The organism is Streptomyces sp. NPDC056161, from assembly GCF_042268025.1.
Classification (GTDB): Bacteria; Actinomycetota; Actinomycetes; order Streptomycetales; family Streptomycetaceae; genus Streptomyces.
The window spans coordinates 1-106386 of record NZ_JBHJUV010000036.1; the positions used below are offsets into that span (position 1 = coordinate 1).

99 protein-coding genes and 3 pseudogenes are annotated in these 106386 nt (G+C 69.7%); 66 read left to right on the forward strand and 36 right to left on the reverse strand.

Annotated elements, in window-relative coordinates; translation table 11 throughout:
- The first annotated feature begins 989 nt into the window (after positions 1–989).
- Positions 990–2168 (forward strand): annotated as a pseudogene (locus ACFC09_RS29075) (IS701 family transposase).
- A gap of 56 nt (positions 2169–2224) precedes the next feature.
- Here the strand turns inward: ACFC09_RS29075 and ACFC09_RS29080 are convergent.
- Positions 2225–2740 (reverse strand): hypothetical protein, encoded by a 516-nt coding sequence (locus tag ACFC09_RS29080; RefSeq protein ID WP_376533294.1) that lies wholly within the window; start codon positions 2738–2740, stop codon positions 2225–2227.
- Positions 2741–3109: 369 nt separating this feature from the next.
- On the opposite strand from ACFC09_RS29080, the gene ACFC09_RS29085 reads away from it, so the two are divergent.
- Positions 3110–3433, forward strand: coding sequence for a transposase (locus tag ACFC09_RS29085; RefSeq protein WP_376533295.1), 324 nt, complete (start codon positions 3110–3112; stop codon positions 3431–3433).
- Between the two features lie 242 nt (positions 3434–3675).
- Here the strand turns inward: ACFC09_RS29085 and ACFC09_RS29090 are convergent, their stop codons facing one another.
- On the reverse strand, positions 3676–4260 hold the full coding sequence (locus ACFC09_RS29090; protein WP_376533296.1) for a TetR/AcrR family transcriptional regulator: 585 nt from the start codon (positions 4258–4260) through the stop codon (positions 3676–3678).
- A gap of 124 nt (positions 4261–4384) precedes the next feature.
- Here ACFC09_RS29090 and ACFC09_RS29095 point away from each other — a divergent pair, with 124 nt between their 5' ends.
- From ACFC09_RS29095 to ACFC09_RS29120, 6 genes and pseudogenes are all read left to right on the forward strand, one after another.
- A complete protein-coding gene (locus tag ACFC09_RS29095) occupies positions 4385–5203 on the forward strand; it encodes an SDR family NAD(P)-dependent oxidoreductase (RefSeq protein ID WP_376533297.1) in 819 nt (272 codons plus the stop codon).
- A gap of 98 nt (positions 5204–5301) precedes the next feature.
- The gene (locus ACFC09_RS29100) at positions 5302–6258 is read left to right on the forward strand and encodes an SDR family NAD(P)-dependent oxidoreductase (RefSeq protein ID WP_376533298.1); all 957 of its coding nucleotides are present in this window, start codon (positions 5302–5304) and stop codon (positions 6256–6258) included.
- A gap of 54 nt (positions 6259–6312) precedes the next feature.
- Complete coding sequence (locus ACFC09_RS29105) at positions 6313–6870, forward strand: helix-turn-helix domain-containing protein (protein ID WP_376533299.1); 558 nt, start codon at positions 6313–6315, stop codon at positions 6868–6870.
- A 312-nt stretch (positions 6871–7182) separates the two neighbouring features.
- Positions 7183–7320, forward strand: a complete 138-nt coding sequence (locus ACFC09_RS29110; RefSeq protein WP_376533392.1) for a hypothetical protein — start codon at positions 7183–7185, stop codon at positions 7318–7320.
- Positions 7321–7343: 23 nt separating this feature from the next.
- A pseudogene (locus ACFC09_RS29115) lies at positions 7344–7406 on the forward strand (hypothetical protein); the annotation flags it as partial.
- Between the two features lie 502 nt (positions 7407–7908).
- Positions 7909–8676: a transposase gene (locus tag ACFC09_RS29120; RefSeq protein ID WP_376533300.1), complete on the forward strand. Its 768-nt coding sequence runs from the start codon at positions 7909–7911 to the stop codon at positions 8674–8676.
- Between the two features lie 6 nt (positions 8677–8682).
- On the opposite strand, the gene ACFC09_RS29125 is transcribed toward ACFC09_RS29120, so the two are convergent.
- A complete protein-coding gene (locus ACFC09_RS29125) occupies positions 8683–9570 on the reverse strand; it encodes a helix-turn-helix transcriptional regulator (protein ID WP_376533301.1) in 888 nt (295 codons plus the stop codon).
- 266 nt (positions 9571–9836) lie between these two features.
- Between ACFC09_RS29125 and ACFC09_RS29130 the strand changes: the two genes are divergently transcribed.
- The 6 genes from ACFC09_RS29130 to ACFC09_RS29155 all read left to right on the forward strand — a co-directional run bounded on the left by ACFC09_RS29130 (position 9837) and on the right by ACFC09_RS29155 (position 14281).
- Positions 9837–10208, forward strand: coding sequence for a DUF2255 family protein (locus tag ACFC09_RS29130; protein ID WP_376533302.1), 372 nt, complete (start codon positions 9837–9839; stop codon positions 10206–10208).
- A gap of 67 nt (positions 10209–10275) precedes the next feature.
- Positions 10276–11310 (forward strand): zinc-binding dehydrogenase, encoded by a 1035-nt coding sequence (locus ACFC09_RS29135; protein WP_376533303.1) that lies wholly within the window; start codon positions 10276–10278, stop codon positions 11308–11310.
- 61 nt (positions 11311–11371) lie between these two features.
- Complete coding sequence (locus ACFC09_RS29140; protein WP_376533304.1) at positions 11372–12409, forward strand: alcohol dehydrogenase catalytic domain-containing protein; 1038 nt, start codon at positions 11372–11374, stop codon at positions 12407–12409.
- Between the two features lie 168 nt (positions 12410–12577).
- Positions 12578–12745: a hypothetical protein gene (locus tag ACFC09_RS29145; RefSeq protein WP_376533305.1), complete on the forward strand. Its 168-nt coding sequence runs from the start codon at positions 12578–12580 to the stop codon at positions 12743–12745.
- A 93-nt stretch (positions 12746–12838) separates the two neighbouring features.
- Positions 12839–13816 (forward strand): aldo/keto reductase, encoded by a 978-nt coding sequence (locus ACFC09_RS29150; protein ID WP_376533306.1) that lies wholly within the window; start codon positions 12839–12841, stop codon positions 13814–13816.
- Positions 13817–13861: 45 nt separating this feature from the next.
- Entirely contained in the window at positions 13862–14281 is a 420-nt protein-coding gene (locus ACFC09_RS29155) for a cupin domain-containing protein (RefSeq protein ID WP_376533307.1), read from the forward strand.
- 474 nt (positions 14282–14755) lie between these two features.
- Here the strand turns inward: ACFC09_RS29155 and ACFC09_RS29160 are convergent, their stop codons facing one another.
- Positions 14756–15424 carry an NAD-dependent epimerase/dehydratase family protein gene (locus ACFC09_RS29160; protein ID WP_376533308.1) on the reverse strand — a complete coding sequence of 223 codons (669 nt, stop codon included), beginning with the start codon at positions 15422–15424 and terminating at the stop codon, positions 14756–14758.
- A 70-nt stretch (positions 15425–15494) separates the two neighbouring features.
- Positions 15495–16169: a TetR family transcriptional regulator gene (locus ACFC09_RS29165; protein WP_376533309.1), complete on the reverse strand. Its 675-nt coding sequence runs from the start codon at positions 16167–16169 to the stop codon at positions 15495–15497.
- A gap of 165 nt (positions 16170–16334) precedes the next feature.
- On the opposite strand from ACFC09_RS29165, the gene ACFC09_RS29170 reads away from it, so the two are divergent.
- From ACFC09_RS29170 to ACFC09_RS29185, 4 genes are all read left to right on the forward strand, one after another.
- Positions 16335–17171, forward strand: a complete 837-nt coding sequence (locus tag ACFC09_RS29170; protein WP_376533310.1) for an SDR family NAD(P)-dependent oxidoreductase — start codon at positions 16335–16337, stop codon at positions 17169–17171.
- A gap of 510 nt (positions 17172–17681) precedes the next feature.
- Positions 17682–17969, forward strand: a complete 288-nt coding sequence (locus tag ACFC09_RS29175) for a hypothetical protein (protein ID WP_376533311.1) — start codon at positions 17682–17684, stop codon at positions 17967–17969.
- 557 nt (positions 17970–18526) lie between these two features.
- Positions 18527–18997 carry a nuclear transport factor 2 family protein gene (locus ACFC09_RS29180; protein ID WP_376533312.1) on the forward strand — a complete coding sequence of 157 codons (471 nt, stop codon included), beginning with the start codon at positions 18527–18529 and terminating at the stop codon, positions 18995–18997.
- Positions 18998–19022: 25 nt separating this feature from the next.
- Entirely contained in the window at positions 19023–19571 is a 549-nt protein-coding gene (locus ACFC09_RS29185; protein WP_376533313.1) for a TetR/AcrR family transcriptional regulator, read from the forward strand.
- 137 nt (positions 19572–19708) lie between these two features.
- On the opposite strand, the gene ACFC09_RS29190 is transcribed toward ACFC09_RS29185, so the two are convergent.
- Positions 19709–20182 (reverse strand): MarR family winged helix-turn-helix transcriptional regulator, encoded by a 474-nt coding sequence (locus tag ACFC09_RS29190; protein ID WP_376533314.1) that lies wholly within the window; start codon positions 20180–20182, stop codon positions 19709–19711.
- 71 nt (positions 20183–20253) lie between these two features.
- Here ACFC09_RS29190 and ACFC09_RS29195 point away from each other — a divergent pair, with 71 nt between their 5' ends.
- The 3 genes from ACFC09_RS29195 to ACFC09_RS29205 are packed head-to-tail and all read left to right on the forward strand — an operon-like array spanning position 20254 to position 22190.
- On the forward strand, positions 20254–20415 hold the full coding sequence (locus ACFC09_RS29195; protein WP_376533315.1) for a hypothetical protein: 162 nt from the start codon (positions 20254–20256) through the stop codon (positions 20413–20415).
- Entirely contained in the window at positions 20408–21439 is a 1032-nt protein-coding gene (locus ACFC09_RS29200; RefSeq protein WP_376533316.1) for an LLM class flavin-dependent oxidoreductase, read from the forward strand. Before ACFC09_RS29195 ends, ACFC09_RS29200 begins: the two co-directional genes overlap by 8 nt.
- A 4-nt stretch (positions 21440–21443) precedes the next feature.
- Entirely contained in the window at positions 21444–22190 is a 747-nt protein-coding gene (locus ACFC09_RS29205) for an NADPH-dependent F420 reductase (protein WP_376533317.1), read from the forward strand.
- 70 nt (positions 22191–22260) lie between these two features.
- On the opposite strand, the gene ACFC09_RS29210 is transcribed toward ACFC09_RS29205, so the two are convergent.
- Both ACFC09_RS29210 and ACFC09_RS29215 read right to left on the reverse strand, forming a co-directional pair.
- Positions 22261–23079: a hypothetical protein gene (locus ACFC09_RS29210; RefSeq protein ID WP_376533318.1), complete on the reverse strand. Its 819-nt coding sequence runs from the start codon at positions 23077–23079 to the stop codon at positions 22261–22263.
- A 182-nt stretch (positions 23080–23261) separates the two neighbouring features.
- Positions 23262–24581 (reverse strand): hypothetical protein, encoded by a 1320-nt coding sequence (locus tag ACFC09_RS29215; protein ID WP_376533319.1) that lies wholly within the window; start codon positions 24579–24581, stop codon positions 23262–23264.
- A gap of 452 nt (positions 24582–25033) precedes the next feature.
- Here ACFC09_RS29215 and ACFC09_RS29220 point away from each other — a divergent pair, with 452 nt between their 5' ends.
- Positions 25034–25948 (forward strand): hypothetical protein, encoded by a 915-nt coding sequence (locus ACFC09_RS29220; protein ID WP_376533320.1) that lies wholly within the window; start codon positions 25034–25036, stop codon positions 25946–25948.
- On the forward strand, positions 25870–27453 hold the full coding sequence (locus tag ACFC09_RS29225; RefSeq protein WP_376533321.1) for a pentapeptide repeat-containing protein: 1584 nt from the start codon (positions 25870–25872) through the stop codon (positions 27451–27453). The genes ACFC09_RS29220 and ACFC09_RS29225 overlap by 79 nt, the downstream gene beginning before the upstream one ends.
- A 1099-nt stretch (positions 27454–28552) precedes the next feature.
- Here the strand turns inward: ACFC09_RS29225 and map are convergent.
- Positions 28553–29335 carry a type I methionyl aminopeptidase gene (gene map, locus ACFC09_RS29230; RefSeq protein ID WP_376533322.1) on the reverse strand — a complete coding sequence of 261 codons (783 nt, stop codon included), beginning with the start codon at positions 29333–29335 and terminating at the stop codon, positions 28553–28555.
- A 412-nt stretch (positions 29336–29747) separates the two neighbouring features.
- On the opposite strand from map, the gene ACFC09_RS29235 reads away from it, so the two are divergent.
- From ACFC09_RS29235 to ACFC09_RS29270, 8 genes are all read left to right on the forward strand, one after another.
- Positions 29748–30797 carry a GNAT family N-acetyltransferase gene (locus ACFC09_RS29235; protein ID WP_376533323.1) on the forward strand — a complete coding sequence of 350 codons (1050 nt, stop codon included), beginning with the start codon at positions 29748–29750 and terminating at the stop codon, positions 30795–30797.
- 613 nt (positions 30798–31410) lie between these two features.
- Positions 31411–31737 (forward strand): pyridoxamine 5'-phosphate oxidase family protein, encoded by a 327-nt coding sequence (locus ACFC09_RS29240; protein ID WP_376533389.1) that lies wholly within the window; start codon positions 31411–31413, stop codon positions 31735–31737.
- Between the two features lie 610 nt (positions 31738–32347).
- On the forward strand, positions 32348–32770 hold the full coding sequence (locus ACFC09_RS29245) for a hypothetical protein (protein WP_376533324.1): 423 nt from the start codon (positions 32348–32350) through the stop codon (positions 32768–32770).
- A 364-nt stretch (positions 32771–33134) separates the two neighbouring features.
- Entirely contained in the window at positions 33135–34082 is a 948-nt protein-coding gene (locus tag ACFC09_RS29250) for a hypothetical protein (RefSeq protein ID WP_376533325.1), read from the forward strand.
- Between the two features lie 640 nt (positions 34083–34722).
- Positions 34723–37686 carry an alpha/beta fold hydrolase gene (locus ACFC09_RS29255; RefSeq protein WP_376533326.1) on the forward strand — a complete coding sequence of 988 codons (2964 nt, stop codon included), beginning with the start codon at positions 34723–34725 and terminating at the stop codon, positions 37684–37686.
- Positions 37687–37806: 120 nt separating this feature from the next.
- Positions 37807–37998 (forward strand): hypothetical protein, encoded by a 192-nt coding sequence (locus ACFC09_RS29260; RefSeq protein WP_376533327.1) that lies wholly within the window; start codon positions 37807–37809, stop codon positions 37996–37998.
- A 48-nt stretch (positions 37999–38046) separates the two neighbouring features.
- A complete protein-coding gene (locus ACFC09_RS29265; RefSeq protein ID WP_376533328.1) occupies positions 38047–38877 on the forward strand; it encodes a proline hydroxylase in 831 nt (276 codons plus the stop codon).
- An 89-nt stretch (positions 38878–38966) separates the two neighbouring features.
- On the forward strand, positions 38967–39806 hold the full coding sequence (locus ACFC09_RS29270; protein ID WP_376533329.1) for a PhzF family phenazine biosynthesis protein: 840 nt from the start codon (positions 38967–38969) through the stop codon (positions 39804–39806).
- Positions 39807–39820: 14 nt separating this feature from the next.
- Here ACFC09_RS29270 and ACFC09_RS29275 read toward each other — a convergent pair whose 3' ends face one another.
- Complete coding sequence (locus ACFC09_RS29275; protein WP_376533330.1) at positions 39821–40297, reverse strand: RidA family protein; 477 nt, start codon at positions 40295–40297, stop codon at positions 39821–39823.
- 361 nt (positions 40298–40658) lie between these two features.
- Positions 40659–41843, reverse strand: coding sequence for an acyl-CoA dehydrogenase family protein (locus ACFC09_RS29280; RefSeq protein WP_376533331.1), 1185 nt, complete (start codon positions 41841–41843; stop codon positions 40659–40661).
- Between the two features lie 593 nt (positions 41844–42436).
- On the opposite strand from ACFC09_RS29280, the gene ACFC09_RS29285 reads away from it, so the two are divergent.
- On the forward strand, positions 42437–43573 hold the full coding sequence (locus ACFC09_RS29285; RefSeq protein WP_376533332.1) for a PQQ-dependent sugar dehydrogenase: 1137 nt from the start codon (positions 42437–42439) through the stop codon (positions 43571–43573).
- A gap of 200 nt (positions 43574–43773) precedes the next feature.
- Here the strand turns inward: ACFC09_RS29285 and ACFC09_RS29290 are convergent, their stop codons facing one another.
- Positions 43774–45534, reverse strand: a complete 1761-nt coding sequence (locus ACFC09_RS29290; RefSeq protein ID WP_376533333.1) for an MOSC domain-containing protein — start codon at positions 45532–45534, stop codon at positions 43774–43776.
- Between the two features lie 583 nt (positions 45535–46117).
- Between ACFC09_RS29290 and ACFC09_RS29295 the strand changes: the two genes are divergently transcribed.
- Positions 46118–46309: a hypothetical protein gene (locus ACFC09_RS29295; protein WP_376533334.1), complete on the forward strand. Its 192-nt coding sequence runs from the start codon at positions 46118–46120 to the stop codon at positions 46307–46309.
- A gap of 286 nt (positions 46310–46595) precedes the next feature.
- On the opposite strand, the gene ACFC09_RS29300 is transcribed toward ACFC09_RS29295, so the two are convergent.
- From ACFC09_RS29300 to ACFC09_RS29315, 4 genes are all read right to left on the reverse strand, one after another.
- Entirely contained in the window at positions 46596–49526 is a 2931-nt protein-coding gene (locus ACFC09_RS29300) for a hypothetical protein (RefSeq protein ID WP_376533335.1), read from the reverse strand.
- 2 nt (positions 49527–49528) lie between these two features.
- Positions 49529–51376, reverse strand: a complete 1848-nt coding sequence (locus ACFC09_RS29305) for an HSP90 family protein (RefSeq protein ID WP_376533336.1) — start codon at positions 51374–51376, stop codon at positions 49529–49531.
- A 62-nt stretch (positions 51377–51438) separates the two neighbouring features.
- A complete protein-coding gene (locus tag ACFC09_RS29310) occupies positions 51439–52425 on the reverse strand; it encodes a hypothetical protein (RefSeq protein WP_376533337.1) in 987 nt (328 codons plus the stop codon).
- A 569-nt stretch (positions 52426–52994) separates the two neighbouring features.
- Positions 52995–53588, reverse strand: coding sequence for a TetR/AcrR family transcriptional regulator (locus ACFC09_RS29315; RefSeq protein WP_376533338.1), 594 nt, complete (start codon positions 53586–53588; stop codon positions 52995–52997).
- Between the two features lie 100 nt (positions 53589–53688).
- On the opposite strand from ACFC09_RS29315, the gene ACFC09_RS29320 reads away from it, so the two are divergent.
- Positions 53689–54378: a nitroreductase family protein gene (locus tag ACFC09_RS29320; RefSeq protein WP_376533339.1), complete on the forward strand. Its 690-nt coding sequence runs from the start codon at positions 53689–53691 to the stop codon at positions 54376–54378.
- A gap of 202 nt (positions 54379–54580) precedes the next feature.
- Positions 54581–55249 (forward strand): response regulator, encoded by a 669-nt coding sequence (locus ACFC09_RS29325; protein WP_376533340.1) that lies wholly within the window; start codon positions 54581–54583, stop codon positions 55247–55249.
- 126 nt (positions 55250–55375) lie between these two features.
- Here ACFC09_RS29325 and ACFC09_RS29330 read toward each other — a convergent pair whose 3' ends face one another.
- Positions 55376–56611, reverse strand: a complete 1236-nt coding sequence (locus ACFC09_RS29330) for a DUF418 domain-containing protein (protein ID WP_376533341.1) — start codon at positions 56609–56611, stop codon at positions 55376–55378.
- Positions 56612–56889: 278 nt separating this feature from the next.
- On the opposite strand from ACFC09_RS29330, the gene ACFC09_RS29335 reads away from it, so the two are divergent.
- A complete protein-coding gene (locus ACFC09_RS29335) occupies positions 56890–57990 on the forward strand; it encodes a sensor histidine kinase (RefSeq protein ID WP_376533390.1) in 1101 nt (366 codons plus the stop codon).
- 508 nt (positions 57991–58498) lie between these two features.
- Here the strand turns inward: ACFC09_RS29335 and ACFC09_RS29340 are convergent.
- On the reverse strand, positions 58499–62002 hold the full coding sequence (locus ACFC09_RS29340; protein WP_376533342.1) for a phosphodiester glycosidase family protein: 3504 nt from the start codon (positions 62000–62002) through the stop codon (positions 58499–58501).
- Positions 62003–62855: 853 nt separating this feature from the next.
- Between ACFC09_RS29340 and ACFC09_RS29345 the strand changes: the two genes are divergently transcribed.
- The 4 genes from ACFC09_RS29345 to ACFC09_RS29360 all read left to right on the forward strand — a co-directional run bounded on the left by ACFC09_RS29345 (position 62856) and on the right by ACFC09_RS29360 (position 66437).
- The gene (locus tag ACFC09_RS29345) at positions 62856–63644 is read left to right on the forward strand and encodes a ribonuclease BN (RefSeq protein ID WP_376533343.1); all 789 of its coding nucleotides are present in this window, start codon (positions 62856–62858) and stop codon (positions 63642–63644) included.
- Between the two features lie 146 nt (positions 63645–63790).
- The gene (locus tag ACFC09_RS29350; RefSeq protein WP_376533344.1) at positions 63791–64195 is read left to right on the forward strand and encodes a nuclear transport factor 2 family protein; all 405 of its coding nucleotides are present in this window, start codon (positions 63791–63793) and stop codon (positions 64193–64195) included.
- A gap of 218 nt (positions 64196–64413) precedes the next feature.
- Entirely contained in the window at positions 64414–65301 is an 888-nt protein-coding gene (locus ACFC09_RS29355) for an NAD-dependent protein deacetylase (RefSeq protein WP_376533345.1), read from the forward strand.
- A gap of 317 nt (positions 65302–65618) precedes the next feature.
- Positions 65619–66437: an SDR family oxidoreductase gene (locus tag ACFC09_RS29360; RefSeq protein WP_376533346.1), complete on the forward strand. Its 819-nt coding sequence runs from the start codon at positions 65619–65621 to the stop codon at positions 66435–66437.
- 396 nt (positions 66438–66833) lie between these two features.
- Here ACFC09_RS29360 and ACFC09_RS29365 read toward each other — a convergent pair whose 3' ends face one another.
- A complete protein-coding gene (locus ACFC09_RS29365; protein WP_376533347.1) occupies positions 66834–67745 on the reverse strand; it encodes an SDR family oxidoreductase in 912 nt (303 codons plus the stop codon).
- Positions 67746–67854: 109 nt separating this feature from the next.
- Between ACFC09_RS29365 and ACFC09_RS29370 the strand changes: the two genes are divergently transcribed.
- The 4 genes from ACFC09_RS29370 to ACFC09_RS29385 are packed head-to-tail and all read left to right on the forward strand — an operon-like array spanning position 67855 to position 71316.
- Positions 67855–68610 carry an enoyl-CoA hydratase family protein gene (locus ACFC09_RS29370; protein ID WP_376533348.1) on the forward strand — a complete coding sequence of 252 codons (756 nt, stop codon included), beginning with the start codon at positions 67855–67857 and terminating at the stop codon, positions 68608–68610.
- Positions 68607–69479 carry a CoA transferase subunit A gene (locus tag ACFC09_RS29375; protein ID WP_376533349.1) on the forward strand — a complete coding sequence of 291 codons (873 nt, stop codon included), beginning with the start codon at positions 68607–68609 and terminating at the stop codon, positions 69477–69479. The genes ACFC09_RS29370 and ACFC09_RS29375 overlap by 4 nt, the downstream gene beginning before the upstream one ends.
- On the forward strand, positions 69476–70246 hold the full coding sequence (locus ACFC09_RS29380; RefSeq protein WP_376533350.1) for a CoA-transferase subunit beta: 771 nt from the start codon (positions 69476–69478) through the stop codon (positions 70244–70246). Before ACFC09_RS29375 ends, ACFC09_RS29380 begins: the two co-directional genes overlap by 4 nt.
- Positions 70243–71316, forward strand: coding sequence for an NAD(P)H-dependent flavin oxidoreductase (locus tag ACFC09_RS29385; RefSeq protein WP_376533351.1), 1074 nt, complete (start codon positions 70243–70245; stop codon positions 71314–71316). The genes ACFC09_RS29380 and ACFC09_RS29385 overlap by 4 nt, the downstream gene beginning before the upstream one ends.
- Positions 71317–71373: 57 nt before the next feature.
- On the opposite strand, the gene ACFC09_RS29390 is transcribed toward ACFC09_RS29385, so the two are convergent.
- From ACFC09_RS29390 to ACFC09_RS29405, 4 genes are read right to left on the reverse strand one after another with little or no spacing between them, the layout of a single operon-like run.
- A complete protein-coding gene (locus tag ACFC09_RS29390; protein ID WP_376533352.1) occupies positions 71374–72531 on the reverse strand; it encodes an acetyl-CoA C-acetyltransferase in 1158 nt (385 codons plus the stop codon).
- A gap of 31 nt (positions 72532–72562) precedes the next feature.
- On the reverse strand, positions 72563–73183 hold the full coding sequence (locus ACFC09_RS29395; RefSeq protein WP_376533353.1) for a TetR/AcrR family transcriptional regulator: 621 nt from the start codon (positions 73181–73183) through the stop codon (positions 72563–72565).
- Between the two features lie 14 nt (positions 73184–73197).
- A complete protein-coding gene (locus tag ACFC09_RS29400) occupies positions 73198–73983 on the reverse strand; it encodes an SDR family oxidoreductase (protein ID WP_376533354.1) in 786 nt (261 codons plus the stop codon).
- A complete protein-coding gene (locus ACFC09_RS29405; RefSeq protein WP_376533355.1) occupies positions 73980–74330 on the reverse strand; it encodes a hypothetical protein in 351 nt (116 codons plus the stop codon). Before ACFC09_RS29405 ends, ACFC09_RS29400 begins: the two co-directional genes overlap by 4 nt.
- Before the next feature lie 46 nt (positions 74331–74376).
- Between ACFC09_RS29405 and ACFC09_RS29410 the strand changes: the two genes are divergently transcribed.
- The 3 genes from ACFC09_RS29410 to ACFC09_RS29420 are packed head-to-tail and all read left to right on the forward strand — an operon-like array spanning position 74377 to position 76780.
- On the forward strand, positions 74377–74499 hold the full coding sequence (locus ACFC09_RS29410) for a hypothetical protein (protein ID WP_376533356.1): 123 nt from the start codon (positions 74377–74379) through the stop codon (positions 74497–74499).
- Positions 74499–75668 carry an acyl-CoA dehydrogenase family protein gene (locus ACFC09_RS29415; RefSeq protein ID WP_376533357.1) on the forward strand — a complete coding sequence of 390 codons (1170 nt, stop codon included), beginning with the start codon at positions 74499–74501 and terminating at the stop codon, positions 75666–75668. Before ACFC09_RS29410 ends, ACFC09_RS29415 begins: the two co-directional genes overlap by 1 nt.
- Complete coding sequence (locus tag ACFC09_RS29420; protein WP_376533358.1) at positions 75668–76780, forward strand: acyl-CoA dehydrogenase family protein; 1113 nt, start codon at positions 75668–75670, stop codon at positions 76778–76780. Before ACFC09_RS29415 ends, ACFC09_RS29420 begins: the two co-directional genes overlap by 1 nt.
- A 35-nt stretch (positions 76781–76815) precedes the next feature.
- On the opposite strand, the gene ACFC09_RS29425 is transcribed toward ACFC09_RS29420, so the two are convergent.
- Positions 76816–77757 (reverse strand): helix-turn-helix domain-containing protein, encoded by a 942-nt coding sequence (locus tag ACFC09_RS29425; protein ID WP_376533359.1) that lies wholly within the window; start codon positions 77755–77757, stop codon positions 76816–76818.
- A gap of 128 nt (positions 77758–77885) precedes the next feature.
- Here ACFC09_RS29425 and ACFC09_RS29430 point away from each other — a divergent pair, with 128 nt between their 5' ends.
- Positions 77886–78422 (forward strand): peptidoglycan-binding protein, encoded by a 537-nt coding sequence (locus ACFC09_RS29430; protein WP_376533360.1) that lies wholly within the window; start codon positions 77886–77888, stop codon positions 78420–78422.
- On the opposite strand, the gene ACFC09_RS29435 is transcribed toward ACFC09_RS29430, so the two are convergent.
- A complete protein-coding gene (locus tag ACFC09_RS29435) occupies positions 78347–79261 on the reverse strand; it encodes a helix-turn-helix domain-containing protein (protein WP_376533361.1) in 915 nt (304 codons plus the stop codon). The genes ACFC09_RS29430 and ACFC09_RS29435 overlap by 76 nt on opposite strands.
- A 290-nt stretch (positions 79262–79551) precedes the next feature.
- Here ACFC09_RS29435 and ACFC09_RS29440 point away from each other — a divergent pair, with 290 nt between their 5' ends.
- Positions 79552–80139, forward strand: a complete 588-nt coding sequence (locus ACFC09_RS29440; RefSeq protein ID WP_376533362.1) for a hypothetical protein — start codon at positions 79552–79554, stop codon at positions 80137–80139.
- A gap of 240 nt (positions 80140–80379) precedes the next feature.
- On the opposite strand, the gene ACFC09_RS29445 is transcribed toward ACFC09_RS29440, so the two are convergent.
- Both ACFC09_RS29445 and ACFC09_RS29450 read right to left on the reverse strand, forming a co-directional pair.
- Positions 80380–80505 (reverse strand): hypothetical protein, encoded by a 126-nt coding sequence (locus ACFC09_RS29445; protein WP_376533363.1) that lies wholly within the window; start codon positions 80503–80505, stop codon positions 80380–80382.
- Between the two features lie 263 nt (positions 80506–80768).
- The gene (locus ACFC09_RS29450; RefSeq protein ID WP_376533364.1) at positions 80769–81677 is read right to left on the reverse strand and encodes an alpha/beta fold hydrolase; all 909 of its coding nucleotides are present in this window, start codon (positions 81675–81677) and stop codon (positions 80769–80771) included.
- Positions 81678–81841: 164 nt separating this feature from the next.
- On the opposite strand from ACFC09_RS29450, the gene ACFC09_RS29455 reads away from it, so the two are divergent.
- Together ACFC09_RS29455 and ACFC09_RS29460 are read left to right on the forward strand one after the other, a co-directional pair.
- Entirely contained in the window at positions 81842–82354 is a 513-nt protein-coding gene (locus ACFC09_RS29455; protein WP_376533365.1) for a CGNR zinc finger domain-containing protein, read from the forward strand.
- A 445-nt stretch (positions 82355–82799) separates the two neighbouring features.
- Positions 82800–82925, forward strand: a complete 126-nt coding sequence (locus ACFC09_RS29460; protein WP_376533366.1) for a hypothetical protein — start codon at positions 82800–82802, stop codon at positions 82923–82925.
- 230 nt (positions 82926–83155) lie between these two features.
- Here ACFC09_RS29460 and ACFC09_RS29465 read toward each other — a convergent pair whose 3' ends face one another.
- Positions 83156–83764, reverse strand: coding sequence for a hypothetical protein (locus ACFC09_RS29465; RefSeq protein WP_376533367.1), 609 nt, complete (start codon positions 83762–83764; stop codon positions 83156–83158).
- Positions 83765–84200: 436 nt separating this feature from the next.
- Positions 84201–84422 (reverse strand): hypothetical protein, encoded by a 222-nt coding sequence (locus ACFC09_RS29470; protein WP_376533368.1) that lies wholly within the window; start codon positions 84420–84422, stop codon positions 84201–84203.
- Between the two features lie 225 nt (positions 84423–84647).
- Between ACFC09_RS29470 and ACFC09_RS29475 the strand changes: the two are divergent.
- A pseudogene (locus ACFC09_RS29475) lies at positions 84648–84800 on the forward strand (arsenical-resistance protein); the annotation flags it as partial.
- Between the two features lie 119 nt (positions 84801–84919).
- Here the strand turns inward: ACFC09_RS29475 and ACFC09_RS29480 are convergent.
- Complete coding sequence (locus tag ACFC09_RS29480) at positions 84920–86611, reverse strand: FAD-binding oxidoreductase (RefSeq protein ID WP_376533369.1); 1692 nt, start codon at positions 86609–86611, stop codon at positions 84920–84922.
- A 264-nt stretch (positions 86612–86875) separates the two neighbouring features.
- Here ACFC09_RS29480 and ACFC09_RS29485 point away from each other — a divergent pair, with 264 nt between their 5' ends.
- The 11 genes from ACFC09_RS29485 (at position 86876) to ACFC09_RS29535 (ending at position 97229) form a co-directional block, all read left to right on the forward strand.
- Positions 86876–87322 carry a flavin reductase family protein gene (locus ACFC09_RS29485; protein ID WP_376533370.1) on the forward strand — a complete coding sequence of 149 codons (447 nt, stop codon included), beginning with the start codon at positions 86876–86878 and terminating at the stop codon, positions 87320–87322.
- Positions 87319–87675 (forward strand): chorismate mutase, encoded by a 357-nt coding sequence (gene aroH / locus ACFC09_RS29490; RefSeq protein WP_376533371.1) that lies wholly within the window; start codon positions 87319–87321, stop codon positions 87673–87675. Before ACFC09_RS29485 ends, aroH begins: the two co-directional genes overlap by 4 nt.
- Positions 87676–87725: 50 nt before the next feature.
- Positions 87726–89177, forward strand: coding sequence for an FAD-binding oxidoreductase (locus ACFC09_RS29495; RefSeq protein ID WP_376533372.1), 1452 nt, complete (start codon positions 87726–87728; stop codon positions 89175–89177).
- Positions 89178–89189: 12 nt separating this feature from the next.
- Complete coding sequence (locus ACFC09_RS29500; RefSeq protein WP_376533373.1) at positions 89190–90362, forward strand: acyl-CoA dehydrogenase family protein; 1173 nt, start codon at positions 89190–89192, stop codon at positions 90360–90362.
- A gap of 50 nt (positions 90363–90412) precedes the next feature.
- Positions 90413–91384, forward strand: coding sequence for a methionyl-tRNA formyltransferase (locus tag ACFC09_RS29505; RefSeq protein ID WP_376533374.1), 972 nt, complete (start codon positions 90413–90415; stop codon positions 91382–91384).
- A gap of 96 nt (positions 91385–91480) precedes the next feature.
- Positions 91481–91984 (forward strand): cupin domain-containing protein, encoded by a 504-nt coding sequence (locus ACFC09_RS29510; protein WP_376533375.1) that lies wholly within the window; start codon positions 91481–91483, stop codon positions 91982–91984.
- A 36-nt stretch (positions 91985–92020) separates the two neighbouring features.
- Complete coding sequence (locus ACFC09_RS29515; RefSeq protein ID WP_376533376.1) at positions 92021–92773, forward strand: SDR family NAD(P)-dependent oxidoreductase; 753 nt, start codon at positions 92021–92023, stop codon at positions 92771–92773.
- A gap of 408 nt (positions 92774–93181) precedes the next feature.
- Positions 93182–94288, forward strand: a complete 1107-nt coding sequence (locus ACFC09_RS29520; protein WP_376533377.1) for a prephenate dehydrogenase — start codon at positions 93182–93184, stop codon at positions 94286–94288.
- Between the two features lie 151 nt (positions 94289–94439).
- On the forward strand, positions 94440–95000 hold the full coding sequence (locus ACFC09_RS29525) for a TetR/AcrR family transcriptional regulator (protein ID WP_376533378.1): 561 nt from the start codon (positions 94440–94442) through the stop codon (positions 94998–95000).
- Between the two features lie 81 nt (positions 95001–95081).
- Positions 95082–96278: an MFS transporter gene (locus ACFC09_RS29530; protein ID WP_376533379.1), complete on the forward strand. Its 1197-nt coding sequence runs from the start codon at positions 95082–95084 to the stop codon at positions 96276–96278.
- A gap of 45 nt (positions 96279–96323) precedes the next feature.
- A complete protein-coding gene (locus ACFC09_RS29535; protein WP_376533380.1) occupies positions 96324–97229 on the forward strand; it encodes a zinc-binding dehydrogenase in 906 nt (301 codons plus the stop codon).
- A gap of 146 nt (positions 97230–97375) precedes the next feature.
- Here the strand turns inward: ACFC09_RS29535 and ACFC09_RS29540 are convergent, their stop codons facing one another.
- The 5 genes from ACFC09_RS29540 to ACFC09_RS29560 form a co-directional block, all read right to left on the reverse strand.
- A complete protein-coding gene (locus tag ACFC09_RS29540) occupies positions 97376–98143 on the reverse strand; it encodes an SDR family NAD(P)-dependent oxidoreductase (protein ID WP_376533381.1) in 768 nt (255 codons plus the stop codon).
- 284 nt (positions 98144–98427) lie between these two features.
- A complete protein-coding gene (locus ACFC09_RS29545; RefSeq protein WP_376533391.1) occupies positions 98428–99837 on the reverse strand; it encodes an oxygenase MpaB family protein in 1410 nt (469 codons plus the stop codon).
- Between the two features lie 98 nt (positions 99838–99935).
- Positions 99936–100649 carry a polyprenyl diphosphate synthase gene (gene uppS, locus ACFC09_RS29550; RefSeq protein WP_376533382.1) on the reverse strand — a complete coding sequence of 238 codons (714 nt, stop codon included), beginning with the start codon at positions 100647–100649 and terminating at the stop codon, positions 99936–99938.
- A 329-nt stretch (positions 100650–100978) separates the two neighbouring features.
- Entirely contained in the window at positions 100979–101287 is a 309-nt protein-coding gene (locus ACFC09_RS29555) for an SDR family oxidoreductase (RefSeq protein WP_376533383.1), read from the reverse strand.
- A 231-nt stretch (positions 101288–101518) separates the two neighbouring features.
- Positions 101519–102229 carry a FadR/GntR family transcriptional regulator gene (locus ACFC09_RS29560; protein ID WP_376533384.1) on the reverse strand — a complete coding sequence of 237 codons (711 nt, stop codon included), beginning with the start codon at positions 102227–102229 and terminating at the stop codon, positions 101519–101521.
- A 217-nt stretch (positions 102230–102446) separates the two neighbouring features.
- Between ACFC09_RS29560 and ACFC09_RS29565 the strand changes: the two genes are divergently transcribed.
- A complete protein-coding gene (locus ACFC09_RS29565) occupies positions 102447–103019 on the forward strand; it encodes a TetR/AcrR family transcriptional regulator (RefSeq protein WP_376533385.1) in 573 nt (190 codons plus the stop codon).
- Positions 103020–103028: 9 nt separating this feature from the next.
- Here ACFC09_RS29565 and ACFC09_RS29570 read toward each other — a convergent pair whose 3' ends face one another.
- Positions 103029–104153 (reverse strand): CaiB/BaiF CoA transferase family protein, encoded by a 1125-nt coding sequence (locus tag ACFC09_RS29570; protein WP_376533386.1) that lies wholly within the window; start codon positions 104151–104153, stop codon positions 103029–103031.
- Between the two features lie 79 nt (positions 104154–104232).
- On the opposite strand from ACFC09_RS29570, the gene ACFC09_RS29575 reads away from it, so the two are divergent.
- Entirely contained in the window at positions 104233–105414 is a 1182-nt protein-coding gene (locus tag ACFC09_RS29575; protein ID WP_376533387.1) for an acyl-CoA dehydrogenase family protein, read from the forward strand.
- Positions 105414–106172: an SDR family NAD(P)-dependent oxidoreductase gene (locus ACFC09_RS29580; protein WP_376533388.1), complete on the forward strand. Its 759-nt coding sequence runs from the start codon at positions 105414–105416 to the stop codon at positions 106170–106172. The genes ACFC09_RS29575 and ACFC09_RS29580 overlap by 1 nt, the downstream gene beginning before the upstream one ends.
- Positions 106173–106386 lie beyond the last annotated feature (214 nt).

Consider the following 106386-nt stretch of genomic DNA (forward strand, 5'->3'; position numbering starts at 1 on the left):
CCGACAAACCCAGACACCCGGCGGCCCTCCGCGACCACCGGGCACCCAGCCCTGCCCACACCCACCCTGACCAGGCCATATTTACGCGTCAGACAATGGCCCACGGTTCAAGTCACGTGCCCATGCCTGCCGCACTTCACTTCCCCCTCTCGCAGAATTGGCGATCGGCTTATTCTCACCGGTTTGAATGAGGGCTAAGCTTCTCTGGCGAAATGCCGCTACTAGCAACGCAGATATTCCTTTCAGTAGTGATGTACCTGCTGTGCACCGATAAAGGATCCTCCCCCGCCGCGTGTCGCATAATTCCCTCACAAAGGAACCGCTGGCCTAGGTCTCGTTACCCGAACACGCGCGCATCGCAATACGTTGGTATCGATCCCGTTCACCGGCTACGTATTTCATGATAGGGGGCAGTGCGATGGATCTCGCTAGCGCTGAGTGCACACCTACTTGGCGATGCGTCTACTCTGTGAAGCGCTGGCTTGGCCTCGATTCTTCCGAGGGCTGACGGCCAGGGAGCTGTCGAAAAATAACTCCTCGGTTTGTCAGTGGGAGACTCTGTCGGGGATCTTGATTTTCGAAGGTCACTGTCCTTGGCGCCACCAGCGGGGTCGGGGTAGTCCGCCGGCATCGAGATACTGCTGGAAGGCGGTCGGCGGGCGGGGCTGGTAGGTGGTTTCCTGGGTGCTGAGGCGTTCGATGTTGACGGCGATGGCTGTCAGGACGTGCTGGACGTGGGCTTTGGCCCAGTGCCGGGAACTTTGGGTCCTCCATCTCCGTGCCCGGTCGGTGGCTGTGGTGGTGATGGCGATCTCCGCGTTCGTGATCGGGATGTTCTTTCTGGTCATGTTGCAGGCGAAGGTAGAGATCAGGCGTTTGCCGCGGCGGGGCAGGATCCTGGTCGGGCGGTGCTGCGGCGCTAATACTGCAACCGCATCTGGGGTGACGATCAACGTCGACTGTCGTTGATGTGACTGTGTGCTGATGCGCTGACGGTCGAGCAGATTGAGTCGTGGTCCGAGGGGATAGCCGGGCTGCATGCCCGGTTCGCCCACCGTTTTGACAGGTCCGAGCCGCGGGAGCGTGCACTGGACTACCTGGAGGGGCTGGTCGCGCCTCTGGAGAAGAAGAACGGCTGGACGCTGGCCGAGCAGGTCGGCCAGCTCCGCCCGGACGGTGTCCAGCGCCTGCTCAACCTCTCCGACTGGGACGAGAACGCGGTCCGCGACGACGTCCGTGACTTCGTCGTGGAGACCATCGGAAGCCCGGAAGCCGTCCTGATCTGCGACGACACCGGCTTTTTGAAGAAAGGCACCAAATCCGCCCGGTGTCCAGCGCCAATACTCGGGTACTGCGGGCCGCACGGAAAACTGCCAGACCGGCACCTTCCTCGCCTACGCCTCGGCCCGGGGACGTGCCCTGATCGACCGCGAGCTCTACCTCCCGGCCTCCTGAACGGATGACCGGGACCGCTGCCGGGGCGCCGGCATCGACGACGAGATCTGTTTCGCAACCAAGAACGAGCACTTCAGGCAGATGCTGCAACGCGCCGTCGACGCCGGTGTGCCGTTCGCATGGGTGACCGCTGACGAGGCATACGGACAGGTCAAACACACACGTTTCTGGCTGGAGCAGCGCAAGGTCGCCCACGTGATGGCCACGAAGGTCAACGACACGGTGGTCACGACCGGCTGGAGGGAGGCCCGGGTCGACGAGCTGATCGCCGCGCTGCCCCGACAACGCTGGAAGCGGCTGTCGGGCGGGCCGGGTGCGCACGGCGAACGCGTCTACGACTGGGCGCGCGTCGCGATCCGCCCTTGCTGGGAAGACGGCTCGGGCACTGGGTGCTGGCCCGCCGCAGCGTCAGCGACCCCACCGAGATCGCCTACTACGTCTGCTACGGACCGGCCTCCTCGCGGCTGAAAGACCTGGTCAAAGTTGCCGCAGCGAGGTGGGCGGCGGAGGAGTGCTTCCAGACCGCCAAGGGAGAGTGCGGCCTGGACCACTACCAGGTCCGGGTCTACCGGGCCTGGTACCGGCACATCACCCTGTCGATGGCCGCGCTCGCCTACCTGACCGCAGTCCGCGCCCAACAAGCCGCAAAAGGGGCGGCGCAGAGGACGAACAAGACCTCATACCCCTCAGCGTCCCGGAGATCCGCCGGTTGATCGGGCACATCGTCATCACGCCCCGCCACCACACCAACGAACACCATCTGCACTGGTCACACTTCCGCAGACGCAGCCAGGCCCGAGCCCGCCACTCCCACTACAAACGCCGAGGCCACAACCCCCAGATACGGTTGCAGTACTAACTCGCGCGGGTGCAGGATGGCGCCGTGGATGGCAGGGGTGGGCTGGCATCCGTGACGTGTTGAGATCCCGGTCGCGGTGATCACGGCGTGGCGGGCGATCCGGATGGTGACGGCGAGTGAGATCCGGGACGGATCGATCCCTGTGTGGGTTGCGGCGTCGACGGCGATCTGCCGTGCGACCTGGTAGATGACGAGCAGGCCGAGCAGTTCCTGGCGGGCGTCGTCGGTGTGGTGCGAGCGCAGTACGCGGTCCGGCCCGCGCAGCGTAACCTTCAGCCCGGAGTACGCGGTCTCGGCCTGCCACCTTCGGTGGTAGAGCTCGGCGAGTTCTGCAGTCGGGTAGCGACGGTGGTCCAGCAACAGACGCAGGGCCGTGGTTGTCGTCGTGCCGTCGGCGGCACGGACCACCACGTCAGCCTTGATCACGCGGATACTGGCTGCGGCTCGTCAGGGTGAACTCGCTCGAAGTCCCTGATGGGCCGGCAGTGCTGGTTGTATCTGGTGGTGTGTGAGGTATGGGGATGGGGGCGGGCGGCCTGCGACGGCTTCATCTGCTTCGAGGACGGAGCCGGGTTCACCCGCAGGCCGCCGAAGGGCTGCACCTGGGGCAGGCGGGGAATCACCCCGGTCGTGAGAGTGTCCGGCCGCCGTTCCGGGAGGGTCTCCGTCGCCGGGCTGATCGCGACGCGTCCGGGCTAGAGGACCCGGCTGTGCCACCGGCTGCGGCTGCACACCGGACGCAAGGGCGAGCGCCGCAGCCTGTCCGACGACGACTGCATCCGCCTGATCGACGAGATGCACCAGCTGGTCAAGGCACCGATCGTGCTCGTACGGGACCGGCTGAACACCCACGCCTCCCACACCATGCGCGAGCTGATCGAGGCACGGAAGTGGCTGACGGCGTTCATCCTGCCCTCCCATGCACCCGAACTGAACGCGGTCGAGTACCCATGGGCCCACGTCAAACGCAGTCTCGCCAACCTCGGGAGCGTGGCTATCGACCGGCTCGAATCCCTCATCCGCAACCGGCTCAAACGCCTCCAGGACCGCCCGGATCTCCTCGACGGCTTCGTTGCCGGGACCGGACTCGCCCTCAACCTCCCACCACCATCACCCTGAAGCACCGAAATCAGTACCCGCCCTACGACCCGCGGCTGATGGTGCGGCTGCTGAGCTCCACGCGAGACGGGTCACAGCCCCCACCCCGAAATGATCGCTGGAGAGCGGCATGGCGGGAAACTGGCCCGTCCCGTTCGGGAAGCGGCCGTCGGGAAAGGACCCGGACCACGGGCACCTCGTCGGCCGACTGACAGCATGATCGGTCGGCCGTCGGCCGGGCAGCGGCAGCACAGTGGATGCAGTCAGCCGGGGGGACAGGCGGGTCCCGCCTCGCGGAGGCAGCGTTCGAGGCGCCGCTGGAAGTCGTCGAAGGACTCGTCCGCGGGCCAGGTCTGATAGGCGGTGAAGGTGGCGGCCACCGCGAGGTTCAGCCGCAAGGTCACGGTCAGCTCGTCAAACTCGCTGTTGCGGCCTGCCACCCAGTCGCGCAGATCAGTGAAGAACTGCTCGCCGAAGCTCTGGCCCGACTGGGCGAGGGTCGGCGACTGCGCCTTGAGTGCACGCTGGAGCGGCATACGCTCGCGCAGGCTCTCGCAGAACCCCGTCAGGATCGCGGTGAGCGAGTCCCAGAGCGGCTCGTCGGCGGGTCGCCCCTTCATCAGTGCCTGCCAACCGCTTCGCTCCTCGGGGTCCTGATCGAAGACGACGGCCTCCTTGCTGGCGAAGTAGTTGAAGAAGGTGGCGCGCGAGATGTTCGCCGCTGCTGCTATCTGCTCGACGGTCGTGGCCTCGTAGCCCTCCTCGTCGAAGAGCCGCAGGGCGGCCGACCGGATGGCGCGCCAGGTCGCCAGCTTCTTGCGCTCCCGCAGATTCATGGTTCCTGCCATGCGCGTCATTATACGTTTCCAATTATGGACGAGTTCATATTTGGACGCATCTAAAGTTTTGTTACGGTGGAACCAGCCCCCGGAGGTCAGTTCCGGAAGGCCGACCCCAAAGGAGTCTTGAGTCATGAGCAAGGTCTGGTTCATCACCGGTACGTCTCGCGGCCTCGGTCGCGCGTTCGCCAAGTCGGCGCTGGAGCGTGGCGACAAGGTCGCCGCAACCGCCAGGGACGTGGCCGCACCGGGTGATCTGGTCACCAAGTACGGCACCGACGCGGTCCTGCCGCTGGCGCTGGACGTCACCGACAAGTCGGCCGTCGCCGCCGCAGTATCCGCCGCGCACGAGAAGTTCGGCCGCCTCGACGTCGTCGTCAACAACGCCGGCTTCGGACTGTTCGGCATGGTCGAGGAGATCACTGAGCAGCAGCTGCGCGGCCAGATGGAGACGAACCTCTTTGGCGCGTTCTGGGTCAGTCAGGCGGTGCTGCCGATCCTGCGCAGGCAGGGCAGCGGCCACATCGTGCAGATATCGTCCGTCGGCGGCGTCGCCGCGTTCCCGTCACTGGGCGCCTACCACGCCTCCAAGTGGGCGCTCGAGGGTTTCAGCGAGTCTCTCGCCCAGGAAGTCGTCGGAGCCGGGATCAAGGTCACCATCGTCGAGCCGGGCGGCTTCAGCACCGACTGGGGCGGCTCCTCCGCCGCTCAGGCCGACCCGAACCCAGCCTACGACCAGGTCCGCAAGGCCCTCGCGGCCCGTTTCGGCGATGCCCGCTACGCCGCCCCCGCCGACGCCGGCGCCGCTCTGCTGCACATCGTCGATGCCGAGAACCCGCCGCTGCGGGTGCTGTTCGGTACGGAACCCATCGAGGTCATCGAACCCCTCTACGACCAGCGCCTTCAGACCTGGGCCGACTGGCAGCACGTCTCCCGGATCGCGCAGGGCTGACCGGCCCCGCCGTGCAGCGCCTGCCCCGCGCCCGGCCACGTAGAACGAGTGGCCGACCCTGGGTTTTCTCAAATCACTCAAGTCAGGAGCCTCACCTCATGTCCGTACCTCAGACGCCCCACATGTTCGGGGCAAGCGCAACCGCCGCCGAGGTTATCGACGGCGTCGACCTGCACGGCCGCCGGGCCGTGGTGACCGGAGCCAGTTCCGGAATCGGGGTGGAGACGGCCCGGGCGCTCGCCGCGGCGGGCGCCGATGTCACCCTGGCCGTGCGGGACACCGAGGCGGGTGCCCGCACGGTGGCGCGCCTGGAGGCGGAACTTCCGCCCGAATCGGGACAGTTGGCCGTGGGGCGGCTCGACCTGGCCGACCGGTCGACAGTCGCGGCGTTCGTGGCCGCCTGGCACGGCCCGTTGCACATCCTGGTCAACAATGCCGGAGTGATGGCCCCGCCGGAACTCATCCGCACGCCTGACGGCCGGGAAACGCAGTTCGGCGTCAACCACCTGGGCCACTTCGCCCTCACCGTCGGCCTCCACCCGGCACTCGCAGCGGCGGACGGGGCACGAACCGTCTCGGTGAGTTCGATCGGTCACCTCTTCTCACCGGTCGTCTTCGACGACCTGGACTACCGCTTCCGCCCCTACGACCCCTGGACCTCCTACGGGCAGTCGAAGACCGCCAACGTCCTGTTCGCCGTCGGTGCCGCCGAGCGATGGGCCGACGACGGCATCACCGCCAACGCGCTGATGCCGGGCAACATCGCTGACACGTCCCTGACCCGGCACATGGACATGCAGCAGGTGGCCGACTTCATCGCCGCGGGCGAGCTCACACTGCCACCGCAGAAGACCGTAGAGCAGGGCGCCGCGACCTCGGTGCTATTGGCCGCCTCACCGACGGTGGAGGGCATCACCGGCCGTTATTTTGAGGACTGTGCGCAGTCCGATCCGGTCGCCGAGCGAGCCGGTGCCGTCACAGGCGTCGCGCCGTACGCCCTCGACCAGGACAACGCGGCACGCCTGTGGACCGTATCCGAGGCATTCATCCGCTAATGTCCTGCGCCAGTAGTTGATCGTTAGTAGTTTTGCGTGACTTCTGCTGCTGGTGTGTCAGTTCCTCGTCGGGGCCCGAAGCTGGAACCGTTGCTGCTGCCTGATGACGAGCGGGCGGTACTGGAGCGATGGACGCGTCGGGCGACATCGGCCCAGGCACTGGCTCTGCGGGCGCGGATTGTACTGGCGTGTGCGGGGCCGGAGGTGCCGCCGATTATCGCGGTCGCCCGGGATCTGCGGGTGAGCACGGACACCGTCCGCAAGTGGCGTCGGCACTTCCTCGCCGGGCGGCTGGACCAGCTGGCCGACGAGCCCCGGCCGGGCCGGCCGCCCACCATCAGCGTCGATCAGGTGGAAGCGGTAGTGGCCGCCACGCTGGAGCAGCTGCCGAAGAACGCCACCCACTGGTCGCGGACGTCTATGGCCAAGCACAGTGGTCTGTCGAAGTCGACCGTGGGCCGGATCTGGCGGCGCTTCCAGCTCAAGCCGCACCTGGCAGACACCTTCAAGCTGTCGACCAACCCGCTGTTCGTGGAGAAGGTCTACGACGTCGTGTGGAGTTGCCCCGGTCTGACGGACATAGACGGGCTTGTGAGCTATGCAGTGGCGTAGAGGACCTCATCTGATGCTTGTGCGACGTGTCGGCGCTCGAAGTCGGCCGGGCTGAGCTGGCCGTTCGCCGAGTGTCGGCGTCTTGGGTTGTAGAAGCCTTCGATGACCCTGTTGCCCAATTGGGTGAATGCCTCTGATCTCAGCCTTGGTGGGTGGCTGAGGGGTGGAACTGAGGTCGGGGGCTTGGGCCGCGAGCCCGCCTTGATCTCGGGACGGAGGGGTTGGGTGTCGATGCGGGCGGACTCGGGTAGGGAGGTGCCTGAGGGAACGCGGGTAGTGGCCTGGGCAGCGTCTCCCAAGGGGTGTCTGGCGATGCGCGTGCGGGACGCGCTCGGCCCGCTGTTCGACGACGAGGTCTTCAGGGCCGCGTTCGGCGTGCGTGGCCGCCCCGGTGTCGCTCCGGGCCGACTGGCGTTGGTCAGCGTGCTGCACAGTTCGCGGAGAACCTGACCGACCGCCACGCAGCCCACGCGGTGCCCGCGAGAATCGACTGGAAGTACCTGCTTGGCCTCGATCTGGCAGACCCAGGCTTCGATTTCACCGTGCTGACGGGGTTCCGCGACCGTCCCCTGACTCACGGTCTGGAGGAGCTGATCCTGGATCTGCTGCTGGAACGGCTCACGGAGCTGGGGCCGGTGGCAGGCCGGGGCCGGCTGCGCACCGACTCCACGCACGTGCTTGCCGCGGTGAGGGACCTCAATCGTCTGGAATTCACCGGCGAGACGCTGCGGGCCGCGCTGGAGGCGGTCGCCGTCGCCGCACCCCAATGGCTCGCGTCCTGGATGCCCCCGACCTGGCAGATACAGTACGGGGCCCGAATGGACTCCTATCGGCTGCCAAGTGATGAGAACGAGCGGACCCAGCTCACTTGGCGCATTGCAGCCGACGGCTACCTGTTCCTTGAGGCGGCCCTCGCGTCAGCCGCTCCCGACCGGCTGCGGGAGATGCCCGCGGTCGGCATCCTGCGGACAGTGTGGATGCAGCAGTTTCAGCGAACGGTTATGGGCGGGGTGCAGGAGGTGGCCTGGCGGGGGAAGAATGATCTCCCTGCCCAGCAGAGCGAGGATCACCTCGCCTTACGACCCCGACTCCCGCAACGCCCTCAAGCGCGGCTCAGCCCGGGACGGCTACAAGGTCCACTTCACCGAGACCTGCGACGCTCAGGAGAGCGGCCGACCCCACCTGATCACCCACGTGGCCACCACGGACGCCACGGTCGGCGACCCCATGGCCGCCGACGAGATCCACGGCCGGCTCCACACCAAGCACCTGCTGCCCGACGAACACCTGATGGACGCCGGATACATCTCCGCAGAGCCCCTGCTCACCGCGCCCAGCCAGCGCGGTGTCCGCGTCATCGGCCCGGTCAGGCCACACACCCGCCACACCGTCCAGACCGCCGACTACGGCAAGACATCCTTCACCATCGACTGGGACGCCCGACAGGCGACCTGTCCCAGCGGCGCTCACAGCCGTTACTGGACCGAAGAACTCGACAAAAACCAGCGGCCCGCGATCCGCATCCGCTTCGCCACCGAGACCTGTGCGCCCTGCCCGGCCCGCCCGCAGTGCACCAGCTCCACCCGCTACGGCCGACAGCTCACCGTGCGCCCGCAAGATCAAGACGCCGCCTCTACGCCACTGCATAGCTCACAAGCCCGTCCATGTCCGTCAGACCGGGGCAACTCCAGATGCGCCTGTTCGGCATCACCGAGCGGACCGCCCTGCGATACGTCACCGCGGCCCGCCCCGAACGCACCGCCAAGCTCCCCGGTGAACGCCCCTGTCCGGGGACGGAACTTCTGAAGGCGCTCACCGCTTCTGCCGGGACGGCGCCGGCTCGGTGTGGGTTGCGGTCATGTCCAGCAGGAGCATCGCGTCGTGGTCGGGGGTGCCCGGCTGGGCGATGTAGACGCCCATGCGCTGGCCGGGGGTGCCTTCGAGGGCCATGCCCTGGAAGTTCAGGGTGATCGTGCCGACCCGGGGATGCTGGAAGGTCTTGGTGAGGTTCTTGCGGCCGGTGACCTCGTAGCGCTCCCACAGTCCGGCGAACGCCGGGCTCTTCAGGAGCAGCTCACCGACGAGCTGGGTGAGGTCGGGAGCATCGGGGTCGGTGCCCGCCAGGGCCCGCAGGCGGGCGACGCAACCGCGGATCTGGTTGTCCCAGTCGGGGAAGACCTCACGGGCCGCGGGGTGGAGGAAAAGGTAGCGGGCAAGGTTGCGTTGGGTGCCGGGCCAGTCGTCGATGCCGGCGTACAGGGCCAGGCCACCAGGGTTGGTGGCCAGCACGTCCAGACTGCGGCTGACGATGTAGGCCGGGTTCGGCCGCACGGTCTCCAGCAGCAGCTTCAGGTGGGGGCGCACCGTGCGGCTGGGGGCCGGGGCAGCCTGGGGTGCGTAGCGGGCGGCGCGGACGGCCAGGTCGCACAGATGCTGGTGTTCGGCGTCGTCGAGCCGGAGAGCACGGGCCAGGGCGTCGACGACGGCCGGGCTGGGGCGGGTTTCCTTGCCGCGCTCCAACCGGGTGTAGTAGTCGATGCTGACCCCAGCGAGCGTGGCCAGCTCCTCGCGGCGCAGGCCGGGGGTGCGGCGCACGCCCGGCCCGGGGGTCAGGCCGGCGCTCTCGGGGCTGGTCTGGGTGCGACGGGCACGCAGGAATCGCCCCAGCTCGTCTCCGCTGCGGTGCTGCTCGGCTGCCATGAGCCCAGTCTCGCGCCACCGGACCCGCGACACGCCCTCAGTGGGGGGCCCTGTCACACCCCCGCTGGCTGTTCCCTGGCAGATCTCGGCCTGCCTGACCCACGCGCGGCGCGGCAGCCTGAATGGTGTCGCCCGCTGTCCTCGGCGGGCAAGGGCCTCCCCCGGCGGGATCCCGTGGCGAGCACGGGATGGCCGGCCGGCGGTGATCTTGACACGGGCAGTCGATGCTTCGGGCCCGCGACCCCCGCATTCGAAAGGAGCCGTCGATGACGCAGTGGGACAGCGCTGAGCTGGACAAGCTCGGCACCGCGGTGGAGCTGGATCTTGAGTCCAGGCGCAGTGACGGCACACTGCGCAATCCGGTGACCGTGTGGGTCGTGCGTGCCGGTGACCGCCTGTACGTCCGGTCGGTCAAGGGCAGGGAAGGTCCGTGGTACCGGGGAACGCAGTCCCGCCGGGAGGGCCGCATCGCCGCCGACGGTGTACGCCAGGAGGTCACCTTCCATGAGGCCGATCCGGGCGAGTACGCGGACGTGGATGCCGCCTACCGCACCAAGTACGGCCGCTACACCAGCATCGTCCAACACGTCCTGAGCGATCAGGCCCGCGCCTCCACCCTGCGCCTCGAACCACACTGACCGGCCCGCGCCCACCGGCCTCCCCGAACGGCCGGCAAGCCAATCCCACCCCCAAGGAGCTGCGCTGATGCGCGCCACCCTGCTGTACGGAGCTGACGACGTCCGAGTCGAGAACGTCGCCGACCCGAAGATCGAAAACCCCACCGACGCGGTCGTCCGGATCGTTCTGTCGTGCATCTGCGGCAGCGACCTGTGGCCCTACAAGTCCGCACCTCCCACCGACAACCCCCGCCATATGGGCCACGAGTTCCTCGGCGTCGTCGAGGAGACCGGCTCCGCCGTCACCACCGTGCGGCAAGGCGACGTGGTCGTGGCCCCGTTCGTCTACAGCGACAACACCTGCGTCTACTGCCGTGAAGGTCTGCAGACGTCCTGTGTGCACGGCGGGCAGTGGGGCGTGAACGGCGTCGACGGCGGCCAGGGCCAGATTGCGCGCGTCCCGTACGCGGACGGCACACTGGTGACGCTGCCCGTCGGGGAGGACTCCGAGCTGCTGCCGGACCTGCTCACCTTGTCGGACATCCTGTGCACCGGTTACCACGCGGCCCGCACCGCGGGCGTCACCCGCGGCGACACGGTCACCGTCGTCGGCGACGGCGCCGTGGGCCTGGCCGCGGTCATCTGCGCGAAGCTGCTGGGCGCCGAGCAGATCATCCTCATGGGCCGCCACGAGGCGCGCACCGATCTGGGCCGCGATTTCGGTGCCACCGGTGTGGTCGCCGAGCGCGGTGAGCAGGGCATCGCGGCCGTGAAGGAACTGACCGGTGGCAGCGGCACCGGCAAGGTCCTGGAATGCGTCGGGCTGAAGGACGCGATCGTGCAGAGCTTCGGCGTGGTCCGTGACGGCGGCACGATCAGCCGCGTCGGCGCCCCGCAGTTCACCGACGTACCGTTCGGCTTCGGCGATTTCATGCGCAACATCACCCTCACCGGCGGCGTCGCCCCGGCCCGCGCCTACATCGAAGAACTCATGCCGCACATCCTCGACGGCTCGATCCGTCCCGGCCGGGTCTTCGACCGCGCCGTCGGCCTCGAAGAGATCGGCGAGGGGTACCGGGCCATGAACGACCGCGAAGCGCTCAAGGTCCTCGTCCGCCCCTGACCCCACCCTGGCGGCCCGGACCACAGCCGGCGACCCGCCTCGCTCGAAAGGCACCGCTGTCATGCGCGCCACCTTCATGTACGGCCCCGGCAACGTCCGGGTCGAAAACGTGCCCGACCCCGAGATCATTGAGGCCACGGACGCGATCGTCCGGATCACGCTGGCCTGCGTCTGCGGTTCCGACCTGCACCCCTACCGTTCCATGGACAAGACCCACGAGGGCGTGCCCATGGGGCACGAGTTCCTCGGCGTCGTGGAGGAGACCGGCTCGCAGGTCAACGGCTTCCAGCGCGGTGACTTCGTGGTCTCTCCGTTCGCCTACGCGGACAACAGCTGTCCGATCTGCCGGGACGGCTTCCAGACGGCCTGTCCGCACGGCGGCTGGTACGGCGCCGGCGGCGTCGGGGGCGCGCAGGCCGAGGCCGTCCGCGTTCCGCAGGCCGCCGGCACCCTGGTAAAGGTCCCCGCGGACGTGGACGAGGCTCTGCTGCCTTCGCTGCTGGCGCTGAGCGACGTCTACCTCACCGGCCACCACGCCGCCCGCATGGGCCGGGTCGAACCCGGCAAGACCGTCACGGTGATCGGCGACGGCGCGGTGGGCCTGTCCGCGGTGCTGTCCTCCCGCCGCATGGGTGCCGAGAGGATCATTCTCATGGGCCGGCACACCTCCCGCACCGACCTGGGCCGCGAGTGGGGCGCCACCGATGTCGTCGCCGAACGAGGCGAGGAGGGCATCGCCGAGGTGATGGACCTGACCGGCGGTGAGGGCTCCCACGTCGTGCTGGAGGCCGTCGGCCTGATGCCCGCCTACGAACAGGCATACGGCATCGTGCGGCCCGGCGGGATCATCTCCCGCGTCGGCGTCCCGCAGTACGAGGACGCCCCTGTCGGCTTCGGATCACTGTTCGGGAAGAACGCCCAATTGGCCGGCGGGCCCGCCCCGGTGCGCGCCTACCTCGAACCCGCCATCACCGATGTGCTGGAAGGCCGCATCGACCCGGGCAGGGTGTTCGACGCCGAGGTCGGCCTGGACCAGGTCGCCGACGCCTACAAGGCCATGGACGACCGCAGCCGCCTGAAAGTCGTGGTGCGCCCGTGACCGTCCGTCGGCCCAGCCCTGCCGCCGCTGCCGCGCACGAGCGGCTCTCTCCCGGCCACGAGTCCACACTCCCGGTCACCGATCCGGAGCTGATCGAGGTCTTCGGACGGCTTCGCGCTCGACGAGGTCCTGCGCCGCACCGGCGACATCGACGAGCGCACCCGGCTGATGACGCAGCTCGCGGCGATGATCGCCGTCGGCGCGGTCGCCGAGTGCCGGGTGGTGCTCGGCTCCCCAGCGCTCGGCTCCACCCTCGGCGTGCTGCGCCAGTGGATCGACGACTTCGAGGCCCAGCGCGACCTGGCGGCCTCCACGGACTTCCCCGCCGGGGAATAGCCGCCCCGCCCCTGTCAAGCACTCGCCCGTGCCCACGTCAAGCGCTCGACCGAGCCGATCGCCCGAACTCAACCCGTCAGGAGAAGCACGACCATGAAGCACATCAAGCTGGGTGACCTGGAAGTCTCCCGGATCGGTCTCGGGGCGATGGGCATGTCCCACGGCCTGACCGGCGCCGGAAACGACGACGCGGAGTCGATCCGCACCGTGCACCGGGCGATCGACCTCGGCGTCACTCTCATCGACACCGCCGAGATCTACGGCCCTTACACCAACGAGAACCTCCTCGGACAGGCCCTCAAGGGCCGCAGGGACCAGGTCGTCCTCGCGACGAAGTTCGGCCTGATCGACCACGCCGGGGCCGGTGCGTGGAACTTGAACTCCGCCCCCGCCAACATCCGTACCTCGGTGGAAGGATCGTTGAAGCGGCTGGGCACCGACCACATCGATCTGTACTACCAGCACCGCGTCGACCCGGACACCCCGATCGAGGAGACCGCCGGCGCCGTCGCCGAGCTGGTCCAGGAGGGCAAGGTCCGTCACTTCGGGCTGTCCGAGGCCGGCCCGGCCACCATCCGCCGGGCCCACGCCGTTCACCCCGTCACCGCCGTGCAGTCCGAGTACTCGCTGTGGACCCGCGGCATCGAGGACCGCGTCCTGCCCGTCCTGCGGGAACTGGGCATCGGCCTGGTTCCGTTCTCCCCGCTCGGGCACGGCTTCCTCACCGGCACCGTCCGCAACGAGAAGGATTTCGAAGAGGGCGACTTCCGGCGCGGCAACCCGCGGTTCACCGGCGAGAACTTCCAGCGCAACCTGGCGCTCGCCGACGAGGTCCAGGCCATCGCCGCCCAGGTCGGTGCCACACCGGCGCAGGTCGCCATCGCCTGGCTCCTCGCCCAGGGCGACGACCTCGCCCCTATCCCCGGCACCAAGCGCGTGGCCCGAGTCGAGGAGAACACCACTGCCGACGGCCTCCAGCTCACCCCCGAGGTCCTGACCAAGCTCTCCAGCCTCCCGCCGGCCGCCGGCGACACTCACACCGAAGCCGGCCTGGCCATGCTGGAACGCTGACTCTCTTTCCGCCACCTCCGCCTGCACGAGAGCAAGGAGCATCCCGTGGAGTTCGTCAAGCCTCAGCCCACCGGCAAAGGCCCCGAGAACTGGTTCGACGGAGACGTCTGGTTCGACGTCATCCACGCAGGCCAGGAGCCCTCCCGCCTGCGCGCCAACATGGTCCGCTTCGCCCCCGGCGCCCGAACCGCCTGGCACCACCACGCCGTCGGCCAGACCCTCCACGTCGTGGCCGGCATCGCACTGATCGGCACCCGCGACGGCACCGTGTACGAGGCCCGCCCCGGCGAGACAGTGACCTGCCGGCCCGGCGAGGAACACTGGCACGGCGCCACGCAGGACCGCTTCATGCAGCACCTCGCTCTGTGGGACGGCACCGCCCCCGACGACGACCGGCCCGAGACCACCTGGCTGGAACACATCACCGACGAGCAGTACAACGCTCCACGCACCCGCGCCGACTGACGCCGACGCACGAAGGGAGACGTCTCGCTCACGCCCGAGACGATGACTGCCCTGTGCGGCTGCACCGGCCCGGACTGGGCCGCCGACCAGACTCCCCTGGCCCAGCCGGGCCCGGCGGTGCCCGGCGCGGCCTGGGCCGGGCACCGCCGGGCACCGCCGGCGAGATCGCGGCGCGCGCCCATGCGGTCGCCCTGGCCAACGCCGACACCGCCATGCTCGTCGCCGCCGACCCCACCTCTTGCGGCACCGGCAGGGAGTAACAGGGCCGGCTACGAGTTCGCCGGCTATGTCACTGCCGTCGGCGAAGGCATGGATACACCCGCTGTCGGGGAGCAGGCGATGGGCATGCCCCGGGCAGCTTCACCCAGTACGTCCTGGCCGACCACCGTCACATCCGACCCGTCCGGACAAGCTCGGCTACGACGTGACGTGGCGTGTGCGCCTCCCACCGGACTCCTCACCGCGCACGGCCTCTCAGCACGCCGCCAGACGATTGATGTCCGAGTTGCGCAGAACGACGGGACGTTCCTCCTCGCCCCGCCCGATGGCGATCATGGCACGCCCGACTGCTTCCGTCGTGGTGACGTGGCCAGGGACGATCCGTCGCAGCAGCGGGTAGAGGACGGAGCCGAAACGGTACAGGACGCGGTACGCCCGGGTGCGGGAGACGGCACCGTCCAGGGGCTGCACGTAGCCGGGGCGGAACATGTACGCCTTCATCGGCATGGCCAGCAGATCATTCTCGGTACGGCCCTTGACCCGGGCCCACATCTGACGGCTCTTCCCCGTGCTGTCGGTGCCCTCGCCGGAGACGTACACGAAGGTGAGGGAAGGACTGGCGGCGGACAGGGCGCGCGCGGCGGCGAGCGCGTACTCATGGGTGACCCGCGTGTACTCCTCCTCCTTGCGGCCGAACGACGAGACGCCCAGGCAGTAGAAGCAGGCGTCCAGCCCCTGCAGCTGGTCCTGGACGGCCGTGTAGTCGGTGAAGTCGGTGTGCACGATCTGCCGCAGCTTGGGGTGGGCGTCGGGCAGCGGCCTGCGGACGACAGCGAGAACCTCGGTGACCGCGTCGTCGAGGAGACAGGCACGCAGGACGCCCTGTCCGATCATGCCGGACGCTCCGAAGACGATGACACGCACGATTGCTCCTAGAAAGGTCGCGTGAGGTGAGAGGGACTGAAAGAGGCGCGGGGCCGGATACGGGCGGGACTCACAGGGAGGTCCGGGCGAGGACGCCGGCTGCGAGGGTGGCCACCACCTCCTGGAGCGTGGGGCCGAAGTGCAGGCTCAGGGCGGCGAGTGAGGGGTCTGCCTCGTAGGCGGTGAGCATCGCCTGCGACGGACGGGAATGGGTCCACACCGCACCGATGACCATGACCGTGGCCGCGGCCAACTGAGCTGCCCGGTCGCCCAGTTCAGGGAGGTGGACCAGTGCCAGGGCCGCGAGTGACTCGACGTTGGTGACGGCTGCCTTCTTGTAACGGGCGGCGACCTCAGGGGACACATTGTGCTCCAGCACGCCGGCCTGCGCACTGAGCAGATCGCACAGCGTCCGGCGCTCGGCAAGGGAGGCCGTGACCGCGACGGCGAACTGCTCGCGACGCTCGTCCAGCGGTGCGTCCGGTGCTATCCCGTCAGTCAGCAGCGCCGGCAACTCGGCCGTCCACTCCTTCCAGGCACGGTCCAGCAGCTCCAGCAGGATCGCCTCTCGGGACTCGAAGTAGCGCAGCACGTTCGACTTCGCGAGTCCCACGCGACGGCTCAGCTCGTTCAGGCTGACCGCGCTCACCGGCATCTCGTCGAGCATCGCGGCGGTGACATCGAGGATGACCTGCCGACGGACCGCCCGCTGCTCCTCACTGCGCGCACGCTGGAATGAGTTCATGCCGGCCATATTACAGACCTTCGGTCTTTTGACATCAGACCGGCGGTGTCTTACGTTGAAGCCGCCCCAACGGACCGGCGGTCTGAAATAGCCGGGCCGTCTCGACGCAGCCTCCGCACGGCCACCGCGGCGGTACCCCCATCACTTCAGGAATCGAGCATCTCCATGTCCAAGGTCTGGTTCGTCACCGGAAGCTCCCGCGGCCTCGGCCGCGCCATCGTCACCGCCGCGCTGGAAGCCGGCGACCGAGTGGTCGCCACCGCCCGCAGGCCGGCCCAGCTCGACGACCTCGTCGACCGCTACGGCGACCGCGTCCACCCCGTCGCTCTCGACGTCACCGACCACGACGCCGTACAGCGCGCCGTGCAGGAGGGCCTGAACACGTACGGCCGCTACGACGTGGTCGTCAACAACGCCGGCTACGGCGACGTGGCCTCCGTCGAGGACGTCACGGTCGACGACTTCCGCGCTCAGATCAACACCAATTTCTACGGTGTCTTCCACGTCAGCAAGGCCATGGTGCCGATCCTGCGCCAGCAGGGCTCCGGACACATCTTCCAGGTCTCCTCCCTCGGCGGCCGGATCGGCTCGGTGGGCCTCGCCGCCTACCAGAGCGCCAAGTGGGCCGTCGGCGGGTTCTCCACCGTCCTCGCCCAGGAAGTCGCCCCCTTCAACGTCAAGGTCACCGTGCTGGAGCCGGGCGGCATGCGCACCGACTGGGCCGGCTCCTCCATGACCGTCCCGCCGATCAGCGACCCCTACCAGCAGACGGTCGGCGCCTTCGCCGACATGATCAGGAACCCCGACCCCGAGACCGCGGTGGCCCACTCCGCCCACCCCGACCAGGTCGCGGAGGCCGTCGTGAACCTGGCTGGACGGGCCGACGCCCCGGTCCGCCTCCTGCTCGGCCGCGATGCCGTCCAGTACGCCGGCGCCGCAGCCCAGGCCCTCGCCGAGTCCGACGAGAAGTGGCGCCCGGTGTCCGAGTCCGTCTGGGACTGACCGCCTCGGGACCGAACGGGTCACCACCCACCCAACCGGGCCGCAACAGCAAGCAGCCCGATCCTCTGTGCCACCAGCGACGGATCGATTCCACCCCGAACGCCGCGGTGTCGGCCTGGCTTCCAACAAGGTGAGGTGAAACCAGGCCGCCGTAGGACTGAGCCAGCGGCCGGGCCTGCCGGCCTCACGGCACGGCTGCTCCTCGCCCTCGGGAGCTGGATGGAGCTGCCTGTCCAGCGTGAACTCACCGTATTCGAGGACCTCTTCAAGCGGGTCCACCGCGGCGGGAGCCATGCTGCGGCGGGCGTGCGCCCAGGTACCCATGGCCCCATCCCAATGCCCAACCGTGCCAGGATGGCACCATGTTGATCCGAAAGGGCGATGCCGCGTAGGCGCCCCAAGGCCGTCCATGCAGGGCGGTGGCGGCCACGATGGCAGTGTCCGGTACTGAGGGTCCGCGGTGTCTCAGCGCGGACTCGTGCAGCGATCCGCCGGGTCGAAGACCGGGAGATGTGGCCCAACGCGGTCGCCGATGCGCTCTCTCGTTTCGAGTGGGCTTTTGAGCAGCCTGGACGCTACCTGAATGCCTCCGAAGCCTATTCGCCCGGGATAGAGGTAGAAGATGCCCGCGACGATCTGGAGCAGGCGATGCGGCTCCTTCCTGCCGGAGCCAAACGGGACTTGGGCCGACTGGTCACACGTATCGATGAGGAATTCGAGCGCCGTACCTTGCCTGAACCCAACAACGCCGAGTGGGCGATGACGGGCTGGTGGTGGACCAGAATGCGTGAACGCTGACGGGCTGTGATCGATCCGGCGCTGCCGACGAATCCGCGCCGGCCGTCGAGTACCGGCATCCGAGGGTGCGGTGTGAGCCGGCAGCGGAGTGTCGGTGGACGGTGTTCGCCCGGCCTCAGGGCTTGCTTGCCGGGGTCCGGTCGGTCTGAGATCCGATCGCCGTGCTGCTCGTGCTCCTCCGTCCGCTCTGGCAGCGGGAGTTGGCCGTGGTTCTGGCGGGCGAGCGGTTGTCGGCGGCGACGGTAGTGCATCCGGCACTCGTCGCGGGAGAGAGGTGGAAAGTGGTGCCGGCGCGTCCGCGGCTTCTGTCGCTGGGTGACCGGGTCCGCTAGGAGGGGCGCGGGCTCAGATCGAGTTCGAGCAAGCCTTCCGCGCGGACCACCACGCCCACGGACACCAATAGCACTGGGGCACCGCCCGCCGCCGAAGAGCCCCTTCCCGGGCGCCGTCCTCCACGTGAACCGGACCGGGATCCCCTGGCGCCACCTCCTGCTCGGCTGCCCGCAACGACTGCCGACGTGGTAGGTTATTGGTCGATCACTAACGTAGGAGTGAATATGACAGCCGAAGACGACGCCGCCCGCCGCGCCGCTGCCCAGCACACCCTGACCGAGCACCTGCGCCTCACCGCCGCGGGACACGTCGACGAATGGGTGAAGCTGTTCGCCCCGGACGCGGTGCTTGAGTTCCCGTACGCGCCGGCGGGCGTGCCCCAGCGGGTAACGGGGCGAGACGCACTGGTCGCGCACATGAGCAACTTTCCCGAGACCTTTGACGTGGAGTTCGTCGACCTGGTGTTCCACGAGACGGTCGATCCGAGTCTGGTGATCGCCGAATTCCGCTCGACGGGCACGGCGCTGCCGACCGGCAAACCGTACGAGCAGACGTGCATCTCCGTCGTCCGGACCGATGACGACGCGCTCATCACCCACTACCTGGACTACTGGAACCCGCTGGTGGCGATCGAGGCGCTCACGCCCAACGATGTGCCGTCCGACCCTGGCCTCAGCGTGACTTTTGGAGGCTGAGCGGAGCCGTGTTTAACTGACGCCCATGCCCGCCGCCGGTACCAGCACGAAGAGCGACGAACGCCGTCGGGCCATCATGGCCGCCGCGGTAGGTTGCTTTGCGCAAAAAGGTTTCTACGGTACGACGACACACGAGATCGCAGAGTGGGTCGGCATCTCTCAGCCGTATCTCTACCGCCTGTACCCGAACAAGGAAGCGCTGTTCGCGGCGGCGGTCGACCACGTGTCCGTCGTAATGACCGAAACGCTGGTCGCGCACTCACCGGCCCCGGGTGGGGCCGGGTCGGCGCCTGAGGCGGCGCTGGATGCGGCACGCGGCGCCTACGCCGCACTCGTCGCGGACCGGAACATCCTGCGTTTCCTCATGCACGCGAACTGTGCCGTCGGCGAGCCGCTGGTGGCGGAGGCCGTGCGCCGGTGCTACGCCAAACAGGTTGACACCGTCCGGCAGCTGCTGGGCGACGACGCCGCCGTGCGGCGCTGGTTCGGCGCCGGCATGCTCGACAACGTGGTCGCCGTGCTCGGTCTGGCCGACATCGACGAGCCGTGGGCGCACGTCCTCACCGCTCGATGACCCGACGCCGGCAGTTCGACGACGACAGCCCCGAGCCTTCTTCGTAGGCCGGCTCGGCCAGGTGGGACTCTGGGCCCCCTCACCCAGTCGCGGGCAGGCTCCGTCGGCAACGCGGTCCACCCGCGGTGGTGTGTGCCTCAAGTGTCGCGTGGCACCTTCACGCGGGTGCGAAGCGCTGCCGTGATCTCCCCGACCGCTGCAACCTGGTCCGGCGTGAGGACATCCACGAACAGTTCCCATACGGCACGCAGATGCGGCAGGGACGCGTTCCGGAACGCTTCCGCGCCCTCGGCGGTGAGCACCACCTGGGCACCACGGTTGTCGACGACGCACTCCTCGCGCCGGATGAGCCCTCGCCGCTCCATGCGTCCGATCTGATGCGAGAGACGACTGCGCTGCCAGCCGATGCGGGCCGCCAGTTCGGAGGAGCGCAGTTGCCGGCCTTCCGCCTCGCGCAGTGCGAGCAGCACGGCATAGTCGCCGGGCGACAGGGAGGAGTCCCTCTGCAAGCGTGACGAGAGCTCCGAGCGGAGCGCTTCCGTTGTCTCGATGAAGTCCCGCCAGATGCGCAGCTCCTCACTGGTGGGAAGTGTCTTGCGCCGCTCTGCCATGGTGCCGTCACCCCTCTGATTGACACGTCAATCATATCGAGATAATCATTGACGCGTCAATCAACGCGGTCGTGCCACACGCGGCCCGCGACCTGCACCTGAGCCGTTTCGACCTCACGTACGACGTCATGAATCTGCCCCGCTGCGCCCGAGCCCGCACCCTCCAGTTGCTGGGCGGCGGAGTCGCCCCGCCGGTGAAACACCTGCTAACGAAGGAGCCCAGCCATGTCTGACCTCGTCTTCGGTCTGGACACGTTCGGCGATGTGCCGGTGGACGACCTCGGCAACCCCGTGTCCTATGCGCGAGCGATCCGACAGGTCGTCGACGAGGCCGTTCTCGCCGAGGAGACCGGCGTCGACGCCCTCGCCCTCGGTGAACATCATCGCCCGGAGTACGCGATCTCGACTCCGGAGACCGTCCTCGCCGGCATCGCCACACGGACCAGCCGCATCCGTCTGGGCTCCGGCGTGACCGTGCTGAGCTCCGACGACCCGGTCCGCGTCTTCCAGCGCTTCTCCACCCTGGACGCACTCTCGAACGGCCGGGCCGAGGTCATCCTCGGGCGCGGTTCCTTCACTGAGTCGTTCCCTCTCTTCGGGTACGACCTCAGCGATTACGACGTGCTGTTCGAAGAGAAGATCGAGTTGTTCGCCAAGCTGCTGGAGGAGAGGCCCGTCACCTGGACCGGCACCAAGCGGGCGCCGCTCAAGAACGCCGACATCTTCCCCAAGACCGAGTCCGGGCACCTGACCACCTGGGTTGGAGTCGGCGGTTCGCCCCAGTCCGTCATCCGCACCGCGCGCTACGGGTTCCCACTCATGCTCGCCATCATCGGCGGCTCCCCGGAACGCTTCGCGCCGTACATCGACCTCTACCAGCGCGCCGCCGAGCAGTTCGGCGCGGTCGCTCATCCGGTCGGGATGCACTCGCCGGGCTTCATCGCCGACACGGACGAGGAGGCCCGGGAACTGCACTGGCCGCACTACAAGGTCATCCGTGACCGCATCGGCGCGCTGCGGGGCTGGCCGCCGATCCGCAAGGAGGAGTACGAGGCGGAGATCGAGCACGGCTCCAGCTACATCGGCTCGCCCGAGACGGTCGCCCGCAAGATGGCCCGCGCCATCAAGGCACTCGGCGTCGGCCGGTTCGACCTCATCTACACCTCGGGGGCACAGCCCCTCAGCGCCCGCCTGCGTGCCGTCGAGTTGTACGGCACCAAGGTGATCCCGATGGTGCGCGACATCCTCGCAGGCTGACGCCGTGAACGGAGCAGACATGGACACCACCGCCGTACGCACCGTCGGCATCCTGGGTGCTGGGAAGGTCGGTACCGTATTGGCACGATTGTCCCTGGCAGCCGGCTATCGCGTGCTCATCGCCGGTTCCGGCGATCCCGCGAAGATCACACTCACCGTCGAAATCCTCACCCCGGGTGCCGTCCCGGCCGCCGCTGCCGAGGCTGCCGCCGCGGCGGACGTCGTCGTCCTGGCGCTCCCGCTCGGCAAGTACCGCAGCATTCCCGCCGAAGCGCTGCGGGGCAAGCTCGTCATCGACGCGATGAACTACTGGTGGGAGGTCGACGGCATCCGCGAGGACCTCACCGACCCGCTCGCCTCCTCCAGCGAGATCGTGCAGGCGCACCTGCCGGGTGCGCGCGTGGTCAAGGCGTTCAACCACATGGGATACCACGATCTTGAGGACGGGGCCCGGCCTGCGGGGACGCCGGGACGCAAGGCGATCGCGATCGCTGGTGACGATCCGGGCGGCCTCGCCGCCGTCGCCTACTTCATCGACGCTCTCGGTTTTGACTCCGTCACGGCTGGCCCCCTCGCCGAAGGGATACGGCTGGAACCGGGCGCCGAACCGTTCGGCGCCGATGTCGGCGCCGGGGAACTGCGCGCGATGCTCGACCGCTTCCCGGAATCGGACCGTGGGCGGGCCGTGCTCAGCGCCCGGACCGCCGCCGCTGCGTCGTCTGACAGGCAGCGGGGCGGTGACACCTCATGAGACGGCCAGAAGAGGCCCGCGGCAGCCTGTGGTCAAGAGATGGGCGTCGCAGTGGAATGCGCGCCGGGCATCAGGAGGCGGACGGTGGAGGATAACTCGGGGCAAGTGAGGATGACAGCGGAGCCAGCGACACGCACAGCGAGGTCGGGAAGGCGGGTTCCTTGCGCTGCACGTCCCGGCAGCCTCCGGCCGAGGTCCGGGCGATCGGTTCCCAGCCCGATTTCTTCGCCCGGAAGAACCAGCGGTCGCCCAACCGGGACGAGCAGGCAGGGTCCGTCGAGCCGCCGCAGGCCGGGCCCGTGCGCCAGGAGAAGTCCAGCACCAGCCACTTCCCGTCGCACCGCTCCGAGTCCCGGTAGGTGTGCGCGGGCGCGTCGACCGCCTTCAACGCCTGTTCATAGGAAGCGGCGGTGCAGCCGGTGGTCGGAGGTGTACAGCCCAGTTCCCCGCACAACCGCAGCGCAGGTGGTTTGGCACCCTCGGCGGTGAAGCGCGTGTAGTTGTCGACGATCACATCCCGGTCGCCCAGCGGTTCGGGCAGCCTGACCCGTACCGTGGCCGTGCTTTCCTTGGTGCACCCGGAAGCCCTGTCCCCGGACGGCGAGGTGAAGGTGACCTGCACTCGCACGAGGTCCGTCATCGGGTCGGTGAGCACCGCCTTGAGCTCGCGCACACACGCGTGTGCGCCACTGGGCACCTGCGTGTCGAGGAGCAGCGTACGGCGGTCGCCGCTGAGGCGGACTCCGGTGACCGCGGAGGGCTGCGCCGTCGTCCACGGGATCGGCTCGGTGGCGGCTGGCGAGGGTGACCTGCCCTCCCCCTGACCGGCCACCTGTGTCCCGCACGCGCCGAGGAACAGCACAGCAACTGCGCAGACCACGGCGGCCACGGCCGCTCGACGCGTTCTACTTGATCGCAAGAATGCTCAATCTCCCCGGCACACACCGACGTTCCCCCAGTATCGGGCAAGAACACGGGCAACGGGGCCGCGTTGGTCAGGTAGCCCGCCAGGACTTCCGGCTGGCGAGGAGCCCCGTTGCCCACACTTCATCGTGCCCTTTCCCGGGCTGGTCAGTTGACGGCCAGGACCGCCGTGTTGTTCGTGAGGTCCGGGTCGAAGTCGAAAGGATACTGGCCGAACTCGCCGAACGAGGGGTGGATGCTCACGGCACCGGTCGCGCCGGGCACCACGGTGTCTATGCGAACGGAGAACGCGAACGTGCGCTGGGTGTCCTCCAACACCCAGTACCGCAGGTCGCAGTCGTAGCGCGGGGCGCCCGTCTGCTTCGGGTAGTAGCCGCCGTCGAGGGTGCGCGGGTAACAGCCGGACGGCACGCCGGTGACCTTGGTGCCCTCGGGCACGACCAGCCGGACCTCGGCGACCGGGTCACCGGAGCCGAGATTGCCGAACCAGGCCGGGCCGTTGTTCTTGAACGTGAGCTCGGCCGTGGCCGTCTCGCCCGCCGCGCCGGAGATGGTGTCACCGGTCACGGAGAAGTCAGCGGTGTTTTCCGCGCCGATCTGGAGGACCGCGTAGTCGTTCTGGGAGTCGATGTCCTGGGCACCGTCGCCCGGCTCGACGTCGATGTCGAGCCGCTCGTTCAGCGCGTGCGGGGCGAGTCGCACCGTCAGCGGCTCGGGCAGCACGAAGGAGTCGCCCGGCGCCAGCACTTGGTCGAACGTGCAGATTGCCGTGTTCGACGGTGCGTAGTCGTTGCCGTCCGTCGTGGTGTAGGTGCAGGCGTCGTACCGGGTCAGATCCGTCAGGCCGTACGAGGCGTACAGCTTGACGGCGATCCCGTTCGCGCTCTCATTGCCATTGTTGGTGATCTTGAGCGGGATCGTCCGCTCGTCGCCGGGCTGACCGTCCTCGATGTCGGCGATGGGGTCGATGGCGAGGTCGGGCCCGACGCCGATGGTGAGCGTGGTGTCGGAGCTCTCGTGCGGCGCGGTGAGCGTGCCGTCGGGACCGCCGGTGGCCGTCGCCTCGTAGGTGATCCTGCCCTGTGCGCCGACTTCGGCGCCGTCGGCCGCGCGTACCGTCAGGAACACCTGGTCCTCGTAGTCGCCCCCGATCGCGGGCACCACGGGAACGTCGCACACGGCACTCGTGCCGCTCGGCGTGCAGTTGTCGGGCCAGGTCACCTCGGCGACCCCGGTGAGGTCCGAGACGTTAATGGTGAGCCTGCCGTCGGTCACCGTGAAGTTCTCGTTGTCGTGGTAGATGCCGACGCCGAGTGTGCGGGACTGTGGCGCACCGCCGTCGGTGCCGAGCGGAAGCGTCTGCTCGTACGGCTCGTTGATCCACAACTGGTCGGTCTGCGGCGGGTCTTCGTCAGCGAACGCAGGCGCAGCGAGGCCGACAGTCAGCAGGCCGGCCACCGCCGCCACGGCGGCAACGGGTCTGAGGCGTACGGGACGTCCAGCAGAAAACAATCTCATTGCTACCCCCAAGGGTGTGGTAACGCGACTGACGCGCCGGCGGCACCGGCGCACCGGCAGGATCATCACATGGCAGGGCAGCCCGCCGCGTCCCTGTTTTCCGGCCCTGTTGGAGCCCACCCGGCTGCCGGCCAACCCGCTCGCTGCTCCCGAGGCCATCAAGGACCCGAACTGCTTGACCTTCCACCCGGCTGAGGCACTCCGCACTCGCACACGGCGCCGAGGGCACCACCTCCGTCCCCATGCTCCTGGCCTGCTCCCGCCCGGCCCATGGCTCCTGTCGTTTGCGGCTGGTGACGATCCTGCTGGCTTATTCCGTGCCCGGCGGGTGTGGTGGCTCGTTGGTCGGGGCAGCAGCGGCCGTCTTGGCGTTCCGGTCGCGAGTGGGGTGTGGAATGTCGATGCGGCCGAGGCCGTGGCCGAAGGTGCCCGAGCTGACCGCGCAGGATGATCCCGGGTTCGACGCCTCGGTGTTGTCCGAGTTCCGCACGCGACTGGTCGAGCACGGGATGGAGGAGAAGGTGCTCGACCTGCTGCTGACCGCCCTCAAGGACCGGGGTCTGGTGAAGGCGGGAGGCAAGCAGCGCACCGACTCCACCCGCGTGCTGGCGGCGGTACGTGATCTGAACAGGCTGGAGCCGGCGGGGGAAACACTGCGGGCCGCGCTGGAGGCGCTGGCCTGCGCGGCCCCGAACTGGCTGCCCCAGGCGGTGCCCGTTCGGGAATGGGCCGAACGCTACGGCCCGCGGACTCACTCCTGGCATCCGCCGGCTTCCACGAGCAAGCGCGAGGAGATGGCCCTGGTCTACGGCCGGGACGGGTTCATGCTGCTGGAGGCGGTGCACGCCCCTGATGCTCCGGCCTGGCTGCGCGAACTCCCAGCGGTGCAGGTCCTGCGCACGATGTGGGTGCAGAACTACCACCGCACCGTGTCCGAGGCCGGGGCGGAGGTGAAGCGGCGGGAGAGTAAAGACCTCCCGCCCGGCAGACTGCGGCTGGCCTCTCCGTACGACACCGACGCCCGCTACGGCCTCAAACAGGGTTCCTGGTGGACCGGCTACAAGATCCACATCAGCAAGTCCTGCGACGATGCCGATGACCAGGACCCGGCTGCCGACGGTCGTACTGCGCACTCAGCGCGGACCCCACCGCCGATCCCGTCGGCTGCTACGGCATTCGCCTACCCGGCCATACCGCGTGTCTTGCTCATCTGCCCGACGCAGACTGTGACGCCTACTTGGCTGAACTGGCACCTGGCGCCGACATCGACCACCGCGGCACCCCTTTCGACGAAGACCTGCTGGCCCGGCTCCTGACCGCGCGCCACGACCCCACCACCGGAAAACCCCGGCTGGGTACTGCCAAGTTCGGTGGGGCACAGTTCTCCGGCAGAGCCAACTTCGACGGGGCGCAATTCTCCACCTTCGCCGAGTTCAACGGGGCGCAATTCTCCACCTTCGCCTGGTTCCCCGGGGCGCAGTTTTCCGGCCCCGCCCAGTTCGAGAGAGCCCAGTTCTCTGACCGCGCCGAGTTTGCCGGAGCGCAGTTCTCCGGCGCCGCCAGTTTCGGCTGTGCACGGTTCTTCGGCAGCGCCGGATTCCTTCAAGCGCAGTTTTCCCGCGATGCTGAGTTCGACGGTGTACAGTTCGCCGACGACGCCACGTTCAGGCGGGCGCGGTTCGCGGCTGCTCCCCTATTAGGACCACTCGTGTGCGCTGGAGTGGTGGATATGTCCGGTGCTGTGTTCGAGGCGCCAGTGACGCTGGAGATCGCGGCACGTGGGGTGCGCTGCGAGCGGACTCGGTGGGAATCGACGGCGACGGTGCGGCTGCGCCACGCGACGGCAGATCTCGGGCATGCGGTGCTGTCGGCGCCCGTAGCGGTCATCGCCCACCCAGCCCCCTTTACCAGTCACGAGGGCACCTTGGAGGAGACCTTGCTGTCGAGCGAGCACGGCCGAGTTCGGGTGGCCTCGGTGCAGGGCGTGGACGCCGCCCATCTGGTCCTAAGCGATACCGACCTCACCGACTGCCTCTTCTCCGGGGCCTTTCACCTCGACCAACTCCGTCTGGAAGGCCGCATCACCTTCGCGTCCACGCCCACCGGCTGGCACCGCCGCGGGATGCGCCTGACACGGTGGACCCGCCGACGCACCCTGGCCGAGGAACACCACTGGCGCGCACAGAGGGCCGATCAGCCCGAACCACCCTCAGGCCAGCCCCTCTCGCTCCGCCAGTGGCGTCCCGGCTCCCACCACCCCGGCCCCCTCACCCCAGCCCCCGAGAACATTGCCGTCCTCTATCGGCAGCTCCGCAAAGCCTTCGAGGACGGCAAGAACGAACCCGGCGCCGCCGACTTCTACTACGGAGAATGCGAGATGCGCCGCCACGATCACACCGGCACCCCGAAGAATGAAGGCCGCCTGCTGTGGGCCTACTGGCTACTGTCCGGCTACGGACTGCGTGCCTCCCGCGCCTTCACCTGGCTGCTTGCCACGATGTCGCTGACCGTGCTGCTCCTCATAGGCTTCGGCCTGCCCATCCATGACCCTGACCCCGCCACAACTGGAACACTCAACGGCAGCAAGATCAGCCTCAACACCAGCACCCCCGACCCCGCCCTGGACGGCGGATGGTCAAAGCGCATGACATGGGCCCGCGCAGAGAACGCGGTCCGCGTTGCTGTGAACTCGGTGGTCTTCCGTTCTTCCGGCCAAAACCTCACCACCCCCGGCGCCTACATCGAGATGACCTCTCGCCTCCTCGAACCCACCCTCCTCGCCCTCGCTGCCCTCGCCATCCGCGGACGCATCAAACGCTGACCCATCTGACAGTTCGCGATCGACCAGCCGAACTTCGACAAGATCAATCTCAGCGGCACTTTCTGCACCTCAACTGCTCACACAGACCGAATAAGCCAGCAGGATCGGTGACAGCATCTCTGCCGGACCGTGGGCTGTGGGTTCAGCGTGACTGAGGGATTTTCACCGGAAAACCACGGCGTGTTCTGCAGGTGTGCTCGCAAGTGCGGTGGGTCCGTCGTCGCTGATTTTGGTCTGCTCGTTCACGAAGGTGACCTTGCCCAGGCCACCCAAATCCCCGCCCTGCTACTCGCAGACCTTGCCGAGTGGGACCTGAGGCTCACTCAGATCCCACTCTCCACTCGGTCCCGAACCGGACGATTCGCCGATCCGCGACCCGTCGAGGAGGCCGCTCCAGCCGTTGATCGCCTTGCCGCGCTTCTCGGCCGGTCGGTCCCACCGCAGCTGTGAGACCAATCGAGTGCAACTGACCGCCCCAAGGCACGGCCCGGACGGAAAAGGCCCTGGATCTGGTCCGTCCGAACGAAGCAGACCGCTCGTCGAAGACCGAATGCCGCGACTTCGCCGAGCTGCTCGCCAAGGCAGGGTACGCCGACGAAGCCGTCGACCTGCTCGTCCCGCACATCGAGGATCGCGGATCCTGTCGGTGCTGGTGGAGATCACCGACGGCCAGGACCGTGACGAGCGGGTGCTGGAGCTGATCGCCCCGCACGCCGACAGCGCGCGGCGAGCCCGGAGCGAGGGCCGGCCCGGCGGCCACAGCCGCGCGCCGGACGGTGCAGGGAGACGGAGAGCGTTCAAGGCCGCAATAGCGGTGTGGCCGGTCAGTGCCATGGCGCCGTCGGCTGTGACAGATCCCTGCAGAGTTCCGCCGGAGAGGTCGACGGGGTAGTCGGCGACCTCGGTCCGGCCGGTATAACGCCGGTGAGCGGCGACGACGGAGCAAGCAGTGGTGCCACAAACGTGGGTCTCGCCCACGCCCCATAGGTTTCCGCCAGTTTTATGGAAGGCCCTGCACAACATCGGAGCGCAAGTGATACAGGCCGCTTCGATGCTGTAGATGGTCACCGCAACTGGATGAGGACCAGGGGGCTCGATCTTATGGCTGCGATGGCTTCGACAACGTGAGGATTTCGGCCCCGTCTTCGGTGATGGCGATCGTGTGTTCACTGTGTGCCGTCCGGCAGCCTGTCGCGCTTCGGAGCGTCCACCCGTCGGCGTCAGTGACCAATTTGGCAGTGTCCGCCATGACCCATGGCTCCAGTGCCAGCAGCAGCCCGGGGCGCAGTTTGTATCCACGGCCGGGCCGTCCGGTGTTCGCAATGTGCGGGTCCTGATGCATCGTTGATCCGATGCCATGCCCTCCGAATTCGGTGTTGATCGCGTATCCAGCCTGGCTGAGGACGGTACCGATGGCATGGGAGATGTCACCGATGCGCGCTCCGGGGCCGGCGGCGGCGATCCCTGCGGCCAGTGCGCGTTCGGTCGCACTGATCATCGCGACGCTCTCCGGGGGCTGCGCGTCGCCCACGATGAAGCTGATGGCGGCGTCTGCAGCGACACCGCGTCGGGAGACCGCAAGGTCGAGTGTGAGCAGATCGCCGTCGGCGAGCGTGTAGTCGTACGGCCGTCCGTGGAGCACGGCGTCGTTGACGGCCGTGCAGATGTAGTGGCCGAACGGGCCGCGTCCGAAGGATGGCGCATAGTCGACGTAGCAGGACGACGCTCCCGCCTCGGCGATCATTGTCTTGGTCCACCGGTCGATGTCCAGGAGGTTCGTGCCGACCGTGCTACGGCCCTTCATCGTCTGCAGGATGTCTGCAACCAGGGCGCCGGTGTCTTTTGCTCGGGTCAGCCGGGTGGGGTTCAGGATCTCGATCATGCAGCGCCCTTCTCACGCAACCAATAACTATACCGGCAATACTATACCGGTATTTGAATCGGGGTCGTTGTAGAGTCCGGACCAGGGCCAGCGGGCGTTGTCCACCATGGCCAGACTTCAGCACCAACCTGCCGGCTCGCAGGCACGGCCACCGCAGTCACGATGGGCCGCTTGCCACGCGCCGCCAGCCGTGCCCAGTGCTGGTGCAGTCCGCGGTTGCCGCGCTCGGCTCGGTCCCGCACGGCCGGCGGCTGCCTGTCTCGGCGGCGAATCTGCTCACGGCCGGGCCGATACGGCCTGCGGAGGTCCACCGGGGGCCAGATCGCTCCAAAGGAGTTGCAGAAGCTGCACGTATGCTTCCCTCCCGTTGGTTGAGGGGAGTGGCAGAGTGGCTCAGTTACATGGACCTGTTTTGCGTACTCAGCGGCTGGTGATGGAGCCGATCCGCCGCGAGGACAGCAACGATCTGTTCAAGGCCGTGGTCAGTCAGGACAGTGTGATGCGGTGGCTGGCGACCGGCCGGGCGGACAGCCGGTCCGCGGCCGAGGCCATGTGTGACGATCACGTCGCGCATTGGGCCAGGAACGGCTACGGCGACTTCGCGGTCAGGGACGCGACCAGCCATGCCTTCCTCGGACGCGTGGGACTGCGCAATCGGGCCAGATACGGGGTCGACCTCGGCTTCGCCATCCATCCTCGGGCGCAGGGCCGCGGCATCGCGGCAGAGGCAGGCCGTGCCTGTCTGGACCTGGCGTTTCGCCGGCTCAGGCTCCCGGCCGTCTTCGCGTTCGTTCTGCCTGGCAACATGGCCTCGATCGCGGTGCTGCGCCGTCTGGGTGCCCAGGAGGCCGGGACCGTGCAGTCCAGCGGCCTGCACTGTGTGCGGTATCGGTTCGACCCCGCTGCGTACACGACCGCGGAAGCGCCCGCGATGCAGGGTGGTGATTCAGAACTCCGACTGCACTACGCGCCTGGCCCCGGCGACCGAAAGGACACCGCCGCACTCTGCGATGGCCGACCCGACGACCCCTTCGGGATCAACGGGCTCGGTCTGGTCTGGTCGGACAAGGAACACACGCTCACGGCTTTCCGTGGCAGCCGACTGGTGGCTTCCACGGGGTTGCTGCTACGGGAGATGGCATTCGACGGGGCACCGCGTCGTGTCGCCGGGCTGGGCGACGTGCTGGTGCACCCAGCCCATCGGAGCCAGGGCATCGCCAGAACCATGATCAGCGTCGCGATCGAACACGCACGGGAAACCGGGGCCGAAACAGTGATCTTGCTCTGCCGCCCGGAACTGGTCCCGCTCCACACACAGCTCGGATGGCGCCACATGCTTGTGCCGGTCACCTTCCGACAGCCCGCCGGCCCCCGACTCTGCCCGCTGAGCACCATGACGTACGACCTGGCCGACCTGCCCCAGCCCACCGTCAGCGTGGACCTCCGGGGCCTGCCCTTCTGACACGCCGGGCAGCGGCTCACCAGCGACTACAACCCGCCCCGGCAACAGGGCGTCCGCCCCAGTGGATGCCCTTCTCTCTGCGGATGCGCGCGCGTTCCTCACGTTCCCGCGGCGTACAGGCGTGGGTGATGCGCGTTGGCGTTGCGCCGGCGAAGGTAGGCATGCATGGCGTGTGAGGTCTCGGGACTCAGTTGACATTCTGACTCATCAGATCCTTGACAGGCTCAACACTTACTGGACATGACCGGTCAGCCGAGTCCCGAAGCCGGTCGGCCGGGCTGGTGGCAGTCTGGGCTGTGGTGGACGAGATCAAGGCCCGTCTGGGTCTTCCGCGGCGGCAGCCAACTATGAGACAACCCCGGGCAGTAGCCGGTCGACTGGGTACCGACCTCGTTCACCGTCCATCGTGCGGCCTCGGTGTAGAAGCTGAATTCGCCGGCGCCCATACCCCCTTTGTTTCGAAAAGCGAGACCTAGGCCGATGGTCCGACGCGCTGACCGATGCGATCCAATGCGCCTGCTGGTTCGATGGTGAAGTGAGTGATCTCGTGAACGAGCCAGGACCAGCCGTCAGTCAACGCTTGGCCGAGGAAAGGAACGTCTGGCTGTGCACTGTGCGTCCGGATGGCTCTGCTCACGTCACTCCCGTCTGGTTCGTCTACCGGAACTCCCGGTGGTGGATCGGTTCGGATCACAACTCCGTCAAGGTCAGAAACATCGGCAAGAATTCCCGCGTGTCCCTGGCCTTGGAGGATGGCCGGTTCCCGGTCGTCGCCGAAGGACGCGTAGCGCTGATTCATGAGGGGTTCCCTCACGAGGTTGTGACCGCTTTCGAGCAGAAATACGGGTGGGATGTATCCGCTCCCACACGCCCCGGAAGCAGGCGAGTGCTGCTGGAAGTACACGTGCGTCGATGGCTGTTGGCCGGTACGGCCCAGTGACGGCGGCTGGCTCGATCGCAGACCCACCGGCCAGCCGGCCCAGCTTCAAGAACGCCGTCGTCGCGACGATGCCTTTGCCCCGGCCCGTGTTCCGCCGAGCCGGCCGCTGCAACACCCGCAGACGGCACTCAGGGCCTCGGGCAGCGGGCGCCGATCATCTACGAGCAGCAGCCAGCTACCATCACACCTTTCGTACAACGACACGAACAGGTGCCCACTCTTCGGGGACAAGGCCCGAACGCCCGGATCACCGACTTCCGCCATCACTCGCGCAGTTCGGACGGCGACCGCACCACCTTGCCCTTCGGCGGACCAGTCCGGCTGGTGGCCTGCCAGTCCAACAGCGCGTATGCAGCTCGCTCCCCGACCGGTGTCCGTACCCCTCTTCGGACCGCGCAGGCCAGCACGTGCCGCTCCCGAGAAGCGATTTGGTGACCGTTGAGGGAAATCAGGCATGACGCACGGGTTTTGTCGTGGATCCGTAACAACGCCGAGCGAAGCGCAACGGGCGCAAAAACCAGCCCATCTAGAAGATCAGCAAGGCGCACCGGGCGCCTTCACCAAAGGGGACGGGTCTCACCAGGCGGAGAGGCCCACGAGAGGGAAGTCCATGACCAGGACGAAGAAGGCCGGGCTGAAGGCACGGGGCAGCCGTGTGGCGGTGATCGGCGCGCTGGGTCTGGCCGCAGTGACTCTGGCCGCCGTGCCGGCGTTCGCCAAGGGCTCTGTCGACATCACGGCTCCGCGCACGGCACATGCCGGCCAGACCATCACGATCAAGGCGCAGGGCGACGACGACAGCGCCGGCTACCTGCATCAGCTGTGCCTGGAGGAGAACGGCTACGGCGAGGGGTGGCACCAGGAAAACTGCAGCACCCCGGCCCAGGGCGACGCGCGGGTCACCGCACGGGGCACCGCCGCGCGCCGCGGCAACCTGGAATTCCGGGCGGTGCTGTACGGACTGACCAGCAAGCACGACAACCACCCCGTACGCCTGCACACCTCTGAGGTGGCAACGGTCCACATCCGCTGAACCAGCAACCCCTCCGCAAACAACAGGCCAGACACCTTCTGAGCTGGCTGGAAACACCCAGGTGCCGGTCTCCCAATCTTGAGAGACCGGCCCCACGAGCTTCTCAGCTCGCACTCGGCCTCGGCCTCGGCCTCGGCAGGATGGATCTCGCTGGGGATTCGGCTTTGACCGCAGTCTCATTGGCCGAGGCCGCGATCCACCGGCTGTGGTCGGCCGACGGAGCCCAAGGCTTGTGGCAATCGGCCCTCAGCATCCAACACGTCCTCCCCCGCCGGCGGCCCGCCCGCCGCCCCGGTGACCGTCCGCCCGGTCGCCGCGGCGTACCATGCGGCCCGCCGTGGGGTCCGGCCGGGAGGGGTGCGCCATGAGTACGTGGGCGGGGAGACGGCCGTTGTCAGGGGTGCGCGACCGGTTCGGCGCGGTGTTGCTCGCCTCCACGTCGATGCTGGGCGTCGAGGCCGTGATCGGCATGATCGTCCGTTTCTTTCTGGGGCTGGCTCAGGAGAACCCGGGCGGCCACTCCTCGATGGCGGTGCTGTTTCTGCCGTTCGTCGCGGTGGCCGGAGCGATGGTCAGCCTCGTGGTGTCGATGGGTCTCGTGATGCCGGTCCTCGCGCTGGCCGGGTGGCTGGGACGCAGGTTCTCGGAACGCGAGGTCTGGTGGTGGGTTCCGTCGGTGGCGGCCGTTGCCGTGACCGCGCCGCTCGCCGCGTGGTACGTAGCCTCGGGAGGGAGACCAGATCTGCTGCCGGGCGTGTGGGGGTGGCTGATGGGTACGGCGGCACTGAGCGCACCAGCGCTGGTGGCCCGCAGGCTCCTCCTGCCGGACCGGCGGACTGTCACGGGTGGTGCGATGTTCGGCCGGATCGCGCTGTACGGGACGCTCGCCGTCGTCACGACCGTGCTCCTTGGCGGCATTGCCGTGTACAGCGGCCTGGTCGAGGAGTACCGGCCACCGCGGCTGAGTGGGGAACGGATCGTCGGCACATGGACCGACGGGCAGGGCGGCACGCTCGTCTTCGCCCCGGACGGCACGGTCACCGCGACAGGTCTCAACACCTATTCCCTTGATGACGACTTCAATGACGTGGTGCGCGACTGCACCGCTGCGGGCAGTTGGAAGTACGACGCCGGCGACAGCCCGTGGGCCCAGGCGATCACGCTGTCGTTCGACGGATGCAGCATGGCGGACTGGAACGTGGGGGGAACGCCGGACCGCCCGACGATGTACGTGTACATCGGCGACCCGGACTCCTCGAACCTGTACACGCTGACTCGGACCGCGGTCACAGCACGTACCCGCACAGCATGACCGCCGACTTCCGCGCCACGGCCGGCCGGCAGTGGCCCAGGTCCACGAACGCGGCAGTGCGTAGTACGCGACATGCCGCGGACCGACGCCGGCTGCGACCCGAGGAACAACGGAGGAACCGCTGACCCACGCGGGCCGTGCGCGTACCTGTTGACCGGCAGGTCGGCTCGATCGCGAGCACCCACGGACGAGACGGGCCCCAGCCGCCGACCCGGAACAGCGGCATCGGCGAGGTGGACCGTCCGCGATCAGAGCCTCGATGACTGGCCAGGCGTCAGGTGCGGGCTCGCGGTGGGCCGGCACAGGTCGTCGACGATGCCGGCCACCTCGATCGAGCGGGCGCAGGAACTCCGCAGCAACAAGCACAGCATCCGGGCACTGCTCCGCCACGGACGTCACCACGCTTCAGGAGTTGCCCCTCGGACCGTGGCCGCGGGGACCCGGAAGCCATCGACGCACCCGGCCAACGCCGCCCCCGGCCCCGTCGTCCCCGGTCAGGTCTCTCCATACGGATCACCGGCCCGCGAAGTACGGGTCTAGGGACCTCACGGGCGCCTCGTGCATCATTGAACAGGCTGCTCCTTCGCCTCCGATCGAATTCCTTCTGCCGCAACACTCCTTCCGACCGCGGAGGTTCGTGATGGCATCGATGCGCGTCCACCTCGTGCTCGTGCACGGTCTGTTCTCCTCCGCGAAGGTGTGGGACACGTTCGCCGCGCTCATCCGTACCGATCCCGAACTGGCCGACCGGGTCGACGTCCACCCCTTCGAGTACGACTCCCCGCTCGTCCGGCTCCGTCCGGACCGCCGGGTCGCCGAGACCGACGACATCGCCGACCAGCTCGGGACCTTCCTGGAGACCCGGCTCCCGGACGCCGAGCGGATCGTGCTCGTCACCCACAGCCAGGGCGGCCTGGTCGTCCAGCGCTTCCTGGCTCGCAAGCTGTGGCACGGCGAGGGCGCCGACCTGGCCCGTGTCAAGAACTTCACCATGTTCGCCTGCCCCAATACCGGTTCGGGCTTCTTCCTCACCGTCCGCAAGTGGCTCAAGATCTGGCGCAACCCGCAGGAGCAGCAGCTCAGGCCGTTCGACCGGGCAGTGACGGAGGCTCAGCGAACCGTCCTCAGCGCGGTCGTGCACGCCAGAGGCCACAGCGACCAGGAGTGCCCCATACCCGTGCGGGCCTACGGCGGGACCTCCGACGAGATCGTGCCGCCCGTCGTAGCCCGCGGTGTCTTCCCCAAGGGCGGGGTGATCACCGCGGACCACTTCTCCATCGTCCAGCCCGCCGACCGTACCTCCGCCTCCTACCTCGCCGTCCGCGCGGCCGTACTGGAGGCCGGACGGGACGTCCCCGAGCCGGAGGACGCGCTCCCCGCGCCGGCGGACGCCCGTCCCCTCGCCGTCCCCCGGCCCGGCATCCCCGCCGACGGCGCGCCGGGCGGAACCGACACCACGGCGGTCGAGGACCCGGATCTCGCCCCTTTCCCGCTGCCGCCGTACGCGCAACTGGAGGACGGCCAGTTGAAGGGTGAGGACCGGCGCAGGCTGGTGGCTCACCTCCTGTCCGGACAGGCCCGCAGGAACGTCCACGTCGTGGCGGGCCTGGGCGGGTCGGGCAAGAGCCGCATCGCCCTGGAGGCGGCCGACCGTGCGCGGCGCGCCGGGCACCGCGTCTGGTGGGTGTCCGCGCCCGAACTCAACCTCCGGATGCGCATGATCGCCCGCGATCTCGGCGCCCCGTCGATCACCGTGGAACGGGCCTGGCTCGTGGGCACGGCCATGGACCTGGTCTGGACCCTCCTGGACGCCTGCCCCGATCCCTGGCTGCTGGTCTTCGACAACGCCGACGACCCCGAGCGGCTGGGCCCCCGTGACGGTCCCGTCGTCGGCGGGACCAGTTGGCTGCGCATCCCGCGCAACGCGCAGGGCACCGTGATCGTCACCAGCCGGGTGCGCAGCAGGTCCGCCTGGGGCGACGCCGCGTACATCCACCAGGTGCTGCCGCTCGACGAGGACGACGGCGCCTCCATGCTGCTGGAGCGCACGGGCGGCCTCGGTGGCACCAACGAGGAGGCACGAAAGCTGTCGCGGCAGCTCGGCGGGTTGCCGCTCGCCCTTCGCCAGGCCGCTGACGTGATCAAGACCGTCCATCAGAGCAAGGTCTCCCTGGACAGTGACATCAGGGACTTCGAGGCGTTCCGCCGTACCGTCGCCCCGCGCGATGACGCCGTCGCCGACCAGGACGGACCGCACCTGAGCGAACTCCTCGGCAAGGAGATCGTGGAGAAGGTCTGCGGGATCGGCCTGGACCTGCTCACCCAGCACGAGCTTCCGCAGGCCCCCGCCCTGCTGAAGGTCCTCGCCTGCCTCAGCATCGCCCCCGTCCCCTACCGCTGCCTGCTCACCGACACCGTGCTCGCCCAGTCCCCGCTCTTCCCCGGTGCCACCCCCGCGAGCATCAGCGCGGCCCTGGCCGGCCTGGAGGAACTGGGCCTGGTCGACGCCTACGAACGCGACGGTGTCACCGACCGCAGACTGGCCGGCCTGCTGACACTGCACCCCGTCGTGCACGGCGTCCTGCGCGAGGACGAGGAGGTGCAGCGGCGCCCGGCCGACCACTACGGCCTGGCCGTACGCATGCTCCGGTCCGTCACCCTGCACTGCAACCCCGACCACCCCGCCAACTGGCCCCTGTGGGAGGCGCTCAGCCCGCACGCCCTTGAGGTGTCCCGGGCATGCCTGCTCGGCGACCTCAAGCTATCCGACCGCACCGTGCGCACCGAGGCCCTGGAACTGGCCCGGCTGACCGCGCGCTACCTCATCGCCACCGGACTGCTCGGCCCCGCCTACGACCTCGTCGTCCCGCTCGTCGAACGCTGCACCTGCTACGGCTTCGACAGCGACGACCGCGAGATCCTCGGCCTGCGCCACGAGCAGGGGCGCATCCATCTCGACCGGGAGCAGTTGCCCCAGGCCGAGGAAGTGCTGGCCCTGGTGGTGCGGGCGCGGACCCGGATCCTCGGCGAGGACCACGCCGACACCCTGGCCAGTCGGCACAAGCTCGCCCGCACCATCAACGAGCAGTCAGGCCGGGAGCGCGAGGCCGAGGTCATGCTGCGCTCCATCGTCGAGGCGGAGAACGAGGTGCGCGGCCCCGAGCACTACGACACCCTCGTGGTGCGCCACACCCTGGCCCGCACGATGGTGGCTCTCGGATCCCACCAGGAGGCCGAGACGGAGGCGCGGAAGATCCTCAGCATCAGCCGTCGCAACCACTGGCCGCCCGCCACCCCCGAGACCCTCCGCGTGCAGGAGACCCTGACCCACGCGCTGCTGGGCCAGGACCGCGCGGACGAGGCGGAGCAGGTCATCCGCGAGGCCCTGCGGGACGCCTCCCAGCCGGTGGACTCCAACCTCGTGATGCGACTGCGCTTCACCTTCGTCCTCGTACTCCTGGGAATACGCGGTCGTACCCCCGAAGCGGTGAACGAACTGCGCACCCTGGTGCACGATCTGGACCGGGTGGTGAACACCGAACACCCTCTGTCAGTGCAGGCCCGGGGGCTGCTGGAGACGGCTGTGCGGGAGATGCCGACCTGAAACCCGTTTCTCGCAAGGGAGTTGGGTCGATTTTCCTTCGGGGTGGCGGGCTTGCGCGTAGCCTGACAGTGCCTCACCCTGTGTGACGCGTCCCCTACCGAAGCGCGCGGAGGTCCGTCGATGACTTCTCTTCCCCCTGACACCGACGACGAGCAGGCCCTGACATGGGGCCCGCCGGGCAGCGAGCTGGAGGAGATGCAGGCGGAGTTCGGACGGCGCATCGCGATGGAGGCGCTGGAGACCGGGCGCCAGGCACTCGAATTCGACGCGAAGACCGCGTTCCGTTCCACCAGCGGAGCGCATCCGGGATAGGCGTCGCGGTCTCGCCACCGTCGTCCACACGTGCCAGGGGGCTCACGAATGGCATCAGGGAACTCCGTCCAGGGCTTGGCGGCGACACCGTCGCACGACCCCTTTTTCCGTGTCGCCACCGCGTCCGCCTTCACCCACGATCTGCTCGCCGGCCTCGCCGCAGGACGGCACGCGGCGATCCGGGTGCCTGGCTTCCTCCCGCGCGAGCGGTGCGAAGAAGTGCTCAGCGCCCTGGAGGAGCGGGCCTTCGACTCCTACGGCAGCACCCGTGTGCAGCCGCAGGTCATGCGGTTCGGCGTGGGCGTCAGCGACCACATGGCGGACGGCGGGGTCGCCGACGCCTACTGGAAGGCCCTGGAGGGGCATCGTGCGGCCTGGAAGGGGCTCGGCCTGTCCTTCGACCCGTTCCTGGTCTGCCGGGAGGGGCTCGGTGCCGACTGGCCCGGTGGCGTGGAGGTCGGCCGCAGGGGCGGACGCGAACTGGGCGACGGCGTCGCCCGGGAACCCAACCAGGGCTTCCTGGTCCACTTCGACGACGCGCTGCGCGAGTACGCCGGCGAGCTGCTGGACACGCCCCTGATCGGCCAGTTCGCTTTCAATCTCTACCTGGCCGTGCCGCCGTCGGGTGGCGAGACGGTCCTGTGGCGGCACCGATGGCGTCCCGAGGACGAGGCCCACAGGCGGCCCGCCTCCTACGGGTACGACGAGACGGTCGTCCGTGGTACCGAGTCCCTGGAGATCTCCCCGCGGGTCGGCGAGGCCCTGCTGATCGACCCGCGCTGGTTCCACGCGGTGCGGCCCAGCCGGGGCGGCCGCAGGATCGCCCTGGGTTTCGCGGTGGGACTCACTTCCTCGGGCCGCCTGCTGACCTGGGCGTGAGCACCGCGCCTTCGAACGAGTGGACTTGACGTGTCGTCAACTGCCCACGGTTTTTGACGTCTCAGTGACCGAGTCGATACGTTGTGTCAATGGACATCTTGCGGTATGTGGCCTTCAGTCTCGATCCGGCCGGCGGCAACCCGGCGGGCGTGGTACTGGACGCCTCGGGCATGGACGAGGCGACGATGGGCGCCGTCGCTGCGGAGGTCGGGTACTCGGAGACGGCCTTCGCCACCCCCCGCCCGGACGGCACGCTCGACGTCCGCTACTTCAGCCCGAAGGCCGAAGTGTCCTTCTGCGGCCATGCCACCATCGCCACCGCCGTCGCCCACGCTGACCGGCACGGCGTCGGCGACCTGCTGCTGCACACCATGGCCGGACCGGTCCCGGTGACCACCTCGGCCCGCCCCGACGGCTCCCTGGTGGCCACCCTGGTGAGCGTCGAACCACGAACCGCGGAGATCACCGACTCCGATCTTGCCGAACTGCTGGACGCGCTGCGCTGGTCCGCGACCGACCTCGCCCCGGCCCTGCCGCCGCGCGCCGCCTACGCGGGCGCCTGGCACCCGGTCATCGCGGCGGCCGACCGCGCGCGCCTCGCCGACCTCGACTACGACATGTCCGCGCTCGGCGCCCTCATGGCCCGCCGGGACTGGGCCACCGTCGCCCTGGTGCACCGCGAGACGGACACCGTGTTCCACGCCCGCAACCCCTTCCCGCCCGGTGGCGTCGTCGAGGACCCGGCCACCGGCGCCGCGGCGGCGGCCCTCGGCGGATACCTCCGCGGCCTGGGTCTCGTCGACCCGCCCGCCGTACTGACCATCCACCAGGGCGTCGACATGGGCCGGCCGAGTCTGCTCACGGTGGGCATCCCGGCGGACCCGACCGGCGGCATCGAAGTGACCGGCACGGCCGTCCCCATCGCCTGACCGGAGACGGACCGCTACCGTCCACTCCCCTCATCGACCTCCAGCACGACCTCGATCTCCACCGGCGCATCCAGCGGCAGGACGTCCATACCGACCGCACTGCCCACCGGGCGGCCCGCCGCCCCGAACACCTGGGCGAGCAGTTCACCGGCCCCGTCCACCACCGTGGCCTGCCCGAGGAAACCGCGCGCCGAGGCCACGTACCCGACCACCTTCACCGCCCGGACCACCGCCTCCAGCGGGGCGACCGAGCCCGCGGCGGCCAGCGCCGCCAGCGCGCACTGCCTGCTCAGCTCTCGTGCCCGTTCCGGCGACACCTCCGCACCGACCCGCCCGGTCGCCGTCAGCTTTCCACCGGTGAGCGGAATCTGGCCGGCGACGAAGATGTGTCTGCCGCTGCGCACGGCAGGCACGTAGGCGCCTTTGGGGGCACTCACCTCGGGCAGTGCCAGCCCCAACTCGGCGAGCCGCGCACGGACGTCAGTCGGCATGTCCCCTCCTGGCAAACTGGACGAAGGAGGCCATCGTCCCACCACCGACGCCCCACCGGGACGGACTCGCCGCTTGCGCCGACGGCGACGGCGCCGCTCTGCTACGCGGCGCCGCCGTCGTCGGGAGAAAAGCGACCCCGTTCAGCCGTTGAGTCCGGCAGGTTCGGAACCCGGTCGAGGTCGTGCGCCGGGACCGCGCACCGTTCTGCGCCGAGGACGTCGGCAACCAGCGTCTACGGGAAGTCCCGGCGAACCTCTCAAGGAGGTGTCTTCCGGGGCGGCAGCCGCCGCACCGCGACCAATGTACTCAGGCCGGATCCCGTTCCAGGTCCTGGCCGTATCCCGTCCCCCTGAAGCACAACTAGAGGAACGGTGTCCTGGCGTCCAGCCCCGACAGCACCCTGCCGTACAGCTCCAGGTTGGCGGTGGGGTTGACGAAGGAGTGCAGGCTCAGGGCGTTGAGGTCCCGCACGATCCGCTGGATCGGCACCTCCCGGTGCAGGGACGAGGCACCCGAAGCTGACCCGATCAGGTCGGCGGCCTCCTTGCACAACCGCGTCAGATACCCGCACTGGGCCCTGATCCGGGCTCGTTCCTGCGTCGTGTACGGCTCCGCGTCGGCCACCCTGGCTTCCATCAGTCCCACGAAGTCGGCGGCGAGCAGTTCTGCGGAGGAGACCTTCAGCTCGGCCTCGGCGAACTGGAGATGTGTCACGGGGGCCTCGTGCTGGCTCTCGTAGAAGGTGTACGTGATGCCCCGCTGGTGGATGCGCTCCCTGAACTCCGTCAGCGCCGCCCGTGCCAGACCCAGGGCGTTCGCGGCCGTCCAGGCGCTGAACAGCAGCAGCACCGGCATCTGGTAGAAGGGGTCGGCGCTGTTACGCAGCGACGGAAACGCGCCCGCCAGCAACGGGCCCACCGGCAGGACGCGACGGGCGGGCACGTGCACGTCCCGGGCGACGACGGTGTTGCTGCCGCTGCCGGCCAGACCGGAGACGTTCCAGTCGTCCAGCACCGTGAGATCGGTCATGGGTATCGCCAGCCACAGCATCTCCGGCGGGCCTTCCCCGGTGTCGGCCTGTGCGGTCAGCAGATGCCAGTCGGCGTCCTGACAGCCGGTCGCGAAGGGTGACTTTCCGCTCACCGTATAACCGCCGTCCACCGGAACGGCTTTCGAGCTCGGGATGAGCGTGCCACCGATCCGTACATCGGGACCGGTGAACATCTCGTCCTGGGCCTCGTCGGGGAACAGGGCCGCGATGAACGCACACCCGGCCTGGATCAACGCCATGAACCCGGCCGACCCACACGCGGCGGAGACCTCGCTCAGCGCGTCGACCTGAGTCCGCAACGAGGTCTGGTAACCCCCGTAGTGGCGCGGAACGTTCATCCGGTGGATCCCGGCGCCTGTGAGAGCCTCGACGACCTCGCCCGCAACCCGCCGTCGCTGCTCCGTGCGCAGGGCGTGCGAGCGGATGAGCGGCTGGAGCTCGCGTACGCGCTCGACGAGGTCGGTGTCCGAACGAGGTGCTGGCGAACCGGCCAAGGAGCGACCTCCGGTCTCGGGTCACAGGAGAGCCTTCACCGTCGCGCCGATCCTGATGACTGTCAATCCCCCGATCCGGGCCCTGAAGTAGGTCCGCCCTCCGTCGGAAGCACCTCGACCACCGGCACGAGCGCATCGGGCCGAATGGGCGGGAGCCTCAACGTGAGGGTGTGGCAGGCCGAGGGCCCGCCTCCGGATCCGGTGGAGGCGGGACGCGCGGGACGTGGTGGTGTGGGGGTGTGACCGGAGGGGGCGCGCGACGGCCAGGGCGCTGTCGGGGGATCCGGTGATGACCGGGAGCAAACGAGGTATCCGGCCGAACCGACCTCACTGTATCCGGACCGGCTTTCGCCGCGGTGGCCCAGCGGTGCAAAGCGCCGGGGATCGAGGGCGACGGGCGCGGCCGAAAGCAGAACGGAGGGAGATGGCTGGAGTCATGGTCTATACCAAGCACCGTTGTCCCAGTATTCTCATCCGTGGCCAGTAGCACACCATCCCCCACCCAGGTTGCGTGCTGGCGCGGGCGAACACCCCCTGAACCTGCCCAAGCAGCCGGGTGACCTTCCCCGTTCACCGCATCCAGGAGGATCACGGTGAAAGTTCGCACCAGAAGCTCAGCGATCGTCGGCACCGTCTGCCTCGTCGCTTCCCTCGCCTTCACCACGGCGTCCGCCGACGAGTCCGCCGCCCCGCGTCAGGCAGCGAAGGTCGCGCTCACGGAAGTGGCCACGGCCCAGAATCCGTCCGCCGGCACCGCCGGTCCCGGTGGCACGGTCTGGTTGGCCGAACGCGCGGGCACCGTAAGGGTTTTGGGCGCCCACGGTCTCGGCAAGCCGGTCCTCGACATATCCGCCGAGACCACCACGGACGGCGAACGTGGCCTGCTGGGCATCGCGTTCGACAAGGGGTTCGCGCACTTCTACATCTCGTTCACGAATCTCGAAGGCACCAGTACCGTGGACGAGTTCGCCGTGCGGCAGGGCAAGATCCAGCCGAGCACGCGGCGCACCGTGCTCACCCAGACGCAGCCCTACTCGAACCACAACGGCGGCGACATCAAGTTCGGCCCCGACGGCTACCTGTACATCGCGCTCGGCGACGGAGGTTCGGGAGGCGACCCGCACGGCAACGGGCAGAACCTCGGCACGCTGCTCGGCAAGCTCCTGCGGATCGACCCGCGGGGCGGGAAGCCGTACGCGATCCCGTCGGACAACCCGTTCGTGGGCGACCCGAACGCGAAGGGCGAGATCTGGGCGTACGGGCTGCGCAACCCGTGGCGGTTCTCCTTCGACGCGGGCACCGGCGACCTGCTCATCGGTGATGTCGGGCAGAGCGACTGGGAGGAGATCGACTGGGCCCCGGCAGACAGCAAGGGCGGCGAGAACTACGGCTGGTCCCAGATGGAGGGCAACCATCCCTTCCGGGGCGGCACGGAGCCCGCGAACCACGTGCCGCCGATCCACGAGTACGACCGCAGCGGCCTGGGCTGCTCGGTGACCGGCGGATACGTCTACCGAGGCAGGGCGATCCCGGACCTCAAGGGCCAGTACGTGTTCAGCGACTACTGCGACGGCACCCTCCGTTCCCTGGAGATCGAGAACGGCAAGGTGACCGGAGTGAACGACCTCGGAGTCAACGGCGGCGAGGTCATCTCGTTCGTGCAGGGCGGCAACGGCGAGCTGTACATGCTCGACCTGGGTGGCACCGTCTCCCGTATCGACCCGGCGTAACGACTGGAACCCGGCGGGCCCCGACCCGAGCATGGCCCCGAGCACGCGGAACTGACTCGGCGTCGTCCGGCAAGGCGGCCGGACGACAGGTCTTGCACTCCGAAGGGCGCTCAGGTTCTCGGGCCGGGGCAGCCGGGCTTCCGCACGCCGTCAGCAACCCTCGGCTACCCGAGTTTCGCCACTCGTTCGACAGACACAGGCTAGAGGTCGAGGACGACTTCGGTGGTCGGTGTGCTGCAGCAGACGAGGACGGTGTGCGGCCCGGGTAGTTCGAGGGGCGGGGTGGTGTAGGTGACGTCGCCGGTGACGAGGGGGGTGGTGCAGGTGTGGCAGACGCCGGTGCGGCAGGACCAGCGGGTGGGGATGTCGCAGGCTTCAGCGAGGTCGAGGAGCGAGGAGTGGTCGGGGGACCACGGGGTGGCGATGCCGCTGCGGGCGAAGGTGACGAGAGGGCCGGTGCCGGTGGGGCCGGGTGGCTGGTGCGGCCGGACCGAGGCGGTGGGTGTGACGCCGGGGTTGATGGGTGACAGAGCGCTGAACTGCTCGGTGTGGATCCGCTCGGGGCGCAGACCGCGCTCGCGCAGGAGACGGCCGAGGTCGTCCATGAAGGTGGTCGGTCCGCACAGGTAGGCGTCGGCGTCGGCGGGGATGCCCAGGGCGGCGAGCGATCGGGCGGTCGGGCGGCCCCGGCTGATGTGGTCCTCCTCGGGACGGGGTGATTCGGAGGTGTAGTAGATGTGCTCGTGGCCGTCGGGGAGGTGCGCGAGGAGGTCGTGGGCCTCGTCCGCGAAGACGTGGCCGGCGCGGTCGTGGGCCGTGTGTACCCACCAGACGGGGCGTGGGTCCCGCACCGCGGCCAGCTGGTGGAGCATGCCGAGCACCGGGGTGGCACCGATCCCCGCGGAGACGAGGACGACAGGGCGGGTGCCTTCTTGGAGTACGAACGTTCCGCGGGGACTGGCGATGTCCACGAGGTCCCCGGGGTGAAGCCGGTCGTGGATGTAACCGCTGGCTTTCCCGTGCGGCTCGTGCCTCACGCTGATCCGGTAGGTGCCGGCCGTCGGCGCGGAGGACAGGGAGTAGGTGCGCACCGTGGGGGCGGCGTCGTCCACGGGGAGGCGGATGGAAAGGTACTGGCCCGCGCGGGCCTCGGGGAGCGGCGTACCGTCGGTGGTGTCGAGGTAGACCGACACGATGCTGGGTGTCTCGGGGACGATGCGGGCGACGCGCATGGCCCTGAAGCCCGGCCATCCCGGCGCCTCCCCGGGCTGCCGGCAGCCGGCCCGCTCGCCCGGCCATCCCGGTTCCTGACCGGGGTTCTGGGAGGCCACGAGTTCGCGGAAGGACTGCTGCCATCCGGGGCTGAGGGCGGGTATGTTCAGTGCTTTGCGCAGCTTCGCGGGATCGCGGTCGGGAAGGTAGAGCAGTGCGTCGATGTCGGCGACGCTGAGCTCCTCCGGGCCCCTGGCGGTGAGGGTGATCTCGTTGCCGGCCTGGACACGGCCCTCGGTGATCACCCGCAGGTAGAAACCCGGGCGGTGGTGGGCGACGAGGAGGGAGGCCATGGTGGGTTCGCCCAGGCGCATGCCGACGCGGTAGCAGGTGACGCGCGGCTGGGTGACCTCGAACTCGGCTCCGCCGATGCGGTACCGGTCGCCGATGCACACCTGGTCGTCGGGCAGGCCGTCGACGGTGAAGTTCTCCCCGAAGCTCCCGAAGGTCAGGTCGTCGCGACCGAGGTGCTCTTTCCAGTACTGGTAGGACTCCACCTGGTAGACGAGGACGGCGCGTATTTCGCCACCGTGCCCGGCCAGGTCGCCCTGGCCGTCTCCGTCGACGTTCAGCCGCCGCACCATTCGAGGGCCGTGGACAGGGGATTTCCACACCCCGGTGTGGACCGTCTTTCCCTGCCAGGGGACGTCCTTGGGCATTCCCACGTTGAGGGACAGCAATGTCGCCATAGTGGATCTCCCTGTGGGTGGTCGGCCGAACACGGCCCCTCAGAGCGCCGTGACGCGTACGCGTGGGCGCGACCCTGCTGCGATTTCCGGTGCTGGTGATTCCGTCACCATCAACGGTGGTGCATGTGCGGAGATTCTTCGAACGGAGGACCGGCGCGTCGGACCCCCCGCCCCGTTTCCGGACGCACCCGCGTCCGCTGCGCCCCTCGCCGGGCGGCTGGAGACAGGGCAGCGCCGCTCTACCGTGCGCGGGACTACCGAGCATGACTACTGAGGGTAGCGGACCAGACATTCATCGACTGTGACCGGTCTTGGCGACGGGGTGGGCCGTCGGCTGAGTACGGCCCGCGGCGAGCCTGCCGGTTTGGCGCAAGCGTGCGGCCTGCCTCATGGCTGTCCCTCTCCGCCGGAATCGGGCGCAGGCGACTTTTGTGTTGGCCGGCTCGGTGCGCCTCCTGACGGAACTCGGCGATCCCGTCGGCGACGGCACCGTCCACCGGGTCCACGTCGCGCGTCGCGCATGCCTCCTTGCACAGGATTCGGTCGCTGGCACTTTGCCTGTAAGGTTTCGTAGGAGGTAATTGTGATCGATAAAGAATGGGTCGATGATCACGAAGAAGGTGACAATATTGATGCGCAGAAAGTGGCGCGATTCGGCTGGGCAGCCATCGCCGGCGCCGTAAGCCTGCTTGGTTGCCTTTTCATTTCTGTGATTGCTGTGGGTATGGCAGTAGCCGTTTCAGGTATATATATCGTGGTGAGGGGGAACCGCTAGTGTCTTGGTCGAGTCGGAAGTACGCGGACGGTTGTAGGGCGGGGTAATGCCGGGTGCGAAACCGATGTCGCTGGAGCTGTCCGATCACGACGGGCCGACCCACCGGACGGTGGGTGTCGACACGCGAACCCAGGGTTGATCACACCGCCCACGGCGGACACCCTAGGAAACCGGCGCAGCCGAACTTCACCGGCCGGCTCGATGGGTTCGAAAATTCGAGAACCCGCAAGTGCGTTCACCCGGTTCCGGGGCGGGCTGTCTGCCGTCCCGGCGCCGGGCCGACGTGTCAGTCCTCGTCGTGCAACCGGGCTGCCAAGGAGACGAGCGGTTCGGTCTCCTCGGTGTGCCCCAAGGCGGTCAAACGGGAGACCGCCGCGTCCAGGCGGGTGCGGGCGGGGGCCGGGCGTTCCAGGTAGATGCCCTCCACGACACCCGCGAGGCGGACGCACTCGGCCCACTCGCCGACGCGGTCGTCCTCCGGTTGCGGCTCGCCGAGCAGAGCCAGGGCCTGCTCCAGAGGGGCCAGTGCGTCCTCGTACTCGCCGGCGTAGGCGTTGACCCGCCCGTGTTCGTAGGCCAGGGCCGTCTCCAGGGAACGGCCGTGGGGCTCGTACTCGGCGGCGTGGGCGTCCTCGGCGATCCGGCCGGCGTCGGCGAGGAAGCCGCGGGCGCCGGCCAGGCCGTCGCGGCCCTGCTGCTGGGCCTGGAGGCGCGCGAGTTCGCGCAGGCAGTTGCTGAGCTGCTCGTAGCGCGGGGCGCGGGCGTAGACGGCGAGGGCCTGGTCCGCGACCGCGCGGGCCCGGCCGAACTCGCCGGACTCGCCGAGGAGTACGGCCGTCTCCGCAGCGATCATGCCGTGGCCGGCCGGGTCGTCGTCCCAGCCGGCCGACTCGGCCGCGAGCGCGACGAACTCCGCCGTGGCTGCCTTGAGGTCCTCCCCCGCGTGCAGCGCCCGGGCGCGGGTCAGGCGCAGCTGGGCGACGAGCCGGTCGTCCAGCTCTCCGGCCGCAACGTCCGGCTCGGCCAGCAGCGAGTCCAGCAGAGCGATGCAATCCTCGACCCGGCCGAGGTCGAGGCTGAGCCGGGCCGCGTTGCTGTACGTGCAGAACGCGTCCGTCCGGCTGCCGTGGCGCAGGTCCAGCTCCGCCGAGCGGGTCAGGTGCCGCACTGCCTCGTCGGGTCGCCCAAGGTGCATGCATGCCTCGGCCAGGTCACCGTGGAGGCGCGCGGTGCCGGCCGTGCCGGCCGGCCACTCGGCGGCCAGCCGCAGGCCCTCCGCCAGGTCCGCGTACGCGGTCTGCGCGTCACGGCCGAGCTGGACCCGGCCACGCAGGCCGAGCGTGCGGGGCAGATGCCAGGCGGGGCCGTGCGCCTTCAGCCGGTCCAGGAGGGCGTCGAGCTCGGTGACCGCGGCAGGCAGGTCGCCGGAGATGGCGTACGTGCTGGCCCGCAGCAGCAGGGCGCCCGAAATCTGCCCGACGACCTCGTGCCGGGTGGCGAACGCGTACAGCAGGTCCACCTCGGCGAGGACCGGCGCGATGTGCTCCTGGTTCCTTGAGGTCTGCAGGCGCAGGCCGAGCGCGCTCGCCCGCAACCGCAGCAGGCGGGCCTCCTGGTACGGCGCGAGGCCGGGCGCCTCCTCGTACAGGCGGACCAGGGACGCGTGCACGGCAGTCAGGGCGGTGGCCTTCGCTTCGGCCGCGTCCGGGCCTTCCGCGGGGATCTCGGCGGCGGCGAGCAGGGCGCAGGCACGGGCGATCGCCGCGTCACCCGGCATCCCGGCATCGTCGTAGAGGGCCGCGGCCTCGTCGTGGAGGGCGGCGGATTCCGCCAGCTCGTCCTTCTCGCCGGCCCGGCTCGCCTCTTCGGCCAGCAGGTCCGCGCGCAACCGCACGAGCGGGCCCACGGCCGGGTCGTCGGGATGGGTGTATCCGCGGGCGGCGACGAGTGTACGCAGCCGCGCCCAGCAGGCCAGCGCGTCCGGGTGTCCCTGCTCGTCCAACGACCTTGCCCGGTTGATGAGTTCGGGCAGCGCGTCGGGGACGGCGGCGGCCGGACGGGCGGCGGGTGCGGCGACCGGGGCTGCCTGAGCCGCGTCATCGAGGGTGCGGGTGCGCAGGGTCAGTTCCAGCGCGTCCAGGAGCGGGGCGCGGTCCAGTCGGGCTCTGCGGCGTTCGGTGTGGGCCGTGGTTCCGTTGCGTGCGTCGAAGCGGGCGGCGAGGTCGTGGGCGCGGCGCCCCACTTCGGCGCGCAGGCCGGCCACCGTCCAGGTGCGCCCCGCGTAACCGGCGGCGGGCAGTTCGCCATGGCCGAGGAACTCGACGCGCTGGAGGAGAACCTCCACTCCGGTGAGGAAGTCGCACAGGTCGAGGGGTGAGTCCACCTCGTCGAACAGGCTCCGGTTCTCGGCGAGCAGTTCCAGGCCGCGTGCTTCGTTGCCGGTCAGCGCGCAGAACTCCAGGTGCCGGCCGACCTCCCGGGACATCGAGGGGTTGCGGCGGCAGCCGCGGTAGCCCGCCAGGTGCAGTTCGCGGGCCCGGTCGGTGCGGCCGGTACGCAGCAGGGGCAACAGCGCGTACGAGAGTGAGCGGGCCGGTTCTTCCTGGCAGGACTCCTTGCCGCCCAGGACCGGCTCCCAGGCGCGCAGCGCTCGCTCGTCGTCGCCCGAGGCGAGGTGGTACTGGGCACGCTCGCAGGTCTCGCATGCCTCGCAGTCGCTGAGCCGGGTGCGGGCGCGGCTCGCCCACAGCTCGTAGGCGAGGGTGGTGTCCTCTCCTGAGTGGGCGGCGAGCTGATACGCCTGTCCGTAGTAGGGCTGGAGGCCGAGACCTTCCTTCTCGTACCGGTCGCGCATCTCCGTCAGCCACTGGCGCAGGGCGGTCAGCGGCATCTCGGGCACCGCGCGCAGGGCGTTGGCCACCCACTTGAACCGCCAGAACAGCGTGTGCCGCAGGCGCTCGTCGAACACGTCGGGTTGCTCGTCGAAAAGGGTGAGCAGCCGGGCGAAGACGACGGGCGACTTGCGGGGCTCGGAGCCGTAGGTGTACGCCTCCTGGAGTTCCAGGAGAGCGTGGACGAGCGGGACGGGCTGCGTGAACTGCTCGGCGGCGTCGACGAGTTCCTCGGCGGTGACGGTACGGGTGCGCCCGTAGGGTCGCCGGTCGTTCTCCTTGAGAGCCTGGTACAGCTCGTCGGTGGTCTGGGGTGCGGTCGGCATCGTCAGCTGTCCTTGCGGAGGGCGTGGGCGAGGAGGTCGAGGAAGGAGCGGTTGATGAGGCTCGACTCGGCGGGCCTGAGCGGGCGCCGGGACAGCAGCGCGGCCTGCCCGTAGAGGGCTTCGGCGCTGGTGCGGGCCAGCTCGGGTTCGTCGATGGCGACGGCCGTGCGTACCAGCGGGTTGAGCTGGTTGAGGATCAGCTGGGCCCGCGGGGCTTCTTGGCGCAGGGCGCCGAGGATGTCGCCCCACAGTCCGCCCTCCTGCTCGCGGGCGAGCTGGGAGCGGGTGCGCTCGTGCCGGGCCTCCCGGCTGTCGACGAGGAGAGCGGGGGCGGAGGCGGGCTGGAAGGTGCGCAGCGCGACGTCGCAGTCGAAGACGGCGAGGGCGTCGCGGGCCAGGGCGAGGTAGGGCGCGGCGGCCAGTTCCGTCTCCCGGTCGACGGGGTCGAGGTGGGCGGTGAGGGTCGCCGGGTCGAGGTCGGCGACGCCGGCCTCGGGCCTGATCTCGGGCAGCCGGTGGACCAGTTCACGGTCGTAGGTGTAGCCGCCGTTGACGACACCGAGCCCGGCGGCCGAGGCGATGGCCGCGATCTGCCGGAACTCCTCCACGCTCGACGTCACGAGCACGGTGCGGTGCCGCCGCGCGAACTCGTCCAGAGTGGTGTGCCCGTCGGTGGTCTCGAACGGCAGCCAGGCGAGCAGCATCCGCAGGATCTCGTCGTCGTGCACCGCGAGCGACTTCACGGCCAGGTGATGGACCTGGAGAAAGCGCGCGAGCAGGTCGGGGTCGCTGGCCGCGGCCCGGGCGATCCACGCGCGCAGCCGCTCGGCGAGGGCGTCGCGGACGGCGGCGAGCGTGTCGTCCTCGTACAGGGATTCGCGGGACGCGGTCGGACGCAGACTCTCGGCGTCGACGACGCAGCGGACGAAGAACGCCCACTCGGGCAGGATCTCCTCGGCCTGCTCGGACAGCAGCATGCCCTTGACGTGTACGCGGTGGCCGCGGCGGCGTCCGGCCGGCACCGCCTCGGGCAGCACGCACGCGATGCCCTTCAAGCCAACGGCCGGCAGGTCCAGCTCGACGGTGTCCAGCGGTGTGAACCCGAAGACCTCCTCGCCGTACGCGGCCAGCGCGCGGGAGCGGGCTCCCGGAGTGGCATACGTGTGCGCCCAGGGGGCGGGCTCGGCGTTGACGGGCACGCCCGGTCCGCCCGTACCGTCGTCGAAGGTCACCGGGTGGCGCAGCAGGGAACCGAAGTGGCGGGCCAGGGCATGCACCTGCGCCGGCCTGGTCCACTCGCCCGCGTCGGCGCGCGGCGTCAGCGTGACGGTGGTGCCGGGCCGGGGGCGGCCGGAGACCGGCAGCGTACGGACGGTGTAGCTGCCGTCACCGCGTGCCCGCCACTCCACGGCGGGCGCGTCGGGGGTGCGGGCGGAGCGGCTCAGGACGTGGATCTCGTCCGCGACCAGGAAGCAGGAGAGCAGGCCGATGCCGAACTGGCCGATGTAGTCGGCGCGTTGCTCGGCGATCCGCTCCGCGCGCTTGCTGCTGCGGCCGATCGTGGCGAGGAAGGTGTGCACATCGGCCAGGGTGAGGCCGATGCCGTCGTCCTCGACGCGCACCACCGCGCCGTCGGCGTACAGCCGGACACCGGACGTGTCGGCAAAGGCGGCCGGTTCCAGACGGTGCCGGGCGGTCAGCGCGTCCACCGCGTTCTGCATCAGCTCACGCAGATAGACACGGGGACTGGAGTAGAGGTGGTGGGAGAGGAGATCGACGAGGCCGCGCAGATCCACCTGGAAGGTACGGTCGGCATCGGACTGGTTCACAGCGGTGTCGGGCGAAGTCATGGGGCAATCCGGAGTAGGAGGGGCGACGGGTCACGGACGGTCGGCATCGGGGGCACTCGTTCTCAAACGCCGCGGTACCGGTGCGCGAACTGCTCCTCGGGCTGGGCGAAGTAGGTCCACGGCCACTCGGTGTAGGCGCCGTCCAGCGTCTCGAAGACGCGGCGCACCGCGTGACGCTCGTCGGCCAGCGACAGGGCCATGGCGAACATGTTGAAATCCCACTGCCAGCCCGGATGCCGCGGGTAGTCGGGGTGGAGGATGCTGTGCTCGGCCACGTTCCGCAATTCGGCCTGGATCTCGGGAGTTTCGAGGCACTCGGCACGGTCCGACTCGACCCAGTCCTCGATGTGTGCCATGGCGAGGACACAGCCGAGGCGGTGCCCTCGCGGGGTGCGGGCGAGCGTGTCACGGGCGAACGCCAGTGCCTGCCCCGGCTCACCGCCCCAACGGGGCTGCAACTGCGACACCCACGCGAGATGGGGCTCCAGGTCCAGTGGGTCGCGGCGCAGGGCGGCGTCGAGCCGGGTCTCGTTGACGGTGAGACCAAGCGACATGCCGCGGCCGGAGGTGAGGAGTCGGCTCCACGGAGTGATCCATTCCGGCCGTAGCTCGGCAGCCTCCAACAACTGTTCCTCGGCGATGTGGAGCCGCTCGTGGAAGACCCGCCACTGCTCCTGCGTGACGTGCGTGGCCCGCGCACTGGTGCGCGCCTCCCAGCCCCATCGGATGTGCCGCGCGCCGGATATCAGCAGGGCCGTCGCCCGATGCTGCTCGTCCTCCTCGACGGCCCGGCCGATCCAGTCCTCCACGCCGTCCAGGCCGGCGATCTCCCCCAGAACCTGGTGGTCCTGACCGAGATCGAAGGGGGCCAGTGCCGCCTTGACCTCCTCCCAGTCACCCCCGTCGGCCGCCTCCACCAGTGCGAGCACCCGCACGTCCCCGAGCGCGCGCAGCCTGTACATCCCGTTCTTCTGCCTGCGCGGCACGGGAAGGGCGTGCGGATCCGCCACCGGTCTTGCCGCACCCCTGCCGAACAGCTTGCCGAACATGCCGCGTCCTCCCCTGATCCCGCGTGATCGTCCGTGCAGCATAAGGGGCCCCACCGACACTATTCGCACAGGGTTTTCACCGACACTTCACTGACCTGCGCCCAATTCGGTCTCCAGCCCCTGCCGGCGCCCGCCGCGCCTCGCTGAGCCCGCCTCCCGATCGCGCACTTGCGGGCTCTGACGGCCGAGCACCCGGGCGGACGGAACGGCACGGCATCGCGCAGAGTACGGCTGTGCTCGAAACCGGAGTCGGCACCGCGGCCCGGGTGTTCGGGAAGCCGCGCCTTGGCGGTGGGCCGTGCACTCGAAGCCGCCCACGGACGGAACTCGTCGGCCCGGTCGGCGAATCGACCGGACCAGGAGAACCGCCCCGTCCCTGCGGCGAAGACCTGATCCCAGTACCCGGCACCGATGAGAGCCACGGACGGTTCCCTTGAAAGACGATCGCGTGAAAAGACGATCGCGTCGGACCCGGCCACGTCCAGGCCGGTGACTCATCACGGGATGACGGGCACTCCGCGGGCTGTGCGTCGGTGGCGGACGCCGTTCACCGCCCGACGCCCTGCGCGTCAGCTCGTGGCTTGCAGAGCGTGGTCCAGAAGGAGCTCTGCCGCCGCCCGCGCGTGCCGTCCGTAGTCCGGGTCGCCCAGCACCATGGCGCGGCTGGCGGCCCCGTCCGCGAGGGTGACCAGTTGCTCGGCGAGTACGGCGGGCTCGCGGCACGCCAGCTCCGTCACCAGGGCGGTGACCAGCCGCACCATCAGCAGTTTCTGTTCGCGGGCGTAGGAGTGGACCGCGCTCTGCGGGTCGGGGAACTCGGCGGCGGCGTCGATGAACGGACACCCCCGCACCGGCGCCGCATCCGGCGCGGGCTGGACGAACAGCCCGAGGATCCGCTCCCGTGCGGGGATGTCCTCGCGGGTGAGCACGCTCTCCAGGGTGTGACCCGCCGAGGCGAGGTCCTGCAGATGCGCGATGACCAGGTCGCTCTTGGTCCGGAAGTGCGCGTAGAGGGTGCGCTTGGACACCGGTGCCTGCTCCGCCACCTGCTCCATGCCTGTCGCGTTGATGCCTTGGGTCGCGAACAGCCGGGCGGCGGCGGCCAGGATGCGTTCGCGCCCTCCTCGTCCGGGCCGTCGAGATGCTGTAGTCGCCGTACTCACGCGGCAAGTATACGCATGCGTTTACTTCTGAGGGGATGACTTGCTACGGTCGGCCTTCATAAGTAAACGCATCCGTTTACATGATCTTGAGGAGCGCCATATGAGCAGGCTGCTGTCCACCGATCTGACCGACTATGCGGAGAAGCTGATCCGCAGCCGCCACGCGATACGCGCGTTCCGTCCGGAGTCCGTGCCCGAGGACACCATGCGCGCGATCTTCTCTCTGGCCGGCGCCGCGCCATCCAGCTCCAACGCCCAGCCGTGGCGGGTCGAGGTGGCCAGCGGCGCCAGGCGCGAGCGCCTGGCGGACGCCTTGCAGGCGGCCCATGCGGAACAGCGCACCTCGGTCGACGTCCCGTACTCCGAGGGCATGTACGCACCCGTCCACAGAGAGCGGCGGGCGGCGTTCGGAGCCGACCTGTACGGAGCGCTGCGTATCGCTCCCGACGATCACCTGGCCCGCGCGGCCTACGACGCCGAGAGCCTGCGCTTCTACGGCGCACCCCATGCCGCGTTCCTGTTCGTCACCGGCGACGGCGGTGCGCGACTGGCCGCCGACGTCGGCGCCTACATGCAGACGCTGCTCCTCGCCATGGCCGCATACGGAGTGGCCAGTTGCCCGCAGGGCCTGCTCAGCTTCTACGCCGACACCGTCCGCACCGAACTCGGCGTGACCGAAGGAAAGCTGCTTGTGGGCATCTCTTTCGGCTACGCCGACGAGAGCGCGCCGGTGAACCGCGTCACGACCGAGCGGGCCGCTCTCGAAACGACCACCGCCTTCCACGGTTGAGGACCCTGGTCCGGTTCAGCGAACGAGTCACGCCTCGGCCCGGTGCGGCCCCGGCGGCCCGTCGGCGGCCTTCCCTATGGGTCCCCCCGCTGGCTGGAGGGGCCCCGCCCACTGGCTGCCGTGCGCCGTACCGTCGCTGTCTCGCGTCCTGGGGGCCATAGCCTTGCGGGGACATCTCTCTGCGAGGTACGGAGGAGCACCTGTGATCCGCGTAGTGGTCGTGGACGACGAGGCGCTTGTGCGGTCCGGGTTCGAGCTGATCCTCAACGCCGCTGACGACGTCGAGGTCGTCGCGACGGCGGTCGGCGCCGACGCGGTCGACACGGTGCGCAAGGCATGCCCGGACGTCGTGCTGCTCGACATCCGCATGCCCGACGTCGACGGGCTCACCGTGCTGCGTGCCGTGCAGGCCCTGCCCGCCCCGCCGGTGGTCGCCATGCTGACCACGTTCGACACCGACGAATACGTACTGACGGCGCTGCGGTCCGGCGCGGCCGGGTTCTTGCTCAAGGACACCGATCCCGCGCAGCTGGCACAGCTCGTGCGCACCCTCGCGGCGGGCGGTGTGGTCATGTCACCCAGGGCGTCCCACGCGGTGCTGCGCGGTCACCCGGCGTTGGACACCGCCGCCGCCGAGGACGTGGCCCGGATCGGCCGTCTCACGGGACGTGAGCGCGACGTACTGGTGTTGATCGCGGAGGGCCTGTCCAACGGGGAGATCGGCACCCGTATCCATCTGAGTGTGGGCACCGTCAAGGACCACGTCAGCGCGATCCTGAGCAAATTGCGGGTCGGCAGCCGCGTTCAGGCCGCGCTCCTGGCTCAACGCGCCGGGCTGCTGGGACCGGGCGGTCGCCGAGGCGGGCAGTGACCCGCTGGAAGACGCCCCCTCGACGCCATCGGCACGGTGCCGGTGGCGTCGACGGTTTTCGACGTCCGGTGGAACCGGGACACGCGGGACGAGGTCAGCGTGGTTCCGCCCCGCACCGGGCGGAGGTCACCGGATGAGTTCGGCCGGCTTGGTGGCCAGGCCCAGCAGCCACTCGAACGGGCCGCGTCGGAGCAAGCGTGACCAGAGCATGGCGAAGGCGGCGATCGCCACGACAAAGGCGAGGAGTACGTACAGCGGGGAGCCCGGCAGCTCCTCGATGCCCAGCATGCCGATGGCGATCACGTGCAGGATGTACGCGGTCAGTGACATCGAGCCGACCGCGATCACCGGGCGGGCAAGGCGGTGGAAGCGGGGGAAGGCGTCGACGGCGGCGAGGCAGCCGGCGAGGACGACGATCGCCACACCGGTGTTGGCCAGGATCGACAGGGTCGTCTCGCTGTGCGGAGAGGCCACCAGCAGGGTCTGCGGGGTGCCGACGGCCGGATAGCCCCACGTGTCCGACCACCAGGCCGAGCTGACCGGGCCGCCCTCGGCGCCGTCCGACCAGGCGATCGCCGACATCGCGCCGGGGACCATGTGCAGCGCGAGCCAGGAGCCCCCGTGGCCGAGCACGGCGAGGCCGAGGCCGGTGATCGCCAGGCGGATACGGACCGCGGTGGCAGCCAGGTCGAGGCGGGCCACGGCCATGCCGGCGATGACGAAGGGAAGCCAGGCCAGGGCCGGGTAGCCGCCGGTGAAGAGGAGCGAGAGGATGCCGTCGGCATCGGCGGGCCAGGTCCAGATGCCGCCGGGCTCACGCGTGGCCAGGACGTGCTGGACGGCGTAGAGGAGCTGTGGCAGGACAAGCGCGCCCACACTCGCGATGACCATGAGCGGGCCTGCGCTCAACCGGTGCAACGGCAGGACGAGCAGGAAGAACAAGCCGTAGAACGCGAGGATCACGTCTACCGGGGTGCCGTAGAGCGTGAGCGCGGTGCCCACGGCCAGCAGGATCAGGGCCCGGATGACGATCTTGGCGACCGCCTGTCGGCCCGCGCGGCCCGATTTCGGCGTCCGGCGGCCCGTGACCAGCATGATCGAGAAGCCGGCCAGGAAGGCGAACAGGGCGGAGGCGCGGCCGTGGCCGAGTTCCATGAGGAAGCCGGTCGTGCCGCCCTGGGCGGGGTCCGGTCCGACGTGTGCCGCGTACATGCCGAAGACGGCGAGGCCGCGGGCCAGGTCCACGCCGATCAGGCGTCCCGTGGAGGGCCGCTCGGTGTGCCGGTTCTCCGTTGCTCCAACGGGTTCCGGGCGGGCGCACGCCGCGATGGCGGACGTTTTCTCGTAAGCGTTCTGGCTCATGTCTCCACGCTGGGCAGGAGCCGGGACCGTGTATATCCGCCAGTCGTCCGGATCTTCCCGCCACTTGGTTCGGGATCGCCCCCCGGCCGACGGCATGCCGCGCCGCTCGGCCTGCTCGACAGGCTACAACATACGGTGAGAGCAAGCGTGCGGCCACAGACGCACTGCCATGAGAGCGAGGCGGAACAGACGTGATCCGTGCCCTGGGCAGCATGCGCCTGTCAACGCCCCGCGCGGAGCCGGGGCGATGGACCGCCCGCCGGCCGGGGCGGGTGCGGATTCCGGCCCCGGTCGTCGACGGCCTGGTCGTCGTGGTCGCCGCCGCGGATGCCGCGGTGAACCTGTGGGACGCGCACTCACCCGTGACCACTGAGCTGGTGGCCGCGTTCGCCTGTGCCGTGCTCGTGGTCCGCCGACGTCTCCCGCTCGCGGTGTTCCTGCTGACCCTGCCCGCGAGCCTGATGCTGGACATCGTGTTCGCACCGTTCGCGGCCCTGTTCACGCTGGCCGAAAGATCGCGCAACCGGTATCTGCTCGCCGTGTGCGCCCTGCTGTTCGCCGCCGCGTCCGCCGCGCCCTGGCCGTTGGACGGCAGCGAGTCGGACGGCCGTGCCTGGACGACGGTCTACTTCGGCTACACGCTCGCCACCGCGGCCGCCCCGATCCTGTTGGGCCAGCTCGTCCAGGCCCGCCGCGACCTGAGCCGTCGTCTGGCCGAGATCGAGGAGGCCCGCGAACACGAGCGCCTGCTCCACGCCCAGGCCGTCCTGGCCGGCGAACGCGCCCAGCTCGCCCGGGAGATGCACGACGTCGTCTCCCACCAGGTCAGTCTGATCGCCGTGCAGGCGGGCGCCCTGCAAGTCGCGGCGAAGGAGCCGGCCGCCCAGGACGGTGCCCGCACCATCCGCTCCCTGAGCGTGGACACCCTCGACGAGCTGCGCCACATGGTCACGCTGCTGCGCGCCTCCGGGGGCCACGCCACCGAACTCACCCCGCAGCCGACCCTGGCGGACCTGCACCGGCTCGTCGCGAGCAGCGGCATCGAGACCGAGCTGACCGGGGAACTTCCCGCGGACGTCAGCACGCCCGCGCAGCGTGCCGTCTACCGTACCGTGCAGGAAGCCCTCACCAACGTCCGCAAACACGCCCCCGGCGCCACGGCCACCGTCTGCCTGTGGCACGCGCCGGACGCGTACGGCGTGACCGTCACCAACACGCCCTCGACCCGTCCCTCGCTCTCCTTGCCCGGCTCGTGTCATGGCCTGGTCGGCCTGAGGGAACGCGCCGAACTCCTGGACGGCACCCTCGAATCCGGCCCTACTCCCCAAGGCGGCTACGAGGTATGCCTGCGCATTCACAACGGCGCCGTCGCACCTTGACGAGCGGCGCGTCCAGCCGGCCGGCGGGGGTCCGGCCGCCGGCCGGGAGCCGGCGCACCCGGCCTGGTGACTGTCACGCCGGACGATGTCCATGGCGCGCCGGGTCAGTGAGTTCACCGGTCTCGGGCGGCCGTGCAAGGCGTGGCCGGATGCGAGGTGTCGGGCGGGCCAGGGAAAAATACTTCTGCCCGTCGGCGCGGCTGAGGAGCGCGTTCAGACGGTCCTGACGGCCCCCGCATCGACGAGCCCGTTCGCCCCGATCGCGCTGGGCATGGTCGGGGAGGCCAGCAGCAGCGCCGTCCGGGCGATCTCGGAGGGCTGACCGGCTGGCTGGCTGGCTGCGTCTTGTTGGGCCCACGGGGGTGCGCCGATCCGTGTTTCACCGCCGGCTGTCCGCCGCCTCTCCGGAGCGCCGATGACGAGCACACACGTGTGCTCGCCATCGGAGAGGCAGCCAGGCGCCTCAGACCTCAGGAGCCGGCCTGAGCGGGTTTGAGGCCCATGCCGGTCATGGTCCCTGTTCGCCGTGCGCGGGCGGCTTCGGGCCGTGTGCGGACGGTACGACTGTGATGGTTTTCGAGGTCGTGACCGGCGCGAGCGAGCTGTCGTCGGTGTAGGCGCGCATCGAGTCGTTCGTCACGGATACGGTCACCGAGCCGGGGCGCAGCGCGGTGAGCGTGCGGGTCCGCGGGTCGAGGACGGCGACCTTGCCGTTGTGGCGGGCCTTGTCGACGGCTGCCTTGCCGCTGCCGACGGCCAGGTTGGACGAGCCGCCCCAGTCGACCGACATGGGGTGCCGCAGCGGCACCGCACGCGTGCCGGTCGATACGCCCTCCGGCTGCACGATGCTGCCCGAGAGCTGCGCGGTCCTGTCGACCTCCAGCGAGTCCGGGGTGTCGAGCGTGATGGACTGCGCGAAGGCGCGCACGTCCGCCTCAAGCCACTGCTGGTCGGCGCTACGGCGCGAGTCGACCGACCAGTCGACCCACCCGGTGAAGCCGCCGCGGTCCGGTGTGCCGTACGGGTCCTTGCCCGACGAAGGCAGCACCGTGTACGGGACGCCCTCGATCCGGTGGACGTCGGCGATCTGGGCGTGGGATCCGACCATCGCCGCGCCCTTGCCCGTGGCGGCGCGGAAGTCCGTGAGCATCCTCTCGATGAGCGCGGCCTCGTCGCGGTCGCCGAGCTGACTGGCCTTCCCCTCGCCGGGGTCGTCCACCGGATGGTGGGCGAACACCATGACGTTGTGCACCGACCGGTCCTTCTCGGCGTCGGCCAGCGCCTTCTGCATCATCGGCAGTTGGTCCCACGCCGTCCCGCGCAGCGACCCGAGGGAGCTGGCGAGCAGGATGAACCGGGTGCCCTTGTGGTCGAACGTACGGTACGGCCGACCGAACTCCGCGGTGAAGTTCGTCAAGTCGCTCTGGACGTTGTTGAGGCCGTAGGACTCGTGGTTGCCCGGCACGTAGTAGCACGGCACCGAGCCGGCCTTCGGGTCCGGCGTGCTGTTCTCCGGCGGCTCCTGGCCCACCGGGACGAGGTCGCACCCGGCGTCGGTGAGCACCTTGCGGGCGAGGGCGAGGTCCTGGGGCAGGCCGCGGTCGGTGACGTCACCGTTGAGGACGATGAGGTCCGGACGGGTCTTGCGGATCCGCTGGAGGGCGGCCGTCGCGACCTGGGTCAGCGCCGGGTTGTCGGCGGTGAACTGCACGTCCGAGAGCGTGGCGAACTGCCAGGTGTCACGCCCCTTGAGCAGTGAGCCGTCGTCGGAGACGAGCGGGTCGGGTTGCAGTCCGGGCTGGGCGGGCAGGTCGACCGACGTCGGAATGTCGGCCTCGACACGGTCGAGCACGAACCGACCCGCCTTCTGATCGGCGACGTTGGTATTGATGCCCTGGAAGCTCGTGAGCGAGATCGGGAACGCCGTGTTCGCCGGCAAGGTGAAGGTCGCGTACTGCCAGTCGTCGCTCGCGGTCAGGCCGGTGCCGTAGATGCCGCCGCTCTTGCCGGCCGCGTCGACGTAGCCGAGGTAGGTCAGGCCGCCCGGCACGCTGATGCTGGACTTGATCCGCACGCGCACCCGCAGCGGCTGGCCGGGCACCTGGATGCGCTGGGCCGACGAGGCCGCCGCGATTCCCACGTTGCGCATCGCGTTGAAGTCGATCCGCAGGCCGTCGGGGTCCGCCGAGAACGACGTGGCCGCGGTGCTGTTGTTGCGCCAGCGGGCCAGCACGTCGTCGTCGAAGTCGTAGACCGTCTTGGTCTGCACGCCGACGGTGATCGGGAGCTGGATCGACTTGCCCCCGACCGACACCGTGAGGACCGTGCTTGAGCTGCGCAGCGGGGTGATCTTCAGTTTGCCGTCCGCGGACCGGATGTCGACGACGCTGTGGTCGTAGTCCAAGGACAGGTCCCGCGGGTCGATCGGGGCCGTGAAGCCCTGCCCGTCGCGGCCGGTCACGGACACCGTGACCGCGGCGTCGGGTGTCGCGTCAGGGATCGACAGGAGCCTGGAGGACAGTTCCACGCTGTTGAGCGGGCCGAGGACGGTGACCGTCTTCCGGGCCTTCTCGCGCCCTGTGTGCGCGTCGACGGTGATCGTGCCGTGCGCCTTGGCCGACGTCCTGAGCGTGCCGTCCTTGACCGGCCCTCCCGGTGCGGACCAGCGTACGGACTTCGGGTCGACCGTCACCGGCGCCTCGTGGTCGTCGACGCCCTCCGCGACGAGCGTACGGCTCAGTCCCGGGAAGACCTTCACCCCGCCGTCGGCCGCCGCCGCGCCCGGCGCGGGCTTGACGAGGAGTTGGTGCAGCTTGCCGTCGCCCTTCGCGACGAACACGCCCACGCCGTTCGGGTCGTTGCGCTCGTGACCGTCGGAGGGGACGTTGCGGAGGGTCGCGTCGTCCTCGCCGAGCGCGCGGGCGACCATCGTGGTCGAGCCGCCTCCGTCGAGGTTGACGGCCGTCTCCACGCCCATCGCCGCGAGGTCGCGCGCCTCCTTGTCGATCCCGACGCCGCCCTTTCCGGTGCCGCCCGGTCCGTCCCAGGTGGCCAGCACCAGCGTCTTGCCGCCGTCCTTGAAGCCGAGAGCGGTACGCGGGGCGATCGAGGTGTCGAGGCCCTTGACGACCTGGCCGCCGGAGACGACGGTGCCGCCGTGGCCGAGCGCGAACTTCATCTTCTTGGCCGCCTGGTCGGCGAGCGCGTAGCTGAGCGCCGCCGGGTCGCCGGGCTGTAGCGCGCGCAGCGCGGTCGCCGCGGCGCCGCGCCCGACGAGCACGAAGCCGTCGTCCGGTACGGTTCCCGAACCGGCAGGACCGTTCGCCTTCACGGACACGACCTTGCCGTCCTCGACGAGCACCTCGGCGATCTGGTCGTTGGCCACGCCCGTCAGCCCGCGGTTGCGGCTGTAGTCGCCCCAGGCGGACGTGAACGCGGCCATGCCGTCCGCCGGGATCCCGCCGCCGTTCGCGGCATTGATGGACAGCACCTTGTGGTCCGTGCCCGCGAACTTCGCGGTGGCGTCCACCGTGAGGTCCACGAGTTGGGCGATGCCGTCATCGCTGACGCCGACGTGCTGGCGGCCGCTGATGTCGGCGGTCTTGAGGAGCTTCCCGTCCTGGACCTCGCCGCCGAGCGCCGCGTTGGAGTTGCCGATGTCGAAGAACTCGCCGTTGACGCCCGCGACGGCGCCGGCCTTCTCGGCGGCCGCGCTGAGCGGACCGCCGGACGCGACCGGTCCGGAGGTCAGCAGGTCCGTGCTGACCGCCCTGTTGGAAAGGTCGACGGTCAGGAACCGCCCGTCGCTCCAGCCTTTCTGGTCGAGTGCCTTCACGTGCTGGAGGTTGATCCCGGGGCCGATCTTCTCAGTCGTGTCGATCAACGGGATTCCGCCGGTGACCGGCGCGGGTCGGCTGTCGTCCGCGTAGGCGACGGCGGGAGAGGCCGCCAGCGCGGCCGCGGTCGCCAGCACCAACAGCAATGGTGTTCTGCACAGATGGTTCGAAACCATCAATCTCATCGGAACCTCGGGTTGAGAGTGGATGTGAGGCGACGCCTCCCACCGCGCCCGTTTCGGTCACAGGACGCGCACCCGATTGGAAAGATCAACAAATAAGGGTGGATGACTCCGTAACGAGCGTGTGGTAAATCTTCGCCGTCGTTTGCCTCTTGTTGTCCGGACCAGTGCGACAGTTGACCGTGTGCGCTGTGCCGGTGACGACATGTCAGCTCTGGCCGGCGGTCTGTGCGGCGCCGTCGTGATGCGGTTTCCGGGCAAGGTGACGTCGCTGAGGTTCCCGTCGGCCGGCACACCTTTGCGCAAGCCGCTCCGCGGGCCCTGCCCTCCTCCGCGCGGATACGCCCGTCGTCACGCCCCGGCGGCGGCGCGCGGCCGGTCTGCCGGGGCGGCTCATCCAGGCCCCCGAGCCGCGCGATCGGCGCGGCCGGCCCCGTGGTGCGCCGGTGATCGTGCGCGCGCCGACCGCTCACCCGATGCCACCGCGCCGGGGCCGACAAGCCCCATCGCTGCCCGCCGCCCGCCGCTCACCTCCGGAAGAGACGACCTCCGTCTCGTCGTGTCGCGGTGTGGCGCGAGCCGTGGGCCGTCGGTCGCTGATCAAATACAGGGGAAAAGTCACACCGCCGACACATCGATCTCCCGGAGTCTCCCGGCGCAAGTCCCTCACAGCCACCTGTCAGCCCAGGCCGAACGGAGTAGCAGCGGGAACCCCCGGGCGTCATCGCCCTGTCCCCTCACCGACCACAGGTGCACCGCCGATGCTGCACAACGCCAGCCGACCCCTGAGCCCCACCTTCGACGGCGCTGTTCACACGCACGTGCTCCGCCGCACGCGGAGCCGGCCATGAGGCGCGTCCTGCTCGCTGCGTACCGCGGATGGGACCGGTTGAAAGCGTACGAGCTGATCCGGCGCGGCCGTGACATCGAACTGATGCACCGAGCGCTCGGATTCGCCACCTTGTCCCTGGTGACCCTGGCCCCCCTGCTCATCGTGGTGGCCGCCGCGGACCCCCTCGGTGGCGGCGGCTTCGCGTCCTGGCTGGCCGACGGCATGGGACTGTCCGGACGGTCCGCCCACGCGGTCACCGACATCACCACCCCACCGCCCCGCGTCCTCAGCACCACCAGCGTGTGGGGCGGGGTCCTGCTCGCCGTGTTCGGGGTGGCCTTCGGCGGGAGCGTGCAGAACGGCTACGAACGGATCTGGAACCTTCCTCCCGGCCCGTGGCACCGAGTCTGGCGCCAGGCCACCTGGCTGCTCGTGCTCACCGCTTACCTGTACCAGGAGGCGCAGAACCACACAGCGCTGCACGGATGGCCGCGCGTCACCGTGTCGCTGGCCACCGGAGCGCTGTTCTTCTGGTGGGGGCAGCATTTTCTCCTCGGTGGTCACATCCGCTGGCGTGATCTGCTGCCCGGCGCCATCGCCACCATGGCGGGGCTGGTCGGCCTGCGGGTCTTCTCCTCCCTGGTCTTCATGCCGCTCATCGTCACCAACGCGGTCAGTTACGGAGCGGTCGGCGTCGTGCTCATCATCGAATCGTGGCTGACCGGGGTCGGGTTCGTGGTCTACGGCGGTGCGCTGTTCGGCCGCTGGATCTGTGCGCACCATGTGCATCGGAAACCGGTGTAATGATGTCGAAGGCCGAGCCCCTGCATTGGGCGATCTACGCTGCGGCCGTATCCCATTACGTTCGACGGGCCCGCTTACCGGAGAAAACCTCGTAGCGCTCCCGCCGTTCTCGATTCGCTCCTGCCGTCCGCCGAAGGGACAATACGATGGATTCTGATATGCGGATCAGGGCCGCACTGGAGGAACACTGGCAGGCATCGGAAAGCGGCGACATCGAAGCCGAGCACGCCATCTACGCGGCGGACGCGATCCTCGATTACCCCCAGTCAGGTGAACGATTCCGGGGCCGCGCAAAGATTTCGGCGCAACGTGGCGGGCACCCTGCCAACCGGCACTTCACCGTCCACCGGATTGTCGGCAGCGGGGACCTATGGGTGAACGAGTGTGTCATCACGTACGACGGGGTGCCCGCCTACTCGGTAAGCATCATGGAATTCGCCCACGGGCGTGTAGTGCACGAGACGCAGTACTTCGCGGACGCCTTCGCTGCGCCTGAATGGCGGACAGCACTCGCGGAACCGATGCCGGGCAGGAATATCACCAGGGCCTGACCCGGGCCGGCTTCGGTCGTTCCTGGACCATCGGCGACGGCCCCCACCACGCTGATCACCGGCGAACGTTCGGGCAGCACTCGGTGAGACCGGTACCGGTCGCGGCTCCGCGCCGGTCACGGCTCGGTCAGTACCGGTAATGGCTCGACACCGGTCGCGGCTCCGTGCCGGTCGAGGGTGTCGGGCGGTGTCTCACCCGTACGCCGTAACCTGGCGGCATGCGGATGCGCCCCACGCTGAGCTGGACCCCCACCGACGACCTGCCGCCGGGCGGCACGGACCCGGGGCCGGTGGCCGACGCGCTGGATGCCGGCGGTGTGCTGGTGCTCAGCGGGGCGGGAATCTCCACGGAATCGGGCATCCCCGACTACCGGGGCGAAGGCGGGAGCCTGAGCCGTCACTCCCCGATGACCTACCAGGACTTCACCGCCGACGCCCAGGCCCGGCGTCGGTACTGGGCGCGCAGCCACCTCGGCTGGCGCACCTTCGGCCGTGCCCGCCCCAACGCCGGGCACCGGTCCGTGGCCGCTTTCGGAAGGCACGGCCTGCTCTCGGGTGTGATCACCCAGAACGTCGACGGCCTGCACCAGGCCGCCGGCAGCGAGGACGTCGTGGAACTCCACGGCAGTCTGGACCGGGTCGTCTGCCTTTCCTGCGGCGCCTTCAGCCCGCGCCGGGAACTCGCCCGGCGGCTGGAGGAGGCCAATGCGGGCTTCGCTCCGGTGGCCGCCGGACTCAATCCGGACGGCGACGCGGACCTCACCGACGAACAGGTCGGAGACTTCCGTGTGATGCCCTGCGCGGACTGCGGCGGCATCCTCAAACCGGACGTCGTGTTCTTCGGAGAGGCCGTACCGCCGGGGCGCGTCGAGCACTGCCGTCGCCTGGTCCGTGAGGCGGCCTCGCTCCTGGTTCTCGGCTCCTCCCTGACAGTGATGTCCGGCCTCCGGTTCGTCCGGCAGGCGGACCAGGCCGGAAAGCCGGTACTGATCGTCAATCAGGGCCCGACCCGGGGTGACCGCCACGCCGCCACCCGGATCGCGCTCCCGCTGGGAGCAGCACTCACCACCGTGGCCGACCAGTTGGGCGTCCCCGTCGACAACTAGGGTCCTACGTTCGGACGGTCGGCCGTAGCAGTCGGGGAACGCGTGGAACCTGAACGCGATCACCGGGGTACCGCTCCCCCAGCCGCTCGACCGGGGCGAACGCCTCCGTGAGAGTGGCCCCCGCGCGGAGCGTCCCTCCGGAGGCCGGGGGCCCACGCCCTTGCGGCCGACGAGTCCACGCCCCTCGCCGGGCGCGTCCTTCCCTTCCAGTTCCCCTCCCCGTCTTCGGGATCGTCCGCGCCCGCCCGTCGCCCGGCTGCTTCAATCGGTGCGGACGACGACGGGCGCCGGGCCCCTCCCGGCGGGGAGGGCGGATCATGAACATCGGCAATCCACTGGACTTCGCGGGCCGGGTCGTGGTGGTGACCGGCGGGACGAAGGGCATCGGCTTCACGATCGCCGAGACGTTTCTCGCCGCCGGAGCGCACGTCGTGGTCTGCGGGCGGGGTGAGCCTCGCTCGTTGCCGTCCGCGGACTCAAGGCAGGCGGTGTTCCTCGCCGCCGACGTGCGTGACCCCGAAGCCGCGGGCAGGCTGGTCGACGCGGCGGTCACCCGGTTCGGGCGCTTGGACGTGCTGGTCAACAACGCGGGCGGCTCCCCCGACGCCGACGCGGCGACCGTCTCGCCGCGCTTCGTCGAGAAGATCGTCGCGTTGAACCTGCTCGCGCCCTTCTACGCCGCCCAGGCCGCGAACCGTGTGATGCGGGACCAGGACGAAGGCGGCTCGGTCATCAACATCGGCAGTGTCGCCGCGCACGACCCGCAGCCGGGCACCGCCGCGTACTCGGCCGCCAAGGCGGGGCTGCTCGGCCTCACCCGGGCCCTGGCCCTGGAGTGGGCGCCCAAGGTGCGCGTCAACCACGTCACCACCGGTCTGATCCGCACCGAGAGCGCCGCCTCCGTGTACGGCGAGGACGGCGGGGCCGCCGTCGCGGGCGTGATCCCGATGGGGCGGATGGCGCTTCCCGAGGATGTCGCCCGGACCTGTCTGTACCTGGCCGGGGACCTGGCCCGCTACGTCAACGGCGCCGACGTGGCGGTGCACGGCGGCGGTGAGCTGCCCGCCCGTTACCTCGCGGCGAAGCCCTCCGCGGCGGTTCGGGATGCGGCGCGGGTCCGCCCGGCAGAGAAGTGAGCAGGGCGATCCGCAACCGTCCGGGATCGCGCCGCGCGCAGGCGGCGGCCGACCGCCCGCTCGAACCGCCGCGCGCGTCCTCCGGGTTCCAGGGGTTGCGGGTCGAACCGTACGGCGTCGGTGGCCGGTGCCGGCGTCGAGACCGAATCGGGGGTGTCGGTGGTCCCGAGGACGACCATTCCGGCGCGTCGGCAGCGCTTGACGAGTCCGCTGCCGCGCGTGGACTCACCGGGCGCACGGACGGCCGACACCGGGACCGGGACCGGGAATCCGCCCCGGCGTCGGTGGCCGGGCCGCGGGCCCAGAGATCCGAACCCTGAGACACCGGAGCACAGGAGGCCGGGGCACCCGTGACCCCTGCGGGGGCCGGAGCCCGGGGCGGGCTCGGGCCGTCGGTCATCGGGCGCCGTACACCGGCTGCGGGGGCACGGCGTCCGCCAGGAGCTTCCGCGCGGCCTCGCCCGCCTCGGCCGGGGACCAGCGGGCTCCCCTGTCGGCGGTCGGTCCGGGGCGCCAGCCCTCCATGACGGTGATCCGGCCGCCCTCGGTCTCGAACACCCGGCCCGTCACCCCGGCCGAGGCGGCGGAGCCCAGCCAGACGACGAGCGGCGAGACGTTCTCCGGGGCCATGGCGTCGAATCCACCGGGTCCGGGCGCGGCCATGGTGTCGGCGAAGGTCTGCTCGGTCATGCGGGTGCGGGCGGCCGGGGCGATGGCGTTGACCTGGACGCCGTAGCCGCCCAGTTCGGCCGCGGCGACGAGGGTCAGGCCGACGATCCCGGCCTTGGCCGCGGAGTAGTTGCCCTGGCCGACGCTGCCCAGCAGCCCGGCCCCGGAGCTGGTGCTGATCACGCGGGCCTCGGGCGCGCGGCCGGCCTTCGCCTCGGCGCGCCAGTGCGCGGCAGCGTACTTGAGCGGGAGGAAGTGGCCCTTGAGATGGACGCGCACGACGGCGTCCCAGTCGTCCTCGTCGAGGTTGACGAGCATCCGGTCGCGCAGGAACCCGGCGTTGTTGACGAGGGTGTCGAGGCGGCCGAACGCGCCGACGGCGGTGGCGACGAGGGAGGCCGCGCCGTCGGCGGTGGCGATGTCACCGCCGTGGGCGACGGCCTCTCCGCCGCGCGCCCGGATCTCCTCGACGACCTCATGGGCGGGCCCGGCGGCGCCGCCGGTGCCGTCCACTCCGACGCCGAGGTCGTTGACGACGACCTTGGCGCCCTCGGCCGCGAACGCGAGCGCATGTGCGCGCCCGAGTCCCCGGCCCGCTCCGGTCACGACGGTGACGCGTCCGCTGCACAGTCCGGTCATGTGGGGTGGAGTCCCTTCTCGTCGAGGCATCGGGATGCCTTCCCGCGGTGTGTGCGCCGCTGCTACATTCACCTAACAAACGTTTGGTGGAAAGGTAGCTGATCTGCTCATGGGTGTCTCCACCTCCGCCCCGGACAAGGGCGTCGCCGTCATCACCGTGGACTTTCCCCCGGTCAACGCCCTCCCCGTACAAGGCTGGTACGACCTGGCCGACGCGGTCCGTGCCGCCGGAAGCGACCAGGACGTGCGCTGCGTGGTGCTCACCGCCGCCGGCCGGGGGTTCAACGCGGGCGTCGACATCAAGGAGATGCAGCGCACGGCCGGACACGAGGCACTCATCGGCGCCAACCGCGGCTGCGCCGAGGCGTTCGCCGCGGTCTACGACTGCCAGGTCCCCGTGGTCGCCGCGGTGCACGGTTTCTGCCTGGGCGGGGGCATCGGCCTGGTCGGCAACGCGGACGCGATCGTCGCCGCCGACGACGCGACCTTCGGCCTGCCGGAGCTGGACCGGGGCGCGCTCGGCGCCGCCACCCATCTGGCCCGGCTGGTCCCGCAGCACCTGATGCGGACGCTGTACTACACCTCGCGCACCGTGACCGCGCGGGAACTGCACCGGCACGGCTCGGTCTGGCAGGTGGTGCCGCGCGAGCAACTCCTCGACACCGCGGTGGGGCTGGCGCGCGAGATCGCCGCCAAGGACGGCTGTCTGATCCGCCTGGCCAAGGCCGCCATCAACGGCATCGACCCGGTGGACGTCCACCGCAGCTACCGCTTCGAACAGGGTTTCACCTTCGAGGCCAACCTCAGCGGTGTCGCCGACCGGGTGCGCGACACCTTCGGCACGGACCGGGAGAAGCAGTCATGAGCAGGGACAAGACCATGACCGCCGATGAGGTCGTCGGCCGGCTGCGCAGCGGCATGACGATCGGCGTGGGCGGCTGGGGTTCGCGGCGCAAGCCGATGGCCCTGGTACGGGCGCTGCTGCGCTCCGACGTCACCGACCTGACGGTGGTGTCGTACGGCGGTCCCGACGTGGGCCTGCTGGCGGCGGCCGGCCGGATCCGCAAGCTGGTGGCGGCGTTCGTCACGCTCGACTCGATCCCCCTGGAGCCGCACTTCCGCGCGGCCCGGCAGCGCGGCGAACTGGAGCTGGTGGAGCTGGACGAGGCGATGTTCATGTGGGGGCTGACCGCCGCCGCGCACCGGCTGCCGTTCATGCCGATCCGCGCGGGACTCGGCTCGGACGTCATGCGGGTCAATCCCCGCCTGCGGACGGTCACCTCGCCGTACGAGGACGGCGAGGAGCTCGTCGCCGTGCCCGCGCTGCGCCTGGACGCCGCCCTCGTCCACCTGAACCGCGCGGACGTGCACGGCAACGCCCAGTACCTCGGCCCCGATCCCTATTTCGACGACCTGTTCTGCGGGGCCGCCGACACCGCTTACGTCTCCTGCGAACGGATCGTGGACAGCGCCGAACTCCTCAAGGCGGCCGGCCCGCAGACCTTGCTGGTCAAGCGCGCGTTCGTCAACGGCGTGGTGGAGACCCCGAACGGAGCGCACTTCACCTCCTGCTCCCCCGCCCACGAGCGCGACGAGGCGTTCCAGCGCGCCTACGTCCGCGCCGCCGGCGATCCGGAGTCCTGGGCGGCTTTCACCGAGCGGTTCCTCTCGGGCGACGAACAGGCGTACCAGGACGCGGTGACGGCGTTCCACGAGAAGGAGACGGCGGCATGAGGGACACCGGCACGACGACGGTGACGCGGGCCGAGTACTGCGTGGTGGCCTGTGCCGAGGCATGGCGCGGCGCGGGTGAGGTGCTGGCCAGTCCGATGGGCGCGGTCCCGACGGTCGGGGCCCGGCTGGCGCGGCTGACCTTCTCCCCCGACCTGCTGCTCACCGACGGAGAGGCGCTGCTCATGGCCGATGTGCCGGCGGTCGGCGCCCGCGCGGAGGTCGTGGAGGGCTGGCTCCCCTACCGGCAGCACCTGGCCCTGGTGGCGAGCGGGCGGCGGCACGTGATGATGGGCGCTTCCCAGATCGACCGCTGGGGCAACCAGAACATCTCCTGCATCGGCGACTGGGCCCGGCCCGAGCGGCAGTTGCTCGGGGTACGCGGCGCGCCCGTCAACACCCTCAACAATCCGACGAGTTACTGGGTCCCCCGGCACTCGCCGCGGGTGTTCGTGGAGAAGGCCGACATGGTCTGCGGAGTGGGCTACGACCGCGCGGCCGCCGCCGGGCCCTCCGCCACCCGCTATCACCGTGTTCCCGAGGTCATCAGCGACCTCGGCGTCTTCGACTTCGAGACCCCCGACCACTCGATGCGGCTGCGCTCGGTGCATCCCGGCGTCACGGTGGAGCAGGTGGTGGAGGCCACCGGGTTCCCGCTCGTCGTCCCGGACGAGGTGCCCCTCACCCGCGACCCCACCGCCGAGGAACTGCGGTTGATCCGCGAGGTCGTCGACCCGGCGGGGGCCAGGGACCGCGAGGTCCGCCCATGAGCGGCGTCGACGGTGTCGCGTTCACCACGCCGCTGACCGAACTGGTCGGTGTGCGGTACCCGATCGTGCAGACCGGCATGGGCTGGGTGGCCGGTCCCCGCCTGGTCTCGGCCGCGGCCGAGGCCGGCGCGCTCGGGATCCTGGCCTCGGCCACGATGCCGGTGGACCGGCTCCGCTCCGCCGTGCGCGAGGTCGGGTCCCGAACCGACGCGCCGTTCGGTGTCAATCTGCGGGCCGACGCCGCCGACGCCGCCGAACGGGTCCGGGTCATCATCGAGGAAGGCGTGAAGGTCGCCTCGTTCGCCCTCGCGCCGTCCCGGGAGCTGATCGCCCGGCTCAAGGACGCGGGTGTCGTGGTCATCCCCTCGATCGGCGCCCGCCGGCACGCCGAGAAGGTCGCCGCGTGGGGTGTGGACGCCGTGATCGTCCAGGGCGGCGAGGGCGGCGGCCACACCGGCGACGTGGCGACGTCCGTCCTGCTTCCCCAGGTCGTCGACGCCGTCGACATCCCGGTCGTCGCCGCCGGTGGTTTCCACGACGGCCGCGGCCTGGTCGCGGCGCTCGCCTACGGTGCCGCGGGCATCGCCATGGGCACTCGCTTCCTGCTCACCTCCGACAGCACCGTCCCCGGCGCGGTCAAGGCGAAGTACCTGGCCGCGACCGTCAAGGACGTCACGCTCACCACCAAGGTGGACGGGCTGCCCCACCGGATGCTGCGCACCGAACTGGTCGACGGCCTGGAGCGCTCGGGCCGGGCGACCGCCCTGCTGCGGGCGGTGCGGCACGCCGCGGCCTTCCGACGGGAGTCCGGCATGAGCTGGGCGGGGATGATCCGTGACGGTCTCGCCATGAAGCACGGAAAGGACCTGACCTGGGGCCAGGTCCTGCTCGCCGCCAACACCCCCATGCTGCTGCGGGCGTCCATGGTGGAGGGCCGCACCGACCTCGGGGTGATGGCCGCCGGGCAGGTCGCGGGAGTCATCGACGACCTGCCCTCCTGCGCCGAACTGGTCGACCGCGTCATGGCCGAGGCGCGCGCCGCCCTGCGCACACTGCCGGCCGTGCACTGAGCGCGCCGCGCGCCCCAGGGACCGGATCCCTGCAGAAGAAGCAGGTGTGACGGAGTGTCAGAGGCGTTCGATGACGGTGACGTTGGCCTGGCCGCCGCCCTCGCACATCGTCTGCAGCCCGTACCGCCCGCCCGTGCGTTCCAGTTCGTGCAGCAGCGTGGTCATCAGCTTGGTCCCGGTGGCGCCCAGCGGATGCCCCAGTGCGATGGCGCCGCCGTTGACGTTGACCGTCGCGGGGTCGGCACCGGTCTCCTTCAGCCAGGCCAGGACGACCGAGGCGAACGCCTCGTTGATCTCGACCAGGTCGATGTCGTCGAGGGACATGCCGGCCTTCTTCAACGCGTACGCCGTGGCCGGGATCGGCGCCGACAGCATCCGGATGGGGTCCTCGCCGCGCGCCGAGAGGTGGTGGACGCGGGCCCGGGGGGTGAGCCCGTGCTCGCGCACGGCCCGCTCCGAGGCGAGCAGGACCGCCGACGCTCCGTCGGACACCTGCGAGGAGACCGCGGCGGTCAGCCGACCGCCTTCGACGACGGGTTTGAGGGATGCCATCTTCTCCAGCGTGGTGTCGCGGCGCGGGCCCTCGTCGGCGGTCACGTCGCCGTAGGCGACCAGTTCGCGGTCGAAGCGGCCCTCGTCGACGGCCCGCACGGCCCGCTGGTGGGAGCGCAGCGCGAACTCCTCCATGTCCTCGCGGGTGATCCTCCACTTCTCGGCGATCATCTCGGCGCCGGCGAACTGGTTGACCGGCTGGTCCCCGTAGCGAGCGCGCCAGCCCTCGGACCCGGCGAAGGGCCCCTGGGTGAGTCCCAGGGGCTCGGCGGCCTGCCGGGAGGCGAAGGCGATGGGAATCATCGACATGTTCTGCACACCCCCGGCGACCACCAGGTCCTGGGTGCCCGAGAGGACTCCCTGGGCGGCGAAGTGCAGGGCCTGCTGGGAGGAGCCGCACTGCCGGTCCACGGTCACCCCGGGCACCTCCTCCGGCAGACCCGCGGCCAGCCAGCAGGTGCGGGCGATGTCGCCGGCCTGCGGTCCCACGTTGTCCAGGCAGCCGAGGACGACGTCCTCGACCGCCGCCGGGTCGATGCCCGAGCGTGCCACGAGTTCCTTGAGCACATGGGCGCCCAGGTCGGCCGGGTGGACGGCGGACAGTCCGCCGTTCCGGCGGGCGATCGGGGTGCGGACCGCTTCGACGATGTATGCCTCGGCCATGCCTGCTGCTCCTCCTGTGACGTCTACCGTGTCAGGTCCGCACGGCGATGCCCTCCAGCACCATCGACAGGTACTGGCGGGCGATCTCCTCCGGACTGTGCTGTCCGCCCGGCCGGTACCACGACGCGGCGACCCACACGGTGTCGCGCACGAAGCGGTAGGTGAGCCGTACGTCCAGGTCGGCGCGGAAAGTGTGGGTGGCCACGCCGCGTTCCAGCGTCCCGAGCCAGGCGTTCTCGAACTTCTGCTGGGAGTCGGCGAGATACGCGAACCGCGGCAGGCTCTGCAGGTGCTTGGACTCCTTCTGGTAGATGGCGACGGCGGCGCGGTGCCGGTCGATCTCCCGGAAGGACTCGGTGACCAGGGCTTCGATGGTCTCCCGCGGCCCCGTCCCGGCGGCCAGGACGGCGTCGTAGCGTTCCCGGAGTTCGTCCAGGAAGGTGGAGAGGATCTCGTCGACCATCGACTCCTTGGAGTCGAAGTGGTAGTACAGGCTGCCCGCGAGCATCCCCGCCGCGTCCGCGATCTTGCGTACGGTGGTGGCGTTGTAGCCCTGGGCGGCGAACACCTCGGCGGCGGTGGCGAGGATCTCCTGGCGCCGCTCGGGCGGCGGTGGTGTCGCCTTCTTCTTGCTGCTGTTGACTTTCGGCACCCGCTCATCCTCGCTCAGGCGTGCTGGCTGCTGACGGACAGGACCTCGCCCGTCAGGTACGAGGAGTAGCCGCTGGCGAGGAAGACGATCGTGTTCGCGACCTCCCAGGGCTCGGCGTGGCGGCCGTACGCCTCCCGGGAGGTCAGCTCGGCCAGCAGTTCGGGGGTGGTGACCTTCACCAGGTGGGGGTGCATGGCCAGGCTCGGCGCGACGGCGTTGACCCGTACCCCGTACTCGGCCGCCTCCAGGGCCGCGCAGCGCGTGAGTGCCATCACCCCGGCTTTGGCCGCGGCGTAGTGGGACTGGCCCTTCTGTGCCCGCCAGCCGATCACCGAGGCGTTGTTGACGATCACACCGCCGCTGCCGGCGGCTCGCATCCGGCGCAGCGCGGCACGGGTGCAGCGGAAGGTTCCGCCCAGGGTGACGTCGAGGACCCGGTCCCACTGTTCGTCGCTCATGTCGGCCAGGTCTGCGGTGCCGCCGAGCCCGGCGTTGTTGACGACGACGTCCAGCCGGCCGTGTCGTTCAGCGGCGAAGTCAAAGAGCGCGCCGACCTGGGTCTCGTCGGTGACGTCGCAGGCCAGCGCCGTGACCCGGTCCGCACCGAACTCGTCGGCGAGCCGCGCCCGTGTCTCCTTGAGCCTGCGGGCGTGGGCGTCGGAGATCAGCACGTCGGCGCCTTCTTCGAGCAGCCGCCGGGCGGTGGCGCCGCCGATGCCCGCGCCCGCGGCGGCGGTGACGACGGCGGTCCGGCCCGCGAGGAGGGCGTGGCCGGGGACGTAGACGGGTTCGGTGGTCATGGTCGGGCCCCTTCCGGCAGGCCGAGCGCCCGCTCGGCGATGGTGTCGCTGGACCCGAGGAGCCGCTCGCCGATGCGGCCCACCCGGTCGGGGGCCTCCGCGAGGGCGTACTCCTCGTGGAAGGCGACCTGCTGTTCGAGGGTGCCCGCGCGACCGCCGTACTCCGTCGGCCGGCCCACGCGCCTCCAGCCGGCGGCGGCCGTGGGGCACTTCCCGGCGAGCCGTCCGGGGAACTCCTCGTGCGCCCGGCGGGGCCCGCCGGGTCCGCGCAGGGCGGTGAACTCGCCGGTGAGGTCGGCCCTCAGTCGGCCGCGGGCCCCGGTGCGGAACTCCTCGACGCCGGTCATGCCCGTACGTTAACCTACCAAACACTTGTTAGGGAAGGAGGGGCGGATGTCCGCTGCCCACGAACAGGCGGTCGAGCGCCCGCAGGCACAGGACACGCACCGCGCCGAGACCACGGCGGACCCGGTCGGCGGCACGGACATGCGTGCCATGAAGGAGGACTCGGCCTGATGGACCTCGACCTCACCGTCGCCGACGACGCCTTCCGTCGCGAGGCCCGCGACTGGCTGCGCGCGCACGTCCCCGCCGAGCCGCTGCCCTCCCTGGAGACGGCGGAGGGCTTCGCCGCCCACCGGGAGTGGGAGCGCACGCTGTTCACCGACCGCTGGTCGGTGGTCTCCTGGCCGGCGGAGTACGGCGGGCGCGGCAGCTCGCTCCTGGAGTGGCTGATCTTCGAGGAGGAGTACTACGCGGCCGGTGCGCCCGGCCGGGTCGGCCAGAACGGCATCAACCTCCTCGCCCCCACCCTCTTCGAGCACGGCACCGCCGAGCAGCGCGCGCGGATCCTGCCGCCCATGGCGAGCGGCGAGGTGATCTGGGCCCAGGCGTGGTCGGAACCGGAGTCGGGCTCCGACCTGGCCTCGCTGCGCTCCACGGCCGTCCGTACCGAGAGCGGCTGGCTGCTCAGCGGGCAGAAGACCTGGTCGTCGCGGGCCGCCTTCGCGGACCGCGCCTTCGGCCTGTTCCGCAGCGACCCGGACGCGGACAGGCCGCACCGGGGTCTGACGTACCTGATGTTCCCGCTGGACGCCGACGGTGTGACCGTACGGCCCATCGGCCGGCTCGACGGCAAGCCCGCCTTCGCCGAACTCTTCCTCGACGAGGTCTTCGTGCCCGACGAAGACGTGATCGGCGCACCCGGTCAGGGCTGGCGGGCCGCGATGAGCACGGCCGGCAACGAACGCGGTCTGACCCTGCGCAGTCCGGGCCGTTTCACGGCCGCCGCCGAGCGGCTCACCGCGCTGTGGCGCTCCGCCGCGGACCCGGCCGACACCGCCCTGCGCGACCGCGTGGCCGACGCGGTCGTCGCGGCCCGCGCCTACCAGTTGTTCGCCTACGCGAGCGTCTCCAGGATCGCGGCGGGAGAGGCGATCGGCGCCGAGTCCAGCCTCAACAAGGTCTTCTGGTCGGAACTGGACATCGCGCTGCACGAGACCGCCCTCGACCTGCTGGGGTCCTACGGTGAGTTGTCCGACGGGGCCGCGGACGCCCCGGCGCACGGCGGCTGGGCCGAGGGACACACCTTCTCCCTCGCGGGCCCCATCTACGCGGGCACCAACGAGATCCAGCGGGACATCATCGCCGAGCGGCTGCTCGGCCTGCCGAAGGGACGCCGGTGATGCGGTTCCTCCTGACCGACGAGCAGCGGGAGTTCAGCCGGGCGCTGGACGGCATGCTGGCGGCGTCCGGGACTCCCACCGTCGTACGGGCCTGGGCCGCCGGTGACACCGCACCGGGGCGCGCGCTGTGGTCGAGGCTCGCCGCCGCGGGCGTCTTCGCCCTCGCCGTGCCGGAGCGCCACGGCGGAGTCGGCCCCCTGCCGGTCGAACTGGTCGTCGCCTTCACCGAACTGGGCCGTCACGCGGTGCCGGGCCCGCTGGTGGAGACGGTGGCGGCGGCGGCCTTCCTGGACCGGCTCGACGACGAGGCGGCGGCCGCCGCCTGGCTCCCGGCCATCGCCACGGGCGAGTCGGTCGTCTCCTTCGCGCTGCACGCCCCCTACGCGCTGGACGCCGCGACGGCGGACGGCGTGTTCGCCGTCGACGGCGACACCGTCCGCCTCGCGGAGTCGGCGGGTGCCGTCCAGCCGTCCACCGACCCGGCCCGCCGACTCGCGCGTCCGCTGGGCGGCGCCGTCCTCGCCCGGGGCCCCGCCGTGACGGCGGCCGCCCGGTACGCCACGCACGCCGCCCGGCTGGCGACCGCGGCGCAGTCCCTCGGGGTGGGACGCACGCTGCTCGCGCACACCGTCGACCACGTCGGACAGCGCACCCAGTTCGGGGCCGTGATCGGTTCCTTCCAGGCGGTCAAGCACCGACTGGCCGACACCCTGATCGCACTGGAGTTCGCCCAGCCGCTGGTCCACTCCGCCGCGCTCGCCCTGGCCGCGGACGATCCGTCCGCCGGCCGCGAGATCGCCGCGGCGAAGGTCGCCGCGGGGGAGGCGGCCTACGGCGCGGCGCGCACGGCGCTGCACCTGCACGGCGCTCTCGGCTACACCGACGAACTCGACCTCTCCCTGTGGATCCGCAAGGCGCGACCCCTGCGGGACGCCTGGGGAACCCCCGCCGTGTGCCGCGGCCGGGTCCTCGCCGGACTCGCCCCGACAACCGAACCCGTTCGCGTACCCGTACCCGTACCCGTACCCGTACCCGCACCCGCACCCGCACCCGCACCCGCACCCGCACCCGCACCCGCACCCGCACCCGCACCCGAGGAGACCGAGTCGTGAGCGGGCGGTTCCGCTCACCCGCTCCCGCCCTGGTCTCACCTGCCGGGTGAGGAGGGCGAAACGGAGACGGGCGGATCGGGAGGCGGGGTGAGCCGGATCGTGCCACCCGGCTTCGTGCAGCCGTGGGCACCGGAGGTGAGGACGGTGCAGGCCCTGGCGTCGGACGGGGTGTCGGCCCCGATCATCGGGCTGTAGACGTCGGTGTCGTAGTGCACCCTGTCCTGCTCGGTCTTGCCGCTCGCACCCACGACTCGGGCGACGTCGCCCACGCCTCCCCAACTGATCCGTGCCCAGGCCGCCTTGCAGGAGTCGCTGTAGCGCAGCTCCACGTAGACGCCGTCGATCCTGGTGAGGGCGGAGGTCCACGGGTCACCGCACCCTTGTGCCTTCGGGTCCATGCCGGTGCAACTCTGCTCGAAACAACTGACGTGGAGCGGCTTCCTGCCGGAACCGCCCGTGGCTGCGGGCCGTTCGGAAACCGCCGAGGCGTTCGTACGGTGCGTCGTCCACAGGGCGATGGCGGTCCCACCGACGACGAGCACCAGGACAGCGGCAAGCACGATCCACCTGCGGGTGGGCCGGCCGGTCCACAGCTTGCGCGACCCGGCGGACCCGGGCGGCGCGACGGAGGCGGGGTCCTCCCCTCGCATCGGCCCCGGCCCTGGCCCTGACCTTGGCCCCGGCCCCGGCCCCGGCCCCGGCGAGTCCTGCCGGTTCCAGGCCCGTGCCGCCAGTTCCCACTGCGCGGCGAGCCGGGCCGGATCCGCGCCGACCAGCCGGCCCAAGGCATCTACGGCCTGCCGGGGAGGCACTGACTTGCCGTTGAGGTACCGCTCCCATGACGACTTGCTGTGCAATGTACGTTCGGCCAGCGCCGCCAAGCTCAGACCGCTGCGGTCCTTGAGCCGGCGCAACTGCTCGACGAGGGCTCGTGCGTCCGGGTCAAGAGTGTCGGGCAGCGGTTTCCACTCAGCCATGTTCTCCCTCGGTCACTCTCCCCACCCTGGCGGAGCCTTGAGCGCATCCGCCAGAGGGGGATCGCGCCAAAGCCGTAAGTAATGGCAAAACCGTGACGGAGGACCGGGGATCGGGGTATTACACGTCCATGGAATCGTCCGGCGGCGCCAGCCGACGAAACGCCCTGGCGGCCGTCGTCCGTCTGGTCGCCGTGGCCGCGACGTGTGCCGCGAGCGCGGCGCCCACCACGGGCACACCACCCGCCGACCGCCCGGCGTACGTCACCGGCTCCGGTGCCTATGCCGACGATTGGAGTGACGAACCGCTCCTGGGGCCGGGCGGAACGCCGCGCAGCGATCTGATCGGGCTGTGGCAGGCGATCCTCTGGGCGGACGGCTATCTGCCCGGTTCCGGGATCACGTGCGCGTTCGACGCCGCCACGAGCGGCGCGACCCAGACCTGGCAGGCGAACCACGGCCTGGGCGCCGACGGGATCGTCGGCGCGGCGACGTTCGGCTTCGCGGCCCGGCGGCTCGTCTCGACACCGCCCTGGACGGCCTACCGCGGCGAGAAGTACACCCTGCCCCTGCGCCGTGGTCGAGGCGGGATCTACGAGGTGTACGACGCCGGCCGCTTCCACGTGTTGCGGACGGATGCGGTCACCCTGGCGAGTTGCCGCCGCTGACCGACCGGTTCCACCCAGCTGTCCGTCTGAGTCACGCAGAGCTGATGACGGTTCGAGATGACCAGGCAGGCCAGCGCTCCCCCTGAAGGGGCCACGGTCATCGCGGTACGCGAGGCGCCGGGACGCGCCTGCTGGGGCGCGGCGCCCTGGGCGGTGACGAGCAGCCGCTCGGTTCCCCGGGCCGGTTCCGCCTCGGCCCACATCGCGTGGCAGGACGGGCTCTGCCGGAGCGTGAGGACGGTGCCGTAGGCGCGTAGCGCGTGCACGACCGTGCTGAAGCGGTCGCACCCCTCCCGGTAGGGATCATGCCCCTGGCAGCCCTGGTCCCGGCCGCCCACACCCACCGACGTGGCTTCCAACGACCGCAACGGCCAGGGCCACGTCGGCGCACCCGCCGGTGCCCCACGCGGTACGGCCGCTCCCCCGCGGCCACCGGTCCACGGCTGGACGAGGGCCACCACGACGAGCAGCACGCCGGCCCCGAGGACGGCACCGGCGATCACCGTCCTTCGGCTCACGACGGTGCCGACCGCTCTCCGAGAACCCCTGGAACCTCTCGCGCTCTGCGCCGGTCCGGCAGTGAGCACGTCCCCGTCGGCTGTCTCGCCCCGGTCACCGGTCCCGTCCTGCCAGGCGATCGCCGCCGACTCCCAGAGAACGCGCAGACGTCCACGGTCGGCCTCGGCGAGCCGGCCGAGCAGTTCGACCGCCTGCCAAGGGGGCAGCTTGCGCCCGTTGAGGTAGCAGTGCCAGGAGGTGGTGCTGTACGCGGTCTTGGTGGCGAGCGAGGCGAGGCCAAGTCCCGCGCGGTCCTTGTACAGCCGCAGCTCCTCGACCAACCTTCATGTCTGGGGCGGGAGTTCACCCGGCAGTGGCTGCCATCGGCTCATCATCGCCCCTCACCGGCTTCGACTTCCCAACCCCACCACTGTCCCACCCGGCGTCCCGCGCTGTCCCGGCACTTCACCAGACGGCTCGGTCTTCCCGCAGGTCATCGCGTGGAACGTCCCGGGTTTTTCCCGCTGCCCCGGTCTCTGTGGCGGGATGCGGGACGGGCCCAGCACCGTCGATGACGCAAGGACGCGACATCGCTCGACCGAAGTACGCAAACGGGGAGGTTCCAAGAATCATGAACACGCGCAGGAACACCGCCAGGAAGAGGCTTGCCCTCGCCACTGCCGCCGTCGCGCTCGGCACGGGACTGGCCGTCGCCCCCTCGGCAACCGCCGCGACGAGCGGCATGAACCCCCATGCCGTCCCGCTCGGCGCGGCCCAGGCGTCCGCTGCGAACGCGCGCATCGCCATGCAGGTCGAGGCGGGCAATCCAGCGGTCAAATCCCTGGCGGAGAAGCACGGCTGGAAGTACAAGACCTACCAGGCCACGGCCTGCTACGGCTACAAGCACCCCTTCTGGGGGAAGGTTCGCCACACCGCCGGCTGCGACGTCGCCCACTTCTCCCTCTCTGGCGAGGTCGCCTACAACGGCAAGCAGGCATGGGGCCAGTGGATCAGCTACGGCACCGGCCACGCCTACGGCGTATCCGTCAAGAAGACCTGGCTCGGGTACTGGAACAACGGCGCGAAGAAGCATCCCTACTACATGGACCTCGGCGCCAACGGTCACGTGAGCGTCAAGTTCTGGGAGAGCCACGACTTCTATCTACGCATCGACGTCCATCGCAACGGCACCGCGGGGCTCCGCGGCGGCAAGGCATAGGCCGGGCGACCTCACGGGCCGGCAGACGGCGGAGCGGGAGAGGCAGATCACCCTGCCTCTCCCGCTCCGCCGCGCGAACGTAGCTTGGCAACATTCCTACCGTCGGCGGCCGGCTCCACCCGTGATCCGCCTTCTGGTTGCTCGTCCGAGCCGGTGGCCGACGGCGGTACCCCGACGACGAAGAACAGAAAGTTGGTCTTGGCCGAAAGGCCACGGAAGCCGTCGGGGAACATCGGTCGCTCACGTCGACCGCGTGCAGGGCCGCGTCGTCACCGAGTACGCCTCGGCGAAGCTGTCGTAGTCGTTCGCCTGGGCCGGATCCGCAGACCGGGCGATGCTCTCCGGCACATCCGCTGTGTGTTCCATCGGCGCAGCCTGGTCCTGGCATGATCCACCGGACGGGTCCCAGGAAACGCTACGGAGGCGAGCGTGCGGCTGCCGACCGAAATACCCGGGCCTCTCCCCGGGGCCATCTCGCACAACCCGGGCGGACAACCGCACCGAAGCGGCCGACGACCCGCCCGACCGCGAGCGACCGTCGATCACCGGTGCCCCGCCCTGGGGCATGATCATCCCCGGGCGGGGCGGCGGTGCATACAGGAAGCCCAGCTCAGGGCGCCCATGCCGCCTCAGGCTTCTCGGCCGGCGCTCGTCCGACGTCCCGAGTGTCCGGCGGTGACACGGGCGAGGAAGTCGCGGATGTATTCGGTGATGGTCTCAAGGTGGCTTTCCAGGGCGAAGTGCCCCGACTCAAGCAGGTGGATCTCGGCAGCCGGCAGGTCCTGGCCGAACGCCGTCGCGCCGTCGGGGCCGAAGATCTCGTCGCCCGCCCCCCAGACCGCCAGCAGCGGTACCTGGGAGTCACGGAAGTACTGGTGGACCTGCGGATAGAGGTCCACGTTGGTGACGTAGTCGCGGAACAGCCTGAGCTGGATCTCGGCGTTGCCGGGGCGATCCAGCAGCGCCTGGTCGTGAACCCAGTTGTCCGGGCTGACCAGGCTGGGGTCGGCGACGCCGTTCACATACTGCCAGCGGGTGATCTCGGGCGTGAGGGCGGCGCGCAGCGGGGCTTCGGTGTCCGGTCCCGGTGACTTGGCGTACGCGAAGACACCGTCCCAGAAAGGTTTGACGAAGCCCTCTTCATAGGCGTTGCCGTTCTGGCTGATGATCGCGGTGATGCGGTCCGGTGCCTGAACGGCCAGCCGCCAGCCGATGGGGGCGCCGTAGTCCTGCACATACATGGCGAACCGGTCGATGCCCAGCTTCTTCAGCAGGCCGGAGGTGATCTCGGTGAGGGCGTCGAAGGTGTACGGGAAGTCCTCCGGAGCGGGCATCGCCGAGTGGCCGAATCCGATGTGGTCGGGAGCGATCACGTGGTAGCTGTCGGCAAGCGCCGGGATCAGGTGGCGGAACATGTGTGAGCTGGTCGGGAAGCCGTGGAGAAGAACCACAGCGGGCGCTTTCGGATCGCCGGCCTCCCGGTAGAAGACCTCAAGACCGTTGACAGTGGCGGTGCGGTGATGGACTGCGTGGACCATGCCTCTAACCTCCTTCTCGCTCTCTGGTGGTTATACATTCAGTCGAACACACGCAATCTATCCAGTCAAGACGTGTTTACTGGTTAGGCATGAGCTGCGGGCACCCGGGGGAAGGCGGCTGATGTAACCTGCTAGGCGAGGCGAATCGGTTAGGAGGTGTGAGGGTGAGCGGCCAGGAACGACAGGACACACTGCTTGAACTCCTCAACAGCACGCCCGTGATCAACGGCGTCGTCCAGGATCAGCTGGCAGATCCGAAAGCGGCCAGGTCCTGGCAGCAGATCCACGGCGGCACCGGAACCCCTGCCGAACTCCGCCACCTCATGCAAGCACGCGCCGCCCTCCAGGACGTGATACGCGGAAGCCGACCCGCCACGTCCCTGGCTCCCCTCCTGAAAGACGTCATCTCCCGCCCCTACCCCTCACCCACGGGGGTGTCGTGGGAGCTGGACGCCCCCGCGGAGCGCCGGATGGCGATAGAGGCGGTCATGGCATGGAGCGCGGTGCAGCAGATGACGCCCGGCCGACTACGGCCGTGCGCCAATGCGGAATGCCGCCTGTTCCTCATCGATCGCAGCAAGACGAACAAGGCCCGCTGGTGCTCGATGGCAGTCTGCGGCAACCGCATGAAGGCAAGGCGCCACTACCAGCGCACCCGCGACACCACAGGCGAGTAACCCGTACGACGGACACCCGGGGGTCGGCACAAGCCGATCCACGTGGGCTCGTGTCCGCGGCGGAACACGCGACGAGCCACGAGGAACCGGCATGACCTTCGACCCCCGGCCAGGGCTTCGGCGTAGTCGGCGGGCATCCGTTTCGTGACCACTTGCGGTGAAGGGAGCGCGAGCGGACGGTTCCTGTCTCATGTCCATTGCGCCTCGGTGGCCTGCGTCTCCGCGCACCGTCGGGCGGAGCCAGCCGACGGTGCCGGGGGTTGGTCCCCTGCGTGGCTGATGAGACAGGTGCACATGCGGACGACGCTCGTGCATGGGATGAGCGGCCGGGCTGGGTGGTCGGGCTGACAGCAGATGATCCGGCTGCGAGGGGTGCGGCACGCGCCGGCCGTCGTCCTCGACCTGACCGCGTGCGCGGTGGCGGACCGACAGCGCACCCCGCGCTATGGCGACCTGGCGCAACCTCGCGGTCGGCGCCCTGCGACTGAACGGCGCGAAGAACATCACCTCCGGCCGTCGCCGCAATGCGCGTGACGCCCGCCGACCCCTCACGCTCCTCGGCCTCGCCTGAGCACGAAGTCGACGTCACTCGACCACGCCGAAGCCCTGAGGGTTGTCGCAGAATCACTTCAGGCTTTGATCCTGGTTAGGCGGGCTGTCTCGCGAGGTCATCGAGTGGAATGGCGCTTCGGCGTCCGTGAGTTATTTTCCGACGGCTCCCTGGGCCGCTCAGGGGTCGACCGGGTCCGGCGCATGCGTTCTCGGCGTTCCCTCAGGCCGAAACCGAAAGGTAACGCCGCCTCAGATGGTCGGGGTGTCGTCAACAACCGGCCTGTGAACCTCAACGACCGGCTTCCACCCCGCGGAGAACTCGATGAAGTCTGCACGGGTGGGGTAGGTGTCGATCGCGCGACGGTCGCGCTTGGGGCTGTCGCTCCCCTTGCGCCCCCGGGGAATCTGCTCCTCGAAGATGTCGACCTTCACGTCGGGAACTTCCTTGAGGCCCTGGCGCCAGATCTGCACGACGTCGGCGCCGAACGCCTGCCGGGCCGCAGCGTAAAGGGCCGTGAGGGCCCCCTTGTCCCCACCAGGGACGAAAAGTGCCAGGTCCAGCACGACACCGGCGGACTGGAGGACCTCGATGGTCACCGAGCCGTTCTCGTCAGCCAAGTAGATTCCGGCTTCGTTCTCGTCGCCGGGAAGGCAGGAGACCTCTTCCTGGAATACGGTTCTCGCCGTGATCGAGCCGCCCTCGAAATCCTCTCCGGACTTGATCAGAAAAGCAGGGACATAGCAGTCGGGAAGCTTGAGTTCTGCCGTGTCGGCGGAAACGAAGATCCTGTCCTTCACGCCGAGCTTCGTCACCTCTTCCAGCGAGAGGCGGCGAGCGGCAATCTTCTCCGTGTTCACGATTTCCCTTTCAGGTTGCACTGTCCCTCCGAACAAGGACGCTACCACGAAACCCAGAGGTCAACTGCCCAGTAATCTTTGGGTGAATGACCTCCGACGACCTGCACGAGAGGATATCGAAGCGAGTGCCACTCGGTAGGGAACACGCATCCGCCAGGTAGTGTCCCCCGTCATGGTGTTGGGGATCAACTGACAGTTGCATTTCGGTGCGTTGGGTAGCATGGAGGAACTAAACGAGAATTTAGGGTAGATATCGCCCATATCGCCTTCGGAGAGGTGGAGGCGAGGTAAGGCGATCCATTCGTCGTGCATCTCGAAGAGCGCATCGGAAACCAACCGGATGGCCGCAGATCCCACTGCAGGACAGGACCTGTGTGACCGGTCACGGCCGCCAGGAGATCCGCCGGCTGAAGGTGTGATCTATCGAGTGGTGGAGCTATCCCTTGACCGGATCGGCGCCGGGCTGCTTGACGATTCGGTCACCGACCGCAATCGACTTCCAGAGCCGTCCGCTGATCCGCAGCTTCGTGGACTGTCCGTCGGCGAGGCGGACTTCGACGAAGTGGTACAGATTTGAACCGTCGAGCATGCCCCGGAACTTGTCGGTAACGACGCCTTCCCAGGATTCGCTCCGCCCTGCTTTGCGGGATGTGAACATGTTGTGGAGTCTATGAGGATCGGCCACCGACCCCGCAGTGCCCCGTCGCATGTCCTCGGGATGACAGTTGTCATGCCGGTGCACTCGAACCGTTCGGGTGTGCCTCCTCCGAGCTGGGCGGCGGAACCCCACCGGCGGAGTCAGGGCCTCGTGGTGTGCTCGGCCGGAACACCGGCACTCACCGCGGTCGACGGCTTCGCGGTCCGCACGATCGCGGAGTGCATCGGTATCCTGCTCACCGGCGAATTCCTCACGCGCAGCCTCGGCGAGAAGGCCAGGGGCCGCACCCGGTACGAGACGAAGCTCGTCCCGCGCATCGGTCCGTTCGGCCTCTACGGACTGCCGTTCACCATCGTGGTGCGCTTCGTGCTCCAAGGCACTCCGAATCGGTGACGCCGTGGACGGTCGGTACGCCGCGGCCGGCCCCGCGCTGAACACCGGGGCCGGCCCGGAACCGGGTAGCGGAGGGGGCCTGCGCGTCCGGCCCCCTGGTGGTGCTACCGGCCGGAAGTCCATCGCTTGGGGACGATCGACATCGAGTGGTGGAACACGTTGGCCGGGTCGTAGGCCGCCTTGATCCGCTGGAGGCGGGCGTAGTTGTCCTTGTAGAACAGCTCGGTCCAGGGGATGCCCGAGGTGTTGAACTCGGGCTTGGTGAGGTCGACGTCCGGATAGTTGATGTAGCAACCGTCGGTCACGCCGTTGGTCGCCGGGACGCCTTGCGTCTCGGCGTAGAAGTCCGCGTACCAGTCGCGGAGGAACTTCAGGTAGTGCGCGTCGTCCTGCTCGTCGGACCAGATGCACTGGAACATCGCCTTGAAGCCCGAGTCCCGTTGCGGAATGGCCCTGGCGTCGGCGGCCAGTTCGTTGATCTTCCCGCCGAAGGAGAACAGCACCAGCGCGGTCTCATCGTTCGTGAGGTCGTCACGGGAGAGGAACTTGAAGGCGCTGCGCAGTTGGTGTTCGGTGAAGTTCTCGCGGAAGTAGCCGTTCTTGAAGCCGATGCGTGCCGTGGGGTTCGCCCCGGTGGGGTCGGAGGCTCCGAGCATGCGCACCGCCCGCAGCCAGGGCAGCTCCGTCGGCTCGAAAATGCCAGGCATCGCGGCGAGTTCGCCGGACGCCTTCGTCATGGGTACCGGGGTGATCCCGGTGTCCTTCTGGAGCGCCGCGAGATAGGTGTCGAGCTTCTCCCGGGCGTCGGGGACGGTCGCGTCCGTTTGACTGTAGAGGGACAAACCCCCGTGGTGCTTAAAGTTTACGTTGAACAAAGAACAGATGTCCCGGTAGGGGGAGTCCGGGTGTTTGTTGGCCTCGTGCCAGGCCCCGTAGTTCAAAAGGAGCCTTACGAAACCGTCTTCCGTGATCTGGTCCCATGGGAAGTGCAGCGCGCTGACCAACACCGTGCCGGGTGGGGAAACGAGCTGGTCCGACGGATTGTTGCCCTTCGCGCCCGGGGTACGGAACCAGTATTTGGTCACCAGGCCGAAGTTTCCTCCCCCGCCGCCGGTGTGCGCCCACCACAGTTCCCGATGCGGATCGTCCGCTTCCCGGGTAGCGACAATGGTACGTACGCCCTTGCGCGCGTCGACCGTGGTGACCTCCACGGCGTAGAGATGGTCGACGACCAGTCCGAGGGACCGGGAGAGCATTCCGTAGCCGCCGCCCGCGACATGTCCGCCGACGCCCACGGAATGGCAAACTCCACCCGGCAGCGTCACCCCCCAGCCCTTGTAAAGGGCCTGGTAGACGTTGGATAACTGGGCCCCGGGCTCGACAGAGAATGCCCGCATGCGCACGTCGTAGTCGACGTGGTTCATTTCGGAGAAGTCGAGGACGATCTGGACTTCGGGGTTGTAGGTGAAGTTCTCCAGGCAATGCCCACCGGAGCGAACGGATATTCGCTTGCCGGAGCGCACCGCGTCGGACAGGGCGCCTCTGGCGTCGGCCGCGGAGCGGATCATCTTGATGGCTTCGGGGCTGCCGAGAAAGCGCTGGTTGGAGCCCTTGATCAGGGCCGGGTAGCGGGGGTCGCCGGGCGTGATCACGGGGCCCGCGGCAGGGAACGAGGGGGTTGCTCGGGCCTCGCCCGAGGCGGCCACGACGCCCGCCGTCGCGGCGGTCGTGACGCCCGCGGCAACCGCTGCGGAACGGATGAGGAGTTCTCGACGATCTACGTGGTTGCTGTTCACTCAAGTGATGCTAACAGCCTCGGAGTTGGAGGCTGGGGAGAAAATAGGGGGTGGTGCCCATGCTTCGGGTCTGATAGATTCGGCATTAGTGGACTGATTGTTTCAAAAAGATGTCGGCTCATTTCTTGATCACTCGGGAGACCGGGACTCGCCGTCACACTGGTCGAACTACAAGCATTTGGGTCCTCGATACAGGAAGGAACGTTGAGGATGCCTGGGATTGCGCCTAGTTGCGCCCCCGCCGAACCCGACTTACGTTCTGTCATGCGGCTGTTCCCCACGGGAGTGGCTGTGCTCTCCGCAGGTCGCGACGAAGCGGCCGTAGCGACGACCATCAACTCACTCACCTCCGTCACCCTGGACCCTCCGACGGTTCTGGTGTCGTTGCAGGTGAATTCGCGAGCGCACACAGTGGCGTTCGCCACACGGGAGTTCTGTCTGAGCTTCCTCTCCGGCCGGCAGGCCGACCTCGCGGCTGTCTTCGCCGCCAAGAACAAGCCCACCGGCAGGGATCTGGCCCCGCACTTCACGGCGAACTGCCACGGGCATCTCATTCTCGACGGAGCGATCGCCACCCTGCACTGTGCCGTGACCACCGTCCACCGCGAGGCAGACCACTGTCTGTTTCTCGGTCGTGTCACCGCCACTTATCCCGGCGAAACCACACAGGGCACGTTGCTGTTTCATCAAGGCCGCATGGCCACAGCGTGAAGCACATCCTCTCGCGTGCAATTCGCGGCGCCATCGGTGTCGCCAAGAATTCACCTGACGATATCGCGCACGCCACCGTCACCCTCGTCGAAGCGGTGCTGCGGCAAAACACCCTGGAGCCGTCCGACGTCGAGGCACTGATCTTCACGATGACCCCCGATCTGACGGCGAACATCCCACCCCTCGTCCTGGCCGAAAAAGGCGTGCTCGACGTGCCGTGCCTGTGCACGGCGGAGCCGCACTGGGACGGGGAGATGCCGCGGGTGATCAGACTGATGGCCTTCGTCCACCGGGAACGGAACACACCCGTCGAGCACGTCTACCTGAACGGCGCGGCACCCACGAGGCCCTGACCCGGCCCCGGCTCGCGCCCGCTTCCACTGTCCGAGGAGGAAGTCCTCACATGCCCGAAAACGCGCTGGCGACGGCGCTGCGGGAGTCCGCACGCCTCTTAGGCGAGGACAGCGCACGCATCCTGCGCCCGGACCAGCCGGGGGTGAACGTGTCCATGTTCGAGCCCCGGCGTGTTGCGGCCGTCATCCGCCCCGCCCGAGCCGACCAGGTCCCCGGCATCGTGCGCGCCTTCGCCCACCCCGACGCGCCGCCGCTGCATGCCGTCTCCACCGGCAGGAACTGGGGGCTCGGCTCCCGCGAAGCCGCCGACCACGGCACGGTCCGGGTCGAACTCGACGACCTCGACCGGATCCGGGACCTCGACACCGACCACGGATGGGCCGTCATCGAGCCCGGTGTCACCCAACTCCACCTGTCGTCCCGACTGGCGGGCGGCCCGCGCATGCTCAACGTCACCGCCTCCTCCGGACACACCAGCGTCCTCGGCAACGCCCTCGACCGCGGCGTCGGCCTGCGCAGACAGCGCACCGCCGACCTGGCAGGTCTGGAGGTCGTACTGCCGGACGGTGAACTCCTCCACGTCGGCTGGTGGCCGCGCCGGGACACGGCCACCGCGCCCAACCCGCACGGCCTCGGCCCCTCGCTGCTCCACCTGTTCACCCAGTCGTCCCTGGGCATCGTCACCGCCGGTGTCGTACGGCTGCTGCCCCGCCCCGAGGTCCAGCGCGTCGTCCGCCTCACCTTCGGCCACGACCACCTCGGCCCCGCCGTCGACGAACTCCGCCGCTGGCACGCGCAGGGCCTCGTCCACGGCGTACTGAAGATCTACGACACCACCTCCGCCACCTCCTACGGGACCGACAGCGGCCGAGGAGGCTACCTGGCGCACCTCTCCCTCGGCGGCACCGCCACCGTCGTCGACGCGCTGACCGAGGGCGTCTTCGAACTGGCCGAGGCGTCAAAACTGTTCACGAGTGTCGCGCGCTCCGACAAGGAGCCGCCGGCCGAGGACGACATCGTCTCCCGCGTCGTCCAGCACGGCTACGCGGGCAGCGTGGCCCACCACGAGGAGATGCTCCGCTCGGCGGTCGGACAGCACGCGGCGCGGGTCGACCAGGACGGCGGCGGCTGGCTCTTCTTCCTCCCGCTGGTCCCCTACAGCGGGGAGCACGTCACCGCCGCCCTGGGCCTGCTCGACCGCGTCCACGCCGAGACCGGCATCCGGCCCGGAGCCACCGTGAACGCGCTCGACCCCGACGTCATCGACCTCGTCGTCTCGCTCAGGTTCGCCCGGACACACGAGGAGACCGTCCGCGCCCACACCGCGCTCGATCTGCTCCACGAACTCTTCACCTCCGCCGGCTACCTGCCCTACCGCCTCGACATCGACCACGCGCGGTGGACCGAGCGCCTGCTCGACCCCGCCGCCCTCGCCCTCAGCCGCCGCCTGCGCGAAGTCGTCGACCCCCACCACGTCATCGCCCCCGGGCGCTACGCATAGACGGGATCAACCATGATCACCACAGCGGTACCCAACACCGCGGACGACATCATCCGACGGGCAAAGGAGATCCAGCCCCACCTCAGGGAGAGCTCCGCCCGGATCGAGGAGCACCGGCGGCTGCCCGGGGACGTCGTCGAACTCCTGCGCAACGCGGGCGTGTTCCGGGCCGCGATGCCCCGGGCCTGGGACGGTCCCGAGCTGACGTCCATCGAGCAGACCCGGCTGATCGAGACCATTTCCTACGGGGACGTCTCCGCCGGATGGTGCTCCATGATCGGCATGGACTCCGGGATCTACTCCGGGTTCATCGACCAGGACGCCGCCCGCAAGCTCTACCCCGTGCTGGACCTCGCCCAGTCGGGCTGGATCTACCCGCAGGGCACGGCCGAGCGGGTCGACGGCGGCTACCTGGTCTCCGGGCGGTGGCGGTTCGGTTCCGGCACCACCCACTGCGACATGCTCGCCGCCGGCTGCGTCGTCCACGAAGGAGGCGAAGCGGTCATCGACGAGTCGACCGGGAAGGGCGAATGGCGGGTGATGCTCGCCACCCCGGACAAGTACCAGCACCTGGACACCTGGTACACCACCGGACTCGCCGGCTCCGGCTCCATCGACTACGCGGTCGAGCAACTCTTCGTGCCGGCCGAGCATTCCTTCTCCTTCACCGAGCCGGTACGCAGCGGCCCGCTGCACGACGCGCCCGACGCGATCCTGCGGAAGATGGCCGGCATCCCTCTCGGACTCGCCCGCGCCGCCCTCGACCACGTCCGCGAGCTGGCCGCGGACCGCGTCGACCGGGAGACGGGGCTGCCCTGGCCGCGCGACCACCGGGTGCAGGAGACCATCGCCGAGCTGGAGATGGAACTGCTCGCCGCCCGCTCCGCCGTGTACACGACGCTCGAACGCCAGTGGACCGCGCTGGAACAGGGCGCCGAACGCGGCGCCGACGAACGCGTCGAGACGGCCCTCGCCCGCTACCACGCCTTCCGCACCTCCCGCCGCATCGTCCACCGCCTCTTCGACCTGGTGGGCGGCGCCTCGGTCTACCGCAAGAGGTCGCCGCTCGACCGCTGGCTGCGCGACGCCAACACCATGAACCAGCACGCGGTGGCCCAGAGCTCCATCCTCCAGCTCACCGGGAACGTGCTGCTCGGCGGCAGGTCCACCTCTCCCTTCTTCTAGGTCCCCGGGGACCTTGCCACCCGCGGTACGTACGGAAGGAACCACCGCACATGACATCCCCGATACGGGTGGTGCTGTTCTCGGAGGTCAACTCCAAGCTCGGCGCCCCCTTCCTCGACATGCTCCACGGCCATCCGCTCGTGGACCTCGCCGCCGTCGTCACCAGCCCCGCCGGCCGCCTGTGCGACTACTTCGTCGCCGACGCCGAGCAGGTCGACCTGGAACAGCGGGGCAAGGCGCTCGGCGTTCCGGTACTGCGCCCCCAGAAGATCAACGACCCCGCCTTCGTCCGGCAGGTCCGGGATCTCGCACCCGACTACCTGATCGTGGGCAACTTCCAGCGCATCCTCAAGGAGGAACTGCTCGCCACGCCGAAGGTGACGTGCGTCAACTTCCACCCCAGCGCGCTGCCCCGCTACGCGGGCCTCGCGCCCTTCTACTGGATGGTCCGCAACGGCGAGCGGGACGGTGCCGTCACCGCGATCGAGATGGCCCCGGGCCTCGACACGGGCGCCATCATCACCCAGCACCGGACACCCCTCACCGGCCGTGAGACCGCCCGCGAACTGCGCACGATCCAGGAGCGCGCCAACGTCCTGATGCTGCTGGACCTCATTCCGCAGCTGGTGTCGCGCCGCTTCCCGCGCATCCCGCAGGACCCCTCGGAGCGCACGTATTTCAGCCGTCCCGGCGAGAGCGACTTCCGGCTGGACTTCGCGCACTCCACGCACAAGGTGGCCTGCCACATCCGCGCCGGCTACCGCAGTCCGGGCGCCTTCGCCGAGGCCCCCGGCGGCGAACGCGTGACGGTCCTCTCCTCGGACGACACCGTGCCGTCGGACACGCCCCTGGAACCCGTCGGCACCGTACGGCACTTCGCGGGCGGCGTCTTCGTCGCCTGCCGCGACGGCTGGCTGCGGCTGCTCACCGTCGAACGGGACGGCATCGAGGTGCCCGCGCAGGCGCATCCCGCGCTGCGTGACAGGACCCTCCTGTCCGCCACGGCACTCACCCCCGCGTGAAGCCTCCCGGCGGCCCCGCGTGAAGCCTCCCGGCCGCGCGCCCTCCCAGCGGCGTAGGAAGCCGCAGCACACCCCCGACAGAAGGAGCACTGCCACGTGTCGCTGAGAGAACAACAGGCCACCGACAAACCCCCGGTCGTACGGAAGGTGCTGCACGTGCCCGCGGGCCAGGGACCCGCCGTGTGGCTCAACGGCGACGTGTACTCCGTGAAGGTCGGTCACGAGGGGTCCGCCGGCTCGCTGGCCGTCCTGGAGGCGTCGGTGCCGCCCGGCGGCGGGCCGCCCCCGCATGACCACCAGCACGAGGACGAGGCGTTCTACCTCCTCGAAGGCGAGTTGGAGATCCATGCGGGCGGCGAGACCTACCGGGTACGGGCCGGGGACTTCGTCTTCGTGCCGCGCGGCACGGTGCACGGCTTCCGGAACACCGGTCTGCACACCGCGAAACAGCTGCTGCTGTTCACCCCGGGCGGGTTCGAGCGCTTCTTCCTGGAGGCCGGACAGCGGGCGGTCAGCGGCGAGAGCATCCCGCCCTTCGATCCCGCCGACAACCCCGAGGCCGCCCGGGTCGCGGAGAAGTACGGCTCATTCCAGTCATGAACACCCCGGAATCACAGAAAAGAGGCTGACGACATCATGAGTGGAAAGCTGAACGGGAAAGCGGCCCTGGTCACCGGCGGCAGCAGGGGAATCGGCGCGGCCATCGCGCAGCGCCTCGCCGAGGAGGGCGCCGATGTCGCCATCACCTACCAGGGGAACAAGGACGCTGCCCAGGCCACCGTCGAGCGCATCACCGAGAGCACCGGCCGACGCGCGCTCGGCATCCAGGCCGACGCCGCCGACGCGGACGCCGTCACCGCGTCGGTGGAGCAGGCGGTGCGGGAGCTGGGCCGGCTGGACATCCTGGTCAACAACGCCGGTGTCAACGACATGGCCCTGCCGAACATCGTGGACACCCCGGTGGAGACCATCGACTGGATTCTCGACGTGAACACCCGGGGATCGATCCTGGCGGCCCGTGCCGCGGCCCGGCACCTCCCGGAGGGCGGCCGGATCATCAACATCGGCTCCTGCCTCGGCGAGCACGTCCCGGCCGCGGGCTTCGCCACCTACGCCGCGAGCAAGGCCGCGATCACCGGGCTGACCAAGGGGCTCTCCCACGACCTCGGGCCGCGTGGCATCACGGTGAACGAGGTCGCACCCGGCTCCACGGACACCGACATGAACCCTGAGGACGGCCCGGCCTCCGCGTACCAGAAGGGGCTCTCCCCTCTGGGCCGATTCGCCAAGCCGCAGGAGATCGCGGCGGCGGTGGCGTATCTCGCCTCCCCGGAGGCCGCGTTCACCACCGGCACCCGCATCGGCATCGACGGCGGTGTCAACGCCTGACGCGCCCGCGCCCGAACGGCCCCGGCCGGCCCTCCCTCGTGGCACGGGCGGGCCGGGGCCCCGCCTCGCGCGGGGGTGCATCGTGTTCTCCCCCGCCCACGGCCTCGGTCTTCCCCACGCCCGCCCGACCCGGACTCCGCCCCGCTCGACCGCCCCGCACAGGATCGCGGCCCCCGTCGCCACATGCCCGCACCGAGCCGACGGGGCGTACCCGCGCCACCGCCGCCCGCTCGCCCTCCGCCCTTCGAGCCGACCCGCGACCCACACCCCTGCTTCAGTCGGGCGGCGTCGACTCCCCGGCCGCGGAGATCGCCCGCGGCCGGTGCCGTGGCGCCCACTTCCCATGGCCACCGCCCACACCTGAGACAACCCGAGTCGAACGAAGGGGACGACCCCGTGATCCGCACGATGGCAGTAGTCGGGGCAGGGCTGATCGGCACGTCCGTGGCGCTGGCGGCGCGGCGCGGGGGCGTGGCGGTCCACCTGCTGGACGCCGACGAGGCGAACGCCGCCACGGCGGTGGCGCTCGGCGCGGGGGTGCTCGGCCCGCCCCGGGAACCCGTCGACCTGGCGGTGCTCGCGGTCCCGCCCAGCGCGGTCGTGACCGTCCTCGCCGAACAGCGCGCACGGCAGCTGGCCGAGGTGTACACCGACGTGGCGAGCGTGAAAGGGGCGGTGACGCGGGCCGGGGAAGGACCGGGCGACTTCATCGGTGGCCATCCGCTGGCCGGCCGGGAGCGGTCCGGACCGCTGGCGTCCCGCGCCGACCTCTTCGAGGGGCGCCCCTGGGTGCTCGCCCCGTCCCCCGAGACACCCACGCCGGTCCTCAACCGCGTACTCGAACTCGTCTCGATGTGCGGGGCGATCCCGGTACTGATGGGGAGTCAGGAGCATGACGCCGCCGTCGCCCTCACCTCCCACGTGCCCCATCTGGTCGCCTCCCTGACGGCGGCCCGCCTCCAGGGCGGTTCGCACGACGCGCTTCGCCTGGCGGGGCAGGGCCTGCGAGACGTGACCCGCGTCGCGGCCGGCGACCCACGTCTGTGGGCCGACATCCTCCGGGCCAACGCCCTCGGTGTGGCGGCGGTCCTGCGGGAGCTGACCGGTGACCTCACCCGGGTCCTGGCCGCGCTCGACGAGTTGGCCGCGGTGGGTCCGACGGACGCGGAGGAGTCGGCCAAGACCCTGGTGGGGGTGTTGGAGCAGGGGGTGGCGGGCCTCGACCGGATCGGAACGCGCACGACGCGGCCGGGACCGCACGTACAGCTGCGGGTCAGTGTGGGACGGCGGCCGGGGGAACTGGCCCGGCTGCTCGCCGCGCTCGCCGAGTCCGGCATCACGGCCGATGACCTGACACCGGTCCACTCGCTGCGGCAGGGGACGCTGGCCGTGCTGTTCGCCGTGCCTCTGGCCCCGGCCCGGCGCGTGATCGCCGGCCTCTCGGAAGAGGGATGGCAGGCCGAGATCTGGGACCCGCAGACCGCGCCGAGGACGCCGACGGGTGGCGGTTCGTGAAGTGCCGCCGCTGGCGCGGGCAGCGCTGCGGACGCCCGCGCACCGCCGCCGAGCTGCCCTGACCGGCCCCGTTCTCGTATTGTTCTGAGTGTTCCATAAGCTGTATGGTGGAGTCATGGGCCGACCGCGATTGTTCGACGAGGATCAGGCAGTGGAAGCTGCGTGTCGCGTCTTCTGGGCCAAGGGCTACGAGGGCGCGACCACCGAGGACCTCTGTGAGGCCACGGGACTCGGTCGCAGCAGCGTCTACAACACGTTCAAGTCGAAATCGCACCTCTTCCGCAGGTCTCTCGACTACTACGTCCACATGATGACCGCCCGTCAGATCGCCGTGCTCGGCGAAGACGGTCCGAACGCCCTGGAGCGCGTCCGGGGGCTCCTCGCGGTCGTCATCGACGGGGAGATGGAGAGCCGCCGGAAGGGGCACGGATCCGGTTGCTTCACGGTGAACACCATCACCAGTCTGGCCTCGAAGGACCCGCTCGTCGCGAAGATCATCGACACCGACCTGGAGCGGCGGCTGTTCTCGCTCCGGTCCGTCATCAAGAGCGGAAGACTGGACGGATCCATCACCTCACCCCGGGACGCGCAGAGCCTGGCCTGGTATCTGGTGTCCGTGATCTACGGAATGCGCGTCGCCGCCCAGTCCGGCGTCGACCGGCAGATACTCGACGACATCGCCACCACCAGCCTGGACGCGCTGACCACCTGACCCCTTCCGCCGCCACCCCGGCGCTCACGCATGGCCAATTTTGGAATGCGCAATACAAAACATCGGGAGAGACCACATCTCATGCCGAAGTCCGTCTATCTCATGGCCCTCGGAATCTTCGCCATGGTCACCAGCGAGTTCCTCGTCGGTGGTCTCATGCCGCAGATCTCGGACGACCTGAACGTCTCGATCCCCCAAGTCGGCTACCTCATCACGGCCTTCGCCGTGGCCATGGCCGTCGGAGGCCCGTTCGCCGCCGTGGCGGTCCTGAAGTTACGTCCGAAGCGCGCCCTGCTCGTGCTGTTCGTCGTCTTCCTCGCGGGCAACGTCCTGGCCGGGATCTCCACCACCTACTGGCTGATGGCGGTGGCCCGGGTCATCACCGGCACGGCGTCCTCGGCCTTCTTCGGCGTCTCGCTCTCCGTGGTCGCGCAGATCACCAAGCCCGAGATCCGAGGCCGCGCCATCGGACTCGCCATGCAGGGACTCATGGTCGGCACCCTGCTCGGCCTGCCCATCTCCACACTCGTGGGGGAACAGTGGGGCTGGCGTGCCGGGTTCGTCGCCGTCGGCGTCATCACCGTGCTCGCCGCCGTCGCCACCATGATCGTCCTGCCTCCGCTGGAGCACTCGGCGGACTCCGGGGACTTCCGCGAAGAGGTCCAGGTGTTCCGAGCGCCGAGGCTCTGGCTCGTGCTGTGCACCTCCACGCTCATCATCGGTGCCACCTTCGCCGCCTTCTCCTACTTCACACCGATCTTCACGGAGGTCACCGGATTCTCCCGTGGCATCGTCCCGCTCCTGCTGCTCGCCTACGGCGCGGCGACGGTCATCGGGAACGGGGTCGTCGCCCGGCTGGCCGACGCGCACACCATCCGCGTCCTCGTCACCGGTCTGACCCTCAACACCGTCTTCCTGGTGGCCTTCGCGACCCTGGCCGAGATCAAGATCCCGGCGGTCCTCGCCATGCTGGGCATCGGCTTCGTCGGCGTCACCATGAACCCCGCCATGATCAGCAGGGTCCAGCGCATCGCCAACGCCCGGCCACTGGTCAACACCATCCACTCCTCCTTCATCACCCTCGGCGTGGTCATCGGTTCCTGGATCGGCGGCATCGGCATCAACCACTACGGGCTCACCGCGCCCCTCTGGCTGGGTGCGATCCTCGCCGTCCTCGCGCTGGTGGCCCTGATCCCCGACCTGGGGCAGCTGCGCCGTGCCGACAAACCCACCGAGACCGCGCTGCCCGCCCCGGAGCACCAGATGGAACGCGCCTGAGGCATCCGAGGAACCTGGCAACCCGTACCACTGGAGGCAACCACCATGCGTGCCCTGGTCGTCGACCACGAGGAGCCCGGACGGCTCGCGCTGGCCACCGTGCCCGACCCCGTCCCAGGTCCTGACGATGTCCTGGTCAGGATCTCCGCCATCTCGCTGAACTACGGAGAACTCCCCCGCTCCGACGACGTCCCGGCCGGGACCGTGCCCGGCTGGGACGCGGCGGGGACCGTCGAACGGGCCGCGAGCAGCGGCCCGGGACCGAGGCCGGGTGACCGCGTCGTCACCTGGGGCTGGGGCAGCGGCTGGGCGGAGTTGCGGGCGGTACCCGTCGGAGAACTCGCCGTGCTGCCCAAGGAGGTGTCGTTCGTCGACGCCGCCACCCTGCCCGTCGCCGGCATCACCGCGCTGCGTGCCCTGCGCGTGGCGCAGGTCCTGCCCGGCCGGCGGGTCGCCATCTCCGGGGCGTCGGGGGGCGTGGGACGGTTCGCGGTCCAGCTCGCACACCTCGCCGGGGCGGAGGTCTACGCACTGGTGGGCCACGCCGCCCGCGGCGAGGGTCTACGGGAGCTGGGGGCGGACCATGTCATCACCGGAGCGGACCAGATCGACGCCCCGTTGGACGTCGTCCTGGACAACGTGGCCGGGCCGCAACTGGCCGAGCTGCTCGACCACATGGCACGTGGCGGGGTGGTGGTCTCGATCGGGTCCGCCTCCGGTGCCCCGACGACACTGCGCCCCTCCCACCTCCTGCCTCGGCGCCTCACCCTGATCGGCTACCAGGACGCCGGTGACTCCGCCGCCGACCTCGCGTACCTCGTGGGTCTGCTCGCCGAGGGCAGACTACGGGCGAGCGTGGACCTCGTCGGTGACTGGAAGACGGCAGGCGACGCGGCGATGGCACTGCTGGACCGCCGCATCCGCGGCAAGGCGGTGCTCACGCTCGGCTGAAGGGACACCGGAAACGCACGACGCCCGGCCGGGAACCGCCTGTTCCCGGCCGGGCGTCGTGCGTCATGCGTCCTACTCGGCGTCATGGCGCCGGTCCGCCCGGAATCGGCGGTGACGGTCGAGGTGGGATCCGTGTCCCCGCCGCGTCAGGCCAGATAGCCGCCGTCGATGTTGAGGACCTCACCGGTGACGAAGGAGGCGGCGGGGCTGGCGAAGAAGAGCACACCGGCCGCGATCTCCTCCGGACGGCCGTAGCGGCCGAGTGCGTTGGCCGCCCGCTGGGCGTCCGCGAAGGGCCCGGTCGGCGGATTCATGTCGGTCGCCACGGCGCCGGCCTGGACGACATTGACGGTGATGCCCCGGGGCGCCAGGTCACGCGCGGCCCCCTTGCTGTAGCCGACCACGGCCGCCTTGGTCGCCGCGTAGTCGGCCACCCCCAGGAAGCCCGCGCGGCTCGCCAGCGTGGAGCCGACGGTGATGATGCGGCCCCCGTCGCCGAGCACCCGTACAGCGGCCCGGGTCGCGGCGAAGACGGCGTTCATGTTGACGGTGACCTGCCGCTCGAAGGACACATCGTCACGCTCGGCGTCGTCGATCGAGCCGTTGATCGACACCGCCGCGTTGTTGACGAGGATGTCCAGGCCACCGTGTGCCCGCGCCACCGAGTCGATGAGGGCGACGACGCGGGCCGGCTCGCTCTGGTCGGCCTCGTGGGCGACGGCGTAACCGCCCGCGTTCTCCACGTCCTTGACGACGGACAGTGCCTTCTCCTTGGAGGCGGCGTACGAGAAGGCGACCCTGGCGCCCTCGGCGGCCAGTGCCCGCACAATGGCCGCCCCGATCCCCCGCGATCCACCCGTCACCAGGGCGACCTTGCCGCGCAGTGTCTTCTCCGAATTCCCCGTCCGATCCATCGGCTCCCCAAGCGTGTGTGGTTGTCCTTGCTGTTTCGATGGAGAGTATTGGATCTTCCAGTTCACAATTCAGTGGACAAGCCGTGGGGTGAACGGACGGAATCCCGGTCCTGCGCGGGAGAACGAGGCTGCTCGCGCCCTCATCCTCACCGGAACGAGTGAGGACTTCCGTTCGGCGCGAGTTGACGCCCAAGGGCGACGGCCTGCGCGCCGAGCGTGACGCGCGGCGTGGCCGTCATGGACGTGGTCTTGTATGTGGCGGTGGCACCGCGCCGGGAAGGTGGTCAGGCTTCGGCCAGCAGGGGGTCGTACGGCGTCGAGCGCCCGCGGCCGGACATGAAGGCCAGGAAGTCCCGTACGAAGGCGCTGCGGGTGTAGGTGCCGTCGGCGCCGGTGATGTCGCGGTGAAACGCGGTCCGGAACAGCGCTCGGTATTCGTCCGCGTCGATGTGCTGGTTGCCGTCCTTGTCGGTGACGTCGAAGAGGACCTCGGAGAGCCTGATCAGTGCGGGGCCCGCCATGGACGGAACTGCCGCCACGTACTCCGCGGCGCTGATCCGGCCGTCGCCGTCGGTGTCGCATTCCGCCTGGAGTTCGCGCCACCAGTCGGCGAAGGCGTTGTAGAGACCTGTTTCCTCAGGTTCGTCCAGGTCGAGGCGGCCGGACAGTTCGCGGGCCATGGCGGCGAGGTCCGGCCAGTCCAGGTAACCGTCACCGGTCTGGTCCAGCACGTCCTGGAAGAACTCCTCCGCACTGCGCCGCGTACCGGTGCTTGCCGCGGGTTCCGGTGGCGGGGGAAGGGGTGTGACGAGCCTGAGCAGGGCACCGGCTCGCTGCATCCTGTCGCGGAGAGCGGTGATCTTCCGCGCGCGCGGGTCGTCGCTGTCGGGAGACAGGGCCAGCAGTTCGGCGATGCCTTCTGCCTGGATCCAGTTGTCGGGGAGGAAGCGGGCCAGGCCGGCGGCCAGGTACGCGCTGTGCATCAGGGTCTGAGCGCCCGGCATGTCCGGCAGTCCGGCCCGTCTGCGAAACGACTCCGGGAGGGACGCCACCGTGATCGCACCGATGACCGGGCCGGCGACGGCGCGGCCGGTCGCCCAGAGCGTGGGCAGGCCGTTCAGCAGAGGAGGAACGGGGAGGTGGTCGAAAAGCTTGTAGAGAATGATCCGCATCGCGTCCGTGTTCTCCAGCTCCTCCTCGACCACGCGGTCGTAGTACCGCCAGAAGTCATGGAGGGTGTGCGGCAGGTGACCGGGTTCGTCTCCCATGGCCGCGAGGAACGTCTGGAATTCCAGGTACAGGCGCTCCATGACGCTCTGTTCAAGGGGCTGTCCGCTGAGCCGGCACATGGTGACGGCGCTCTCGAACAGCGTCGCGACCACCCAGGCCCGCGCGCCGGGGTCCATGGCATCGTACGGCCGGTGCTGCGCGTCGGTCCCGTTCAACCGGGCGTGCAGGCGGTTGAGCCGTCCCGCCTCCTTGAGCCGTACCTGGTCGTCGGCGCCGAACATGCGCTGCATGCTCATGAAGGTGTTGCGCAGCCGCCGCCAGGGATGGGCGACGAAGGTGGAGTTCTCGATCAGTGCCGCGCCGATCTGTGGGTGGGCCGCCTCCAGTACGGTCGCCCGGACCATCGCCAGCGCCCAGCGCGGGTCGTCGAAGAACTCGTCGAACTGCGAGCCGGGGCCGAACAGGGGCCTCGGCCCGCCTGCGGCGTCGGGCTGTTCGGAACCGCCGTCACGATCGGCGGTACTGGCTCCGCCGCTGCTCGGGTGGCCGCCGTCTGCGTGGGTCAAGATCGGGATTCTCCGTTCCGGTCGGGCTGCACGCCGCCGAAGCGGCGATCGCGTTGCTGATAGGCGTGCAGGCACTCGATGAAGTGCGGCGCGCGGAAGTCCGGCCACAGCACCGGTGGGAAGACCCACTCGGCGTAGGCGACCTGCCAGAGCATGAAGTTGGAGATGCGCTGTTCACCCGAGGTACGGATGACCAGGTCCACATCGGGGGTGTCAGCAAAGGGCAGGTGAGCCGCGAAGCTCTGCTCCGTCACCGCGTCGGCCGGTACTCCACTGCGGATCAGTGATCGCGCGGCCTCGACGATGTCCCGGCGCCCGCCGTGATCGAACGCGACCGTCAACGTCATGCCCCGGTTGCCGCCAGTCACCGTCATCAGGTCGGCGAAGTCCCGGGCCAGTTCCGATGGAATCCGTGGGTCCGTCACACCGAGGAAGCGGCATCGAATCCCACGGGCGTGCAGGAGCGGGGCGTGCTTGCGCACGACACGGCGCACCAACTGCATCAGAAAGTCGACCTCGTCGCTCGGCCGACGCCAGTTCTCGGTGGAGAACGCGTACAGGCTCAGCCATTCGACCCCCGCGGTCCTCGCCGCCTCCATGACGTCGATCACCGTTGTCTCCGCGGCGCGGTGCCCCGCGCTCCGGGGCAGCGACCGCTGCGCCGCCCAACGGCCGTTGCCGTCCATCACGCAGGCGACGTGACGTGGCACTCCGCGTGGACCCCCGCCGTCCCGGCAACGAGGAGCAGGGGACGCTGCGGCACCGCCGGTGGCCTGCTCAACTGACAAGTCCGCTCCCTCAGCACACGTTGGACGCCTTGCCCGCTCGCACGAGTCCTGCCCCGACGGCCCGCCCGCCGCCGTTCACGGGCCACCCACTGCTCGACGTCACCGCCGTCGCCTCGGCTCCCCGGTGGCCGGTTACCCCAGCAGGGTGGCAGCACCGGATCCGGCGCAGCAGGCGAGTCACACAGTTTCACCCTTCGTATGTATGTCGTATTTGATGTTCCCGCGGGAGAAAGGTCGAGTCGGGCTCGGTCTCACATGAAGGCGCCGCCGTTGACGTGAATCGTCTGGCCGGTGATGTGACGGCTGGTCTCCTGGCACAGGAAGACCGCCGCCTCCGCGATGTCGGTGGGTTCCAGGACTGCGCCCAGGGCGTTCTGGGGTCTCAGCCGCCCCTGGTGAGCAGCATGCAGCCGCCGACGGGGCCGCCTCCGGCGGCGACAACGGCGACCTGCGGGTCGCGCACCTGCGTCCGGCCTGTCGAAGCGGGCCGGGTCACGGCCGGCGGCCAGCAGGTTGAGGACGACCCTGCGCCCCGCACGCACCCCCAGGTTCCCGGTCATGATGTCGTCGCGGGGATGTTCCCGGCCGAGCGCGTGCGCTGTGCCAGGGCCGGTTCTACGACCGGGGCGGCACGCTCGTCGCCAGCATCGTGCAGGAGGGGCTGGTCCGGCCGCTCGCCCGGGAGGGTGCTACGTGACGGAGCGGCCCACCGCCCCAGGAATGCGGCGGTGGGCCCGTGCGGATCGGTGGCCGATCGGTGGTGCCGCTGCGGACGGCGGCACCACACCGGCTCACTCCATCAGTTCGACGATGGAGAGTTCGTCGCTGCTGGAGAGCAGTTTCTTGCCGACGTCGGCCATGTGCTCGGCCCAGAACCGCTCGGCCTCCGCACCCGACCGCTTCTCCAGCAGGCCGACCAGCTTCTTGTGCGCGCGGAAGGCGCTGTCCCGCTGCCGGTCCCCGTCGGCCCAGCGCAACAACGCCGCCTGCGCGTGCCGTTTCGAAATGTGCTCAAGGGTCTTTGCGATCACCGTCATGGTGACATTGCCGGAGAGCCCGACCAGCGTGGTGTGGAAGCGCCAGGCGACGTCGGGGAACTTGCCGGCGTCGCCGCGCACCGCGTTCTCCTCGTCGAGCAGTTCCCGCAGCCGGGCGAAGTCGTCGTCGGTCGCCGTCTCGGCGGCCATCCGTACCGCCACCGGTTCGAAGATCATCCGAAACGCGTAGATGTCGGCGAGCGTGCCCTCGCGCAGCTGCAACAGCATGCTGAAACTGCGCGCCGTCACCGAGGTGTCCGGGTGGCTCACGACCGGCCCGCGGTGCGAGCCGCGCCGCACCGTGATGAGCTGCTGGGCCTCCAGCAGGCGCAACGCCTCGCGCAACGTCGGCCGCGAGACGTCGTACTCCTCGACCAGCGAGGACTCGGACGACAACGAGTCACCCGGCTGCAGCTCACCGCTGAGGATCTTCTGCCGCAGCTCCGAGGCGACGACCTCGGCCATCTTCGGCAGCCGCCGACGCCCTACGGGAGTTCGCTGATCGTTTCGCTGAGTGTCCGGTACGTGTTGCCCCATCTCCGGGATGTTCCGCCGCGAGCCCTGCCCAATGGGCCCCGGCCCATTATTGCGATGGAATCCACCTAAGTTAACTATGGCATACTTGCCTTAGTCATCTTCATGGTGGTCACACCCCGCGAAGGGGAGAAGCTACGCTGAGATCATGCCATCGACACGTCGTACCGCGCGCCAGACCGATCTGCTGGAGCGGCTGGTCGCACTGTTGACGGCCGAGGGTTTCGCCGCGTTCACCCTCGACGAGCTGACCGAGCGACTGCGGTGCTCGAAGACAACGTTGTACCAGCTGGCGGGCAGCCGACCGGAATTGGTCCGGGAGGCGGTCAAGCACTACTTCCGGAAAGCCACCGAGGCCATCGAGAAGCAGGTGGCGGACGCCTCGGAGCCGTCGGACCGAGTGGTGGTCTATCTGAACGCGGTCGCCGAGCAGCTCAAGCCGCTCTCCAGGCAATTCCTCGACGACATGGCCCATTTCGAACCGGCCCGCGAGGTGTACGAGGCCAATACGCGCATCGCCGCCGGCCGGATCAGGCAGCTCGTCATCGAGGGCGTCGCCGCCGGCGCCTTCCGTGACGTCCACGCGGCGTTCGTGGGCGAGGTCGTAGCCGCCACCATGCAGGAGATCCAGCGCGGCGAGATCTCCACCCGAACCGGGCTGTCCGACTCGGAGGCGTACGCCGAGCTGGCGTCGCTCATCGTCCACGCGGTGTCGCCCTGACCCGGCCGGTCACAGGTCGACGCCCCAGTCGCCCAGCACCTCCTCGGTGTCCGCGCCCGGCACGCCCGGGGCGGACGGCCGTCCGCCGGGGGTGCGGGAGAAGCGCGGGGCCGGTGCCGCCTGGAGCACGCCGCCGGCCTCGACCAGGGTCCGGCGGGCCACCAGATGCGGATGCGCGCCCGCCTCGGCGAAGGTGAGCACGGGGGTCACACAGGCGTCCGTCCCGGCGAAGTGCACAGCCCACGCGTCACGCGTACGGGAGGCGAACAGCTCCGTGAACCGTGCCCGCAGCGTCGGCCAGCCACTGCGGTCGCCCTGCGCGGGTACCTGTGCGGGGTCGACGCCCAGTCCGTCGAGCAGGGCCGCGAAGAAATGCGGTTCGAGCGCCGCGACGGCGACGTACTTGCCGTCGGCGCACACATAGGTGTCGTAGAAGGGAGCCGCTCCGTCGAGAAGGTTGGAGCCGCGCTCGTCCGTCCACTCCCCCATGCCGCGCAGGGCGAGCGCCATCTGGGCGAGCAAGGCGATCCCGTCGACCATCGCGGCGTCGACGACCTGCCCCACTCCGGAGCGTGACCGCTCCCAGAGGGCCGCGAGGACGCCCACGACCAGGAGCATGGAGCCGCCCCCGAAGTCCCCGACCACGTTGAGCGGTGGGGGCGGCGAGTCGTCGGCGCGGCCCATCGCGTGGAGTACGCCGGTGAGGCCGAGGTAGTTCAGATCGTGTCCGGGGTCCTGGGCGAGCGGGCCGTCCTGGCCCCAGCCGGTGATCCGGGCGTACACGAGTCCCGGATTCCGTCTGCCGCACTTGTCGGGGCCGATCCCCAGCCGCTCGGCGACGCCTGGCCGCAGCCCCTCGACGAGGACGTCCGCGCGGGCCGCGAGGGCAAGTACGAGGGCTCGGCCCTCGGGCTGTTTGAGATCCGCGAAGACCGACCGGCGGCCACGCAGCACTATGTCGGTCGCGCCGGCCGGGCCGAGCTGGAGCGCGCGCCCGGCGGGCCGCTCGACGCGGACCACGTCGGCCCCGAGATCGGCCAGCACCATCGCCGCGTGCGGAGCGGGTCCGAGTCCGGCCAGCTCAAGAACGCGCAGGCCGGCCAGCGGACCAGCAGATCCATCCCTGGGAGGCATGGCATTACCGTACCTCAGACGATACTGTTGTATCGCTTGGCGTATCAAAATTCCCCAGTGTCAGGACCGAGGGGTTCACATGCCCGCTACCCGAACGCTTCCCTCAGCGGAAGCCGTCGACCTGATCGACCTGACCCGCGAGCTCGCCGAGAAGGAGCTCGCGCCCCGCGTCGGCGAGGCAGAAGCCGAGGAGCGGTTTCCCCGCGAGGTTTTCCGCACCCTCGGCCGTGCCGGGCTGCTGAGCCTGCCCTACGCCGGGGAACACGGCGGCGGTGACCAGCCGTACGAGACCTATTTGCAGGTTCTCGAAGAGATCGCGGCCGTGTGGTCCAGCGTCGCGGTCGGTGTCTCGGTCCACGCGCTGTCCTGCTTCGGGCTCGCCGCCTTCGGTACCGAGGAGCAGAAGAAGGAGTGGCTCCCCGACATGCTCGGCGGCAACCTGCTCGGCGCCTACTGCCTGTCCGAGGCGCACGCCGGTTCCGACCCCGGGGCGATGCGCACGCGGGCCGTCCGGGACGGCGACCACTACGTGCTCAACGGCGCCAAGGCGTGGACCACGCACGGCGGGTACGCGGACTTCTACACGGTCATGGCGCGCACGTCCGACGACCGCTCGCACGGCATCTCGTGCTTCCTCGTACCGGCCGACACCCCCGGAGTGGTCGCCGACCCTCCCGAGCGGAAGATGGGCCTGACCGGTTCCGCCACCGCCACCGTCCGCCTGGAGGAGGTACGCGTCCCGGTGAACCGCAGGCTGGGCGAGGAAGGCCAAGGGCTCAAGATCGCCCTGGCCGCGCTGGACTGCGGACGGCTCGGCATCGCGGCGGTGGCCGTCGGACTCGCCCAGGGTGCGCTGGACCACGCCGTGCGCTACGCGCAGGAACGGGAGACCTTCGGCCGGCCCATCATCGACCACCAGGGCCTGGCCTTCGTCCTCGCGGACATGGCCGCGGCGGTCCAGTCCGCCCGCGCCACCGTGCTCGCCGCCGCGCGGCTGAAGGACCAGGGGCTCCCGTTCGGCTGTGAGGCGTCCGTCGCCAAGCTGGTGGCCACCGACAACGCCATGAAGGTCACCACCGACGCGGTCCAGGTGCTCGGCGGCTACGGGTACACCCGTGACTTCCCGGTCGAGCGCTACATGCGCGAGGCCAAGGTCATGCAGATCTTTGAAGGCACCAACCAGATCCAGCGCCTGATCATCAGCCGTGCGCTGAAGAAGGACGACCGCGGCGCCCTCAGGGTGCGGAACCAGGAGAACTGATGCGTATCGACCACACCGCCGCGATCGTCACCGGTGGAGCCTCCGGCCTCGGCGCGGCGACCGCGGCAGCCCTCGCGAAGCAGGGCGCCCGGGTCTTCGCGCTGGATCTCGCGGCCGGCATCGAGCGCGCCGCGGACGTCGAGGGCGTCACCTACATCGCGACCGACATCACCGACGGCGCCGCGGTGCGGGCGGCCGTCACGACGGCCGCCGCCGGCGACGCACCACTGCGCACCGTCGTGAACTGCGCCGGTATCGGGCCCTCGATGCGGATCCTCGGCAAGAAGGGCGTGCACGACCTGGACCTCTACGCCAGGGTCGTACAGGTCAATCTCATCGGCACGTTCAATGTGCTCGCGCTGGCCGGTGAGGCCATCGCGCAGACCGAGGCCGACGAGCACGGCCAGCGCGGGGTGATCGTCAACACCGCCTCGGTCGCCGCGTACGAGGGCCAGATCGGGCAGGCCGCCTACGCCTCGTCCAAGGGCGGCATCGTCGGCCTCACCCTGCCCGCCGCCCGTGATCTCGCCCAGTACGGCATCCGGGTGTGCACCATCGCGCCCGGCATCGTGGAGACCCCGATGCTCGCGACCATCTCCGAGGAGTTCCGCGCCGGGCTCGCCGCCGGCGTCCCCTTCCCCCGGCGTCTGGGCCGCCCTGACGAATACGCGCAGCTCGCCCTGGCCATCATCGAGCACGACTACCTCAACGGCGAGACCATCCGCATGGACGGAGCCCTCCGCATGGCCCCGCGCTGACCCGGATCGGGCGACGGGGACGCCGGGGAACAGCCCGTCGGGCGCTGCCCCGTCCGCACCGCGCCTCTTCCCGCCGCATCCCCGCTGTGCCTGTTCACCACCGCGGCGGATCCGCTCACGCGGCTGCTGCGGGCGTCCGGTCGGCCGCGGCGCGCACCCCCCCCGCCCCCCCGCCCGCCCGGCCGGTTCGCGGGGGGCGCGCCCGGTTCGGGGC

Bases quoted from the DNA above. Each gene is read 5' to 3' on its own strand.
- ACFC09_RS29085 (WP_376533295.1), top strand. From the start codon at position 3,110: ATGCACCAGCTGGTCAAGGCACCGATCGTGCTCGTACGGGACCGGCTG.
- ACFC09_RS29090 (WP_376533296.1), bottom strand. From the start codon at position 4,260: ATGGCAGGAACCATGAATCTGCGGGAGCGCAAGAAGCTGGCGACCTGG.
- ACFC09_RS29095 (WP_376533297.1), top strand. From the start codon at position 4,385: ATGAGCAAGGTCTGGTTCATCACCGGTACGTCTCGCGGCCTCGGTCGC.
- ACFC09_RS29100 (WP_376533298.1), top strand. From the start codon at position 5,302: ATGTCCGTACCTCAGACGCCCCACATGTTCGGGGCAAGCGCAACCGCC.
- ACFC09_RS29110 (WP_376533392.1), top strand. From the start codon at position 7,183: ATGCGCGTGCGGGACGCGCTCGGCCCGCTGTTCGACGACGAGGTCTTC.
- ACFC09_RS29120 (WP_376533300.1), top strand. From the start codon at position 7,909: ATGATCTCCCTGCCCAGCAGAGCGAGGATCACCTCGCCTTACGACCCC.
- ACFC09_RS29125 (WP_376533301.1), bottom strand. From the start codon at position 9,570: ATGGCAGCCGAGCAGCACCGCAGCGGAGACGAGCTGGGGCGATTCCTG.
- ACFC09_RS29130 (WP_376533302.1), top strand. From the start codon at position 9,837: ATGACGCAGTGGGACAGCGCTGAGCTGGACAAGCTCGGCACCGCGGTG.
- ACFC09_RS29135 (WP_376533303.1), top strand. From the start codon at position 10,276: ATGCGCGCCACCCTGCTGTACGGAGCTGACGACGTCCGAGTCGAGAAC.
- ACFC09_RS29140 (WP_376533304.1), top strand. From the start codon at position 11,372: ATGCGCGCCACCTTCATGTACGGCCCCGGCAACGTCCGGGTCGAAAAC.
- ACFC09_RS29145 (WP_376533305.1), top strand. From the start codon at position 12,578: ATGACGCAGCTCGCGGCGATGATCGCCGTCGGCGCGGTCGCCGAGTGC.
- ACFC09_RS29150 (WP_376533306.1), top strand. From the start codon at position 12,839: ATGAAGCACATCAAGCTGGGTGACCTGGAAGTCTCCCGGATCGGTCTC.
- ACFC09_RS29165 (WP_376533309.1), bottom strand. From the start codon at position 16,169: ATGAACTCATTCCAGCGTGCGCGCAGTGAGGAGCAGCGGGCGGTCCGT.
- ACFC09_RS29170 (WP_376533310.1), top strand. From the start codon at position 16,335: ATGTCCAAGGTCTGGTTCGTCACCGGAAGCTCCCGCGGCCTCGGCCGC.
- ACFC09_RS29175 (WP_376533311.1), top strand. From the start codon at position 17,682: ATGTGGCCCAACGCGGTCGCCGATGCGCTCTCTCGTTTCGAGTGGGCT.
- ACFC09_RS29180 (WP_376533312.1), top strand. From the start codon at position 18,527: ATGACAGCCGAAGACGACGCCGCCCGCCGCGCCGCTGCCCAGCACACC.
- ACFC09_RS29185 (WP_376533313.1), top strand. From the start codon at position 19,023: ATGCCCGCCGCCGGTACCAGCACGAAGAGCGACGAACGCCGTCGGGCC.
- ACFC09_RS29190 (WP_376533314.1), bottom strand. From the start codon at position 20,182: ATGGCAGAGCGGCGCAAGACACTTCCCACCAGTGAGGAGCTGCGCATC.
- ACFC09_RS29200 (WP_376533316.1), top strand. From the start codon at position 20,408: ATGTCTGACCTCGTCTTCGGTCTGGACACGTTCGGCGATGTGCCGGTG.
- ACFC09_RS29220 (WP_376533320.1), top strand. From the start codon at position 25,034: ATGCGGCCGAGGCCGTGGCCGAAGGTGCCCGAGCTGACCGCGCAGGAT.
- map (WP_376533322.1), bottom strand. From the start codon at position 29,335: ATGATCGAGATCCTGAACCCCACCCGGCTGACCCGAGCAAAAGACACC.
- ACFC09_RS29245 (WP_376533324.1), top strand. From the start codon at position 32,348: ATGACCAGGACGAAGAAGGCCGGGCTGAAGGCACGGGGCAGCCGTGTG.
- ACFC09_RS29250 (WP_376533325.1), top strand. From the start codon at position 33,135: ATGAGTACGTGGGCGGGGAGACGGCCGTTGTCAGGGGTGCGCGACCGG.
- ACFC09_RS29255 (WP_376533326.1), top strand. From the start codon at position 34,723: ATGGCATCGATGCGCGTCCACCTCGTGCTCGTGCACGGTCTGTTCTCC.
- ACFC09_RS29260 (WP_376533327.1), top strand. From the start codon at position 37,807: ATGACTTCTCTTCCCCCTGACACCGACGACGAGCAGGCCCTGACATGG.
- ACFC09_RS29265 (WP_376533328.1), top strand. From the start codon at position 38,047: ATGGCATCAGGGAACTCCGTCCAGGGCTTGGCGGCGACACCGTCGCAC.
- ACFC09_RS29270 (WP_376533329.1), top strand. From the start codon at position 38,967: ATGGACATCTTGCGGTATGTGGCCTTCAGTCTCGATCCGGCCGGCGGC.
- ACFC09_RS29275 (WP_376533330.1), bottom strand. From the start codon at position 40,297: ATGCCGACTGACGTCCGTGCGCGGCTCGCCGAGTTGGGGCTGGCACTG.
- ACFC09_RS29290 (WP_376533333.1), bottom strand. From the start codon at position 45,534: ATGGCGACATTGCTGTCCCTCAACGTGGGAATGCCCAAGGACGTCCCC.
- ACFC09_RS29300 (WP_376533335.1), bottom strand. From the start codon at position 49,526: ATGCCGACCGCACCCCAGACCACCGACGAGCTGTACCAGGCTCTCAAG.
- ACFC09_RS29305 (WP_376533336.1), bottom strand. From the start codon at position 51,376: ATGACTTCGCCCGACACCGCTGTGAACCAGTCCGATGCCGACCGTACC.
- ACFC09_RS29310 (WP_376533337.1), bottom strand. From the start codon at position 52,425: ATGTTCGGCAAGCTGTTCGGCAGGGGTGCGGCAAGACCGGTGGCGGAT.
- ACFC09_RS29320 (WP_376533339.1), top strand. From the start codon at position 53,689: ATGAGCAGGCTGCTGTCCACCGATCTGACCGACTATGCGGAGAAGCTG.
- ACFC09_RS29330 (WP_376533341.1), bottom strand. From the start codon at position 56,611: ATGAGCCAGAACGCTTACGAGAAAACGTCCGCCATCGCGGCGTGCGCC.
- ACFC09_RS29340 (WP_376533342.1), bottom strand. From the start codon at position 62,002: ATGGTTTCGAACCATCTGTGCAGAACACCATTGCTGTTGGTGCTGGCG.
- ACFC09_RS29345 (WP_376533343.1), top strand. From the start codon at position 62,856: ATGAGGCGCGTCCTGCTCGCTGCGTACCGCGGATGGGACCGGTTGAAA.
- ACFC09_RS29350 (WP_376533344.1), top strand. From the start codon at position 63,791: ATGGATTCTGATATGCGGATCAGGGCCGCACTGGAGGAACACTGGCAG.
- ACFC09_RS29355 (WP_376533345.1), top strand. From the start codon at position 64,414: ATGCGGATGCGCCCCACGCTGAGCTGGACCCCCACCGACGACCTGCCG.
- ACFC09_RS29360 (WP_376533346.1), top strand. From the start codon at position 65,619: ATGAACATCGGCAATCCACTGGACTTCGCGGGCCGGGTCGTGGTGGTG.
- ACFC09_RS29365 (WP_376533347.1), bottom strand. From the start codon at position 67,745: ATGACCGGACTGTGCAGCGGACGCGTCACCGTCGTGACCGGAGCGGGC.
- ACFC09_RS29370 (WP_376533348.1), top strand. From the start codon at position 67,855: ATGGGTGTCTCCACCTCCGCCCCGGACAAGGGCGTCGCCGTCATCACC.
- ACFC09_RS29375 (WP_376533349.1), top strand. From the start codon at position 68,607: ATGAGCAGGGACAAGACCATGACCGCCGATGAGGTCGTCGGCCGGCTG.
- ACFC09_RS29380 (WP_376533350.1), top strand. From the start codon at position 69,476: ATGAGGGACACCGGCACGACGACGGTGACGCGGGCCGAGTACTGCGTG.
- ACFC09_RS29385 (WP_376533351.1), top strand. From the start codon at position 70,243: ATGAGCGGCGTCGACGGTGTCGCGTTCACCACGCCGCTGACCGAACTG.
- ACFC09_RS29390 (WP_376533352.1), bottom strand. From the start codon at position 72,531: ATGGCCGAGGCATACATCGTCGAAGCGGTCCGCACCCCGATCGCCCGC.
- ACFC09_RS29400 (WP_376533354.1), bottom strand. From the start codon at position 73,983: ATGACCACCGAACCCGTCTACGTCCCCGGCCACGCCCTCCTCGCGGGC.
- ACFC09_RS29405 (WP_376533355.1), bottom strand. From the start codon at position 74,330: ATGACCGGCGTCGAGGAGTTCCGCACCGGGGCCCGCGGCCGACTGAGG.
- ACFC09_RS29410 (WP_376533356.1), top strand. From the start codon at position 74,377: ATGTCCGCTGCCCACGAACAGGCGGTCGAGCGCCCGCAGGCACAGGAC.
- ACFC09_RS29415 (WP_376533357.1), top strand. From the start codon at position 74,499: ATGGACCTCGACCTCACCGTCGCCGACGACGCCTTCCGTCGCGAGGCC.
- ACFC09_RS29420 (WP_376533358.1), top strand. From the start codon at position 75,668: ATGCGGTTCCTCCTGACCGACGAGCAGCGGGAGTTCAGCCGGGCGCTG.
- ACFC09_RS29425 (WP_376533359.1), bottom strand. From the start codon at position 77,757: ATGGCTGAGTGGAAACCGCTGCCCGACACTCTTGACCCGGACGCACGA.
- ACFC09_RS29430 (WP_376533360.1), top strand. From the start codon at position 77,886: ATGGAATCGTCCGGCGGCGCCAGCCGACGAAACGCCCTGGCGGCCGTC.
- ACFC09_RS29440 (WP_376533362.1), top strand. From the start codon at position 79,552: ATGAACACGCGCAGGAACACCGCCAGGAAGAGGCTTGCCCTCGCCACT.
- ACFC09_RS29445 (WP_376533363.1), bottom strand. From the start codon at position 80,505: ATGGAACACACAGCGGATGTGCCGGAGAGCATCGCCCGGTCTGCGGAT.
- ACFC09_RS29450 (WP_376533364.1), bottom strand. From the start codon at position 81,677: ATGGTCCACGCAGTCCATCACCGCACCGCCACTGTCAACGGTCTTGAG.
- ACFC09_RS29460 (WP_376533366.1), top strand. From the start codon at position 82,800: ATGGCGACCTGGCGCAACCTCGCGGTCGGCGCCCTGCGACTGAACGGC.
- ACFC09_RS29470 (WP_376533368.1), bottom strand. From the start codon at position 84,422: ATGTTCACATCCCGCAAAGCAGGGCGGAGCGAATCCTGGGAAGGCGTC.
- ACFC09_RS29485 (WP_376533370.1), top strand. From the start codon at position 86,876: ATGCGGCTGTTCCCCACGGGAGTGGCTGTGCTCTCCGCAGGTCGCGAC.
- ACFC09_RS29495 (WP_376533372.1), top strand. From the start codon at position 87,726: ATGCCCGAAAACGCGCTGGCGACGGCGCTGCGGGAGTCCGCACGCCTC.
- ACFC09_RS29500 (WP_376533373.1), top strand. From the start codon at position 89,190: ATGATCACCACAGCGGTACCCAACACCGCGGACGACATCATCCGACGG.
- ACFC09_RS29505 (WP_376533374.1), top strand. From the start codon at position 90,413: ATGACATCCCCGATACGGGTGGTGCTGTTCTCGGAGGTCAACTCCAAG.
- ACFC09_RS29515 (WP_376533376.1), top strand. From the start codon at position 92,021: ATGAGTGGAAAGCTGAACGGGAAAGCGGCCCTGGTCACCGGCGGCAGC.
- ACFC09_RS29520 (WP_376533377.1), top strand. From the start codon at position 93,182: ATGGCAGTAGTCGGGGCAGGGCTGATCGGCACGTCCGTGGCGCTGGCG.
- ACFC09_RS29530 (WP_376533379.1), top strand. From the start codon at position 95,082: ATGCCGAAGTCCGTCTATCTCATGGCCCTCGGAATCTTCGCCATGGTC.
- ACFC09_RS29535 (WP_376533380.1), top strand. From the start codon at position 96,324: ATGCGTGCCCTGGTCGTCGACCACGAGGAGCCCGGACGGCTCGCGCTG.
- ACFC09_RS29540 (WP_376533381.1), bottom strand. From the start codon at position 98,143: ATGGATCGGACGGGGAATTCGGAGAAGACACTGCGCGGCAAGGTCGCC.
- ACFC09_RS29555 (WP_376533383.1), bottom strand. From the start codon at position 101,287: ATGACCGGGAACCTGGGGGTGCGTGCGGGGCGCAGGGTCGTCCTCAAC.
- ACFC09_RS29560 (WP_376533384.1), bottom strand. From the start codon at position 102,229: ATGGCCGAGGTCGTCGCCTCGGAGCTGCGGCAGAAGATCCTCAGCGGT.
- ACFC09_RS29565 (WP_376533385.1), top strand. From the start codon at position 102,447: ATGCCATCGACACGTCGTACCGCGCGCCAGACCGATCTGCTGGAGCGG.
- ACFC09_RS29570 (WP_376533386.1), bottom strand. From the start codon at position 104,153: ATGCCTCCCAGGGATGGATCTGCTGGTCCGCTGGCCGGCCTGCGCGTT.
- ACFC09_RS29575 (WP_376533387.1), top strand. From the start codon at position 104,233: ATGCCCGCTACCCGAACGCTTCCCTCAGCGGAAGCCGTCGACCTGATC.
- ACFC09_RS29580 (WP_376533388.1), top strand. From the start codon at position 105,414: ATGCGTATCGACCACACCGCCGCGATCGTCACCGGTGGAGCCTCCGGC.